Origin of the sequence: Pseudoalteromonas shioyasakiensis (genome assembly GCF_001550135.1) — a bacterium.
GTDB classification, from domain to species: domain Bacteria; phylum Pseudomonadota; class Gammaproteobacteria; order Enterobacterales; family Alteromonadaceae; genus Pseudoalteromonas; species Pseudoalteromonas shioyasakiensis.
Map to the genome: position 1 here is coordinate 1 of NZ_LRUE01000013.1, position 115,343 is coordinate 115,343.

At 41.8% G+C, this 115,343-nt stretch carries 103 protein-coding genes, 1 tRNA gene and 1 pseudogene (1 of these 105 running past the window's edge); 62 read left to right on the plus strand and 43 right to left on the minus strand.

The window, feature by feature from the left end; translation table 11 throughout:
• Positions 1-10 precede the first annotated feature (10 nt).
• A complete protein-coding gene (locus PASHI_RS05315) occupies positions 11-1,339 on the minus strand; it encodes an IS4 family transposase (RefSeq protein ID WP_062564240.1) in 1,329 nt (442 codons plus the stop codon).
• 123 nt (positions 1,340-1,462) lie between these two features.
• On the minus strand, positions 1,463-2,614 hold the full coding sequence (gene metK / locus PASHI_RS05320) for a methionine adenosyltransferase (protein WP_054551125.1): 1,152 nt from the start codon (positions 2,612-2,614) through the stop codon (positions 1,463-1,465).
• A gap of 266 nt (positions 2,615-2,880) precedes the next feature.
• Between metK and tkt the strand changes: the two genes are divergently transcribed.
• The 6 genes from tkt (at position 2,881) to PASHI_RS05350 (ending at position 9,089) form a co-directional block, all read left to right on the plus strand.
• The gene (gene tkt, locus PASHI_RS05325) at positions 2,881-4,872 is read left to right on the plus strand and encodes a transketolase (protein WP_054560913.1); all 1,992 of its coding nucleotides are present in this window, start codon (positions 2,881-2,883) and stop codon (positions 4,870-4,872) included.
• Positions 4,873-5,132: 260 nt separating this feature from the next.
• Positions 5,133-5,807, plus strand: a complete 675-nt coding sequence (locus PASHI_RS05330; RefSeq protein ID WP_240701461.1) for a winged helix-turn-helix domain-containing protein — start codon at positions 5,133-5,135, stop codon at positions 5,805-5,807.
• 173 nt (positions 5,808-5,980) lie between these two features.
• Entirely contained in the window at positions 5,981-6,307 is a 327-nt protein-coding gene (locus PASHI_RS05335) for a hypothetical protein (protein ID WP_062564831.1), read from the plus strand.
• A 91-nt stretch (positions 6,308-6,398) separates the two neighbouring features.
• Entirely contained in the window at positions 6,399-6,710 is a 312-nt protein-coding gene (gene ppnP / locus PASHI_RS05340) for a pyrimidine/purine nucleoside phosphorylase (protein ID WP_054551131.1), read from the plus strand.
• Between the two features lie 182 nt (positions 6,711-6,892).
• Complete coding sequence (hpf, locus tag PASHI_RS05345) at positions 6,893-7,249, plus strand: ribosome hibernation-promoting factor, HPF/YfiA family (RefSeq protein ID WP_054551132.1); 357 nt, start codon at positions 6,893-6,895, stop codon at positions 7,247-7,249.
• A 667-nt stretch (positions 7,250-7,916) separates the two neighbouring features.
• On the plus strand, positions 7,917-9,089 hold the full coding sequence (locus tag PASHI_RS05350; protein WP_425272495.1) for an NRAMP family divalent metal transporter: 1,173 nt from the start codon (positions 7,917-7,919) through the stop codon (positions 9,087-9,089).
• A gap of 250 nt (positions 9,090-9,339) precedes the next feature.
• Here PASHI_RS05350 and PASHI_RS05355 read toward each other — a convergent pair whose 3' ends face one another.
• From PASHI_RS05355 to PASHI_RS05365, 3 genes are read right to left on the minus strand one after another with little or no spacing between them, the layout of a single operon-like run.
• Positions 9,340-10,527 (minus strand): vWA domain-containing protein, encoded by a 1,188-nt coding sequence (locus tag PASHI_RS05355; protein WP_062564833.1) that lies wholly within the window; start codon positions 10,525-10,527, stop codon positions 9,340-9,342.
• A gap of 1 nt (position 10,528) precedes the next feature.
• Positions 10,529-11,377, minus strand: coding sequence for an AAA family ATPase (locus tag PASHI_RS05360; RefSeq protein WP_054560907.1), 849 nt, complete (start codon positions 11,375-11,377; stop codon positions 10,529-10,531).
• 52 nt (positions 11,378-11,429) lie between these two features.
• Complete coding sequence (locus tag PASHI_RS05365) at positions 11,430-11,663, minus strand: DUF1653 domain-containing protein (protein ID WP_371319660.1); 234 nt, start codon at positions 11,661-11,663, stop codon at positions 11,430-11,432.
• A gap of 63 nt (positions 11,664-11,726) precedes the next feature.
• Between PASHI_RS05365 and PASHI_RS05370 the strand changes: the two genes are divergently transcribed.
• The 11 genes from PASHI_RS05370 to rpoS are packed head-to-tail and all read left to right on the plus strand — an operon-like array spanning position 11,727 to position 19,303.
• Positions 11,727-12,209, plus strand: a complete 483-nt coding sequence (locus tag PASHI_RS05370) for a DUF2947 domain-containing protein (RefSeq protein WP_062564834.1) — start codon at positions 11,727-11,729, stop codon at positions 12,207-12,209.
• Between the two features lie 59 nt (positions 12,210-12,268).
• Complete coding sequence (locus tag PASHI_RS05375; RefSeq protein WP_062564835.1) at positions 12,269-12,901, plus strand: hypothetical protein; 633 nt, start codon at positions 12,269-12,271, stop codon at positions 12,899-12,901.
• Positions 12,902-12,923: 22 nt separating this feature from the next.
• The gene (ftsB, locus tag PASHI_RS05380) at positions 12,924-13,214 is read left to right on the plus strand and encodes a cell division protein FtsB (RefSeq protein ID WP_054560903.1); all 291 of its coding nucleotides are present in this window, start codon (positions 12,924-12,926) and stop codon (positions 13,212-13,214) included.
• The gene (gene ispD, locus PASHI_RS05385) at positions 13,204-13,905 is read left to right on the plus strand and encodes a 2-C-methyl-D-erythritol 4-phosphate cytidylyltransferase (RefSeq protein ID WP_054560902.1); all 702 of its coding nucleotides are present in this window, start codon (positions 13,204-13,206) and stop codon (positions 13,903-13,905) included. The genes ftsB and ispD overlap by 11 nt, the downstream gene beginning before the upstream one ends.
• Positions 13,902-14,384 carry a 2-C-methyl-D-erythritol 2,4-cyclodiphosphate synthase gene (gene ispF / locus PASHI_RS05390; protein ID WP_055198208.1) on the plus strand — a complete coding sequence of 161 codons (483 nt, stop codon included), beginning with the start codon at positions 13,902-13,904 and terminating at the stop codon, positions 14,382-14,384. Before ispD ends, ispF begins: the two co-directional genes overlap by 4 nt.
• Positions 14,381-15,409 (plus strand): tRNA pseudouridine(13) synthase TruD, encoded by a 1,029-nt coding sequence (gene truD, locus PASHI_RS05395; RefSeq protein ID WP_062564836.1) that lies wholly within the window; start codon positions 14,381-14,383, stop codon positions 15,407-15,409. Before ispF ends, truD begins: the two co-directional genes overlap by 4 nt.
• Positions 15,410-16,174, plus strand: coding sequence for a 5'/3'-nucleotidase SurE (gene surE, locus PASHI_RS05400; protein WP_062564837.1), 765 nt, complete (start codon positions 15,410-15,412; stop codon positions 16,172-16,174).
• Complete coding sequence (locus PASHI_RS05405; protein WP_054551144.1) at positions 16,164-16,802, plus strand: protein-L-isoaspartate(D-aspartate) O-methyltransferase; 639 nt, start codon at positions 16,164-16,166, stop codon at positions 16,800-16,802. The genes surE and PASHI_RS05405 overlap by 11 nt, the downstream gene beginning before the upstream one ends.
• A gap of 11 nt (positions 16,803-16,813) precedes the next feature.
• On the plus strand, positions 16,814-17,392 hold the full coding sequence (locus PASHI_RS05410) for a YqaA family protein (RefSeq protein ID WP_054551145.1): 579 nt from the start codon (positions 16,814-16,816) through the stop codon (positions 17,390-17,392).
• Positions 17,393-17,434: 42 nt separating this feature from the next.
• Positions 17,435-18,259 carry a peptidoglycan DD-metalloendopeptidase family protein gene (locus PASHI_RS05415; RefSeq protein WP_055021015.1) on the plus strand — a complete coding sequence of 275 codons (825 nt, stop codon included), beginning with the start codon at positions 17,435-17,437 and terminating at the stop codon, positions 18,257-18,259.
• A 60-nt stretch (positions 18,260-18,319) separates the two neighbouring features.
• Positions 18,320-19,303, plus strand: coding sequence for an RNA polymerase sigma factor RpoS (gene rpoS / locus PASHI_RS05420; RefSeq protein WP_062564838.1), 984 nt, complete (start codon positions 18,320-18,322; stop codon positions 19,301-19,303).
• An 86-nt stretch (positions 19,304-19,389) separates the two neighbouring features.
• On the opposite strand, the gene mutS is transcribed toward rpoS, so the two are convergent.
• Complete coding sequence (gene mutS, locus PASHI_RS05425; RefSeq protein ID WP_055021014.1) at positions 19,390-21,963, minus strand: DNA mismatch repair protein MutS; 2,574 nt, start codon at positions 21,961-21,963, stop codon at positions 19,390-19,392.
• Between the two features lie 21 nt (positions 21,964-21,984).
• On the opposite strand from mutS, the gene PASHI_RS05430 reads away from it, so the two are divergent.
• Positions 21,985-22,482, plus strand: coding sequence for a CinA family protein (locus PASHI_RS05430; protein ID WP_062564839.1), 498 nt, complete (start codon positions 21,985-21,987; stop codon positions 22,480-22,482).
• Between the two features lie 58 nt (positions 22,483-22,540).
• Positions 22,541-23,587 carry a recombinase RecA gene (gene recA, locus PASHI_RS05435; protein WP_054560894.1) on the plus strand — a complete coding sequence of 349 codons (1,047 nt, stop codon included), beginning with the start codon at positions 22,541-22,543 and terminating at the stop codon, positions 23,585-23,587.
• 79 nt (positions 23,588-23,666) lie between these two features.
• Here recA and PASHI_RS22405 read toward each other — a convergent pair.
• From PASHI_RS22405 to PASHI_RS05445, 3 genes and pseudogenes are all read right to left on the minus strand, one after another.
• Positions 23,667-23,747 (minus strand): annotated as a pseudogene (locus PASHI_RS22405) (hypothetical protein); the annotation flags it as partial.
• 165 nt (positions 23,748-23,912) lie between these two features.
• The gene (locus tag PASHI_RS05440; protein ID WP_062564840.1) at positions 23,913-26,036 is read right to left on the minus strand and encodes a TonB-dependent siderophore receptor; all 2,124 of its coding nucleotides are present in this window, start codon (positions 26,034-26,036) and stop codon (positions 23,913-23,915) included.
• A gap of 192 nt (positions 26,037-26,228) precedes the next feature.
• Positions 26,229-27,395 carry a DcaP family trimeric outer membrane transporter gene (locus PASHI_RS05445; protein ID WP_062564841.1) on the minus strand — a complete coding sequence of 389 codons (1,167 nt, stop codon included), beginning with the start codon at positions 27,393-27,395 and terminating at the stop codon, positions 26,229-26,231.
• A 282-nt stretch (positions 27,396-27,677) separates the two neighbouring features.
• Between PASHI_RS05445 and acs the strand changes: the two genes are divergently transcribed.
• Positions 27,678-29,618, plus strand: coding sequence for an acetate--CoA ligase (gene acs, locus PASHI_RS05450; protein WP_054551154.1), 1,941 nt, complete (start codon positions 27,678-27,680; stop codon positions 29,616-29,618).
• Between the two features lie 96 nt (positions 29,619-29,714).
• A complete protein-coding gene (locus PASHI_RS05455) occupies positions 29,715-30,365 on the plus strand; it encodes a response regulator transcription factor (protein ID WP_054551155.1) in 651 nt (216 codons plus the stop codon).
• A gap of 52 nt (positions 30,366-30,417) precedes the next feature.
• Here the strand turns inward: PASHI_RS05455 and purU are convergent, their stop codons facing one another.
• The gene (gene purU / locus PASHI_RS05460; RefSeq protein ID WP_062564842.1) at positions 30,418-31,248 is read right to left on the minus strand and encodes a formyltetrahydrofolate deformylase; all 831 of its coding nucleotides are present in this window, start codon (positions 31,246-31,248) and stop codon (positions 30,418-30,420) included.
• Positions 31,249-31,588: 340 nt separating this feature from the next.
• On the opposite strand from purU, the gene PASHI_RS05465 reads away from it, so the two are divergent.
• Together PASHI_RS05465 and PASHI_RS05470 are read left to right on the plus strand one after the other, a co-directional pair.
• Positions 31,589-32,950: a hypothetical protein gene (locus PASHI_RS05465; RefSeq protein WP_062564843.1), complete on the plus strand. Its 1,362-nt coding sequence runs from the start codon at positions 31,589-31,591 to the stop codon at positions 32,948-32,950.
• Between the two features lie 106 nt (positions 32,951-33,056).
• On the plus strand, positions 33,057-35,660 hold the full coding sequence (locus PASHI_RS05470; RefSeq protein ID WP_062564844.1) for a DUF2339 domain-containing protein: 2,604 nt from the start codon (positions 33,057-33,059) through the stop codon (positions 35,658-35,660).
• A 23-nt stretch (positions 35,661-35,683) separates the two neighbouring features.
• On the opposite strand, the gene PASHI_RS05475 is transcribed toward PASHI_RS05470, so the two are convergent.
• Positions 35,684-39,124 (minus strand): PAS domain-containing hybrid sensor histidine kinase/response regulator, encoded by a 3,441-nt coding sequence (locus tag PASHI_RS05475; protein WP_062564845.1) that lies wholly within the window; start codon positions 39,122-39,124, stop codon positions 35,684-35,686.
• A gap of 387 nt (positions 39,125-39,511) precedes the next feature.
• Between PASHI_RS05475 and PASHI_RS05480 the strand changes: the two genes are divergently transcribed.
• From PASHI_RS05480 to PASHI_RS05535, 12 genes are all read left to right on the plus strand, one after another.
• Complete coding sequence (locus PASHI_RS05480; protein WP_054551160.1) at positions 39,512-39,775, plus strand: DUF4212 domain-containing protein; 264 nt, start codon at positions 39,512-39,514, stop codon at positions 39,773-39,775.
• Positions 39,776-39,785: 10 nt separating this feature from the next.
• Positions 39,786-41,510, plus strand: coding sequence for a sodium:solute symporter family protein (locus PASHI_RS05485; protein WP_062564846.1), 1,725 nt, complete (start codon positions 39,786-39,788; stop codon positions 41,508-41,510).
• A 119-nt stretch (positions 41,511-41,629) separates the two neighbouring features.
• The gene (locus PASHI_RS05490; RefSeq protein ID WP_062565099.1) at positions 41,630-43,468 is read left to right on the plus strand and encodes a DUF294 nucleotidyltransferase-like domain-containing protein; all 1,839 of its coding nucleotides are present in this window, start codon (positions 41,630-41,632) and stop codon (positions 43,466-43,468) included.
• Between the two features lie 8 nt (positions 43,469-43,476).
• The gene (locus tag PASHI_RS05495) at positions 43,477-44,100 is read left to right on the plus strand and encodes a 3'-5' exonuclease (protein ID WP_062564847.1); all 624 of its coding nucleotides are present in this window, start codon (positions 43,477-43,479) and stop codon (positions 44,098-44,100) included.
• The gene (locus tag PASHI_RS05500; RefSeq protein ID WP_062564848.1) at positions 44,097-44,558 is read left to right on the plus strand and encodes a methyltransferase family protein; all 462 of its coding nucleotides are present in this window, start codon (positions 44,097-44,099) and stop codon (positions 44,556-44,558) included. The genes PASHI_RS05495 and PASHI_RS05500 overlap by 4 nt, the downstream gene beginning before the upstream one ends.
• Before the next feature lie 451 nt (positions 44,559-45,009).
• The gene (gene epd / locus PASHI_RS05505; RefSeq protein WP_054551164.1) at positions 45,010-46,026 is read left to right on the plus strand and encodes an erythrose-4-phosphate dehydrogenase; all 1,017 of its coding nucleotides are present in this window, start codon (positions 45,010-45,012) and stop codon (positions 46,024-46,026) included.
• A 42-nt stretch (positions 46,027-46,068) separates the two neighbouring features.
• Positions 46,069-47,244: a phosphoglycerate kinase gene (locus tag PASHI_RS05510; protein WP_054551165.1), complete on the plus strand. Its 1,176-nt coding sequence runs from the start codon at positions 46,069-46,071 to the stop codon at positions 47,242-47,244.
• Between the two features lie 196 nt (positions 47,245-47,440).
• The gene (fba, locus tag PASHI_RS05515; protein ID WP_054560883.1) at positions 47,441-48,505 is read left to right on the plus strand and encodes a class II fructose-bisphosphate aldolase; all 1,065 of its coding nucleotides are present in this window, start codon (positions 47,441-47,443) and stop codon (positions 48,503-48,505) included.
• A 400-nt stretch (positions 48,506-48,905) separates the two neighbouring features.
• Entirely contained in the window at positions 48,906-49,856 is a 951-nt protein-coding gene (locus PASHI_RS05520; protein ID WP_062564849.1) for a porin, read from the plus strand.
• A 146-nt stretch (positions 49,857-50,002) separates the two neighbouring features.
• Positions 50,003-50,692: a phosphate regulon transcriptional regulator PhoB gene (gene phoB, locus PASHI_RS05525; RefSeq protein ID WP_054551169.1), complete on the plus strand. Its 690-nt coding sequence runs from the start codon at positions 50,003-50,005 to the stop codon at positions 50,690-50,692.
• A 56-nt stretch (positions 50,693-50,748) separates the two neighbouring features.
• Positions 50,749-52,080 carry a phosphate regulon sensor histidine kinase PhoR gene (gene phoR / locus PASHI_RS05530; RefSeq protein WP_062564850.1) on the plus strand — a complete coding sequence of 444 codons (1,332 nt, stop codon included), beginning with the start codon at positions 50,749-50,751 and terminating at the stop codon, positions 52,078-52,080.
• Between the two features lie 91 nt (positions 52,081-52,171).
• Positions 52,172-53,140, plus strand: coding sequence for a PstS family phosphate ABC transporter substrate-binding protein (locus tag PASHI_RS05535; protein ID WP_062564851.1), 969 nt, complete (start codon positions 52,172-52,174; stop codon positions 53,138-53,140).
• A gap of 52 nt (positions 53,141-53,192) precedes the next feature.
• Here PASHI_RS05535 and mdoH read toward each other — a convergent pair whose 3' ends face one another.
• The 10 genes from mdoH to sfsA all read right to left on the minus strand — a co-directional run bounded on the left by mdoH (position 53,193) and on the right by sfsA (position 63,635).
• Complete coding sequence (mdoH, locus tag PASHI_RS05540; protein WP_062564852.1) at positions 53,193-55,175, minus strand: glucans biosynthesis glucosyltransferase MdoH; 1,983 nt, start codon at positions 55,173-55,175, stop codon at positions 53,193-53,195.
• The gene (locus PASHI_RS05545; RefSeq protein ID WP_062564853.1) at positions 55,147-56,865 is read right to left on the minus strand and encodes an OpgD/OpgG family glucan biosynthesis protein; all 1,719 of its coding nucleotides are present in this window, start codon (positions 56,863-56,865) and stop codon (positions 55,147-55,149) included. Before PASHI_RS05545 ends, mdoH begins: the two co-directional genes overlap by 29 nt.
• Positions 56,866-57,211: 346 nt before the next feature.
• Complete coding sequence (locus tag PASHI_RS05550; RefSeq protein WP_372799652.1) at positions 57,212-57,412, minus strand: hypothetical protein; 201 nt, start codon at positions 57,410-57,412, stop codon at positions 57,212-57,214.
• Between the two features lie 96 nt (positions 57,413-57,508).
• A complete protein-coding gene (panC, locus tag PASHI_RS05555) occupies positions 57,509-58,360 on the minus strand; it encodes a pantoate--beta-alanine ligase (protein ID WP_062564855.1) in 852 nt (283 codons plus the stop codon).
• Complete coding sequence (gene panB / locus PASHI_RS05560) at positions 58,361-59,155, minus strand: 3-methyl-2-oxobutanoate hydroxymethyltransferase (protein ID WP_062564856.1); 795 nt, start codon at positions 59,153-59,155, stop codon at positions 58,361-58,363.
• 29 nt (positions 59,156-59,184) lie between these two features.
• Complete coding sequence (gene folK / locus PASHI_RS05565; RefSeq protein ID WP_062564857.1) at positions 59,185-59,673, minus strand: 2-amino-4-hydroxy-6-hydroxymethyldihydropteridine diphosphokinase; 489 nt, start codon at positions 59,671-59,673, stop codon at positions 59,185-59,187.
• 2 nt (positions 59,674-59,675) lie between these two features.
• Positions 59,676-60,962 (minus strand): polynucleotide adenylyltransferase PcnB, encoded by a 1,287-nt coding sequence (pcnB, locus tag PASHI_RS05570; RefSeq protein ID WP_244269378.1) that lies wholly within the window; start codon positions 60,960-60,962, stop codon positions 59,676-59,678.
• A 292-nt stretch (positions 60,963-61,254) separates the two neighbouring features.
• Positions 61,255-62,199, minus strand: coding sequence for a tRNA glutamyl-Q(34) synthetase GluQRS (gene gluQRS, locus PASHI_RS05575; RefSeq protein WP_062564858.1), 945 nt, complete (start codon positions 62,197-62,199; stop codon positions 61,255-61,257).
• A 20-nt stretch (positions 62,200-62,219) separates the two neighbouring features.
• Positions 62,220-62,663: an RNA polymerase-binding protein DksA gene (gene dksA / locus PASHI_RS05580; protein WP_054551179.1), complete on the minus strand. Its 444-nt coding sequence runs from the start codon at positions 62,661-62,663 to the stop codon at positions 62,220-62,222.
• 252 nt (positions 62,664-62,915) lie between these two features.
• A complete protein-coding gene (sfsA, locus tag PASHI_RS05585) occupies positions 62,916-63,635 on the minus strand; it encodes a DNA/RNA nuclease SfsA (protein WP_062565101.1) in 720 nt (239 codons plus the stop codon).
• A gap of 149 nt (positions 63,636-63,784) precedes the next feature.
• Between sfsA and pepB the strand changes: the two genes are divergently transcribed.
• Entirely contained in the window at positions 63,785-65,080 is a 1,296-nt protein-coding gene (gene pepB / locus PASHI_RS05590) for an aminopeptidase PepB (protein WP_054560873.1), read from the plus strand.
• A gap of 207 nt (positions 65,081-65,287) precedes the next feature.
• On the plus strand, positions 65,288-65,854 hold the full coding sequence (locus tag PASHI_RS05595) for a phosphoribosyltransferase (protein WP_054560872.1): 567 nt from the start codon (positions 65,288-65,290) through the stop codon (positions 65,852-65,854).
• A gap of 215 nt (positions 65,855-66,069) precedes the next feature.
• Here the strand turns inward: PASHI_RS05595 and PASHI_RS05600 are convergent, their stop codons facing one another.
• Complete coding sequence (locus PASHI_RS05600; RefSeq protein WP_062564859.1) at positions 66,070-67,998, minus strand: hypothetical protein; 1,929 nt, start codon at positions 67,996-67,998, stop codon at positions 66,070-66,072.
• Positions 67,999-68,359: 361 nt separating this feature from the next.
• Positions 68,360-69,016: a Crp/Fnr family transcriptional regulator gene (locus tag PASHI_RS05605; protein ID WP_054560870.1), complete on the minus strand. Its 657-nt coding sequence runs from the start codon at positions 69,014-69,016 to the stop codon at positions 68,360-68,362.
• A 268-nt stretch (positions 69,017-69,284) separates the two neighbouring features.
• Between PASHI_RS05605 and PASHI_RS05610 the strand changes: the two genes are divergently transcribed.
• On the plus strand, positions 69,285-69,515 hold the full coding sequence (locus tag PASHI_RS05610; RefSeq protein WP_062564860.1) for a YgjV family protein: 231 nt from the start codon (positions 69,285-69,287) through the stop codon (positions 69,513-69,515).
• Positions 69,516-69,517: 2 nt separating this feature from the next.
• On the opposite strand, the gene PASHI_RS05615 is transcribed toward PASHI_RS05610, so the two are convergent.
• The 5 genes from PASHI_RS05615 to PASHI_RS05635 all read right to left on the minus strand — a co-directional run bounded on the left by PASHI_RS05615 (position 69,518) and on the right by PASHI_RS05635 (position 72,291).
• Positions 69,518-71,158, minus strand: coding sequence for an amidohydrolase (locus PASHI_RS05615; protein WP_062564861.1), 1,641 nt, complete (start codon positions 71,156-71,158; stop codon positions 69,518-69,520).
• A 93-nt stretch (positions 71,159-71,251) separates the two neighbouring features.
• Positions 71,252-71,485 carry an EF-hand domain-containing protein gene (locus tag PASHI_RS05620; RefSeq protein ID WP_054560867.1) on the minus strand — a complete coding sequence of 78 codons (234 nt, stop codon included), beginning with the start codon at positions 71,483-71,485 and terminating at the stop codon, positions 71,252-71,254.
• Between the two features lie 4 nt (positions 71,486-71,489).
• A complete protein-coding gene (locus PASHI_RS05625) occupies positions 71,490-71,723 on the minus strand; it encodes an EF-hand domain-containing protein (protein ID WP_054560866.1) in 234 nt (77 codons plus the stop codon).
• A 103-nt stretch (positions 71,724-71,826) separates the two neighbouring features.
• Positions 71,827-72,054, minus strand: a complete 228-nt coding sequence (locus PASHI_RS05630; RefSeq protein ID WP_054551189.1) for a PLC family EF-hand domain-containing protein — start codon at positions 72,052-72,054, stop codon at positions 71,827-71,829.
• A gap of 9 nt (positions 72,055-72,063) precedes the next feature.
• Complete coding sequence (locus PASHI_RS05635; protein ID WP_062564862.1) at positions 72,064-72,291, minus strand: EF-hand domain-containing protein; 228 nt, start codon at positions 72,289-72,291, stop codon at positions 72,064-72,066.
• A 312-nt stretch (positions 72,292-72,603) separates the two neighbouring features.
• On the opposite strand from PASHI_RS05635, the gene PASHI_RS05640 reads away from it, so the two are divergent.
• Genes PASHI_RS05640 through PASHI_RS05655 form a run of 4 tightly spaced genes read left to right on the plus strand, consistent with a single transcriptional unit; the run spans position 72,604 to position 76,445 of the window.
• Positions 72,604-74,061: a HAMP domain-containing sensor histidine kinase gene (locus PASHI_RS05640; protein WP_062564863.1), complete on the plus strand. Its 1,458-nt coding sequence runs from the start codon at positions 72,604-72,606 to the stop codon at positions 74,059-74,061.
• 1 nt (position 74,062) lies between these two features.
• Positions 74,063-74,590 carry a hypothetical protein gene (locus tag PASHI_RS05645; protein ID WP_062564864.1) on the plus strand — a complete coding sequence of 176 codons (528 nt, stop codon included), beginning with the start codon at positions 74,063-74,065 and terminating at the stop codon, positions 74,588-74,590.
• Between the two features lie 2 nt (positions 74,591-74,592).
• Positions 74,593-75,936 carry a sigma 54-interacting transcriptional regulator gene (locus tag PASHI_RS05650; protein WP_062564865.1) on the plus strand — a complete coding sequence of 448 codons (1,344 nt, stop codon included), beginning with the start codon at positions 74,593-74,595 and terminating at the stop codon, positions 75,934-75,936.
• Positions 75,937-75,944: 8 nt separating this feature from the next.
• Positions 75,945-76,445 (plus strand): DUF1543 domain-containing protein, encoded by a 501-nt coding sequence (locus PASHI_RS05655; RefSeq protein WP_058585737.1) that lies wholly within the window; start codon positions 75,945-75,947, stop codon positions 76,443-76,445.
• Between the two features lie 211 nt (positions 76,446-76,656).
• Here PASHI_RS05655 and PASHI_RS05660 read toward each other — a convergent pair whose 3' ends face one another.
• From PASHI_RS05660 to pdsR, 4 genes are all read right to left on the minus strand, one after another.
• Positions 76,657-76,866: a hypothetical protein gene (locus tag PASHI_RS05660; protein WP_054551195.1), complete on the minus strand. Its 210-nt coding sequence runs from the start codon at positions 76,864-76,866 to the stop codon at positions 76,657-76,659.
• Positions 76,867-76,916: 50 nt separating this feature from the next.
• Positions 76,917-77,087, minus strand: a complete 171-nt coding sequence (locus PASHI_RS21980; protein ID WP_156426462.1) for a hypothetical protein — start codon at positions 77,085-77,087, stop codon at positions 76,917-76,919.
• Positions 77,088-77,200: 113 nt separating this feature from the next.
• Positions 77,201-79,327: a proteobacterial dedicated sortase system histidine kinase gene (gene pdsS / locus PASHI_RS05665; protein WP_062564866.1), complete on the minus strand. Its 2,127-nt coding sequence runs from the start codon at positions 79,325-79,327 to the stop codon at positions 77,201-77,203.
• Entirely contained in the window at positions 79,327-80,016 is a 690-nt protein-coding gene (gene pdsR / locus PASHI_RS05670) for a proteobacterial dedicated sortase system response regulator (RefSeq protein ID WP_062564867.1), read from the minus strand. The genes pdsS and pdsR overlap by 1 nt, the downstream gene beginning before the upstream one ends.
• A 219-nt stretch (positions 80,017-80,235) precedes the next feature.
• Between pdsR and pdsO the strand changes: the two genes are divergently transcribed.
• The 3 genes from pdsO to PASHI_RS05685 are packed head-to-tail and all read left to right on the plus strand — an operon-like array spanning position 80,236 to position 83,575.
• Positions 80,236-80,973: a sortase-associated OmpA-like protein PdsO gene (pdsO, locus tag PASHI_RS05675; RefSeq protein ID WP_062564868.1), complete on the plus strand. Its 738-nt coding sequence runs from the start codon at positions 80,236-80,238 to the stop codon at positions 80,971-80,973.
• 26 nt (positions 80,974-80,999) lie between these two features.
• Entirely contained in the window at positions 81,000-83,000 is a 2,001-nt protein-coding gene (locus PASHI_RS05680) for a marine proteobacterial sortase target protein (protein ID WP_062564869.1), read from the plus strand.
• On the plus strand, positions 82,988-83,575 hold the full coding sequence (locus PASHI_RS05685; RefSeq protein WP_062564870.1) for a class GN sortase: 588 nt from the start codon (positions 82,988-82,990) through the stop codon (positions 83,573-83,575). The genes PASHI_RS05680 and PASHI_RS05685 overlap by 13 nt, the downstream gene beginning before the upstream one ends.
• Here PASHI_RS05685 and PASHI_RS05690 read toward each other — a convergent pair.
• Positions 83,482-84,429, minus strand: coding sequence for a DMT family transporter (locus tag PASHI_RS05690; RefSeq protein WP_062564871.1), 948 nt, complete (start codon positions 84,427-84,429; stop codon positions 83,482-83,484). The genes PASHI_RS05685 and PASHI_RS05690 overlap by 94 nt on opposite strands.
• Before the next feature lie 122 nt (positions 84,430-84,551).
• Between PASHI_RS05690 and proB the strand changes: the two genes are divergently transcribed.
• The 4 genes from proB (at position 84,552) to gltX (ending at position 88,681) form a co-directional block, all read left to right on the plus strand.
• Positions 84,552-85,655 carry a glutamate 5-kinase gene (gene proB, locus PASHI_RS05695; protein ID WP_054560854.1) on the plus strand — a complete coding sequence of 368 codons (1,104 nt, stop codon included), beginning with the start codon at positions 84,552-84,554 and terminating at the stop codon, positions 85,653-85,655.
• A 63-nt stretch (positions 85,656-85,718) separates the two neighbouring features.
• Positions 85,719-86,690: a GGDEF domain-containing protein gene (locus tag PASHI_RS05700; protein ID WP_062564872.1), complete on the plus strand. Its 972-nt coding sequence runs from the start codon at positions 85,719-85,721 to the stop codon at positions 86,688-86,690.
• Positions 86,691-86,756: 66 nt separating this feature from the next.
• Positions 86,757-87,116 (plus strand): glutathione S-transferase N-terminal domain-containing protein, encoded by a 360-nt coding sequence (locus PASHI_RS05705; protein ID WP_054560852.1) that lies wholly within the window; start codon positions 86,757-86,759, stop codon positions 87,114-87,116.
• An 80-nt stretch (positions 87,117-87,196) separates the two neighbouring features.
• Complete coding sequence (gltX, locus tag PASHI_RS05710; protein WP_054551203.1) at positions 87,197-88,681, plus strand: glutamate--tRNA ligase; 1,485 nt, start codon at positions 87,197-87,199, stop codon at positions 88,679-88,681.
• A gap of 124 nt (positions 88,682-88,805) precedes the next feature.
• Here gltX and PASHI_RS22320 read toward each other — a convergent pair whose 3' ends face one another.
• A complete protein-coding gene (locus PASHI_RS22320) occupies positions 88,806-88,934 on the minus strand; it encodes a hypothetical protein (RefSeq protein ID WP_269407463.1) in 129 nt (42 codons plus the stop codon).
• 262 nt (positions 88,935-89,196) lie between these two features.
• Between PASHI_RS22320 and PASHI_RS22325 the strand changes: the two genes are divergently transcribed.
• Together PASHI_RS22325 and PASHI_RS05720 are read left to right on the plus strand one after the other, a co-directional pair.
• Positions 89,197-94,518 (plus strand): S8 family serine peptidase, encoded by a 5,322-nt coding sequence (locus tag PASHI_RS22325; RefSeq protein ID WP_062564873.1) that lies wholly within the window; start codon positions 89,197-89,199, stop codon positions 94,516-94,518.
• A gap of 331 nt (positions 94,519-94,849) precedes the next feature.
• Positions 94,850-95,692 (plus strand): MipA/OmpV family protein, encoded by an 843-nt coding sequence (locus PASHI_RS05720; RefSeq protein ID WP_062564874.1) that lies wholly within the window; start codon positions 94,850-94,852, stop codon positions 95,690-95,692.
• Here the strand turns inward: PASHI_RS05720 and PASHI_RS05725 are convergent.
• The 3 genes from PASHI_RS05725 to PASHI_RS05735 are packed head-to-tail and all read right to left on the minus strand — an operon-like array spanning position 95,676 to position 97,953.
• Positions 95,676-96,866 carry an ATP-binding protein gene (locus PASHI_RS05725; RefSeq protein ID WP_062564875.1) on the minus strand — a complete coding sequence of 397 codons (1,191 nt, stop codon included), beginning with the start codon at positions 96,864-96,866 and terminating at the stop codon, positions 95,676-95,678. The two genes, PASHI_RS05720 and PASHI_RS05725, sit on opposite strands and share 17 nt — an antisense overlap.
• On the minus strand, positions 96,863-97,552 hold the full coding sequence (locus tag PASHI_RS05730; RefSeq protein WP_054560845.1) for a response regulator transcription factor: 690 nt from the start codon (positions 97,550-97,552) through the stop codon (positions 96,863-96,865). Before PASHI_RS05730 ends, PASHI_RS05725 begins: the two co-directional genes overlap by 4 nt.
• Entirely contained in the window at positions 97,552-97,953 is a 402-nt protein-coding gene (locus tag PASHI_RS05735; RefSeq protein WP_062564876.1) for a DUF3019 domain-containing protein, read from the minus strand. The genes PASHI_RS05730 and PASHI_RS05735 overlap by 1 nt, the downstream gene beginning before the upstream one ends.
• A gap of 538 nt (positions 97,954-98,491) precedes the next feature.
• Between PASHI_RS05735 and PASHI_RS05740 the strand changes: the two genes are divergently transcribed.
• The 3 genes from PASHI_RS05740 to PASHI_RS05750 all read left to right on the plus strand — a co-directional run bounded on the left by PASHI_RS05740 (position 98,492) and on the right by PASHI_RS05750 (position 101,541).
• Complete coding sequence (locus PASHI_RS05740; protein WP_062564877.1) at positions 98,492-99,193, plus strand: DUF3581 domain-containing protein; 702 nt, start codon at positions 98,492-98,494, stop codon at positions 99,191-99,193.
• Positions 99,194-99,288: 95 nt separating this feature from the next.
• Positions 99,289-100,524, plus strand: coding sequence for a DEAD/DEAH box helicase (locus PASHI_RS05745; RefSeq protein WP_062564878.1), 1,236 nt, complete (start codon positions 99,289-99,291; stop codon positions 100,522-100,524).
• Between the two features lie 48 nt (positions 100,525-100,572).
• Positions 100,573-101,541, plus strand: coding sequence for a sensor domain-containing diguanylate cyclase (locus PASHI_RS05750; protein ID WP_062564879.1), 969 nt, complete (start codon positions 100,573-100,575; stop codon positions 101,539-101,541).
• On the opposite strand, the gene PASHI_RS05755 is transcribed toward PASHI_RS05750, so the two are convergent.
• Positions 101,538-102,494 carry a methylenetetrahydrofolate reductase gene (locus tag PASHI_RS05755; protein WP_062564880.1) on the minus strand — a complete coding sequence of 319 codons (957 nt, stop codon included), beginning with the start codon at positions 102,492-102,494 and terminating at the stop codon, positions 101,538-101,540. The two genes, PASHI_RS05750 and PASHI_RS05755, sit on opposite strands and share 4 nt — an antisense overlap.
• A gap of 247 nt (positions 102,495-102,741) precedes the next feature.
• Here PASHI_RS05755 and PASHI_RS05760 point away from each other — a divergent pair, with 247 nt between their 5' ends.
• Positions 102,742-105,627 carry a M16 family metallopeptidase gene (locus PASHI_RS05760; RefSeq protein ID WP_062564881.1) on the plus strand — a complete coding sequence of 962 codons (2,886 nt, stop codon included), beginning with the start codon at positions 102,742-102,744 and terminating at the stop codon, positions 105,625-105,627.
• Between the two features lie 35 nt (positions 105,628-105,662).
• On the opposite strand, the gene PASHI_RS05765 is transcribed toward PASHI_RS05760, so the two are convergent.
• From PASHI_RS05765 to PASHI_RS05775, 3 genes are all read right to left on the minus strand, one after another.
• On the minus strand, positions 105,663-106,604 hold the full coding sequence (locus tag PASHI_RS05765) for a sensor domain-containing diguanylate cyclase (protein ID WP_062564882.1): 942 nt from the start codon (positions 106,602-106,604) through the stop codon (positions 105,663-105,665).
• A gap of 281 nt (positions 106,605-106,885) precedes the next feature.
• Complete coding sequence (locus tag PASHI_RS05770; RefSeq protein WP_062564883.1) at positions 106,886-107,203, minus strand: helix-turn-helix transcriptional regulator; 318 nt, start codon at positions 107,201-107,203, stop codon at positions 106,886-106,888.
• Between the two features lie 3 nt (positions 107,204-107,206).
• Positions 107,207-107,611 carry a hypothetical protein gene (locus PASHI_RS05775; RefSeq protein WP_062564884.1) on the minus strand — a complete coding sequence of 135 codons (405 nt, stop codon included), beginning with the start codon at positions 107,609-107,611 and terminating at the stop codon, positions 107,207-107,209.
• Between the two features lie 338 nt (positions 107,612-107,949).
• Between PASHI_RS05775 and cysE the strand changes: the two genes are divergently transcribed.
• Together cysE and PASHI_RS05785 are read left to right on the plus strand one after the other, a co-directional pair.
• On the plus strand, positions 107,950-108,774 hold the full coding sequence (gene cysE / locus PASHI_RS05780) for a serine O-acetyltransferase (RefSeq protein ID WP_054560835.1): 825 nt from the start codon (positions 107,950-107,952) through the stop codon (positions 108,772-108,774).
• An 86-nt stretch (positions 108,775-108,860) separates the two neighbouring features.
• Complete coding sequence (locus tag PASHI_RS05785; RefSeq protein WP_062564885.1) at positions 108,861-109,448, plus strand: hypothetical protein; 588 nt, start codon at positions 108,861-108,863, stop codon at positions 109,446-109,448.
• Between the two features lie 2 nt (positions 109,449-109,450).
• On the opposite strand, the gene xseA is transcribed toward PASHI_RS05785, so the two are convergent.
• Positions 109,451-110,785, minus strand: a complete 1,335-nt coding sequence (gene xseA / locus PASHI_RS05790; RefSeq protein WP_062564886.1) for an exodeoxyribonuclease VII large subunit — start codon at positions 110,783-110,785, stop codon at positions 109,451-109,453.
• A 134-nt stretch (positions 110,786-110,919) separates the two neighbouring features.
• Between xseA and guaB the strand changes: the two genes are divergently transcribed.
• The 5 genes from guaB to rimI all read left to right on the plus strand — a co-directional run bounded on the left by guaB (position 110,920) and on the right by rimI (position 115,094).
• Positions 110,920-112,389, plus strand: a complete 1,470-nt coding sequence (gene guaB / locus PASHI_RS05795) for an IMP dehydrogenase (protein ID WP_054551225.1) — start codon at positions 110,920-110,922, stop codon at positions 112,387-112,389.
• A 100-nt stretch (positions 112,390-112,489) separates the two neighbouring features.
• Positions 112,490-114,067, plus strand: coding sequence for a glutamine-hydrolyzing GMP synthase (gene guaA / locus PASHI_RS05800; RefSeq protein WP_054551226.1), 1,578 nt, complete (start codon positions 112,490-112,492; stop codon positions 114,065-114,067).
• A gap of 146 nt (positions 114,068-114,213) precedes the next feature.
• Positions 114,214-114,290 (plus strand) — tRNA-Trp (locus PASHI_RS05805).
• 68 nt (positions 114,291-114,358) lie between these two features.
• Positions 114,359-114,661: a hypothetical protein gene (locus PASHI_RS05810; RefSeq protein WP_062564887.1), complete on the plus strand. Its 303-nt coding sequence runs from the start codon at positions 114,359-114,361 to the stop codon at positions 114,659-114,661.
• Complete coding sequence (gene rimI, locus PASHI_RS05815; RefSeq protein WP_054551230.1) at positions 114,648-115,094, plus strand: ribosomal protein S18-alanine N-acetyltransferase; 447 nt, start codon at positions 114,648-114,650, stop codon at positions 115,092-115,094. The genes PASHI_RS05810 and rimI overlap by 14 nt, the downstream gene beginning before the upstream one ends.
• On the opposite strand, the gene PASHI_RS05820 is transcribed toward rimI, so the two are convergent.
• A protein-coding gene (locus tag PASHI_RS05820; protein WP_055020975.1) for a hybrid sensor histidine kinase/response regulator crosses the window boundary here: on the minus strand, positions 115,091-115,343 show its final stretch. Its footprint extends 2,402 nt past the window's final position; only the last 253 of its 2,655 coding nucleotides appear in the window; its start codon lies off the right edge, out of view; it ends in the stop codon at positions 115,091-115,093. The two genes, rimI and PASHI_RS05820, sit on opposite strands and share 4 nt — an antisense overlap.

The window sequence follows — 115,343 nt, forward strand, 5'->3', positions numbered from 1 at the left end:
CCAATGCCAGTCAGTTAAGCTGACTGGCATTTCTTTTTTTATGTGGGTACTTTGATGGCTTAGGCTTTATCGCTCTTGGGTATCGCCTATCTTCTCTTCTAGGTGGCAGTTTAAATAGTCTCAGCGTACCTAACAGATGCTCCCAGTGAATTGGAATATTACCGGGGCTCATAATTGATATTGATGAAAAGTATTGAATAACTGCCATCGAGCAGCTTGAGAAACTGAGTTGGTTAGGCCATATTCCTTCAGCTTTTGCTGCTAGGGTCATCAACCTTCGAATTAAATTGTATGCGAGGAGGATCCCCCATAGCTCCTGTCTAACCATATCAGGGCGCTTACTCCGAAGGTGGTATGTGCTATCTAGCATTGTTTGCTTTATTTCTCGATACCCTAATTCTATTTCCCAGCGATGGCTGTATAAATCAACTATTTCGCTACTTGGAAAACGAAGTCTATCTACCATCGAGGTTAATATTCGGTAATTTTTACCTTTTATGGTTTTACTAACCAGTCTTGCTTTAATAACTTCGGGAACATCGGGGAAATTCTTTTGCGCATGCTTAGTGGTTTTGAGCTCAATTATCAGGTCATTGTTACCAACCTTAGAAACGACTTCGTATTGTAAATCAGGTCTTGCAGGTATTAGCCAATGCCTTTCTTCTCCAGTGCTGTGCCATCGATTTAACAAGCCCAGTGAATAGTACCCTTTATCAAACATGGTCAACGAGTGGTTAGGTGTACGCTCAATCAGTCGTTCAGCAAGCTTCATTTCATTCGTCTTATAGTTATCAAACTCACTGCTTATCAGTTGGTGGCTGGTGAGTTCCATATGACAAACCATGCGAATTTGTGGGAATCCTGTATCACCATATTGGTTGCTAGCCGATGAGAATGCTTCACGATTCTCATCTGAATCGGCCGTACGCCAAACAACACCATCAACCGCTAATAAATTTAACCCAGCCCACGTGTCAAACTCTTCTGTATGGTACATATTATCAGCAGCTTTATTAAAGACTTGCTTAACGGGGTCATCACCTAATCGCTGGCGAGCTTGAACCATGGCACTCGGGGCGACTAACTGATTTTTGCCAGGCAGCATAATGTCTAGTTTATTCGCAATATTCCAGACAGATTCTTTACGAAATAATGCCATGCCAATAACAGACCAAAGCACAGCTTCTAAAGGCAACCTGCGCTTTCTAACTGTGGCTACTCCAGCTTGTTGAAAGCCTTGTTCAATCAGGTCAGAAGATAAAATTTCAGATAATTTTTCAAACGTGTGATAACGAGTGCTTTCTTCGAAAGCAGAATGAAGAGCTTGTTCTATATTCACAAAAAAATCCGTAGTTAGTTGCCTAACTACGGATTGTGCATGATCATTCTGATCGGTCAACTGATCAACTTCTTAACTGATCAGCATTAGCCAAAAGGCGCTTTTTTCATTTTATCAAACCTATTACAGGCCTGCAGCTGCGCGAAGTGCGTCTGCTTTGTCTGTACGCTCCCAAGGGAACTCATCACGACCGAAGTGACCGTATGCCGCAGTCGGTTGATAGATAGGACGCTCAAGATCAAGCATTTGGATTAAGCCGTAAGGGCGTAGGTCGAAGTGCTCACGTACTAATTCGATTAGACGCGCTTCTTCTAATTTACCTGTACCAAATGTCTCGATGCTGATAGACGTTGGCTCTGCAACACCGATAGCGTAAGAAACTTGTAGCTCACATTTGTCAGCAAGGCCAGCAGCAACCACGTTTTTAGCAACGTAACGAGCAGCATATGCAGCTGAACGGTCAACTTTTGATGGATCTTTACCAGAGAAAGCACCACCACCGTGACGAGCCATACCACCGTATGTATCAACGATGATTTTACGACCTGTAAGACCACAGTCACCCATTGGGCCACCGATAACGAAACGGCCAGTTGGGTTGATGAAGAACTTAGTTGCGCTAGAGATTAGCTCGGCAGGAAGAACCGGCTTAATGATAGTTTCCATTACCGCTTCAACTAAGTCGTTTTGTGAGATTGAATCACAGTGTTGAGTTGAAAGAACAACGGCATCAATACCAACAGGCTTGCCATTTTCGTATGCAAACGTTACTTGAGATTTTGCATCTGGGCGTAACCAGTTAAGCTCACCGCTTTTACGAACTTCAGCTTGACGCTGAACTAGACGGTGTGAGTAAGTGATTGGTGCAGGCATTAAAACGTCAGTTTCATTACATGCGTAACCGAACATTAGACCTTGGTCACCAGCGCCTTGCTCTTCAGGGCGAGCACGGTCAACACCTTGGTTGATGTCTGGAGATTGTTTACCGATAGTGTTTAGGATTGCACAAGAGTCAGCATCGAAACCCATGTCTGAGTGCGTGTAACCGATTTCACGTACTGTTTTACGTGTGATTTCTTCGATATCAACCCAAGCGCTAGTTGTGATTTCACCACCAACCATCACCATACCAGTCTTAACATAAGTCTCACATGCAACACGGGCATGAGAATCTTGCTCAAGGATAGCATCTAGAACCGCGTCAGAGATTTGGTCCGCGATTTTATCCGGATGACCTTCAGAAACAGATTCAGAAGTAAATAAATGTTTTGCCATTGTATTTCTGCTCACAAATATTGCGCTTCACAAACGTCGGTAATAGCGCTAAAAAATTAAGGGGCGTATTTTATCTAAAACAAATATGTTTGCATAGTAATTTTACGCCTAGACGTCTATTTAAAATTACTAATAACGTATTGTTCTTAACAAACGCCCATAATTGGTGCATTTAATGCGGATTTTTAATTGCACTGTACCCTTACAATAAGTAAGAATGGGGCTTCATAAACAACCAGCGCAAATACATAAAGGTAGGAGAATTCATGCCATCACGCAAAGAACTTGCAAATGCTATTCGCGTCTTATCAATGGACGCAGTACAACAGGCCAAATCTGGTCACCCTGGCGCCCCTATGGGCATGGCAGATATCGCAGAAGTACTATGGCGCGATTATCTAAAGCACAATCCAACGAATCCAGAGTGGGCAGACCGAGATCGATTTATTCTTTCGAATGGCCACGGTTCAATGCTGATCTATTCTCTACTGCACTTAAGTGGCTATGACTTACCACTAGAGGAAATTAAAAACTTCCGTCAAATGCACTCAAAAACACCAGGTCACCCAGAGTATGGATATGCACCAGGTATTGAGACTACTACGGGTCCATTAGGTCAAGGGATCACAAATGCAGTGGGCATGGCAATTGCCGAAAAAGCGCTAGCTGCACAGTTTAACCGTGAAGGCCACGATATTGTTGATCACTTCACGTATGCATTCATGGGTGATGGCTGTTTAATGGAAGGTATTTCACACGAAGCCTGTTCATTAGCCGGTACATTAGGCCTAGGTAAACTAGTTGCATTTTGGGATGACAACGGCATCTCAATTGATGGTGAAGTAGAAGGTTGGTTCAGCGATGACACACCAGCGCGCTTCAAAGCATATGGCTGGCACGTAGTTAGCGATGTTGATGGTCATAACCCTGATGCAATTCGCGCCGCTATCGAAGAAGCGCGTAGCATCACTGATAAGCCATCATTAATCTGTTGTAAAACAGTGATTGGCTACGGTTCACCTAACAAGTCAGGTAGCCATGACTGTCACGGTGCACCACTAGGTGAAGACGAAATTAAAGCATCTCGTGAATTCCTAGGTTGGACTGGCGATGCATTTGAAATCCCAGCTGATATCTACAGCGAGTGGGATGGCAAAGAAAAAGGTAAGCAACTAGAAGCAAGCTGGGACGAAAAGTTTGCCGCTTACGCAAGTGCACACCCAGAACTTGCTGCTGAGTTTAAACGCCGTACAAATGGAGAGTTACCAGCTGATTGGGCTGAAAAGTCACAAGCTTACATCGAAGAGCTACAAGCAAACCCAGCAAACCCAGCAACACGTAAAGCATCACAAAATGCATTAAACGCGTTTGGCCCGTTACTACCAGAATTCATGGGTGGCTCTGCTGACCTTGCAGGTTCTAACTTAACACTTTGGGATGGCTCAAAAGGCCTAGAAGCTAACGATGCTAGCGGTAACTACATTTTCTACGGTGTACGTGAATTTGGTATGTCAGCGATCATGAATGGTATTGCATTACATAAAGGCTTTATTCCTTACGGTGCTACATTCTTAATGTTTATGGAATACGCACGTAACGCAGTACGTATGGCCGCATTAATGAAGCAGCCAAGCATCTTCGTTTACACGCACGATTCAATTGGTTTAGGTGAAGATGGCCCAACGCACCAACCAGTAGAGCAAATTGCAAGCATGCGTTTAACGCCTAATCTAGTGAACTGGCGTCCATGTGACCAAGTTGAGTCTGCGATTGCATGGCAACAAGCTATTGAGCGTAAAGATGGCCCAACGTCACTGATTTTCACTCGCCAAGGCCTAGAGCAACAAACGCGTACCGCACAGCAGTTAGCAGATGTGAAAAAAGGTGGTTACGTACTTAGCTGTGACGGTGAGCCAGAGCTTATCCTTATTGCAACAGGTTCTGAAGTACAGCTTGCACAAGATGCCGCTGCAGAACTTCGTTCACAAGGTAAAAAAGTACGCGTGGTATCTATGCCTTCAACTGATTTATTTGATGAGCAAGACGCTGCCTATAAAGAAAGCGTACTACCAGCAAGCGTTACACGCCGCGTAGCAATCGAAGCGGGTATCGCAGACTACTGGTACAAATATGTAGGTCTAAACGGCGCAGTAGTTGGCATGACGACCTTCGGTGAGTCAGCACCTGCAGGCGAGTTATTCAAGCACTTTGGTTTCACTGTTGAAAACATCGTAAACAAAGCAAACGCCTTGTTCTAAGCTTTAGTCGCTAAAATTTAAAAGCCCGCCCTGTAAAACCACAGCGCGGGTTTTTTTGTGTTTGACTGGTAGGTTGGGTAGAACGGAGTGAAACCCAACACATTCACTATAAACCTCACTCCTCGTGATGTGCTAAAGAACTCTCTTCAATTATCACATCATGCAAGTTGTTAAGCTTTCCTAATGTGTTGTAAGAGATTAGTTAATAGGGGCTTTTTGCTATATTATCGTCCAGTCAAAGTAATATTTAAGGAATGAAAATGAAATGGTTGTATATGCTGGCTTTACTGTTAGCTAGTTTTAATAGCTTTGCTTTATGTTTTGATATGCCGTTTTTTCGAGTGGGTGTTTGTGGAGACGATCTTGAAAGTATTAGTATCGATTTGCCATTTATTTTATGGGTGCTTGCGGTTGTTTTCTTTGGGCAGTTATTAGTAAAAAGCAAGGTTAATGCTTACTTACTATCTTTACTTTTTATTCTCTCTCTACCACTTAGCCCAATTGTTCTTTTAGTGACTTACAGCTTTAAGTTAATTAGTAGAAATTATAAAAAAGTGCTGAGAAAAAGTGAGCAAGAAGATACTCAAGAAGTGGAGGAAAAAAGCTTTTCTCTTTCTGACCAAAGCACTTTGATGATCGGTGAATATACATTTAATTACGAAGAAAAAAGCATTTCAAAAGATGAGCAAGTAACTTATTTAGAACCAAAAATGATGCAAGTACTTAGCTATCTAATAGAACAACAACCTAGAGTCGTCAGCTTAGAAGAGCTACACAGCAATGTTTGGCAAAATCAAATAGTCACCGACACTGCTATTCGCCGAGTAATTAGTAAGTTGCGAAATGCCTTTTCAGATACTGATACAAAAAACCCTAAATATATAAAGTCCCAGATGAAAAGAGGGTATCAATTTATAGCTGAAGTTTTTAGCTAACTTTTTGATTTATAGGTATTGTTATTGGTGTGATTATAGTTATAACTTTGGTTATAAGTAAGTGATGATTAAGTAATGGCTAAATTATGGTGTAATTTTCAGAGTCATTTAAATTGAAATGACAGAGGCAGTTGCTTGCTTCTTTTTACTTTTAATTTAATAAGGAAATGACCATGAAATACATCATTACAGCAATCACTTTAATATCTATGACAGCACTTACTTTTTACGCACTAAATACAAGTCAGTGTATATCGTTTGATCTTTTATTAGTCGACGTTGCTTTCGGAAGCTGCGAATTGAAGGCTGAAAATACGAGCTTGTTATCGTACCTTATTCTCGCTGGTTGGCTAATTTGTAATTTCTTATATGGTAAGTTTTACATTAATGGAACATCTCCAAGAGTATTAACCCCATTGTTGTTTATTGTTGGTCTACCTGGAACTTTCTTTGTTTTCTTACTTGCTCAGTTTATTAAAGATAATAAAAAGCCAGCTTAAATAATGGTTTTAATTGAATAATCTTCAGTTGCTGCGCACTTGAAATTCGGGCAGGGTGGATTAGATTTAAAACAAAACAACAGGAGTGAGGATGTCTCAGTTTGATAATGTAAGTGTGCTGAAAAAAGCCAATGTGTATTTTGACGGTAAAGTGTCTAGCCGTACTGTGGTATTTGCTGATGGCAGCACGAAGACGTTAGGCTTTATGCAACCAGGTGAGTTTGAGTTTGCTACGAGCAAAAAAGAGTTGATGGAGCTTAACGGTGGCAGTTGGCAAGTGCTTTTACCCGGTGAGAGTGAATGGCAAACAATGCAAGCTGGAGAGTCATTTACCGTTGATGCAAATGTTACCTTTCTAGTAAAGGTCAGCGAGTTTGCTGACTACTGTTGTTCGTACAGTTAATGAGCAGTTGTTAACCTCTCTGAAAAGCCCGTGTGATGCGGGCTTTTGCATATTTTATCCGCAACGCATGATCTAAATCATCTGTGGTTACAATCAATTACTAATTATCTGCAAATTTCGCTTGTGTTAATTCAATTCGCCCCCAATACTAACTGTGAGGTAACAAGAAAAAAGGATACCCTATGAAGATTAATATTTCTGGTCATCATGTTGACGTTACTGAGGCTGTTAGAGCTCATATCAACGAGAAGTTCTCGAAAATTGCTAGCCATTTTCCATCATTAATATCACTCGATATTATTCTTTCAAAAGAACACAATAAGTATCAGGCTGAGATTAGTACAACCTATGAAGGCGCACGTTTATCTGTAAAAGCTGAAGATGATGTGATGTACCCAGCTATCGCAGGTGCTGCAAAAAAACTAGATGCATCACTTAAACATCGTAAAGGGCAAATGAAAGCCAAACTACACGAAAAGCCGGTCAGTACAACACCGGAAATTGCCCACGAAATCATTCAGGAAATGAACCTGAGCTAATTACAGAGCACTAGCCTAAGCGGCTAGACTTAAAACTAAATCTGAAAAAGCCAACCGTTGCGAAACGCTTGGCTTTTTTGGTTTTAATATTTAACTATTAGCCGTCAGCCGTCAGCCGTCAGCCGTCAGCCGTCAGCCGTCAGCCGTCAGCCGTCAGCCGTCAGCCGTCAGCCGTCAGCCGTCAGATTGAAGTTCCAAAAGTTAGCGAGTTGCTAGGGGAAAGAGTAAAGGTATTGAGTTAGAAAGAGTAAAGGGGAAAGTTTGCGAGTTTGAGACGTAGGAGGCGTTTTAACGCCGAACAAAAATGGAGATATTAGATATCAGTCGTTAGAAGTCAGATTAAAAAACCAAAGAGTAGCGAGTTACTTGACACAAGTGGTAGGCAGTCTAGTGTTGCTAACTTGCTAACTTGCTAACTTGCTAACTTGCTAACTTGCTAACTTGCTAACTTGCTAACTTGCTAACTTGCTAACTTGCTAACTTGCTAACTTGCTAACTTGCTAACTTGCTAACTTGCTAACTTGCTAACTTGCTAACTTGCTCAGCTTCCAATCTCACACAAAACGCTGTAAGTTGCTTGTTACTAAGAATAAAACACACATAACTTATGCAATCAGCAGTATCAAATTGGCAATCTAAATTAAATGCATTAGGGCCGGGAATTTTAATGGCTACAGCCGCCATTGGTGGCTCACATCTAGTAGCATCAACACAAGCAGGATCATTATTCGGCTGGCAGCTATTTTGGCTAATCATTGTAGTAAACGTATTGAAGTACCCATTCTTTCGATTTGGCATGGAGTACACCCTTGCGACCAAACAAAGTTTAGTTGAGGGCTACAAGCAAAAAGGGCCGGGGTATTTCTATAGTTTTATTGCGCTTAATATTGTCGCTGCGGTAGTAAATACTGCAGGGGTTTTATTATTAACGGCCAGTCTGCTGCACTATGCATTACCTGTCACTGTTTCTGTAACCTTATTATGCTGGCTGATCTTAGTTGTGTGTTTGCTTATTTTGTTGTTGGGGCACTTTAAGGCGCTCGATAATGTCTCAAAGCTCATTATGGGGCTGCTAACGGTTACAACCGTGGCTGCGCTAGTTGTCGCTATTAATAATGGCCCAATGGCGCCAGTTGACTATGTGGGCCCGTCGCCGTATGAGCTTGCCATGCTTGGCTTTATGGTCGCGCTCATGGGCTGGATGCCTGCACCCATTGAAATATCAGCAATCAGCTCACTGTGGCTAAAAGAAAAGCAGCATCAACAAGCCGTGACAAAGCAACAAGGCTTGTTTGATTTTAATTTGGGCTACTGGCTTACCGCAGCACTTGCGTTAGTGTTTTTTTCATTAGGTGTGTTAGTGCAATATGGCCAAGCACAAGCAGTGCAATTAGGTGGAGTCGCTTTTGCAAAGCAGCTAATTGATATGTATGCCCTCACTATGGGCGAGTGGGCAAGGCCACTGGTTTCAGGTATCGCTTTTTTATGTATGTTTGGCACCACGCTAACAGTGCTTGATGGCTACGCCAGAACATTAAATGAGTCGCATAAACTGCTACCGATTAAACAATCTAAACACAGTTTAAATATGTGGTTATTACTACAAGCATTTGCTGGCATGGCAGTGATTTTATTCTTTAAATCAGCCCTTGGCCCAATGCTCACTTTTGCTATGACCCTCGCTTTTGTAACCACTCCCGTATTTGCATGGCTGAACTTTAGTTTAGTACGCTCAGAACCCAGCATTCATCACTCACCTTTATTACGCACCCTAAGCTGGCTAGGCTTAGCTTATTTGGTGGGCTTTGCGCTAGTGTTTTTGGTTTGGAAACTCGCTTAGTTAGCGAGTTACTAGGGGAAAGAGTAAAGTTAGAGCTGTCAGATTGACAGTTAGCGAGTTACTAGGGGAAAGAGTAAAGTTGTCGAGCTGCTTGACTTAGATACTAGGTATTTTAGAGTTTCTAACTTTCTAACTTTCTAACTTTCTAACTTTCTAACTTTCTAACTTTCTAACTTTCTAACTTTCTAACTTTCTAACTTTCTACTTTCTACTTTCTACTTTCTACTTTCTACTTTCTAACTTTCTAACTTTAACTCAACTCCCTAATCGCATTACTAATCCCATCTAGCGTGAGTGGGTACATGCGGTTGTCCATTAACTGCTTTATAAAATCTATCGATTGATAATAGCGCCAGTGTTCAACGGGTTGTGGGTTGAGCCAGGCGACTTTATCAAAGTGATTGGTTATGCGGTTTAGCCAAGCGCTGCCGGGTTCTTCATTCCAATGCTCAACGCTGCCACCGGGGTAGGCTATTTCGTAAGGACCCATGGTGGCATCACCAACAAAGATCACCTTGTAGTCGCTGGTGAACTTGTTAATCAAGGTCATGGTATCAATGACGTTAGAGTGACGACGTTCGTTGTCTTGCCAAACATGCTCATACAAACAGTTATGAAAATAGTAAAACTCAAGATGCTTAAATTCGCTGTGGGCGGCACTAAATAACTCTTCACAGGTATGAATGTAATCATCCATTGAACCGCCGATATCAAACAGCATCAATACTTTTACCGCATTATGGCGCTCTGGTGCCATTTTTACATCGAGCATGCCGCCTTGCTTTGCGGTTGCGCGAATGGTTTCGGTTAAATCGAGAGTATCGCTTGCACCAGTACGGGCAAATTTACGAAGTTTTTTTAGAGCGAGTTTAATGGTGCGCGAGCCGATTTCACGGTCACTATCAAGGTTTCGGTAGCTGCGTTTATCCCATACTTTTACCGCACGGCGATGTCGGTTACCGTCTTGACCAATACGCACACCTTCAGGGTTATAACCATAGGCGCCAAATGGCGAAGTGCCACCGGTACCTACCCACTTATTACCTCCAGCATGGCGCTTTTGCTGCTCTTCAAGGCGTTGCTTGAGGGTTTCCATGAGTTTATCAAGGCCGCCCATGGCTTGTAATTGCGCTTTTTCTTCTTCACTTAAGTGCTTTTCAAACTCTTTGCGTAGCCAATCATCAGGCAAGGCATGTTGCTGTTTTAAGCTTTCGAGCAGATCAAGGTCGGCCACACCACTAAAGTAATCTGCAAAGGCTTTATCAAAACGATCAAAGTGGGTTTCATCCTTGACCATGATGGTACGCGCTAAGTAATAAAACGCGTCAACATCGGCAAAAATAACCCCTTGCTTGAGCGCATTGATCAAATCAAGTAGCTCTCGCAAACTAGCAGGTAAGCGGTATTCGCGAAGCTTGAAGAAAAACGCAATTAACATCTTAACGGCGGCTCATAAACGCAAGTTTTTCGACTAAGCTAATGTCTTGCTCGTTCTTTAATAACGCGCCAAACATTGGCATTAAGCCGCCTTTTTGGCTTTTATCATGCAGTGTTTTAGCATCTATATCTTCAGCCATCAGCAGTTTTAACCAATCAAGTAATTCGCTGGTTGATGGTTTTTTCTTAATGCCGTTTACGTCACGTAGATTAAAGAACACCTCAAGTGCTTGGCGAACTAGGTCTTGTTTAACGTGAGGGTGATGCACATCGATAATTTGCGCCATTTCTTCACTACTTGGAAAATCAATGTAATGGAAAAAACAACGACGTAAAAAGGCATCTGGCAGCTCTTTTTCATTATTCGACGTAATGATCACAATCGGACGTTGCTTTGCAATAACGCGCTCGCCGGTCTCATAAACATGAAACTCCATTTTATCGAGCTCTAATAGCAAGTCGTTGGGAAATTCAATATCGGCTTTGTCGATTTCATCAATCAATAGTACAGGGCGCTTGTTATGTTGCTCACCATAAGTAAAGGCTTGCCATAATTTCCCTTTTACAATGTAGTTGCTGATATCGTGCACTCGCTCGTCACCTAACTGGCTGTCGCGAAGGCGCGATACCGCATCATATTCATACAGGCCTTGCTGCGCCTTAGTGGTTGATTTGATGTGCCACTGAATTAGTGTGGTGTCTAAGCTTTTTGCAAGCTCCTCGGCCAGCATGGTTTTACCTGTGCCAGGCTCACCTTTTATTAGCAACGGTTTTTCGAGCAAGATCGCTGCGTTAACCGCTTGTTTTAATGAGTTACTGGCAATGTAGTTGTCGGTTGAATTAAAAAGCACGATGTCACCTTATCTGGTCTGAGCAGTGATTAATAGCGTCATGATGCCACAGTTAGTCGGCGTCTGAAAGGTATGCAAAACGCGGTATCGTTTTACCCTCCACAGTGACGGTTTCTGTAAACATACTAAGCGGGCGTGCCCACATGCCAAATTCGCCGTATAGCGCTTGATAAATTACCAGTGGCTCATTCGTTTCGCTATGAGTAGCAACATATTCAACTTTGTATTTTGGACCTTTGTAATGTTGGTAAATACCGGGTTTGATTGTCATGTGTTTATCTCGCATCTTGGAGTCATTTGGGTATAATTGCAGTTTGCACATTTTACGCTGAAACAAACTGCCTAAACTATGAATTATATTTCGTTAGATGAATACAAAAAAGCCTGGGTTTTTCGTCATAAAGATATGCCGATAAGCAGCGAAGACGCAGCACAAATTAAACCAATGAGCGCTGAACGCGCTGCGGTTTTATGGACTACTATGGTGAGCCGCGAGCATGATCACCCTGACTTTTTTGATAAAACAGATTGGTGCGGCAAAGACGACAGCTTTTCAGAGACCATTAACTGGGAAAGTGCATGGGAAGCGGGCGATGAGCAGTTACCAGAAGAAATCCTTAACCACTTAGAGTGGGAAGCAAACACCACTGTTTATTTTTGCATGGCTCGCGACAATATTATTGAAACCAGCTTTGCCGTTTTTAAACGTTGTTGGCAAAACTTTATGTTTTTAGCTGATGGTAGTTTGTTATTAGGTAAAAAGCGTGATGCAGTGGTGCAGTTTTTAGAAACTGGTAACGCAAAATTGGGTAAAAAAGGCGCAGTAAAGTAGCGCTCAATAAACGCTCTATGCTATAAAACAGTCAAGCAATTGTTTTATAAGAGCGCGCATTGTCTAAACCAACTTCACAGAGCGAACACTCGCAACAAGCCGAAATTTGGCAAACTGATGCCGAGCGAGCTTTGTATGCGCAGTTATGTAATGCATTTTATGCTCGTGAGATCCCGCGTTTAGTTGATGAACCTGATACAGCAAGGCTAAAACGTTTATTAGCAAGCCTGCCTTACTATATTGAGCGTTTAGCTATGCGTATTGTCAGTGGTGATGCGCCACTACAGCTCGATTCACAAAATGGCAGTTGGCTTGAAAAACAAAAAACAACGCCGCCTGTTTATAACAAAAGAGACTCAAAAGACTTTTATAGTCAACATGCTAAGCGCGGGTTAATTGTTCCCGTGTTAATTAATGACGAGCAATGTACAACCGTTCGCATAGACAGCTTAGATCAAGTAAGCGACAATAAGGTACATTGCAACGAGCTTGGTTGGTTTGATACTTCCGGTGAATCGCTAGAAAACACGCATATTCAATTGCTTAAGCCTGCAAAGGCGGTGATGGCAGCGGCGTGTTGCGGTCATCAATGGCAATTTAATAAACGCATCACACCTAAGCGTTTGTCATTAAGAGAAATGCTGTTAGCAAGCAATATAAATTGGCGTAATTTAAAACGCCCTTTGACTTAATTTAACCGCGAAGGAGTGTTCAATGCGGGTTTTTCAATTCGCCTTGTTGTGTTTGGCTTTATTTATTCAGTACCGCTTATGGTTTGGCCATAATGGGGTGCAAGATTACACTCGTTTAAAACAAGCGGTTACCTCTCATCAAGACACCAATGCGAAATTATTAAAGCGCAATAAAGTGCTCAAAGCCGATATTGAAGACTTAAAACTCGGTCAAGAGGGCATCGAAGAGCGGGCGCGTAATGAATTAGGAATGATTAAACCTGGCGAAACCTTTATTCGCGTATTACCAGGTCAACAGCAAAATGAACACTAAGCAAACTATCACCGCCATTGTTCCCGCTGCGGGAGTTGGCAGTCGAATGCAGCATTCGGCGCCAAAGCAGTATATTGAACTTGCGGGTAAAACTATTTTAGAACATACCCTAAGTAAACTTGCAGAACTTAACGAATTAAACACCATCAAAGTAGCAATTAGCGATGATGACGGCTACTTTGCTGATTTACCACACATAGATAAGCGTATTGAGCGTGTGAGTGGTGGTAAAGAGCGCGCTGATTCTGTGCTTAACGCCTTGCTATCACTTGCTGACAACCCACCTGATTGGGTACTTGTTCACGATGCGGCAAGGCCGTTAGTGTGTCTTGCTGATATTCAGCGTTTAATAACTGAATGTATCGCTGCCAATGAAGGCGGTATTTTAGCGTCAAAAGTAAAAGACACCATTAAGCGCGGTCATACCCACAGTGAGCAAACGGTGCCACGTGATGATTTATGGCAGGCACTCACCCCTCAGCTTTTCCCTTATCAAGCGCTGACTAATGCGCTATCAAGTGCCCTTAAAAATGGTGTGACTATCACTGATGAGGCATCGGCAATTGAATGGGCTAAGCAGCCTGTTAAGCTGGTTGCAGGTCGCAGTGACAACATTAAAATCACCACCCCAGAAGATTTAGATTTAGCAGCATTTTTACTGCAAAAACAACAAAACGAGAGTACCTCATGATTCGAATTGGCCATGGCTTTGATGTACACAAATTTGGCGGCGAAGGCCCGTTGGTAATTTGTGGTGAAAAAATAGATTACCCACAAGGCTTTTTAGCTCATTCAGATGGTGATGTTGCCATTCACGCATTGTGTGATGCCATTTTAGGCGCATTGGCAATGGGTGATATTGGCAAGCATTTCCCTGATACTGCTAGCGAATACGAAAATATTGATAGCCGAATTTTACTACGCCACGTGGTTGGGCTTGCTAAAGAGCAAGGTTATGTACTTGGCAATGCCGACGTCACGATTGTTGCGCAAGCACCAAAAATGTTGCCACATATTCAAGCTATGCGTGAAAACTTATGCCAAGACCTTGAAGCTGATATTTCACAAGTTAATGTGAAAGCAACAACCACTGAGAAGCTTGGGTTTGAAGGTCGTAAAGAAGGTATCTCAAGCCACGCAGTGGTGATTATGAGCAAACAAAGCGCATGAGTGAGTTAAACTACCTATACGGTAAACCTCTTTCTAAGGCTGACTTTAAAACTCATGCTGAAGACTTCATGGTTGATGAAGACTTAGGTATTGAGTTTACCGGTTCTGGTGAACATGTTTGCTTGCAGGTTGTAAAAAAAGGCGAAAATACTCAGTTTATTGCGAAACGCATTGCCGAAAAAGCAGGGGTATCTCCACGTGATGTGAGTTATGCAGGCTTAAAAGACCGTCATGGCGTGTGTACCCAATGGTTTAGCGTGCCAGTTCCCATTAAAAAGCACATAGAATTTAGTGAGCTGAATAACGAGCAGTTTTTTGTAATATCGCAACAGCGCCATAACCGTAAGCTCAGAACTGGCTGCCATAAAGGCAATCGCTTTACCATTACATTACGTAATGTCACTGAGCCGCTGGATATTTTGTGCCGTATCAACGCGGTGCGTGCTGGTGTGCCTAATTACTTTGGTGAGCAGCGCTTTGGCCATGGTGGTCACAACCTTGAAATGGCAAAGCGCATGTTTGCTGGTGAGCGTATCCGCGATAAAAAATTGCGTGGCTTAGTTATTTCAGCTGCGCGCTCTTATGTATTTAATGAGATCGTGAGTATGCGAGTTGCCGAGCATGGCCTTGCGAAAACAATGCACCGCGAAGTGTTTATGCTCAGCGGCAGTAATGCATTTTTTGAAGACAATATTAGTGATGACAATATTGCGCGCTTAGCGTCTGGCGATATTGTGATGTCGGCACCTATGGTTGGTAAAGGCGAAAAAGGCCTGACCGAAACCGAAAAAGTGTGGCTCGAACCTTATCAGTCTTGGATAGATGGCCTTAGCGAACTTGGCCTTAAGAATGAGCGTAGAATGTTACGACTTATTCCTGATTCATTAGCTGTTGAAACGATTGATGAAACTACTTTAAAGTTAAGTTTTGGTTTACCAAAAGGCTGTTTTGCTACCGCCCTGCTGCGTGAGCTGGTGGACTATCAAGATACAAGCCCCAGAGAACAAAAACAAAAGGATGCGTAAATGAAAATCTTATTGAGCAATGATGATGGCGTACATGCTAAAGGGATTGCGGTTTTGTATCATGCATTGACGCAAATAGCAGATGTGACCTTAGTAGCGCCAGATCGTAATTGTAGTGGCGCAAGTAATTCATTAACGCTCATGAATCCACTTCGTGCAACTATCCTTGATAATGGCTTTATTTCGATTAATGGCACGCCGACTGACTGTGTGCATTTGGGAGTTAATGAATTAGTCGAGCAGCAGCCAGATCTAGTGGTTGCAGGAATAAACCACGGCGCCAACCTAGGTGATGATACCTTGTATTCAGGTACAGTAGCAGCGGCCACTGAAGGGCGCCACTTAGGACTGCCGGCGATTGCTGTGTCGTTATGCTCTAAAGAAGGAAATCACTTTGAAACTGCAGCTGCGGTTGCGGTGAGTATTATCAAAGAGTTGGCATCGCACCCATTACCGAAAGATCAAATCATCAACTTAAACGTGCCAGATATTCCGCTTACAGAGCTTAAAGGAGTTAAGGTAACCCGTTTAGGTTCGCGTCATAAAGCTGAAACCATGACGAAGCAACAAGACCCATGGGGCCGTGACATTTATTGGTATGGTACCCTTGGTGCTGAAAGTGATGCAGGTGAAGGCACTGATTTTTATGCCATTAATAATGGTTATGCATCAGTGACCCCACTTAGTGTTGATATGACGGCGAAAGAGAGCTTACAAGCCGTCGATAGCTGGTTAGCAAATATGGAGATTAATAGTGCTGACTAATTATAATCGCAGTGCATTGGCATTAGCTGAATTATTAAAACGCGAGGGTGTAGAAGACAGTACGGTGCTTGAAGCGATTGCCTCAACACCCAGACACATTTTTATTGATGATGTTTTGCAGCACAAAGCTTATCAAAATACCGCATTGCCAATCGGTCAAGGACAAACGATTTCGCAGCCATATATTGTCGCACGCATGACAGAGCTGCTTCGCTTAGCAGGCGTACGTGATAAAGTGCTCGAAATTGGCACAGGCTCTGGCTACCAAACGGCAATATTGGCAAAAACCTTCACTAAAGTGTGCTCGGTAGAGCGTATTAAAGCATTGCAATGGCAAGCAAAACGCCGTTTGCATAAGCTTGATTTATATAATGTCACCATGAAACACGGTGACGGTTGGCAAGGCTGGCAGTCGCAAGCTCCATTTGAGGGGATTATTGTTACTGCCGCTGCGGCCACTATGCCACAAGGACTTCTGGCACAACTTGCTGATGGGGGCGTTATGATTGCACCTATCGGTGAGCAAGATCAGCAATTAATGATGGTCGTTAGAAATGGCGATACATTTACAGAACATAAAGTTGCACCAGTAAGATTTGTACCTTTGGTACCTGGTGATATTGAATAGGACGTTATACTTTGAAGTTGTTTACTAAGTTATATGATATGGCGCTGGTATGGGCTAAACACCGTCATGCGGAGCGTTATTTAGCAGGGATGAGTTTTGCTGAATCTGTTTTTTTTCCGGTGCCACCGGATGTCATGCTAGCCCCTATGTCGCTTGCTCAGCCAGATAAAGCATGGCGCTTTGCCAGCTTTACGACTATTGCTTCAGTGATTGGCGGTATTTTAGGTTACTTACTTGGCTTTTGGTTATTCGAACCTGTAGTTGAGCCGCTGATTGCGCAAATGGGTTGGCAAGCTAAATTTGACACAGCGCTAAGTTGGTTTGAAAACTATGGTGTATGGGTGGTGTTTTTAGCGGGCTTCTCTCCTATACCTTATAAGGTTTTCACCATAGGTGCAGGTTTGATGCAAATGGCATTCTTGCCATTTTTAATTGCCTCGGCAATAGGTCGTGGCGCGCGTTTCTTCTTAGTGTCGGCTTTAATGAAGTGGGGCGGCGTTAAAATGGAGCAAAAATTACGTCAATATGTTGAAGCGCTTGGCTGGGGATTAGTTGTTTTAGTTGTGGTTGCGTACTTTTTACTACGATAACCCGCAAAACCATTAAACTAGTACGATAAGGAGCATTTTACGATGAGCAGGCAGTTAACAGTCTATGTTACTTTGTTTCTTAGTATTTTGCTCTTTGGTTGTACTTCTCGCGAAGCACCGGCACCGGTTAGTAGTTTAGATAATAAAGTTAAACCCGCCACACGCAAAGTAAATATCTCTGGCTCAAAATATGTAGTCAAAAAGGGCGATACTTTGTATTCAATTGCTTTTAGCGCTCAGCAAGATTTTCGAACGCTCGCAAAAATAAACGATATTCCAGCACCTTATACCATCTTCCCTGGGCAGAGTATTTCGCTCACAAAATCGGCACAAAAATCAAAAAAGACGAAAAAATATACGAATTCGAGTAAAAAGTCTACTGTTTCTATACAAAAAAATAACAAAAAATTAAAGAAAGGGCTTGATCAGCCAAAACAACGAGAGTATGTTCAGAAACAAGCCAACAAAATAATTAGTGAAAAAAAGCGTAATTCTAATGCCAAAGTTGTATGGGGCTGGCCTGCAAAAGGTAAAGTCACAAAACGCTTCTCTAATAAAGAGAACGGCTTTAAAGGATTACAGATCACTAATAAACAAGGGGCTTCTGTTTTAGCTGCTGCACATGGAACTGTGGTATACGCGGGCAACGCATTGAGGGGTTACGGTAATTTAATCATATTGAAACACAATGATGATTACCTAAGCGCTTACGCGCACAATTCAAAGTTGCTTGTAAAGGAAAAACAGGAAGTAAAGGCAGGGCAGAAAATAGCAGAAATGGGCAGTTCAGACTCTTCGGTTACGGCTTTGAGATTTGAAATTCGTTATCGGGGTCAAGCAGTCAATCCTGCTAAGTATCTACCTTAGCCATTTAGGGTATTGATAAAGTGATTTAGCTCAATCACATATTTGCTCGGGAGGACGCTTATGGGTCACACAGCAAAACTTGAGAAAAAAACTGACGCGATTGACGATAAATTTGATGACACGGTAGTCGAAGAAGAGTCTTCTGAATTACTTGAAGAAGTCGACAACGAAGATGAAATTTTTGCAAAAGAAGAAGTTGCCAAGAATTTAGATGCTACACAGCTGTATCTTGGTGAGATTGGTTTTTCTCCGCTGCTAAGCGCAGAAGAAGAAGTTTATTTTGCTCGAAAAGCACTGAAAGGCTGTGAAGCCTCTCGCAAGCGAATGATTGAAAGTAATTTACGTTTAGTGGTGAAAATTGCCCGCCGCTATAACAACCGTGGCCTTGCGCTACTAGACCTTATTGAAGAAGGTAATTTAGGCCTTATCAGAGCCGTTGAGAAATTTGACCCAGAACGTGGTTTTCGTTTTTCAACTTATGCAACTTGGTGGATACGTCAAACTATCGAACGTGCCATCATGAACCAAACACGTACGATTCGTTTACCTATTCACGTGGTTAAAGAGCTTAATGTTTATTTAAGAACAGCCCGTGAATTAACGCAGAAACTTGACCATGAACCAACCGCAGAAGAAATTGCAGAGTGCTTAGATAAGCCGGTTGAAGATGTCACTAAGATGCTGCGTTTAAACGAAAAAATCACCTCGGTGGATACACCTATCGGCGGTGAAAATGACAAAGCGTTATTAGATATTATCGCCGATGAGAAAGACTATGGTCCAGAGGGCGAAGTACAGAGTAATGACATTAACAAGCACATTGTTGATTGGCTTGGAGAGTTAAACCCGAAACAGCGTGAAGTACTTGCTCGTCGTTTTGGTTTACTAGGCTATGAGCCATCAACCCTTGAAGATGTTGGTCGTGAAATTGGCTTAACACGGGAACGTGTAAGACAAATACAAGTTGAAGCATTACGTCGCTTAAAAGACATTTTGCAACACGAAGGGTTAAGTACAGATAGCCTATTCGACCAATTCACCTAATTTGACAACAATACATAGGCCTTCGGGTCTAGAACACACAAAAAAGCTGACGTTACGTCAGCTTTTTTTATGCCTCTTTTATTTCACTACAGTAAATCTTTTAATTGATACAGTAGTTGGTGTGCTTGTCTTGGCGTTAAGCTATCTGGATCAAGCTGTTTTAAGGTTAATTCAAGCTCAGAAGGCTCATCATCAAAACTTAATGTTTGCTGTTGTTGCTCAATAGGAGCAGTAACAGGTTGATGGTTCTCAAGCATTTTAAGCTTTTGTTTTGCTTGTTGGATAACCGCTTTTGGTACACCAGCCAAGGCAGCAACTTGTAAACCAAAGCTCTTGCTTGCTGCGCCTTCAAGCACGGTATGCATAAAGGCAATGGTGTCGTTGTGCTCAATGGCATCTAGGTGCACATTAACTAACCCCGTTTTTTGCTCGGCCAGTTCGGTTAACTCAAAATAGTGGGTTGCAAATAAGGTCTTAGCGGCAATTTTTGATGCTAAATAATCAGCCGTTGCATAGGCAAGCGATAAGCCATCATAAGTTGAGGTACCGCGACCAATTTCATCCATCAGTACCAGTGATTGTGCTGTGGCGTTATTTAAAATAGTTGCTGTTTCGGTCATTTCAACCATGAAGGTTGAGCGTCCTGATGCTAGGTCATCACTTGCGCCAATACGCGTAAAGATACGGTCAATATTCCCAATTTCTGCACTATCAGCAGGAACGTAACAACCAATGTGAGCCATTAGAACAATAAGTGCAGTTTGGCGCATATAGGTCGATTTACCACCCATATTTGGACCTGTGATAATCAGCATTTTACGGTCGTTATTAAGCTCTACAGGGTTAGCTATAAACGGGTCTTTCATTACCTGCTCTACTACCGGGTGGCGACCTTGCTTAATACTGATGTTATCGTTATCGCACAGAGTTGGCTTAGCATAATTAAGCGCTTGTGCACGTTCGGCTAAATTGTTCAGTACATCTAAATCTGCTAGAACAGCTGCCATTGTTTGTAGCTGCTCAATGTGCGGAGCAATAAACTCAAAGAGTTGCTCGTAAAGCTGTTTTTCAAGCGCTAGCGCTTTTGACTGGCTACCAAGTACTTTATCCTCATGCTCTTTAAGCTCTGGGATAATATAGCGCTCATTATTTTTTAGCGTTTGGCGGCGAATATAATCCGCAGGAACTAAATGTGAGTTAGCGCGGCTTACTTCAATAAAAAAGCCATGCACTTTGTTATAACCAATTTTTAAGGTGCTAATGCCAGTGCGCTCACGCTCACGCTCTTCAAGCTTTTCAAGAATATCGGTAGCACCTTGGCTTAGCGCTCGCCATTCATCAAGTTCGCTGTTGTAACCTGGTGCAATCACACCCCCATCACGAATAAGCACCGGTGGGGTTTCGATTACAGCACGCTCTAGTAAATCTTGTAGTTCAGGTAACTGTTGCGACTTAGCAATAATTTGACTAATACGCGGATCGTTAGCATCTAGTAATAGTTCGTGAAGTGGCGCGAGAGCTTGCAGCGCGCTACGCAGGCGCGTTAAATCTCGCGGCCTAGCAGTGCAAAGCGCTAGGCGTGCAATAACACGTTCAATATCGCCAATTTGCTTTAATGACTCTTGTAGCTCACCACATAATTGCGCATCGATAATTGCGCTAATTGCGTTTAGTCGAGAGTTGAGCTCTGTTTTGCTGCGCACAGGGGTATGAATACGACGCTTTAATAAGCGTGACCCCATAGCTGTGGCTGTTTTATCAAGTACTTGCGCAAGAGTGTTTTCGTAACCACCCGATAAATTAACCGTTAGTTCAAGGTTTTTACGAGTTGCTGCATCTAAGATCACCGCGTGTTCGTTTTGTTCAAGGGTGATTGCACGAATATGCGGCAGGGCTATACGCTGAGTGTCTTTTACGTATTGCATTAAGCAGCCTGCAGCGACTAAAGCTGCGTGTGCTTTGTCTACTCCAAAACCAACTAAATCTTTGGTGCCAAATTGATCGCAAAGTAAATGCTGCGCTGTATCTAGATCAAATTCCCATTCTGGGCGACGACGCGCACCTTTGATATGTTCAATTAAGTGCACATTTGCAAATGTTTCACTGTAAAGCAGCTCAGCAGGGGCTAAACGCTGTAATGTTGAGCTAAATGCTTCATCGGTATTAACTTCTAACACATTGAATCGGCCAGAGTTAATATCTAAGTAAGCAATACCATATAGGCCTTGTTTATTTTGCCATACACTGGTTAGTAAGTTGTCTTGGCGTTCTTGTAATAACGCTTCGTCAGAAATTGTGCCCGGTGTAACAATACGTACAACTTTACGCTCAACAGGGCCTTTGCTAGTCGCTGGGTCACCAACTTGTTCACAAATAGCTACTGACTCACCCATTTGTACAAGGCGAGCTAAGTAGTTTTCGACTGCGTGATAGGGTACGCCTGCCATTGGAATGGGATCGCCACCGGCTTTACCTCGATGGGTTTGAGAAATATCAAGAAGTTGCGCTGCACGCTTGGCATCATCAAAGAAAAGTTCGTAAAAGTCGCCCATACGATAAAACAATAAAATATCCCGGTGCTCGGCTTTTATTTTTAGATACTGCTGCATCATAGGGGTTTGTTGTTTTATAGTGTGCGGTGCATAAAGATCAAACGACATGTATTTACCCAAAGGCTGAATATGGAATTACATCAAGAGATTAAAACACTTGCTGCGAAATTAGGAGCTATTTTAACGGATAAACGCTTATGGATCACTACCGCAGAGTCATGCACTGGTGGTGGAGTGAGTTATGCACTAACCGATACCCCAGGCAGTTCTAATTATATTGATCGAGCGTTTGTCACTTATAGTAACCAAGCAAAACATGAGCTCATTGGCGTTAGCGAGCAGACCTTAAACAGCTTTGGTGCGGTGAGTGAGCAAACCGTTGTTGAAATGGCATCGGGGGCAGCAAAAGCAGCAAATTCAGATATCGCAATAGCTATTTCGGGAATAGCAGGCCCCGGTGGTGGAACACTGGATAAACCTGTGGGATTAGTATGGTTTTGCATTCATTTTGCTGGTCAAAACTACCCAAGTCAGCAAGTTTTCTCTGGCGATCGAGCTGAAGTTAGACTGCAAGCTATTGTTTACTCATTAAAAAATATAATTGAATTGATAAAATCTGAAAATTAGCTTGATACTGTGATTTCATACAGTATACTGTCTGCATTAGCCGGATTTGGAGAACAGAATGAACGATAACAAACAAAAAGCCTTAGACGCTGCTTTATCACAAATTGAGCGTCAATTTGGTAAAGGCTCAATTATGAAACTGGGCGACAATAAAGCCCTAGATATTGAAGCAATCTCAACAGGTTCACTAGGTATCGATATCGCACTAGGTATTGGTGGTTTGCCTACGGGTCGTATTGTTGAAGTGTATGGTCCTGAATCATCAGGTAAAACAACGCTTACTTTACAAGTTATCGCTGAAGCTCAAAAGCAAGGTAAAACGTGTGCATTCGTAGATGCTGAGCACGCTCTAGATCCTGTATACGCACAAAAATTGGGTGTAAACATTGATGACTTACTTGTTTCTCAACCAGATACTGGTGAGCAAGCATTAGAAATCTGTGACATGTTAGTTCGTTCAAGTGCTGTTGATGTTGTGATTGTTGACTCGGTAGCAGCTTTAACACCTAAAGCTGAAATCGAAGGTGACATGGGTGACTCACACATGGGTCTACAAGCTCGTTTAATGTCACAGGCATTACGTAAGCTTACAGGTAACATCAAGCGTTCAAACACACTATGTATTTTCATCAACCAAATCCGTATGAAAATTGGTGTTATGTTTGGTAACCCTGAAACAACAACAGGTGGTAACGCACTTAAATTCTACTCTTCAGTACGTATCGATATTCGTCGTATTGGTTCTGTGAAAGAAGGCGACGAGGTTGTTGGTAACGAAACTCGCGTTAAAGTTGTTAAAAACAAGGTTGCTCCGCCGTTTAAACAAGCTGAGTTCATCATCATGTATGGCGAAGGCATTTCTAAACAAGGCGAGTTAATTGACCTAGGTGTTAAGCATAAGATTGTTGAAAAATCAGGTGCTTGGTACAGCTACAATGGCAGCAAAGTTGGTCAAGGTAAAGCAAACTCAATTAAGTTCTTAAAAGACAACCCAGAGATCGCAGATGAGATCGAAGGTAAGTTACGTGAGATGCTATTACTTCAGGCAACAGAACAACCAGAAGATGGTGAAGATGCAGGCCTATTAGCTGAAGACGAGCTATAAACACCGCAAAAGAGTACAGTTAAGCGTGATTTGACCCGCACTTAACACAAAAAAGACCGCTACATAGTTAGCGGTTTTTTTATGGGTGAAAGTTAGCGAGAGTAAAGTTAGCAAGGGGAAAGTTAGCGAGAGTAAAGTTAGCGAGAGTAAAGTTAGAAAAGGTAAACTTTACTCTTGCAACTCTTTCATGTGCTTAAAGCTTAAAGCTTAAAGCTTAAAGCTTAAAGCTTAAAGCTTAAAACTTACAGCTTACAGCTTAAAACTTTCAGCTTACAGCTTAAAACTTACAACTTACAGCTTACAGCTTACAGCTTCTAGCTCAAGCTTACAGCTGCCAGTTGAAAGACACTGAGTAGTTACGCGGTGCGCCGTAATAACCTTGAGCCCAGAAAAGACTATGGATGTACTTTTCGTTGGTCACGTTATTAACGTTCAAGTTAACGCTCATATTGTCGTTAATATCGTAGGTTGCCATTAGGTTTAATAGGCCGTACGCATCTTGCGTTGTGGTGATAAGTGCAGCATTTGTTGCCGCATCACGCACTTGTACGCGCTTTGTATCGTCTTGCCAACGATAGTTTAGGCCAAAGGTTAAACCATCAATCTCAGGCACTTTATGAGTTACAGCAAGTTTGAACTGGTTTTCAGGTGTGTAGTCTTTTACTAACTCATCACCATCAATGTTTAGGTTGCTGTAGCTAAAGCTCGCACTCAGTGTTTCGTTGATTTGACCACTAAGTTCTACTTCAATACCGTCGCTGTTAATGCCATCTGCGCCATAGTAGCGAGTGTCATCAGGTAATGAATCAGGGATAGCAACAGCAAGGCCAACTTGTTTAGCGTCAAAGTAAGCAACTGTTACAAATAAGTCGTCATCAAGTAGCTGTGCTTTCACACCAACTTCGCTGCTTTTACCTGTGATTGGATCTAAGTAATCGCCATTGATGTCACGCTCTGTTTGCGGTACGAAGGTTTCTGTGTAGCTTGCATAAGTTGAGAAGCTTTCGTTGATATCATACACAGCACCGAAGTAAGGCACAGTTTGGTCGCTATCTTTGTCTTTTGCAACGCCGTAAGAGGCACCTTCAGTTTCCCAATTTACTTGGCTCACACCTGCTAACACACTGAATGAGTCAGTTGCACGGATACGTGTTGAAATATACGCTGAGCGTTGACGGCTGGTGATATCAGCACCTGTTAAACCATCGGTAAGTGTTGGCACTGGCGCAACACCATCCCAACCACCTAGCTCAGGCATTGCAGGGAAACCATTGCCTGTTGTACGGTCATACAATGATTTATCTTTGTTATCCATATCTGCTTGGTTTACACCAAACGACAGATCATGTTCCATACCAAATAAATCAAATTTACCCGTTGCGTAAATATCTAAAATATCGTGCTTATCTTTGTGGTCATATTCACTCGCATAACCCGTTAAGCCAAGACCTGTTTCTCTATCAGGTGTACCATAAACATAGAAAAGCTCTGAGTCTTGCTCATTTTCTAGGTGTGCGTAGCTGGCTTTTAAGAACCAAGTATTGGTAATTGCTTGCTCAATTGATAAGAACAGCTGCTCAGTTGTGTTATTCCAGTATGACCAATCAGACGCTGTGCTAGTTGAAGCGTCAAAGTTTGTTGCTGAACCATCGCTGTAATAAAGCGGTAAGGCACCCCACAGTGGGCTATCAGCATCTTTCTTTTGATTTACATAGTTTGCAGTTACTACTGTGCTATCAGTTAGCTGGCCTTCGTAGGCTAGGTAATAAATTGTTTTATCTTGCTCGTAACGGTCAAGGTATGACTCAGTTTTGTGCTTGGTAAATACAGCACGTACAGCGTGGTTTTCGTTGATAGCAGTTGAAGCGTCAAGCTCTAAACGCTTGTTATCCCAAGAACCATACGATACAGACGCATTTACTTGCGTTTGATAAGTAGGGCGCTTTAGAACCATGTTGACTGTTGCTGATGGGTTACCAGCACCTGTCATTAAACCATTGGCACCACGTACAATTTCAACACTATCGAAAATAGAAGTATCAAGAGTACCTTGGATTGAACCGTTGTCTTGCGGCATACCCATGCCATTAACTTGGAAGTTGGTGATCTCAAAACCACGAGCTTTAAAATAAGTACGGTCAGTTTCTATTTGCTCAACAGTGACACCCGGTGTGCTTTCAAGTACAGCATTAAGGTTATCGAGTGAGAAGTCATCCATTAGCGCACGTGATACAACAGAGATTGACTGTGGCGTTTCTTTAATTGTTAGCCCTAATTTGGTTGCTGACTGTGCTTCTTCAGTGATGTAGTTTTTATGATGCTGGCCATACACGGCAATTTTTTCAATTGCTTGTTCTTCTTTTTGTTGTTCTGCAAAAGCGTGGCCACTTAAAAGTGCTGAGGTCACAAGGCTTAATTGAGATAAGCGCAAAAATTTTGTTGATGACATGCAAAGTTCCAATTAGTTCAATGAATAGTGAAATTAATGCGTAATTTAATCTAAATGAAAATAATTTGCAATTAGGGTTTACTGTTTTAGTGAGTAATTGTTTGCAAAAAAGTTTAAAGGGCACAGAAATATAAAAAGGAGATATAAAAAAAGCGGCCGAAGCCGCTTCAGGAAGTAAAATAAGTTTAAATCTTAAAATACGTATTTTGCAGAGAACTGCAGACGGTCCATATCGCCGTCAGCACCGCTTTCTAACTCACGCTCAGCATGTTTAAACTCAACACCAAATGTAAGCTTTTTAACAGGCGAATACAAAAGGTTGGCACTATAGCTTTGGCTCATTTCTGTAGGGTCGCCAGTCACAGCAAGTAAATCTGTGTTGTTATCTGCTGAAAAGAATGAATAAAGGAAAGTTGAGCGCCATTGGCTGTTCCAGTGTTGTTGATAGGCAATGAAACCTGATGTTGAATCAATTGCATCTAAATCATCACCGTCAAGCACAGCACCATTGGCTACGTTTAAACCAATGTAGCGGCCTAAACCTGAGCCTTGAGTTAACATAAATTTAAGGTTGTTTTGGCCAAAATTTACTTTACCAGATGCACTGATACCGAACGATGATGTATCTGCATCAATGCCATTTTGTTTATAAGTTAACTGGCGAGCAAGACCGGTAAATACTAATTCACCCCAGTCAGCTTTATGTGCGTAACGTGCTGTAAAGTCAGGCATTGATGCATCATCAGTAGCTACACGTGCGCCGCCAACTGTGACTGTGCTCTCTGGGTTTTCGATAGAGAATGACCAATTACCGGTAGTGTAACGTGCCTGTGCTTGACGTACGAACACAGTACCTTCTGCAGGACCGACGAAGTCGAGTGTTTCTGGTAATGCACCTACGTTTTGAAAGTTTGACCAAGCTTGACCAAATAACCAACCATCATAAGTCACAAATGCTTGACGAATACGAGGCGCGTAAGAGTTACTAACACGTTCGTTACCGCCCGGCGCTGAAGCAATAAAGTCTATTTCAATTTTAGTTTTGATGGTTTTCCCATCGTCTAATTTTGTTGCTGTACCTAGGTTAAAGCGAGATTGGCGGGCATGCATGTCAAATACTGCATCGCTATCGCTGTCTACGCCTACCGGTGTTGTACCTGGTACATAGAAGTCACGGCCAATGCTGCCGCCAGCTGGTACGCCTGCAGAGTAATCACTCCACATAGCATCAAGTTTTACATAGCCACCATAAGAAACGTCTGTGTTACCAATGGTTGCGGCGTTAGCGGTACCTGCAAGTGCACATAAAACAGCTGAAGCTGTGAGTGTCTTTAATGCGGTTACTTTTGTTGTTGTCATAATGTGTATTCCTGTCGAAGCTACTTGTTGATTGCATTAATGTTGTTGTATCACTGTTGTTTAAGAAATGACTTCTCTCAATTATCTATTGGTCTATTAGACTAAGGTGGAATGGGTAGTTAAATCGCATCCAACCTAACATTGGACTAGATTATAGAAGGCAATTTTAAAGTTTTTTGTTAAATGACAAGATATACAACTAAGGTCTAATACTTTCAGGGGCTTTGCTGAGTGATCCTTGAAGCAGGCCGTAGGCAAGTAATTAAAATGGAGACGACAACAATGTCAGAAAGTATCTATCCAGTACCAGCGCATATCAAGAATGCAGCACTAGTTGATAACGATAAATATAATACACTGTACAAGCAATCTATTGATGACCCTGAAGGATTTTGGCGAGAGCACGGTAAACGCCTTGATTGGTCAACTCCTTATAACAAAGTAAAGAACACCTCATTCGACAAAGGCCACATCAGCATTCGCTGGTATGAAGACGGCCAACTTAACGCTTCTTACAACTGTATTGACCGCCACCTTGCCACTAAAGCCGATAAAACAGCTCTTATTTGGGAAGGCGATAACCCTGAACACAACGAAAATATTAGCTACCAACAGCTTCACGACGAAGTAGCTAAGCTAGCCAACGGCCTTAAAAAATTAGGTGTATCAAAAGGTGACCGTGTCGCTATTTACATGCCAATGACACCGCAGGCTATTTACGCTATGCAAGCGTGTGCGCGTATTGGTGCTATTCACTCTGTAGTATTTGGTGGTTTCTCTCCATCAGCGATTGCTGACCGAATTAATGACTCAGGCGCTAAAGTGGTAATTACTTCAGACGAAGGTCGCCGTGCTGGCAACTGCGTACCACTTAAAGCAAATGTTGATGAAGCGGTATCACAAGACTCTGTAACCACCGTTGAGCACGTTATTGTTCATCAGCTAACGGGTGGTGAAGTTGAATGGAATAGTCATGATGTTTGGTGGCATGAGCTTGTCGCTGACTTACCGGCTGAGTGTGAACCAGAGCCAATGAATGCAGAAGATCCGCTTTTCATTCTTTATACTTCAGGCTCAACGGGTCAACCAAAAGGTGTGGTTCATACTACCGGTGGTTACCTTGTTTATGCATCAATGACACATGAATATGTATTTGATCTTAAAGAAGACGATATTTTCTGGTGTAGTGCCGATGTGGGCTGGATCACAGGTCACAGCTACATTGCTTATGGCCCATTAGTGAATGGCTGCACGCAAGTCGTATTTGAAGGTGTACCAACTTACCCAACAGCGGGCCGTATGGGTGAAGTAATTGATAAGCACAACGTGACTATTCTTTACACAGCACCAACTGCTATTCGTGCTCTAATGGCGAAAGGCGATGAGCCAACAGCGACTTCAACTCGTAAAAGTCTTCGTGTTATGGGTTCTGTAGGTGAGCCAATTAACCCAGAAGCGTGGGCATGGTATTACGAACATATTGGTAACGAAAACTGCCCAATCGTAGATACTTGGTGGCAAACAGAGACTGGCGGCATCATGATCACACCATTACCAGGTGCGACAGATATGAAGCCAGGCTCAGCAACACGTCCATTCTTTGGTATTGCACCAGCATTATTTGATGCTGAGGGTAATACACTAGAAGGTGCGGTTGACGGTAACCTTGTTATTTTAGATAGCTGGCCATCACAAGCACGAACAGTTTATGGCGACCATGAACGTTTTGAACAAACCTATTTCTCAGCATACCCAGGCGTGTACTTCACAGGTGATGGTTGTCGTCGTGATGAAGATGGCTACTACTGGATCACAGGCCGTGTAGATGACGTACTTAACGTATCAGGTCACCGCCTAGGTACTGCAGAAATCGAAAGTGCATTGGTTGCTCACGAAGCAGTAGCAGAAGCTGCAGTCGTAGGTTACCCGCATGATATTAAAGGTCAGGGCATCTATGTTTACATCACTCCAAATGAGGGTGTTGTAGTGAGCGATGAACTAACAAAAGAGGTACGTAACTGGGTTCGTAAAGAGTTAAGCCCAATTGCATCACCAGATATGATCCAATGGTCTCCAGGTTTACCGAAAACTCGTTCTGGTAAGATCATGCGTCGAATTTTACGTAAAATTGCGGCAAATGAGCACCAACAGCTTGGAGATACTTCTACACTGGCCGACCCGAGCGTTGTTGATGAGCTAATCGAAAACCGATTAAATCGTTAAAATCGCGTTAAAAACTTGATTAGAAGTTGATTCTAAACGTAGTATATCGGCTGTCACTTAGAAATAGGTGTCAGCCGAATTTATTAGGAGTGAACCATGAGTCAGTTTTTAATAGCGGACGATCATCCGTTATTTCGTGAAGCGCTGAAAGGGGCATTGAGTGCTAAGTTCGCTGATTTAGAAGTGTTTGAATCGGAAAACTTTGATACCACCTTGCAGGTGCTGAGCGAGCAAGAAGATCTTGATATCTTACTACTAGACCTTCACATGCCAGGCAATGGCGATTTATACGGCCTTATTCGCATTCGCGAAGACTATCCAAGCTTACCAATAGCTGTTGTTTCTGGCAGCGAAGACATCAATGTAGTTTCTAAAGTAATGGGTTATGGTGCGATGGGATTTATTCCTAAATCATCTTCATCAGATGATATTGCGCTGGCAATTAACCACATTCTTGAAGGCGATGTTTGGCTTCCACTTGAGCTTAAAGATAAAGTGGCTGCCGTAGATGGCGAAGACAAAGAAATTGCAGCGCAAGTGGCTTCACTGACGCCGCAGCAATACAAGGTGTTGCAATACTTGCACGAAGGCTTGTTAAACAAACAGATTGCTTACGAGTTACATATTTCTGAAGCAACCGTTAAAGCACACATTACAGCAATTTTTAGAAAGCTAGGTGTGTATAACCGTACTCAAGCGGTATTAATTGCCTCTAAGTTACAATTAGAGCCTATTGAGTCGGCATAACAAAAGATAATAAAAACAATAAAGAGGCCACTCAGCCTCTTCATTTTATTGCTTAAGCGAACACCACGGTTCGATTACCATTGATAAACAGTTTATGTTCAGATGCGAGTTGCAGCGCTTTACAGAACACAGTTTTCTCTACATCTTTACCCATTTTTGCCATCATCTCTGCGGTATCAGCATGACTGACATGCGTCACATCTTGTAAAATAATCGGCCCTTCATCGAGCTCATTATTAACAAAGTGAGCGGTCGCGCCAATAATTTTTACACCGCGCTCAAATGCCTGATGGTAAGGCTTTGCGCCAATAAAGGCTGGCAAAAATGAATGGTGAATATTAATAATCTTACCTTCAAAGCGCGCCACAAATTCAGGGCTTAAAATACGCATATATTTAGCAAGGCCGATGATATCAGGCTGATAGCTGGCAATTAAATCACCGACTTGTTGATCATGCTCCGCACGGCTTAAGCCTTCGTGCGATACCACATGAAATGGCACATCAAAGCCTGCAGCCAGTGGCGCTAAGTCGGCGTAGTTGGCAATCACAGCCAGTACTTCGATGTTTAAGGCTTTTTCGAATTGCTTTAGTAATACACCACCTAAACAGTGCGCTTCTTTAGTGGCAAGCAATACCACTTTAGTTTTTTCGCTGCTGTGCAGGGCAAGCTCTGCGCCATCAGGAAGTAGCTCAGCAAGGCTTGATAAAAAATCATCTGAAATAACGCCGCTTAACTCTGTACGCATAAAAAAGCGTTTAGCGTCTTTATCTACAAATTCGTTATTACGTGTAATGTTTAAATTATGCTGATGACAAAGACCGGTGATCTTGGCAATTAGACCAACATCATCATCGCATTGTGTGGTTAAAATCGTGTTCATAGTCCTCATTCTAATCCCGTTTGTGTGAACACCATTATTTGCTAATTTTTTTGTGCTGCATAGCGCAAATTTAACTATCTAATAATTTATCTGATTTGATTGCATAAGCGCCTAAAATGTAATCATTATTTACTTTTCGTGTAAAAGTAAGCTGCTTTCACTATAAATATGATTTTCTGTCCATAATTATGATTAATTAAGTGCTTTTCTACATCATTTTCTACACTTTTTAACCTTATCGTAAGTAACTGTAAGTGAAGGTAATAGTTTGTAAAACATAGAATTTTTTCGCACTATTCGAGTCAGAATGGGGTATTACAAACAATAAGGAAAAAATTCCATGAAAAGCACTCTGCTTAAAACAATTGTTGCCTCAAGTTTGCTTTCGGTACTGGCTGCCTGTTCAAGCGATGACAGCAGCAGTAGCAACAGTGGCTATGTGCAACTGTACAATGGCTCTTACAACAGCCCATACACACGTTTATTTGTTGATGACACTGAACGTTCGGGCGCAGATTTTGGTGATGTATCAACTCGTCATAACTACAGTTCGGGGGAGTATGAACTCAGTTTTGAATATGTTGATGCCAATGATAGTTATATCACCATCGATGAAGAAACAATCAAAATTAAAAATGATCAAACTCAGTTGCTAGTAATGAACGGTGATTTTGCTGAACCAATTTTTACTGAGCTCAGTGTGCCGACGTCAAGCGATGAAGATGAATTCAATGTTGGCTTTTTTAATATCGTTGGTGAAGATAACCTTTACGATGTATACGTTGCTACTGACGACGGGTTATTTGATACCGCTGAGTTATTAATGACTTCGCAATACCTCGTTGAGCCAGAATTAGCGACGCTTGAGGAAGGTTATTACACTATTTATATTACCTCTAGCGGCAGCACTGATGTGATTTTTGAATCACCAACCGTGTACTTTAATGATGAAGCAACGTACATGGCGATGATCCGTCCAAGTTATGCAACAGAAGAAGATGGCATTACGCTTGATGTTGTGACGGCTAGTAGCTCAGTAACACAACTAAACCACCAAGACGCGCAAGGTCAGCTGCGTTTTATCAATACAATAGATGATTACACGCAAACCCAGTTTAAAGTAACCCGAGGCACAACGGCGACCAACACCGAAGTTGTTAGCAACGATAGTTACTCTGAATACATGAGCATGTCACCAAATAGTTATAGTGTCGCTATGTTAGATGAAGCTGGCGATACTATTGTTGATAACTTCTTAATGACATTAGAGCGTGAGCAAAGTGCGGTTGGTCTTTTCTACAATGACAAAGATTACGGCCCTCGTATGATGACCATTGAAGAAAACCTAACTCCAAGCAGTTACAGTCACGCAGTTACTGTGGTTAACTTAATTGATAGCTATGCAGGGCAAGAAATTGACGAAGTTGATGTGTACTTCACCCTCAATGGTGAAACGGTTGAAGATACTAGCAATGTTGTTGAAGGGTTAGATCAATACGACCAACAAGAGCAGGTAGTTGATAACGAAGTTTATACAACTTATGTGGTGTTTGAAGATAATGGTCAACAGATTGTGTTATTACAACAAAGCGATATGGATTTTACTGAAGAGGGTAACTATATCTTAGTGATTGAACACGATGAAACCACAGACTCAGGTTTTAAAATGACCTTAGAGCGTACGGTGACTGAACAGTCTTAACCGGCTAAAACGCAATATCGTTGTTTATTTACTCTTGCTAAGTGTTTATTGTATAAACAATTAAGGCTTTTGCTTTTTTTGTTTAAAGCATACACAAGGAGAGAGTATGGATGGCGGTATTGCGTTACTAGTATTACTAGCACTAGTTGTTGTCGGTGGCTCCATTGCGGGTATTTTTGCCTTTTTTCAACTCTCCAGTTTAAAGCGAGAAGTAGCTGCTCTTCGAGTAAAGCTTAACGCGACATATAGTCATAATCCACAAGCAAATACTGCAAACCAGTTTGATAATTCAAACGCCGAACTGACTGACACAGCAAAATTTGAACCAGAGCCGAAAGCCGTTATTGAGCCGATTGAGGCTATCCCTAAAAAGCCAGAGCAAACAAAATCCAAGCCTGCGACTTTAAATCAGCTAGTAAGCCAACTCGTTACACAAATCAAAGCCAATTGGTTAACTTGGGTAGGAGCGGTTGCACTTGCCTTTGGCGGTATCTTTTTAGCCCGCTATTCACTGGAGGCAGGCTTATTATCTGAAACCATGCGACTCACGCTTGGCGCTATTTTTGGTTTGAGCTTAATTGTTGCGGCGGAGGTTTTACATCGCAAAGGTATTATCTTTGATGGGTTTAGCAACTATATTCCCGCGGCGCTGGCAAGTGGCAGCTTTATTAGTTGTTTTGCATTGACCTTGCTGGCCTACAGCCATTATGGCTTACTGCAAGCTTTACCTGCATTTAGCATTTTAACCTTAGTTTCTGTAGCAGCAAGCTGGATGGCTCTGCGTTTTGGTCCAGTGCTTGCGGTCATTGGTATTATTGGCGCCTACAGTGTCCCGGTTTGGGTCAATACCGGGAGCAATGACTTTATAGCGCTGCTAACCTATGTTGCTTTTGTTAGTGTTTCTGCTTCGCTAGTCGCGCATTACGTAAAACGGCATTGGCTGTGGTATCTGTTATGGGCAGGTCATTTAGGCTGGTATTACTTAGTTGCGATGAGTGCAGCTAAAAACCTGCATTGGTTTATTAATCTTTATGCTCTATTTAGCATCGTATTGTTAATTGCGATTCCGCGCCTAGGGCTGAGTATTAAACAAATAGAATACCGTCCACATCGCTTTAAAACACTACTTAAGCAACTGCCCGACAACCCTCTGTTGATAGCTGTTGTCGTGCCACTTTACCTTTTACTCATCAGTCATAATGATCTGCTTACTTGGCAGCTTAGTATGTTGTCGTTAGTGGCTTTACTGCTTCTTTTGGTATTAAAAAACAGTGCATGGGATCACTGGCTGATACTAGCTGTGGTGAGTGTAATGTGTTTGCTAACAGGGCAATACAATTCTGTTGATTACTCTGAGCAGCTTTTTGTATTTCGGCAAAATTACGGAGCAGGGCTGTTTTTTATTGCTTTGTTTGCGGGTTATGGGTTTTTGTTTGGTCGTAAATACCCTAAACGCTTAGGTTTTGCTTTACTTGCTTCACTTTCAAGTTTTGTGATTATTAGTTGCTTATATGTCATCACTCCCGAACATGCCTTGATGACGGCGTATCCGGTTTGGTGCTTTGTATTACTGGCACTGTCTGCTTGGTTATTTAAGTTATCAATTAATAGCACAAATCCAATGCGGGTATTTAGTTACTGGCTTGGCGGTAATGCCAATATTAGCTTAGCGTTAACCATGCTCCTTGAAGGCAACAGCTTGACCTTAGCGCTTGCTGCGCAAGTGTTGTTGATCAGTTTTTATGTCAATAAACAGTCACTCAGCATACCTACTTGGCCGCTTAAGAGCTTAGTTGGCGCTTTACTAGTTAGGTTAAGCTTTGCACCTTGGTCAGCTGATTACAGTGGTGCGTTGCTGCTCGGTGTGCACTGGAGTTTGGTTGTATACCCAGTTTGCGCTTGCTTATTTTACTTTGCAGCGAGGCACTGGCAGCAGCAATCTGTTCGGGTGTGGCTAGAAGGTGCAACGCTTCATTGTATTGCTTTATTTCTTACCACAGAGACGAGCTATCAGTTGGTGGGGCACTACCCAGACTTTGAGAACTTGTCTGTGTATGAGCATATTTTATTAACCTGTAACTGGGGTATATTAGGTTGTATTTATTTACTGCGTTCACGCTTTACTGCGCAATTGGCAAAACTCTATCAAGTAGCAGGTTTTGCGTTATTAACACTGAGTGGCTTACTAATACTGAAAAGCTTTACTGCTGTAAATCCGTTTTTTGAGCCGATAAATATAGGCAGTTGGCCGATTATTAACTGGTTACTATTACTTTGGTTAGTCCCCGCCTGTATTGCAATTTGGGCAAGCCAACTGACTAAATCTCAGCACTATTTACAAAAGCTGTTTACAGCACTTGCAGGTGTGATGAGTGTTTTATATATCAATGCGGAAATTCGCCATAACTGGCAAGGCGAGTTTATAAATATTGCTTTGCCAACCTCAGATGCCGAGCTTTACAGTTATTCTTTAGTTTGGCTTGTTATCGGTGCCTTGGTGGTTGTGGTGGGGCAGTTAAGAACCATTACGGTATTACAAAAGCTCGGCCTTGGCTTATTGGCGCTGGTGGTGTTAAAAGTGTTCTTGATTGATATGGCAAACTTAACCGGGTTGCTGCGAGCTATTTCGTTTATCGGCTTAGGCTTGTCGTTAGTTGGGCTTAGTTGGTTGTTCCAAAAATTTAAGGCAAAGCCTACTGCTTTGCCTTAAATCGATGTTGTTAAAAACGTTGGTTAAGTACTGTGGTTAAGCAGTGCTTTAAGTTTTGCGGGCTTAACAGGTTTACTAAGGTAATGAATTTGCTCTTCTTTGGTTTGCTGTTTTAGGGCTTCATCACGCACCGCTGTGATTAAAATGGCAGGCACTGGGCTTTGCCAAATTTCTCTTAGGGTTTTAATAAGCGTGATGCCATCGCAATCATGACCCAACTGGTAATCCATTAAGATCACATCGGGCGCTCGGTGCTCTTTGGCATAGGCCATCACGGTTTCAACTTGATCAAAGAGCTGATAATTTGCCTGCCACTTTTGCAATAGGCTTGCCATGGCATTAAGGTTTTCAGGGTCATCATCCACAGCAATAATGTTCATTGCACTGCGGTTCTCAACCCCTTTTTTAGGCGTATCTTTTTGTTGAATAAATTGGCTTTCACCATAAGGTACTTCAATACTAAAGCGGCTACCTTTGCCAGGTGTTGAACTTACATCTAAACGTAAAGAAAGTAAGTCGGCCATTCGTTTTACAACTCCTAAGCCAAGGCCAACCCCTTTGTTATCACCGGCTTCAATACGATAAAAGTCATTGAAGATTTTCGCTTGCTCTACTTCTGTAATGCCGGGGCCTGTGTCCCATACTTCAATCCGTAAATGATGTTTGCGTTTGCGACAAGCAATTAAAACTCTGCCACTATCGGTGTATTTAACCGCATTTGACACCAAGTTTTGAATAATTCGGCGTAAGTAAGTGATATCACTATGAACGATAATTCCCTTTGAACGCACTGTCAGTTTTAAGCCTTTTTCGCTCGACATAATGGCGTATTCATTTTTCAGTGGGGCAAGTATGTCATCAATACTAAAGTGACGCGGAGTAGGGGTCATTGCTCCTTGCTCGAGCTTGGCAATTTCTAACAGCGCCGACATCAAATGCACCGTTGAATCTAAGCTTGCACCCAGCTTTTCAAAGTTATTTAAGTTGTTGCTCGAAAGGGTTTTATCATCAATAGCTGCAAGGTATAGGCGCGCTGCATTTAGCGGTTGTAAAATATCGTGGCTAGCTAAGGCTAAAAATCGCGTTTTACTGTCATTAGCTTGCTCAGCCTCTTTTTTCGCTAAAGTAAGTGCTTGCTCAGTTTGTACTCGGCTATCGATTTGTGCTTGTAAATCTTTATTGATAGTACGGATTTCTTGAGTACGTGCTTCAATGCGGTTTTCAAGATCCATGTTTACTTCTTCAAGCGCATTTTGCGTTTCGATATGCGTGGTAATATCAGAGAAACTTGTTACAAAGCCGCCATCAGGCAGTGGGTTACCAATCATTTCGAACACTTGGCCATTACGGCGGTGACGAATAAAGTGATGGGGCGTGCCGTTTTTAAGATGCTGCACGCGCTTTTCTACATGGCGTTCAACTTCACCGGGGCCACATTCACCGCGCTCGGCATTGTATCTAAGCACATCTTCAATTGGTTGGCCTACTTCGAGAAAGTCATCTGGGTAGGCAAACATCTCTGCGTAGCGCTTATTCCATGCCACTAAATTAAGTTCTTTATCAACAACCGAAATACCATGGCTGAGGTTTTCGAGAGAGGTAAATAATAAGTTTTGATTAAATTGCAGGGCCTGTGTGGTTTCATCAAAAAAGTTAACCACTTCTTCAAAGGCCATGCGTTTACCAGAAGCAACCGTGTGGATCAGCGCTTGTGCTGAAGAGGCACCAAGTACACCGGTTAAGGCGCGCTCACAATAAGCAATAAACTCAGGTTCTGGGTGCGCGTTGTTGTCATCTAAGTTATGCGACAACGCAAAGTGAGCCAGCACTTGCTGCGAGCGCTGCACACCTAAGAAGGTTTGCAGCAGTACTTTAAAATCGTAAACAGTGGCTTTTACGTTTTTATTTAAACGTCTAGCGAATACCGCTTGCTCTTTTGGATTAACAAAAGCAGCTGCTTGAATTTTATCAATTAAACGCTCATCTGCACCGAGTGAAAAACTTATGTAACAGCCAATATTGGCAAATAAGGCGATTAGGGTGCCACGAGTAATAAGTGTTTGTTGCAGCTCTGCGTTTAAGGTATTGCCTGCATCTAAAATAGGCAGCATTAAGAACAAAACCCAGCAAATAAAGCCTGCTAATAATCCGGCATAAACCCCATACGCATGGCCTTTTCGCCAGTATAAGCCGCCAACAATAGCTGGGAGTAATTGCGATACCAAAGAAAAGGCCACTAAACCCATACTAGCCAGCGCTTTACCATGGCCAAACCATTGCTGGTAGAAATACGACAAAATCAAAATGCCAGCAATTGTGAAGCGTCTCACTAACAGGATTTGCGACTTATAGCTGCTAGTAATGAGGTTACGTTTAAACTTACGACGCAGCATTAACGGCAGCACTACATCGTTTGAAATCATGGTACTGAGCGTGAGTGTGGCTACAACAATCATCGCTGTAGCCGCTGATAGACCTCCGATAAATACAAAGGTCGTTAAAAAGGCGTTTTCGTGCATCAGCGGTAGGGCTAATACAAAGCTATCTGGTGAGAAGCCACTGCCAATGCCAGGGTGTATAGCTGCCGTTGCAATAGGGAAAATCATTGCAGCAGTCAGTAATAAATACAGGGGGAATGCCCAGCGGGCAGTATAAAGGTGGCGTTTATCTTGGTTATCGACCACAGTCACGTGGAACTGCCTTGGTAAACAGATAATCGCCGCTGCCGCCATTAATGACTGGCCGATAAAGTTAAAGCTAAAAAAGTCGAAGTTCTGCCAATGTTGCCAAATAGAGCCCGTTAGCTGCTCTGTTTGCACAGTACTTAAATTAAATAATGTGTATAAAGCAAGCCCAGCAACGGCCACCAAAGCTAATAACTTAATCATAGATTCAAAGGCGACAGCGAGCATTAGCCCTGAGCGATATTCGGTTACATCGACTTTGCGCGTACCAAAGAATATCGCAAACATCGCCATAATGAGTGTTGCCGAAAGGGCCAGCACAGAGCCAGAAATACGATCGTCGTTTTGCAGTAGTAAGAAGCTGCTACTCAGTGCTTTTAATTGCAGTGCGATATACGGAATCGTCGCCAATAAAGCGATAATGGTTACCATAATGGCGGTGGTTTGCCGTTTACCATAGCGAGCTGAAATAAAGTCGGCGATGGTCGTAATATTTTGTTTTTTACTGACCAGTACTAATTTGCGTAAAAACCCTTGGCCAAAGAAAAAAAGCAACGCAGGGCCGATTAAAATAGGTAAGTAATTCCAACTGCTGGTGGCTGCTGTACCAACTGAACCGTAGTAGGTCCAAGACGTACAGTAAATCCCTAATGAAAAAGAATAAACAAATGGGTGGTGACTAATTCTTTTAGCAAGAGGAGTGGTTTTGTCTCCCCAATTTGCCAACCAAAACAACACGCCAATATAGGCGAGTGCAACAAATAAAAGCGCAGCTGTCATGTTTAAATTCAGTAGTTATTGTAATAACACTACCTTACCAGAATTATGCGCGATTTCGATGGCAAGATTTTTTGCAATAATAATTAATTAAATGCAAGTTGTTGAAAATTAATGAATAGTACTGTTTTGTGTATCTTTATTAGACTAATGTCGCAGATCATTCGTTTTTACTATTTTCGCTATTTCGCAAATTTATCTTTATAGGTTAAGTTGTTGTTAATTATTGTTTTTTACCATCCATTAACAAATGGTGTTTTGCAGTTTACGTAAACGTAAACTAGCTGTTACGACTATGGTCTCAATTCCATAAATCAGAACCCTTGCTAACTTAGTTAATGACAACTAATACCACTCATTACTTTCTTGTAATGCATAAGGGGATAAAAAATGGCTTTTAAAGATGAAGAACAAGCAAAAGCTTATTGGGCGGAAAACCTCGCACTGCTATTTAAATTATTAGCAATTTGGTTTGTCGTGTCATTTGGCTTCGGTATTTTACTGGTAGACGTACTTAACGAGATACGTTTCTTTGGGTTTAAACTCGGCTTCTGGTTCTCCCAGCAAGGCGCTATTTACACCTTTGTTGCTTTGATTTTTGTTTACGTTTTCAAAATGAATACGTTAGATAAAAAATATGGCGTAGACGAATAGGAGCTAAGCAATGGATGTTCAAACACTCACGTTTATTATCGTCGGTTTAAGCTTCGCGCTTTATATCGGCATCGCAATCTGGGCTCGTGCTGGGTCAACAAATGAATTCTATGTTGCAGGGGGCGGTGTACCGCCGCTAGCAAATGGTATGGCAACCGCTGCTGACTGGATGAGTGCGGCATCGTTTATCTCAATGGCGGGTATTATCTCGTTTGCGGGCTATGACGGTGGTGTATATCTAATGGGTTGGACAGGTGGTTATGTACTACTTGCACTTTGTTTAGCACCTTACCTACGTAAGTTTGGTAAGTTCACGGTGCCAGATTTCATCGGTGACCGTTATTACTCACAAGCTGCACGTGTTGTTGCAATTTTATGTGCCATCTTTATCTGTTTCACATACATCGCAGGTCAAATGCGTGGTGTGGGCGTAGTTTTCTCTCGCTTCTTAGAAGTAGATATTGAGACCGGTGTTTACATTGGTATGGTGATTGTATTCTTCTACGCTGTATTAGGCGGTATGAAGGGGATTACATATACGCAAGTAGCTCAGTACTGTGTACTGGTATTTGCTTACCTTGTTCCAGCAATCTTCATTTCAATGATGATGACAGGTCACTTCTTCCCACAAACAGGTTTTGGTGCAACGCTTAGCGATGGCTCAGGACAGTTTGTACTCGATAAACTAGATGGGCTCAGTACGGAGCTTGGCTTTGCGCAGTACACCGAAGGCTCGAAGAGCATGATTGATGTATTCGCAATCACAGGCGCACTAATGGTTGGTACTGCAGGTTTACCGCACGTAATCGTTCGTTTCTTCACTGTTCCTCGTGTTAAAGACACGCGTATCTCAGCTGCATGGACACTTGTTTTCATTGCAATTGTTTATACAACAGCACCTGCTGTAGCGTCATTCGCTCGTGTAAACATGATTGATACAATTAACGGTAAAGACGGTAGCGGTACAGAGTACGCTGAAGCACCAGCTTGGGTTAAAAACTGGGAAAGAACAGGCCTAATCACCTTTAATGATAAAAATGGTGACGGCAAAATGTTCTACTCAGCAGGTAAGATTGATGATCCAAACAGCGCAAACGAAGTTAAAGTTGACCGCGACATCATGGTACTTGCAAACCCTGAGATTGCAGACTTACCAGCATGGGTGATTGCATTAGTAGCAGCAGGTGGTATCGCAGCAGCGCTATCAACAACAGCAGGCTTACTATTGGTGATCTCGACCTCGGTATCGCATGACTTATTAAAACGTACCTTAAAACCAGATATAAGTGACAAACAAGAGCTACTAGCAGCGCGCCTAGCTGCGATGATAGCGATTGTAATTTCAGCTTACTTTGGTATTAACCCGCCAGGATTCGTGGCCTCGGTTGTTGCCTTTGCCTTCGGCTTAGCAGCGGCGAGCTTCTTCCCAGCCATCATTATGGGTATCTTCTCTAAGAAGATGAATAAAGAAGGTGCGATTGCGGGTATGGTGACAGGTATTACATTCACAGCGGCTTATATTATCTACTTCAAGTTCGTAAGCCCTGAATTGAATGCACCTGCAAACTGGTTATTTGGTATTTCACCTGAGGGTATCGGTCTTGTTGGTATGATTGTTAACTTTGTAGTTGCAGCTATCGTACTTAAACTAACGGCTGAAACACCAGTTGAAATCCAAGAAATGGTTGAAGGTATCCGTAACCCTAAAGGTTCGAGCGCAGCACACGCGCACTAATAAAACCATTTTATAAGAACACACTCTTGAAGTTCAAAAGCCCGACTTAAGTCGGGCTTTTTATTTATTTCAAACAGGGGTAGTGTAGATATTGTCTCTATTTTATAGCGAGAATGACCATGAATACCGAGCAACAGGAAGTCGCCCAATTTGTGATGCAGCAAACGCCATTTAATCAGCTTGATGGTGCTGCCAGTGAGTATTTTGTAAACCATCTCGATATTATTTATCTGACCCGCGAAAATCAAAATCAGTGGTTAAGTTCAGATAATCTCAGATTATTTTTAATTCGCTCTGGCGATTATGATTTAGTCGACCCAAAAGGCGATGTGATTACTAAGTTATCGAGTGGCGATTACTTTGGTTTTCCTTCACTGTTAACTGGCGAAGCGATTCAAAATAGCATTTCAGTGCAAAAGGAAGGCATTGTTTACATGCTAAACCAAGCGGCATTTGATTACTTACGCCGTGAGTATAAAGTGTTTGAGCAATACTTTGTTCGCGCCCACAAAAACCGTTTATTGTCGTCTCATTATAAAAGTCAAAACGACAGTTGGTCGGAGAAGAAAATTTGCGAATTGATGAATCGCAAAGCCGTTACCTTGGCTCCTGATGCAAGTATTCGTCAAACCGCTAAAAAAATGAAACAACAGGGTGTTTCGTCGATTATGCTAACTGAACATGATCGCCTCGTTGGGGTTGTCACCGACCGAGATTTACGCAACCGCGTATTGGCCGATGAGGTTGACCCTCAAGAGTCAGTAAGTAGCATCATGACGTGTAAACCCAAGTTTATTTTTGAAAATAACCGCGTGTTTTCGGCGCTGCACTTAATGCTTAAGCATAATATTCACCATTTACCAGTGCTTGATGAACATCATAAACCGCTTGGTATGCTCACCAGTACTGATTTACTGCGTCAGCAAAAAAGCGACCCAGTACAATTAATTGGGCGAATTTACAAAGCGCACAGCGTGGTTGACTTAAAGCGTTATTCGCAAGAGATACCCGGTTTATTAAAAGGTTTTTCAAACAATATTGATGATATCTCCTTGATTGGTAAATTATTAAGTGGCTTAACCGATGCACTGACTTCGCGTTTGATCCGTTTGTTCCAAGAAGATAATGGCGCGGCACCAACCAGCTTTAGTTTTATTTGTTTTGGTTCACAAGCGCGAGAAGAACAAACACTGCATTCTGACCAAGATAATGGCCTGTTGTTACCTGATGATTTAACAGAAGAACAACACGATTACTTTAAGCGCATGGGCGAGTATGTCTGTGAGCACTTAATTGAGTGCGGTATAAAACGTTGCCCTGGCAATATTATGGCGAGCAATGCACAGTGCCGTATGGGCATTAATGCTTGGACAGAAAAGTTTCATAAGTGGATCACCTCACCCACACCAGAGGCGATGCTCAATTGTAAGATATTTTTTGATCTACGTTTTATTGAAGGCTCAACCACCTTATATGCGCGCTTTTGTGAGCAGCTAAAACGCATTTCTAAAAACGACTTATTCTATGCAGCTATGGCCAGCGACATTAAAAATACGCCAGTGCCTATTGGTTTGTTTAATCAATTTAAATTAGAAACTGACGAAAAGCAGCATAAGTACCTCGACTTAAAAAAACGCGGTGTGGTGATCATCAACGACATAGTACGTTTATATTCGCTTAAAGCGGGTATTCAGCGTGCTAATACGCAAGAGCGTATTGATGCGTTAATGAAATTTTCGCTACTCAATAAAGATGACTTATATAACCTAAAAGACTGTTGGCGCTTTTTAACCCAGCTGCGTTTAGGTACGCAAATTAACGAAGAGGGATTGCCTAGCAACTGTATTAACCCAAATGCGTTGAATTCATTAGAGCGACATCAATTAAAAGAAGCATTTTATTTGGTTAAACAGGCACAGCAAGCGGCCGCATTTAAATTTGCTCGCGGTAGTTTATAGGAGGCGTTATGGTTAAACGCTGGTTAAGTCGGTATTTAGCACGTAAGCAACTCTTGGCAGCCGATGCCTATAAAGAGCGCTACGTAGTGATAGACATGGAATTAACGGGCCTTGACCCTCGCCAGCACGAAATTGTCTCAGTGGCGTGGGTAATGATAGAAGATCAGTGCATTAAGCTCAGCGGTGCGCAGCATTTAATAAATAAAGACGTGCAAAGCTTAGAACAAAGCCCGATTTATCACGGTATTGCAAAACAAGACATAGATACTGGTGAAAGCCTCGAAATCATTCTTGGCAAGCTGCATCAGCATTTTGGTGAGTGCATTTTAGTGTTTCATAATGCGGCACTTGATTGGGGGTTTTTAAAACAGGCCTGCAGAACGCTTGGCTTAGATGCAAAAGCGCGTTTAATTCTTGATACCTTTGTTATTGAAAAAAAACGCCTGCACCAGCAAGGCCACGAAATTGGCCACGATGATTTAACACTTAGCGAATGCCGTAAACGCTACAACTTACCGCATTACAGCTCGCACCATGCCCTTACTGATGCCATGGCAACGGCCGAGTTATTCTTAGCCCAGTGTCATCAAATTAGTCGTGGTAAGGCATTGAAAGTAGGGGAGCTTGTGTGAATCAGTTAGAATTAAAAATTCCTCCAGTCGCGCTGCTGCTGATCATTGCATTGATGATGTGGGGCACAGCTGAGTTGTTTACGAGTTTTAGCTTCTCGTTTTTTGTATCACCTTTTGTAGCACTACTCATAGCATTTTCAGGTGTGATGTTTGCTTTATTAGGGGTTTATCAATTTCGCAAGCAAGGCACGACCGTTGACCCTCGAATTCCAGAAAAGTCGGCGAGTCTTGTTACAAGTGGTGTTTATCAATTTAGCCGTAACCCAATGTATGTAGGTATGTTATTAATGTTAGTTGGTTGGGGAATTTATCTTGGTAATATTGCGAGTTTTATAATGCTGCCGGTATTTATTCTCTATATGAATCGATTTCAAATTATGCCAGAAGAAACGTTTATGGCAGAGAAGTTTGGGTCAGCATACCAGCAATACAAAAAATCTGTTCGTCGCTGGCTATAAAGGAAAAAAGTAAGATTGAGGTTGCTAACGCAGTTTTATTTACCTTGCCCTCTTATAAAAATGTGTAAGGTCGATTAGCAAAACTGCGCCATCTAAAACATACTAAGCAATTTTTATTTTGGCTGACCTCTTATAAAAACTCTTCAGGTCGATTACCAAAATTGAGCCATCTAGGGTTGTTAAAGTATTTTTATTTACCTTGCCCTCTTATAAAAATGTGTAAGGTCGATTACCAAAACTGCGCCATCTAAAACATGCTAAGCAATTTTTATTTTGGCTGACCTCTTATAAAAACTCTTCAGGTCGATTCCCAAAATTGAGCCATCTAGGGTTGTTAAAGTAGTTTTATTTACCTTGCCCTCTTATAAAAACTTCAAAGGTCGATTACAATACCGCCATCTAAAAGGCAGTTGCCTTTATCTGCAAGCAAATAGAGTGGATTTTCTTCTTCATGGCAATCAAACTTGCAATTAATGGTTTTGGTCGAATCGGGCGCAATATCGTCCGTGCACTGTATGAATCAGGGCTTGAAGATCAAATCAAAATTGTCGCTATTAACGAATTAGCCGACCCTAAGGGCATTGCCCATCTCCTTAAATACGATACATCTCACGGCCGCTTTTCATTCCCTGTTAATCTTGGCGAAGATACTTTAACGGTTGCTAACGACTCTATAGCCTTATTTGCAGAAGAAAACCCTGCAGAACTACCTTGGCAAACTCTTGATGTTGATGTGGTTCTTGAATGTACTGGGGTGTATCACTCTCGTGAACATGCAGAACTACACTTGGCTGCTGGTGCAAAAAAAGTATTGTTTTCACAGCCTGCAGATGCTGATGTTGATGCCACAATTGTGTATGGTATTAACGATGATGAGCTAAAAGCTGAACATACGATTGTTTCAAACGGTTCATGTACCACAAACTGTATTGTGCCAGTAATTAAAGTGCTGGATGACGCATTTTCGATTGAATCTGGGGCTATTACAACGATTCATGCCTCGATGCATGATCAGCAAGTGATTGATGCGTATCATCATGATTTACGTCGTACTCGCGCTGCAAGCCAGTCTATTATTCCGGTAGATACAAAGCTTGCTCGTGGTATTGAGCGTATTTTGCCTAAGTTTCATAGTCGCTTCGAAGCCATTGCTGTTAGGGTACCAACTATCAATGTGACGGCGATGGATTTAAGTGTAACAGTGAATACCGATGTGAATTTAGCGACTGTCAATCAGGCACTTAAGTTAGCTGCAAAAGACCGCCTTGACGGTATTTTAAGCTACACAGAAGAGCCATTGGTATCGGTAGATTTTAATCATGACCCACATTCTTGTATCATAGATGGCACTCAGACACGTGTTAGTCATAAACGACTGATAAAGTTGTTAGTGTGGTGCGATAATGAGTGGGGCTTTGCGAATCGTATGCTCGACACTGCGCGTGCGATGATGGCTGTAAGCCAATAATTTATAAATATAATATTAGTATCGTTAACTAAGGAGAAGTCCATGTCGGTCATTAAAATGGCAGATTTAGATTTAAACGGCAAACGCGTGTTAATTCGTGAAGATTTAAATGTGCCTGTAAAAGAAGGTAAAGTGACCTCTGATGCACGTATTCGTGCAGCATTACCAACTATCAAATTAGCGTTAGAAAAAGGCGCTAAAGTAATGGTGATGTCACACCTTGGCCGCCCTACGGAAGGGGAATATGATGAAGCGTTTTCGCTTGCCCCTGTGGTTAATTATTTAAATGATGCCCTTGAGCAAACAGTTCGTCTTGAAAAAGACTACCTAGAAGGCGTAGACGTTGCTGATAACGAAGTGGTTGTTTTCGAAAACGTGCGTTTTAACGCTGGCGAAAAGAAAAACGACGAAGCACTGTCTAAAAAACTAGCTGCATTATGTGATGTTTACGTAATGGACGCATTTGGTACGGCTCACCGTGCACAAGCATCGACTCACGGTGTGGGTTTATTTGCTGATGTTGCGTGTGCAGGTCCACTACTTGCGGCAGAGCTAGACGCACTAGGTAAAGCGCTTGATAACCCAGCTCGTCCTTTGGTTGCTATTGTTGGTGGCTCTAAAGTATCGACTAAGTTAACTGTACTTGATTCACTTTCGAAAGTGGTTGATCAACTTGTAACGGGTGGTGGTATCGCTAATACCTTCATCGCAGCGGCAGGTCACCCAGTAGGTAAATCTTTATTTGAAGCTGACTTAATTGATGAAGCAAACAAATTAAGTGCTGCGGCAAAAGCTAATAACGGTGAAATCCCGGTACCAACTGATGTTGTTGTAGGTAATGAGTTCTCAGAATCTGCAGTGGCGACATTAAAAGATGTGAATGAAGTAACAGACGAAGACATGATCTTCGATATTGGTCCTGATACAGCAAACCAATTAGCAAAAATCATTGCTAATGCGGGCACTGTTGTATGGAATGGTCCAGTTGGTGTATTTGAATTTGACCAATTTGGCAACGGCACACGTGCTATTGCTGATGCGATTGCTAACTCAAGTGCATTCTCGATTGCTGGTGGCGGTGATACGCTTGCAGCGATTGATAAATACGGCATTGCCGATAAAGTTTCTTACATTTCAACCGGTGGTGGTGCTTTCCTTGAATTTTTAGAAGGGAAAAAATTACCAGCAGTTGCTATGCTTGAAGAACGTGCTAAGTAATTAGTGCGTATGCCAGCGTAGTTATTAGGTAATTACGCTGGTTTAGCTGTTAATAAAATACCTCTCACCCTCGTTTTATTTACAGCTGTTACGGTAGGCGCGAGCTTTTCGTGATGCAGTGATGCATCAAAAAATAACTTATCCGTTCAAACTAGATAGTAGGAAACTACTGTCGATACAATTTGGAGAATACCAAATGGCTTTAATCAGTATGCGACAACTTCTTGATCATGCAGCTGAAAATGGTTACGGCGTACCTGCGTTTAACGTTAATAACCAAGAGCAAATGCGTGCAATTATGGAAGCGGCTGACAAAACAAACAGCCCGGTAATTGTACAAGGCTCAGCAGGCGCACGTGCCTATGCTGGTGCCCCTTTTATTCGTCATATGATTTTAGCAGCCGTTGAAGAATGGCCTCATATCCCAGTTGTAATGCACCAAGACCACGGAACTTCACCAGGTGTATGTCAGCGCTCAATCCAGTTAGGCTTTTCGTCAGTTATGATGGATGGCTCATTAATGTCTGATGGTAAAACCCCTTCAAGCTACGAATACAATGTTGATGTAACACGTCAAACAGTTGAAATGGCACATGCTTGTGGTGTGTCTGTTGAAGGCGAGTTAGGTGTTTTAGGTTCACTGGAAACAGGTGAAGCAGGTGAAGAAGACGGCGTTGGTGCTGAAGGTAAATTGTCTACTGATCAAATGCTAACAGATCCTGAAGAAGCCGCTGATTTCGTTAGTAAAACTAAGGTTGATGCACTTGCTATTGCTTGTGGTACATCACATGGTGCGTACAAGTTCACTCGTCCACCAACAGACGATATCTTAGCGATTGATCGCATTAAAGAAATCCACGCGCGTATTCCTAACACACACTTAGTAATGCATGGTTCGTCTTCTGTGCCACAAGAGTGGTTAGAAGTGATTAACCAATACGGTGGCGAAATTCCTGAAACGTATGGCGTGCCAGTAGAGCAGATCATCGAAGGTATTAAATATGGTGTTCGTAAAGTTAATATCGATACCGATCTTCGTTTAGCATCAACAGGTGCAATTCGTCGTCACTTAGCTTTAAACCCAGCTAACTTTGATCCACGTAAATACTTAGCTGAAGCAACGAAAGCAATGACAGAGATCTGTGTTGCTCGCTACGAAGCATTTGGTACGGCAGGTCAAGCTGGTAAGATCAAGCCAATCTCTTTAGATGATATGCATCTTAAATACTTATCAGGTGAACTTGATCCACAAATCAAGTGATTGATAGTAAAGTGAAAAAGCCGGCTTTATGCCGGTTTTTTATATGATTCGATCAAGGCGGATCAGCGATATACTTACTCGTGTTTTTCAGGATCACTGTTTTACTAACCTTAGCTTTCACGGATCATTATTTTACTAGTTGTATACTGATCACAGGCTTTTCTTTGCTCATCTTTTAAACGAAATGCTGAGCGCCTTAACATTAAATCAACAAGTTATCTTATTCTCTAAGTAAAAAACTGATCTGAAGTTGATCTTCTTAGTAAAAATCTGATCCTGATCTGATTAAGTTGGTAGATCAGTGATCCGTGATTTTTATGTGAAATATCTCCTCCTCGGCTTGACCAAAAGCCCTTTATGTTCGATTTTTAAGTTATTGCTTAAATTGAGGATCGCTACCATGAATAAACCTGCCATGATGTTGTCGAGCTTTGCAATGTGCATTATTTCTTTTCATAGTGCTGCCGAAGCTGTAGATGTGTATGGTCGGGCCCATTTAGGGGTTGCTAATAGCGACACTGGCGATGGCAGCGAAACTTCTATTGAGAGCTATAACTCTCGTATGGGGATCAAAGGCAGCGGTGAAATAAGCGATGGGTTAAAAGCCGTATATAAGTTTGAATTTGCAGTAAATGCGGCAGATCAAGATAGCGATGGTAAAACTGAAGAGAATATTACTGCGCGTAATCAATATGTTGGTCTACAAGGCAGTTATGGGCAGGTAGTGCTTGGTCGTCACGATACGGCATTAAAAGTATCGCAGGGTAAAATTGATTTAATGAACGACTTTAATGGTGATGTTAAAGCCTTGTTCAATGGTGAAAATCGCCTTGGTGATGTGGTTCATTACAGTTCGCCAATTGTTGGCAATATGCAATTTGTGGTCACCTATATTGCTGAAGATAACTCCAAACAAGATGAAGAAACCGGTGTTTCTGCGGCATTTATGTATGGTGATAGTAAATTTAAAAAAGCGCCTTACTTTGTAAGTGTTGCCCACGACAGTAAAGTAGCCGGTTATGATACAACACGGTTTACGGCGCAAGGCCAATTAGGCGATTTAACCCTAGGCGGTATGTATCAACAAAGCGAAAAAGTCACAGGTTCTGACAAAGAAGATGGCTTTTTGGTGAGCGCATCTTACAAAATAGATAAATATAAGTTGCTGGCGCAATATCAAGATACTGATGGCAGCTTTGGTAAATTGAAAGATTCGGGTAGCGGTACTTCTGTTGGTGTTGAACGAAGCCTGTCAAAACAAGCACGTATGTACATGTGGTATACGCAATTTTCACTAGATAATAATGCTGATGAAGATCATCTTGCAGTCACTTTAAGGTATGACTTTTAATCCGAAATTTACTATTTAAGCGTAAAAAATGGCTATTTTTGCTTTGATTCTTTTGCGCTTTTTCAATTACTCGTTAGACTTTCATAAAAATGTCATACTTAGTCATAATAATGAAACCAGTTCGCTAACGAAAGAGATAAATTGGAATGTCACGTAAAGTACTAGTCGTCGATGACGAAGCGCCTATCAGAGAGATGCTGGTTTTTGTTTTAGAGCAAAATGGTTTTCAAGCAATTGAAGCAGAAGATTATGACTCTGCGATTGAAGCTATGGTTGAACCATACCCAGATATGGTTTTATTAGATTGGATGTTACCTGGTGGTAGCGGTATTCAAATTGCTAAGAAATTTAAGCAAAACGAATATACTCGTCAGATCCCTATCATTATGCTGACTGCTCGCGGTGAAGAAGAAGACAAAGTACGCGGCCTTGAAGTAGGTGCTGATGATTACGTAACCAAACCATTTTCTCCTAAAGAATTAATGGCGCGCATTAAAGCGGTTATTCGCCGTGTTTCACCAACCTCATTAGAAGAAGCCATTGAAGTTCATGGCTTACGCCTTGACCCAATCTCACACCGTGTAACATCAGAAGGTAGTGAATTAGATATGGGGCCTACTGAATTTAGATTACTACATTTCTTCATGACGCATCCTGAACGTGTTTACAGCCGTGAACAATTACTTGATCATGTATGGGGAACAAATGTATATGTAGAAGACCGTACTGTTGATGTACATATTCGCCGTCTACGTAAAGCGATTGCACCATTAGGGCATGACCGTTTAGTGCAAACCGTTCGCGGTGCAGGCTATCGTTTTTCAAGTAAATTATAAGTGTCATGGCAATGACCTTAACAAGCTAATTTACATACTTAAGGTAAAGTGAGTGTATGTATCGAGTAGTGAATAAACAGGCGTTAGCAAAACGCCTGTTTATGTATTTCTTACCCTTGTTATTAGTTGGCGTACTTGTAGGTGCGCCTTTTTTGCTTTTATTTTTAGGCTCTTTTGCACTTTTAATTTGGCATTATCATCAATTATATCGCCTCAGCGATTGGCTCCTTAATCAACGTAGTTTTAACCCACCCGAAGGGGAGGGAGCGTGGGAGCAAGTCTTTGAAGGGATCTATCATTTACAACACCGCAACCGTAAAAAACGCAATGAATTGGCAGACTTAATACGCCGTTTTCGTGATGGTGCCGAAGCTGTGCCTGATGCGGTTGTCGTATTACAAAAAGATCTTAGCATTATTTGGTGTAACCAATTGGCTTTAAAGGTTTTAGGTTTACAATGGCCTACCGATCATGGGCAACGCTTAGATAATCTTATTCGCGATCCTAAGTTTGCAAAGTACATGCATAAAGCTTGTTTCGATGAACCGCTCGAGCTTGATGGTGGCCACAGCTACGATCAAACCTTAGAGTTTCGTGTTATGCCCTATGCGAGTTCACAGTTGATGATGGTGGTGCGTGATGTTACTCGCTTAAAGCAACTTGAGCAGATGCGTAAAGACTTTGTGGCCAATGTTTCTCATGAGCTGAGAACACCGCTTACTGTGGTAACCGGTTACTTAGAAATGCTTGATTCAGATAGCTTACCACCTCCTGCAATGTGGCAAAAAGCGCAAACAACCATGCTTGAACAATGTAAGCGTATGGATAGCTTGGTCAATCAATTACTGTCTTTGTCGCGTATTGAAGGGGCACGTCGTCAAGATAACGATAAGCCTGTCAATGTGCCGCAGCTTCTTACCTATATTCAAACCGAAGCACAGTCATTGAACCAAGACAAAGGCCATGAGCTTATATTTAATGTTGATACGAGTTTAGACATTAAAGGGGCCGAAGACGAATTACGTAGTGCCTTTTCTAACCTTGTTTTTAATGCCATTCATTACACCAAGCCAGGTGGCAAGATTGTGGTTGATTGGCAGCTTAAAAATAACCAAGCCGCATTTAGTGTGACTGATAATGGTGATGGTATTGCCGCAGAGCATATTAACCGTTTAACCGAGCGTTTTTATCGTGTCGATAAAGCTCGTAGCCGAACGACAGGTGGGTCTGGGCTAGGTTTAGCAATTACAAAACATGTACTTACAAGGCATGACAGTCGATTAGATATCAGCAGTAAATTAGGACAGGGCTCTACCTTTGCGTTTGCATTTGGTAGCGAAAAAGTCGTACGTATTGAAGAAAAAATAGAAAAAACTGCAAAGTCATAAAAATGTCATTTAAGGGTAATCTAACTGTCATCTAGTGTCATTAGAGTAGACCGCAGTTAGGAAATGGGACGAACAAATCGGAGTAACCCCTATGAAATTCAAAAATCTCGTTGCCGCAATGGGTGTGGCTGTAACAACATTTGTATCAGCACAAGCAGCTGCAGTTGATAAAGATATGCCTGAGTACACTAAAACAAGTGGTATCTCTGGTAACTTCTCATCTGTTGGTTCTGACACTCTTGCAAACATGATGACGTTCTGGGCAGAAGAGTACAAACGCTTCTATCCAAACATAAACATTCAAATCCAAGCAGCGGGTTCTTCAACTGCTCCTCCAGCATTAACTGAAGGTACAGCAAACTTCGGCCCAATGAGCCGTCGTATGAAGTCAAAAGAAATCGAAGCATTCGAAAAGCGTTACGGCTACAAGCCAACTGAAGTTCGCGTTGCAATCGATGCTCTAGCTGTATTCGTACACAAAGATAACCCAATCAAAGGTTTACGTATTGACCAAGTTGATGCGATTTTCTCTTCTACACGTAAATGTGGTGCAAGTGAACAAGTTAACCGTTGGAGCGAAGTAGGTCTTGAGGGTGATTGGGCTGCAAAAGATATCCAGCTTTACGGTCGTAACTCAGTATCAGGTACTTACGGTTACTTCAAGAAGAAAGCCCTTTGTAAAGGTGACTTCCGTAACAATGTAAACGAACAACCAGGTTCTGCATCTGTAGTACAGTCAATCTCTTCTTCTGTGAACGCGATTGGTTACTCAGGTATCGGTTATAAAACATCAGGTGTACGTACAGTACCACTTTCTAAGAAAGGCGATAACTTTGTTGATGCAACATTAGAAAATGTAGCAACAGGTAAATATCCACTATCTCGTTTCTTATATGTTTACGTGAACAAGCACCCTAACAAGCCGCTTTCACCAATCGATGCAGAGTTCTTAAAAATGGTTCTTTCTGTAGATGGTCAAAAAATTGTTGAGAAAGATGGTTATGTGCCACTTTCAGGCAAAATGGCAATGGCTGAACTTAAAAAGCTAGGCCTTCTGTAACAACCATACAGACATAGATGAAAAAACCGCTCATTGAGCGGTTTTTTTTCGTTTAGCTTTTGGCAAAGAGCTTGGCTTTAATACGTTGCTGAGCAATACGTACTTGCTTGCGCTTTTTGCCTGAGGGTGCCTTAAAGCTTTGAATAGGCATTACCGTTGGGTATTCATTAGGTAATGCTGGTACATTAAAGTCAGCGTGTTCATCTTTTGGCAAGCCAATTTCTTGTTGATGTACACGAAGTGCCGCTAAGGTATCATCGTTTTCAACTTCACTTGGACATAAAAATAAACCCATTTTTCGCATTTTCACACCTAAGCCGATGCTGCTTGAATAGCGTACAATTGGCGCTGCTAAAATAAGGCCTACTAAAATAGGTGATAACCACCAAAAGAAAGTCGGTGTGTAATAGTAGGCAACCGAACCCCAGATAATCGCGGTAATAGTCGAAAATAACGTATAACCAATCGCTTCTTTCCACGGCACCATTCTGCCTTCGCGAGGTTGTGCATCCCAGCTAACTTTTTTGCCTAAAAATACGCACACTACAAAGTAGCTATGAAACACCATCATTAAAGGGGCAATCACAATCGCAAAAATAGTTTCGATGAGTGAACCGGCAATTAATTTCATCGTACCGCCAAAGGCTTTATTACGATGCACTAAAGTCACAATTACGCCCATTAATTTAGGCAGTAACAACAATACAGCTGTAATAAATAACAACGAATCAATTAAATCCGTTTTAGCAATTTGCCAGGTTGGGAAAAGTTGATAAGCATGATTAAAGTACACGTCGCTATTAAGTGCACGAGTTACTGCATCTAAGGTACTTAATGCCAGCATAGATAACCAAATCAACGATGAAATATAAGCTGTGGCACCAAATAAAAAGTGCATTTTACTCATTAGCTTAAGACCTGATTTAGGCAGTAAACCTAAATGCTGGATATTACCTTGCACCCAACGTCTATCACGAATCGCGTAATCGAGAATGTTACTTGGTACTTCTTCGTAACTGCCTTCAACATCGCTAAGCAGTAACACATCCCAACCACTGCGGTGTAGCAGAGAAGCTTCTACAAAGTCATGACTTAAGATCTCACCACCAAATGGGGCATTACCTTTTAAAACAGGTAGGCCGCAGCACTTTGTGAATGCTTCAACGCGAATAATCGCATTGTGGCCCCAGTAGTTTGCTTGGTTTGTTTGCCAAAAAGCAGAACCAGTTGCCAGCATTGGGCTATATAAAATTGATGCAAACTGTAAAAAACGACCAAAAAACGTGTCTTGGCGAACTGGAATAGGGATCGTTTGGATCAAGCCTGATTTTGGATTGCTGATCATGCTAGAAGTCAGTTCAAGCATACATTGACCCGTCATAATGCTATCGGCATCAAGCACAATCATGTGATCGTACTGGCTACCCCAACGTTCACAAAAATCAGTTAAGTTACCCACTTTACGGTGTTTATTATCTTCACGGCGACGATAAAAAGTATGCTTTGCTAAATCACCTAAGCGCTCAGTAAGTGCATTCCACGCTTTAAGTTCATTACGTGCAATTTCAGGGTCTTGCGTATCACTTAGCAAGTAAAAGTCGTAATGCGGCATTTGCCCTGTTTTAGCCAGCGAGCGTAAACTTACTTCAAAACCGGCGATGACACGCTCTGTATCTTCGTTGTAGATAGGCATAACAATGGCTGTTTTAGTTTGGCTCAAGGCATGCTGATTAATCTCGATTGGCTTTTGACGTTTTAAGGTCAACGGGTCAATACGAAATAATTGCAAGATAAAGCCCATACAGCCACTACAAAAGGCTGTAACAATCCACGCGAAGGTAACTGTAAATAATGCCAGTAAAGCGTACTCAAGCGGTGTCATGCCGTTTGAATTTAAAATATCGAACATGATCCACACGCCATAGGCGGTAATGGTAAGCGCTAGGCTCGAAAAAAGCCAAGCGCGGGTCTTCTTAAATGGCATTGCTGTTGCCTTTAATGCTTTACTATTGGACGTCGTTTGGATACCAGACATAGCTCCATACCTCGCTGATTTCTTTATCACGTAGTTTTAACGATAAGCGCATATCAACAGGCTTATCTCCCTCTGGCGCCACTTTAAATGCTACGCGCCATCCTTGATTGTTTGGTAACTGCTGTACCGTTTTATCGCTTATTTGCCCAGCTGAGAGTGTAAGATCCGCCTGCATGGCAAAATTAGCAGATAGTTGATTAATCGTTTCGCCACTAAAATCAACGGTAAATTGGCGGTGGCTTTTTGGTGGTGGATTGTCTTCACCAGGTAATGCTGCACTACCAATTCGAGTTCTTAACACACTCGCTTTATCTTGAGTTGCAAGTGTGGCATTGAAAGTCGACAGCTTGTAACTAAAACTTAAGCTGTCACCAGCTTTCATTGGCTGCTCTGGCACCCAGTAGCTAACAATATTGTCGTTAGTTTCGGTATCTGTTGGGATCTCTACTAACTCAACACGCCCTTTACCCCAATTACCCACTGGCTCAATCCACATGCTCGGACGGTTGTGATAATGCGCTTCGGTATCAAGGTAGTTATTAAAATCTCGGTCTCGCTGCGCAAGGCCAAAGCCTTTAGGGTTCGCGTAGCTAAACGAAGTCACGCTCAATTTCTTCGGGTTATTCAGTGCACGCCAAATCCATTGACCTTGTTCTGATTGCATTAATAGGCCATCAGAATCATGTACTTCAGGGCGGTAATCATCAAAAAACTTAGTACTATTTTCACCGTGGTAAAACATACTTGTTAGCGGGGCTATGCCGAGCTTTTTAATGTCTTTACGGGCAAAAATTTGCATCTCGGTTTTTACTTCAGTGTTAGTAGAAGGTGTTAGTTCAAAACGATAGGCTCCCGACACTGAAGGGCTATCTAATAATGCATAAAGCACGATGGTAGTATCTTCGGGTGCAGGTTTTACTAACCAGAACTCTTTGAATACAGGAAATTCTTCGCCTGAGCTCAGTGCTGTATCAACTGCAAGACCTCGAGCTGACAGACCATATACTTGATGCGGGCCAACTAAACGAAAATACGAAGCACCTTGGAACACAGCTACTTCGTCTTTGTACTGGTTGTTGTTCAGTGGAAAATGCAAACGAAAACCTGCATGGCCAAGTTGTGTATTGGCAATAGCGGTGCTGATCTCTTGCTCTAACGGGGCAGCAGTTGCATCGTAACGATAGTAATCTGTTTTAAAAGGTAAACTTTTTACTTCGGCATTTTGCTCAAGAGTATTAATTGCAACCGGTGAGCGATATAAGAAGCCTGGGTGGAATAACTGCACTTCATACAGGCTTTGATCTTTCCAAATTGCTTGCTCAGTACGAAAACGAATTGCACGGTAGTCCTGATAACCAATGCTAGTTAATGCTTCAAGCTCTAACTCCTTAGGGGCTACATACGGCGCAGAGGCTAATTTCTTCGCACGTGCAGTGATAACTTCAAATAGCTTTTCTTCTGGAATCGTGATCATTGCAGGCTTAAGCTCAACCGCAGCACTATCCTTTACTTGCTGTTTTTCATTTTCGGTTGCTTGAACCTCAGCGGCTGTTTGTTCTGTTTCAGTTGCTTTTGGCTGATCTGGTTCTTCAACTGCGTAACTATGACCTGCGCTGATGGCTAATAATACGCCCAAGAAGGTCTTCTTTTTAATAGCGCTGAAGAGCTTAGTTCGGGTTTCTGGTTTCATTCAATTTTCCTTTAGCCGTAAATCACGTTAATTCTTTCATATCTCATAGCAATTACTGGACCCAAAATAAAAACTAACAATCTCAATGGCTTTGAGTTGGTGCAGCTAAATGCGAAGAGTAAAATTTTGAAATTAGTGCGAAACAATTACACGGTTGCAGTTGTTTATTCGTCACCAATATGGAGAAGTTTAATGAACGAAAGCTTGCCCTAATATGAATAGCTTAAAGGGTAAACAAAAATATGAACAAAATTACCAGAGGCTTAATTGTGCGAGTGAAATTGTAATCGTGAGGGGGAGTGCAGGCACCGAATAGGTTTTCAGTGCCTTAAAAAGCGAGTCGTTGTTATTTAACTTCGCCTAACTTTTCTGCATTGGCTTTACATTGGTTGTAAGCTTCAATGCACTTGTTGCTACAGACTTTATGAACTAAGCCATCAGCGGTGCTTTGTTGCTCACAGCTCGCTTCGCATTGATAGTTTTGCTGAGCACATTGCTGCATTTCTGGGTTGTCAATTTTGTTTGAGCAGGCAGACAGTAATGTCATAGCAAACAATGTTGCTGCAATTGCTGGTAATTTTTTCATGCTTATCCCTAGTTTATGTCTTTTCTTTGCAATCCATCTTACCCAGATTGTTGCTATTTAATCCAGCTCAACTTGTAAATTGTCAATTAAACGTACTGAGCCCAAATAAGCAGCAGCTAAAATAACAAGTTGTTTGTCAGCCACGGTGGCTGGTTTTAGTGTAGAGCGCTCTGCAATCGAATAATAGTCAGGTTTTAGTCCTGCCTTTTCAAGTTGTGCTTTTGCATCTGCCTCAAGAGCTGCAATGTCTGCGCTGCCTTGTTTAAGTGCCGTTGCAGTATTATTTAGTGTGGCAAACAGTACTTTTGCGGTGTCTTTTTGCTCATCAGATAAATAGCCATTACGAGAGCTCATTGCTAAACCAGAGATTTCGCGGCAAGTAGGTACGCCAATAATTTCAACTGGGATAGATAGGTCGCGCGTCATGGTTTTAATAACCTGTAGCTGCTGAAAATCTTTTTCACCAAAACAAGCAAAGTCAGGTTGTACTAAATTAAATAATTTAGTGACAACGGTTGCAACGCCTTTGAAGTGACCAGGACGCGAGCCTCCACAGTAACCCATAGAAACCCCCGGTACATCGACAAAGCTTTGCTCGCCTAAACCATTTGGGTAAATTGTTTCAACGGATGGGGTAAACACGATATCAGTACCAAGATCTGCTAAACCTTGTTTATCTTCGTTTAGTGTACGCGGGTAACTATCAAGGTCTTCGTTGGCACCAAATTGCATCGGGTTTACAAAGATACTCACAACCACTTTATCAGCCAATGTTTTGGCTTTTTCAACAAGTGAAAAGTGACCTTGGTGTAAATTGCCCATGGTAGGCACTAGCGCAATGCTCAGGCCCGCTTGACGCCAAGCTTTGATTTGGCTGCGTAACGATTTAATTTCAGTGATTGATTGCATTTATTTAAACTCGTGTTCGGTACTTGGGAAAGCACCACTTTTTACATCTTCACAATACTTTTGCACTGCTGCTGGCATATTGCCGGTTTCTAATAAAAAGTTCTTTGAAAACTTAGGGATATAACCTGCCGAAATACCAACTAGGTCGTGCATTACTAAGATTTGGCCATCAGTTTGATTACCTGCACCAATACCAATGGTAGGAATGTTTAGCTCATCAGTAATACGTTTAGCAAGCTCACTTGGAATACATTCTAAAACAAGTAACTGTGCACCTGCCGCTTCAAGTGCTTTCGCATCGCTGACCATTTTATCGGCTTGAGATTGCTCACGACCTTGAATTTTAAAACCGCCAAAAACATGCACTGACTGAGGTGTTAAGCCTAGGTGGCCACATACTGGAATACCTTGTTGGGTCATTGCACGAATGCTGTCGTGCAGCCATTCGCCACCTTCAAGCTTAACCATGTTTGCCCCAGCACGCATCAGCTCTGCTGCATTTTTACAGGCATCAGCTGGGTTGGCATAGGTCATAAATGGTAAGTCAGCAATCACAAATAATTCGCGGCTACCGGCACGCACACAGCGAGTATGGTATGCAATATCTGTGTTGGTTACAGCAAGGGTGTCATCAGCACCTTGCAATACCATGCCTAGTGAGTCACCGACTAAGATCACCTCGACGCCATTATCATGAAACAATTTAGCAAAGCTGGCGTCGTAAGCCGTTAATGCGGTGATTTTTTGTTGTTCTTGTTTCATTTTATTCAAGGTTGAAACGGTGATTTTAGACATAATTTCCTCTAAGGCTTAGCCTTGGTTGATTACTGCTGAGGGAGTTGTTGTAAATCGTTTAAAGGCAACGTTTTTGTTATATCAGCAAGTGATTGATTATTCGGTAGTACAAGTGTTGGTGCAATTTCCAACAAGGGATAAACAACAAACTCTCGCTCTGTTAGGCCATAATGAGGCACAGTTAAGCGAGGGGTGTCTATCACGTCATTACCGAACAATAAAATATCTATATCAAGGGTACGCGGACCCCAGCGTTCTTCTTTTCTAACACGGCCATGCTCAAGCTCAATGGCTTGAGTTAAATCAAGTAACTGCTCTGGCTTAAGTGCAGTTTTAACACACGCGACTGCATTTACATAATCGGGTTGATCTTGTGGCCCCATTGGTTTGCTTGCGTAATCATGGGATACACAAACAAACTCAACATCTTTTAATGCTTTTAGGGCAGTGACAGCAGCATGAATTTGTTTACGTGGTGTGTTTAAGTTGGCACCTAAACCTAAATAAACGGTATGCATACTTAGTCTACTTTTTTCTTGCGTGGGCGACGACGGCGCTTAGGGCCACCTTGGTGTCCTAAGTTTTTAACCATCTCTTTTTGGCCATTAATGTCTTGGCTTAGGTAGGTTGTCCACCAATCAGCAAGCTCTTTTTGTTGCTCTTCGCCAGCTTGCACACGCAGTAATAAGAAATCATAAGCGGCTTTGAAGCGAGGCTGTTGAGTGAGCCTATAAGCGCGCTGACCACCTCGTTTATCAAGGCGTTGCTGAATATGCCAAATATCGCGTGCACCCAAGGTGAAGCGTTTTGGTACTGCTACCTGTTGCGCGTTTTCACTCTGCACTTTGTTCATTGCTTGTGCAAATGCATCGTACTCTGAAAGTTGGTCGCGTTGTTGTAACTTCTTCGCAATGCTCTGCAATGGGAACCACAATAAGGCTGCAAAAATAAAGGCTGGGGTGACTTTTTTATCAGCATTAATACGTTTATCGGTGTTTTTAAACATTTGCAGGATAAACGTATGCTCAAAGCCTTCAGGGTTGGCATCTAAGATTTTATCAAGCGCAGGAAATAATGCTTTGAATAAACCATATTGGCGTAGCATTAAGTAGTTTTCTTCAGCTTTGCCGTTTAAAAACAATTTGAGTGATTCTTCAAACAAACGAGCTGGCGGAATATGATCAAGTAAGTTAGCAAGGCTTTTAATTGGCTTTTCGGTGCCAGGTGCAATGCTCATTCCTAGTTTGGTGGCAAAACGCACTGCACGTAACATGCGCACAGGGTCTTCACGGTAACGTGTTTCTGGGTCGCCAATCAGCTCAATTTGTTTTGCTTTTATCGCGCTAATGCCATTGGCATAGTCATAAATACAAAAATCGTTAATTGAGTAGTAAAGTGCATTAATCGAAAAGTCGCGGCGCTCGGCATCTTCTTCGATGCTGCCATAGACATTGTCACGCAGGAGTTGGCCGTGTTCACTTGATTGACTAATTTGATTTTTGCTTTCTTCGGCTTCGTGATGGCCACGCATGGTCGCCACTTCAATAATTTCTCGACCAAACACGATATGGGCTAAACGAAAACGGCGACCAATTAGGCGACAGTTACGAAATAGCTTTTTGATTTGCTCAGGGGTTGCGTTTGTTACAACGTCGAAGTCTTTTGGTTGTTGGCCTAACAATATATCTCGAATACAACCACCTACAAGGTAGGCATCAAAACCACCTTCTTTAAGGCGGTACAATACTTTGATTGCATTTGGGCTAAATTGTTTGCGCGAAATACCATGTTCACTGCGCTCGATCACCAAAGGTAACTCGCTCGTTGGCAAAGCATCACTTGATGTCGTGGCATTTGGGCCAATAATCTGCCGACAAAATTGAAAAAGCTTAGAAATAATAATCTGTCTCCTACGACGCGGACTTTGCGACTCATCAAGTATAGCGTTTGTTTGATACTTCGCCGATGTGAGATTGACGTGTAATCAGTGTGTTTTAAATGGCGCTAAATTAAGGTGTTGATGATTCGCACACTTTGGGTCGCTATCATATACCAGCAGGGCTGAAAAATTAAGTTACTCGGCCTTTAAAATTGGCAATTTATTTTTCAATAGTAACAAAGTTACAAAAAGGAGAGTTTGGATCCTCGCTAACTTGTATTTCTTGCACCTTTGGTATGTGTTCAAGGCGGTAAGTTTCAATAGCCCAAGCTAACATCTGTTCGATATTTAACGATAAAAGTGAGCTTTCTGGCTTTAAGCCTAAAAAGCGCAAGGCATCGAACAACGCGGGCTTTGGATCTGATTTTGCTATTGCCGGAGCGTAATTTTGTTTTGATAGCTTAAAACCGGGTTTAGCTACTGCTAAAGGTAGGTGGGCGTATTCTGGGGCCGGTTTATTTAGCTGCTTAAACAAACTGAGTTGTCGTGCGGTCGGTTCGAGTAAATCAGCTCCGCGAACGACTCTTGTAATACCTTGTGCAATATCATCGGCGACTACGACCAGTTGGTAAGCAAATAAACCATCGCTGCGCTTTATTAAGTAATCTTCTTTGGCAAGTTGGCTATCAACAGACACTTTACCTTGAATTAAATCATGGTAGTGACTGGTTGCAAATTGCTGGGTTAAACGTAGCGCTGAATCAGTTAAAGCGTGGTTTTTATAACGGCAGTGGCCTTGGTATATCCCACCGATTGCTTTAATTTCTTTGCGCGTGCAATGACATGCATAAACAAGGTTTTTCGAAATTAACTCGTCAACAATGGCTTGGTATTGCTCATGACGCTGGGTTTGGTATATAACAGGCTCGTCCCAGTAAAGACCGTAAGCCTCTAAGGTATGTAATATATCGTCGCTAGCACCGCTTACAACACGCGTTGTGTCGATATCTTCAATGCGTACTAACCATTTTCCTTGATTGGCTTTTGCATCAAGGAAGCTACCCACAGCCGCTATAAGTGAGCCAAAATGTAATGGCCCTGAAGGGGATGGCGCAAAGCGGCCACGATATTCACGCATTGGCGTGTTAACGGCTGTGGTAGACATGGGCTAATTAAAGGATGTAATTAACCGCGTCCAGATTGCTTTTCTTTAATTTCCGCAAGCGTTTTACAGTCTACACATAAATCAGCTGTAGGACGCGCTTCTAGGCGGCGGATACCAATTTCGATACCACATGATTCACAGAAACCAAAATCGTCTTCTTTGATTAATTGAATCGTTTTTTCAATTTTCTTGATCAGTTTACGCTCACGGTCACGAGTACGAAGTTCTAATGAGAATTCTTCTTCTTGTGCTGCACGGTCTACTGGATCCGGAAAGTTAGCTGCTTCGTCTTGCATATGCGATTTAGTACGGTCTACTTCGTTACGTAAATCGTTACGCCAAGCTTCTAAAATTGTTTTGAAATGAGCACGTTGTGCTTCATTCATATACTCTTCACCTGGCTGTTCCTGATATGGTTCTAACCCGGCCTGAGCCAATAACCCTAGTCTTTTTTGGTCTGGCATAACTTTCTCCTAAATCCTTAATATTTTGCCCAGCGTTAGCCGGCGGCTATAAATAGCAGAATCATTAGACTGAGGCAAATTTATTTTTAATTAATCCTCTTGACCTTGCGCTAATGATTGCTCAAATAATTATGGGCGGTTTTGTAAGCCCTTAACTATCCATAAATTTTTTAAATTTGCTAAGTTATATGGGCAAAAAAAAATAATACAACTAAAATAGTGCTTTTATTGTCGTTTTCGTAAAAGAGTAGCTTAGTTCAGAAAATCACATTTTTCTTGCAACTTAATTTCTTCTGCCGAAATTTTTGCTTTATAAGCAATCACTTCAACACCATTATCTATAGCTTCAGTTAAAAGTTGGGCGTATTTTGAGTCGATATGTTTTGCCGCACTCACTTGATTGATACCTTCATGTAAAACTGCAAAAAATAGCACTGCACGATGCCCTTGTTGCACCATCTCTATTAGCTCTCGCAGATGTTTTTGGCCTCGCTCAGTTTTTGCATCCGGAAAATACCCTTGCCCAGATTGTGGTTCTGTTTGCGAAAGCAATGTCACAGATTTTACTTCTACATAGCAATGGGGTTTATGTTTATCTGTTAATAAAAAGTCGATACGGCTATTTTCTTGGCCGTATTTTACTTCTGCAGCAATTGTTTGATAGTCAACAAGTTCAGCAATCGCGCCTGCATTTAAGGCTTCTTGCACAACTTTGTTTGCAATCGCGGTATTAACACATATTAAGTGATCGAATTGGTTCTGAGTTAATTGCAAGGATTGAGGGAACTTACGTTTAGCATTATCACTGGTTGAATAAAACGCTTTAAACCCAGGCTCTGCACATCCCGTCATTTTGCCGGTATTAGCACAGTGAGCTGTAAACTCTGTGCCATCGGCAGTTTTTAAGTCGGCTAAAAAACGTTTGTAGCGTTTAATTAAGGTAGCTGTTTGTAATGCGGGAGTAAATTTCATGGCTCTTAGTAATTCGTTTTTCTTTATTGTAAGTGATTCATTACGAGGATTGAACCACATCTCATAATGCTATTTATCGCAAGCTGTTGGGAACTGACGTTGGCTGTAGTAAACTCGAGTAACATTTTTAGCGCAAAGAGTATTCTAACATGTCAGAAAAATTTCTAGTTCAACTTAGCGAGCAGGGCGCTGCCGCACATTGGGGCGAAAAAGCCGCTCTTTCTTTTACTGAACAAGGCGCAACTGTTCATTTAACTGAGCAAGATACACTTAAAAACGTACAAAAAGCAGCACGTACGTTAGCTAATCAAGGCTTAAAAAATATTGCCTTAGTGGGCGATGTTTGGTGTACAGAAACACAATGGGCTTTCTACCAAGGCTTTGTTTCACCAAAGAATTTAGATGCTATTGAGTTTGTTGAAAATGCAAAAACAGACGGCAAAGAATTGGCTTCTTTAAAGCAAGCTGCGACGTGGGCTCGTCAAATGATCAATGGCACAGCTGATGATATTTTCCCAGAGAGCCTAGCTGGTAAAGCAGCTGAGTTTATTCAGTCACTAGCACCTGAGCACGTAAGCTACCAAATTATTAAAGGTGATGCTTTATTAGAGCAACAATGGATTGGTATCCATGCGGTAGGCCGTGGTAGTGAACGTCCACCAGTATTATTAGCATTAGATTACAACCCAACTGGTGATGAAAACGCGCCTGTTGCAGCCGCTTTAGTTGGTAAAGGCATTACGTTTGATTCAGGTGGTTACTCAATCAAAGCAAGTGAAGGCATGTTAGGCATGAAATGCGACATGGGTGGCGCAGCAACTGTGACTGCAGGTTTAGCACTTGCTATTAGCCGTGGTATCAACAAACGCATTAAGTTGTTCTTATGCTGTGCTGAAAACTTAATTTCAGGCCATGCCTACAAACTTGGTGATATCTTAACGTATAAAAATGGCACCACAGTTGAAATCGTTAATACCGACGCTGAAGGTCGTTTAGTGCTAGCTGATGGCTTAATGGCTGCAGGTGAGTCTGGCGCGCCATTAATCATTGATGCAGCAACGCTAACAGGCGCTGCGCTTGTTGCTGTTGGTCAAGAGTACAATGCATTGTTCGGTCTTGATAAAGAGCTTGTACGTGACGTACAAGACTTTGCAGAGCAAGAAATGGAAGCTGCTTGGCCACTACCACTTGAAAAGTGGCACCAACAAAATTGCCCGTCGCCATATGCTGATACGGCAAACAGTCGTCCACAAAAAGGTGGTGGCTACGGTGGTGCTTCTAATGCGGCTGGTTTCTTATCACGCTTTGTGCCAAATGAAGGTAAAGGTTGGGTTCACATTGACCTTGCTGCTGCATTTAACATGGGTAGCACAAGCGAGTGGGCTGCAGGCGCAACAACACAAGGTATGCGTACCGTTGCAAGAACATTACTAGAAAAAGCATAAGCAATTACCTTTTTCTAGTTAATTAAAAGCCCCTTAACTTTATCTAAGTTAAGGGGCTTTTTTAATCTAAAGGGTAATTTTACAAACTGATACAAGCTTTTTTGAGTAAATTAGTATAAAATCACGCCCCACATTTTCTCATCCTGTGGTTAGTTTTTATTAAATTAGCTACACTTGAATGATCAATTCACACTGGGGTCTCTATTTATGTCAGATAAGTGCTATATCACTGCGCAGCAGCTTCTTGAAGATTCATTTCGTGTTGCGGCACAAGTTTATGAAGATGGTTTCCGTCCTGATTTCATCATTGGTATTTGGCGTGGTGGTGCTCCAATTGGTATCGCAGTTCAAGAATATTACGATTACAAAGGTATAGAAACTGACCATATCGCAGTGCGTACTTCTTCGTATTACGGTATTAACCAGCAATCTAAAGAGATCAAAGTTCACGGTTTGCATTACATCATTGAAAATGCCAATGCAGACAATTCATTACTAATCGTTGATGACGTGTTCGATTCTGGCCGCAGTATTTTTGCATTAAAAGAAAAGCTTTCGGAGTTAATGCGTTTAAACCTACCACGTGATATTCGCGTTGCATGCCCATATTACAAGCCGAAGAACTCAAAGGTAGACATGGTGCCAGATTACTTCATTCATGAGTCTGAAGAGTGGTTAGTGTTCCCTCATGAACTTTCAGGCCTAACGCCAGACGAAATTATCGAAGGTAAATCTGATTTAGCGAACATCCACGACATTTTACTTGAAAAGTAACCTTGTCCAAATTTTTCATAAAAGGCTCTTAGTGAGCCTTTTTTATTGTCTTAAATTAAGAGCGTAAAACTCCCTATTGATAATAGGGTAGTTTAAGCTGCACAAATGCATTGATGCTTATCAAAAAAGAAAAGATTGGTGTTTATGTATATTTTTTAAAGGCAATAAAAAACCGCGCATAAGCGCGGTTTTAAAAGCTTTATTAGCGTCGTGGACTAGCCACCGTTACCAGAACCACCAGTACCACCAGTACCACCAGTACCACCTGTGATTGGTTGCTCAACAACTTCACAAACTGTAGGTATATCAAGAGTTACAGGTGTTGTGTTTACCTCTAAATCTTGAGAAAGCCATTGTCTATTACCATAGTCATAATATCTAATTGAATAGCTTGAACCTTCCTCTAAAGCAACATTAAATGTAGCACCTTCTCCATAGTAAGTATTTACAAGTGCATTACCTGAGAATAGACGAGAATATGTAGGTGTAGGAACTGGATCAGCGTTAACATCAAAGTCTTCAGTGTTACTACAAACTAACTGAGTAGTAACTTGCTTAGAAATAATGCCAGGGTTTGAAGTAGTTAGCTTTAAAGTTTCGCCATCTAAATCACAAATATTACTAACGCTCAATTTCGTAGCAGTAGTACCCGCATCACTTGCTAAACCGGCTAAAACGTTTGCACCCTTTTGACGTATTTTCAATGTAACAGGGAAGCCAGGAGGATTAGCTATATTAGCTTGTGAATAATCGCCTCTATTAGCTCTTAAATTACGAACATTACGGCGGAAACCGTTATTCTCAATTACTAGACTATATCGGCCTGCATTTGGTTGGTCGTTACTGTCAACAATATCGAATGATACGCTAGAACATTGATTATTGTTGAAGTAATCTAAGTTCCAATAAGATAAGTGATTAACGTCTACAGAAACGTCAAACGTGTCTGCACTATCATTGTCTGTAACTTCACCATAGCTTTCAAAAGACCACTTACCAGCGTCTTCATCATAACTCCAAACTGGGAATACATCACCTACAGCGATTTTACGAGCTGTTGGAGAAGTTAACGTACAAACACCCATGCTGTAGCCATTAGCTTCTGCATATGCCGAAAGGTCAGTTGTACCAGCCGGAACTGAAACTGGACATGGGTTTGAAGTATTCTGATCTACCTGCATTGCAACAGTAAGAGAGTTTCCTTCACCGAATGTTTTTACTTTATTACCAGCATCATCAGTAAGCTCGATTGCAACGAAACCACCTGATGTAAATGAACCAGAAACATTTGAATCTGAGCCATCAGGGTTTGCAACAGAAAGGGCTAAACCACCAGGAAATGCATCAAGAGATGAATTTTCAACTGTAGCGCTATCAGCTTCAGTTTCATTACGTGTTGCTTCGTTAGCAAAGTAAGCCACAGTGATTTCAGGCACTGTTTCTAAAGCTGTACCGTCAGCAGTTAAAAACTGAGTACCGTTTTTAATTTTAACAGTAGTACCACCAACAGCAACGCCAGCTTTGTTTACAGATTGAGGAAGTTCAATTTCGTCTTTATCACCAGAAACACTTAAGCCGGTTGTTGGATCATAGGCTACAGTTGTATTTTCACCTTCAGGTACTAAAGATTCTAATGATTTAGTTTCTGCAACAATAGGAACATCAGAATCAGCTAAATTACGTGGCGTTAGTCGGATTTCATCAGCTGCTACGTTTTCAGTAGTTGTTACTGTGAATGAGCCAGAATTATTTAAGTATCCTTCAGCAGAAACAACATAATCGTAAGTTACGCCGTCAGCAGGGATCGACTCAAGAGTAAAGCTGAAAGCTCCATCTGTAGTTGACTTGTCTTCATCAGAAAGTGCATCACCAGCAACACTTAGTAAGCCATCTTCAGAAGATGTAAATGTGATGGTTGCCGTCACTGATTCATCAAGCAATTCGCCTGTAGCATCAATTAAGCTAACGGAGATAGCACCTGCTTGAGTCTCAGCTGCCGTAGGTGGAACTGCTACATCTTGTGTTGGAACTGGTGGCTCAGGCACTGTGTCGTTTTTGTCGTCATCACTCAAACAACCACTTAAGCTTAAAGTGACACCTAACGCTAGCGCTAGCTTGGTTAGTTTAAATTCATTGTTTCCCATAATCGTTACCTTTCTTTCCTTTCTCGTAAAGTAATCAGACTTTTATTAGAGCAAATAGTACCGGTTTGTGCACCGAAAAAACGCCACACATGGTTATCTGTTATTGAAGGATAAGCGTACATTATATATACGTCAAGTGAACATTATATATACTTTCATTAATAAAATAAGAAAGTTCTGTCTTATCTTTCAAGTGCAACAGCTGATAACAAACCGCTTTGCTAAATTGTAATATAGAGTCTTACTGTTAAGAAGCTTAACTCTATGAATATTTATAGATTATCCAACTGAACTTGTGCTGACTTTGCTTTTCAGTTTGGTAATATTATTTTAAAGCATTTAAGAAAAATTTGTAACACATTTATAACTGCGCAAAACTTTCTACGTAGTCACTAAGCTTGTCGATATCTACCACTTGTAAACCTTGATTGCTTCGCTGCACTAAGCCTTTTTCAACTAGTTCTGTAACTACTCGTCTATAAGCTCTTTCTGTGGTAGCAAAGCGCTCAGCTTCAGCATTTACGGTAGGGTAGGCACGCAGTAGTGTTGGGTTGCTGTTTTCTGCTCTTAATAAGCAATCTTTAGCTATGTTGTAGCTTAGTGGTAATAGCAGCTTATCTAAGTTTATTTTTTGGTTTTCTTGGAACTTAGCAGCAATTGTTTGCGCCGTGTACAAGCTTAACTCTGGCTTTTCTAATAGTAGTGCGCGCCAGTGTTTAAGCTCAATTAGGTTATAACTTACATCGCTAAAGCACGTAACTGTGTAAATACACGGGTAGTTATTCAGTGCTTCAATCTCACCAATCAGTGTGTTGTTACAATCAAGCTGGCCCAAAAGAAGGCGTCGGCCATTACCCACGTCATAGCTGAACGACACTGTGCCGCTTCTCACTAATACGAGTTTTGACAAAGGTTGATCTTGGTGGATCAGCACTTCTTTTTTAGCTTGTTGAAAACTACTGCCAGCAAATGTCAGTAATTGGTCAACAAGATAGCTTGAAAAATGATATTGAAACATTAACGCCGCTCTTCGGACAATTGTCCTATTTATTACATCTTAATGACGTTAGCATTAAGATTCTAAGAATTTACGCTAACTTGCTAGTAAGGTGTTTCACGTTACTGATACCTTCATTTCCCGTGTAATGATTTTAAAGCCAAGATTATTCTTAAGCTTTACAAGGTTTTTAGTAAGTTAGCTTTTTTATTTTATTGTCAAACTAGCACAGAGTGCGTCAAAAAAAATGACAAGCTCCAATGCTAACCTAAAGCCTAGGAGAGAACAATTGAGTTGGGAATATTTAGGCTATTTAGCGTCAGCACTGTTGGTTGCTTCTTTGACAATGAGCGATGTAGTAAAACTACGCTGGCTCAACCTAGCAGGATGTATTGCATTTACCTTCTACGGGCTGGCAATTGGTGCCGTTCCGGTAGCCTTTACCAATGGCTTACTGGCGTTTGTAAATATTTACCACATCGTTAAATTAAAGCGTCAGCAAAAAGCTGACGCTAAGTAGCATTATTCCTCTTTTTTATATTTTAGCTCGCCCGCAATCCAAGTTTGCGTCACGTTTATATCGTGGATCTCAGAAACTGGGGCTTTGTAATAGTCTTTATCAATCAAAATAAAGTCAGCCCACTTTCCTTGTTCTAAACTACCTACCTTAAACTCTTGATGTGCAGCATAAGCACCACCTAAAGTAAACGCACGCAAAGCTTCATCACGCGATAGCAGCTCTTGTGGTCGCCAGCCACCTTCAGGAAGTTGATTATGATCCATTCGTGTAATGGCTGAATATAAGCCATCAAACGGATCAGCAAGTTCTACAGGAAAGTCAGAACCTGCTGCAATTACAGAGCCTTGCGCTAAAAAGGTTTTCCAAGCATACGCCCCTTCAAGTTGTTTTTCAGTTAGGCGCTGCTCTGCCATATGCATATCAGAGGTTGCATGAACAGGCTGCATTGATGGAATAATTTTTAACGTTTTAAAACGAGGGATATCTTCAGGAGTAACAATTTGTGCATGTTCAATTCGGTTACGCAGTAAAATCCCACCGGTTTTTTTAAACACATTTTCATAGGCATCTAGCACAACATGATTGGCTTTATCACCAATGGCGTGGGTGTTCGCACTAAAGCCATGGGCAAAGCTTAAGTTGAATAGTTGCTCAAGTTTTTCTTGGGTTTCAAGCATTAAGCCATGGTGATTTTTACGATCAGCGTATTCCTCGATAAGGGCTGCGCCTCGGCTTCCTAAAGCACCATCCGCATACACTTTGACACTTCGAATCGACAGCATGTCATTCATGTCTTTATATTTGCCCGCTTTGAGCATGGTTTCTAGTTGAGGATCGGCAGCACTTAGCATGGCAACGATTCTTACGGGAAGGGTATTTTGCTCAGAGCGCTGCTTGTACACTTGCCACGTGTCGTAATCGATACCGGCATCATGGGTTGATGTAATACCCAAACTTAGTAGATGTTTACCTGCATTATCTAATGCCGTATTAATGCTGGCATGGCTTGCTTTTGGTACATGTTGGGTAACAAGCGTTTCGGCTTTATCAATGAATACCCCTGAAGGTAAGCCAGAATCTAACTTTAAAATTTCACCGCCGGCAGGAGAGGGAGTTTGTTTGGAAATACTTGCAAGTTCCATGGCTTTTGAATTAACCCACACAGCATGGCCATCAACGCGAGAAAGCACCACAGGTTTGTCTTTTACATATTTGTCTAAATCAGCTGCAGTTGGAAACTCACCGCCTGGCCACTGCTCTTGATTCCAACCGCGACCAATGATCCAACCTTGTTTATCTTTGGCAAACTCAGCCAGCATTTTGCCAACCTCATCTGCCGAGTTCGTATTTCTGACATCAAGTTGTGAAAGGTTATTACCTAAACCAATTACATGGCCATGAGCATCGACTAAGCCAGGTAACAACGTGGCTTGCTTGCCATCAATTGCGGTGGCGTCAGGGAAGCTATTTTTAATTGAGTCATTGCCTGTTTTTACGACTTTACCGTCTTTAAAAACCAGTGCAGAAAAGTGTTGGGTTTCGCCTTTGTAGGTAGGCGTGTAGCCATTTATATTATAAATAACAGTGGTGTTGGCAAAGCAGCTAAGTGAAGCTGTTGCTAGTAAGCTGATGATGAGTTTCATAATCTTCTAATAGTTTTTATTGATTTATGAAAACAGTATCAGAGTTGCAGTAAACTGCAACTCAGCAGCAAGTAAATAGTTAATTGTAACGCTTTATTTGCTTGCGTAGACCTTAAATTCACTAAGCGATAATTTATTATCTTTATCGCTGTCGTAGTTTTTGAAACGTGACCACAGAGCAGGGTCTCTCGCTGACTCTGAACGAGTCAGGTAACCATCGTCATTACGATCAAGTTGTTTAAATTTTTCACCAATACTATCTGCAGCAAAACTTATTGTGCTAAATACACCACATAAAATTAGGCTGGCAAAGGTTAATTTTGACATTATTTTAACTCTTGTTTGTTAAATAGTGTTTAAATTCAAGGAGCGAGATTTGTTGATCTTTATCTGTATCCCACTGTGCTATGCGTTTTTGCAAGTGCGGTTGAGAAGACAGTTCCTGCACAGATAAAAAACCATTTTTATCTTTATCAAGGTGATCAAATCTTTGTTTTACATCCAATGCTAAGCTATTGAAGCTTATAGTAATTAAGGTACATGAAGCAAGCCAGAAAATTCTCATAATTACTCTCCTTTATAAATAAAAGCGCTTGCCATAATTTAACTCCCAAAATTTAAATCCGTTTACACATTCCCTCTGGGATTATGGCAAGCACTTTAAGCCGTTAAGGTTTAAATTTTTCAAACTCTTGTTCAGACAGAACCTGATCGCCGTTTTCATCCAGATCGGCAAATTGCTTAAGTAGGTTATCGTGTTTGGTTGCTTCAGTTAATGAAATCTCGCCGTCGGCGTTTGTATCAAATTTAGCAAATCGAACATCCATTTGTGATGCTAAAACGGTGGCGCTGATAACTAAAAACATTAGCGAGAATGCAGCTAATAGTTGTTTCATTACAATCTCCTATTGAATAAACGACTGAAACTCAGAAAATGAAATTTGGCCATCTTGGTTACTATCAATTTGCGTAAAGTTGCCATGTAATAATGCATCTTCAGATGCTTCTGCTTCACTCAAAAAACCATTACTGTCTTTATCGAGTTCGTTAAACGTTGTTTGCAAATCAAGTGCATAACTACTTAACGAGATGAGACTTATAAGCAGGGTGGCTGCCAAGGCCGTTACTTTCATTTTGTGTCCTAAATAACTAATTTGCTTAGTACTAATCAAAATCAGTGCCAATTTTAAAAGTTCTTAATTATCAATTAGTTATTAATTTTATGTGGTTTTGAATGCGAAATAGTTACAGGGTATTGTGTCTTTTTTGCAACGATTTTCAGGTGTTAAAAGTTTATTCTTATTATTTCAATTAGTTAGCATGTTGCCAAATAGCAACTTTGTATCGGTTTTTGGGTAAAAATCAGCACTTTTTAAGGTCGGATTCAGCGAGTGTCTAAGTTTGTTCACTAATAATCTGCATCTGCAATTATGTTGAGAGTGAATATGCAAAATACAGTAGCGATAAAAATAAAACAGTTACTCAATTGGCGACCTAGTCTTATTGGCCAGTTCGTCTGTAGCATTTTGCTGTCTTTACTACCGTTATCTTTGGTGGTGATTTTATTTTTAAATGCGCTTAATAAGCAGCTTGCGGTGACTCAAGAAATCGTCGGTGACAATTACGAAATTACCAAAGCATTTAACAACCTCAAACAAGACTTAAATAGCCTTGAACGAGCAACTCGACAAAACTGGGTGCTCAAAAGTGAATCCCTCGATAGCTTGATTGCCAACAAGTGGCAATCGTCACTGCAAAGTGTCGATGAGCTCATTTTCTTAAGCCCAACCGCTGATTATGTCTCGCAGTGGCGGCAATTGGCTGAGGTATTACAATTTGCGCATCAATATTTATTAATAGAACAAAAGCAAGATGGTGAGCTGTTTGCACCCGCTAGTAAGCTTATCAGTGAGCAAACAAATTGGCTCAAAGAGCAAAATGAATTACGCATCACAAAAAATCAGCAGCAATTAAAAGCACTTCAAGCTTCATTTATTAATTGGTTGGTTGCGTTAATTCCACTCACTTTATTGGTCGGGGGAGGGTTTCTTTGGCGGATCAGCGGACGGCTCAGAGAACTCACAAATGTAATTGATAAACTTGGACAAGGCCATTGGCAGCAAAAAATTCAAGTTCGAGGCTCGTCAGAGTTAGTTGAATTAGGTAATAAACTTGAGTGGGTTCAAGCGCAGTTACATATGCTTGAGCAGCAAAAAGATACGTTTTTACGCCATGTGACACATGAACTAAAAACGCCCCTTGCTTCGATGGTTGAAGGCACAGATTTACTTGCAGATGAAATTGTTGGCCCAATCAATAGCGAGCAACAAGCTGTCCTTGAGTTAATAACACAAAGTATGGTGCGACTCAGAGCCATGATTGAAAGCTTATTGAGTTACAACGCGATTCGAACGAGTAAGCAAAGCCTAAGCGAGCTTAACTTTAACTTGATGATGAATAAAATTGAGCGTCATTTTGAGCACCGATTATCAGCGCGTGATTTATCCATTACTTGGGTTAACGAGTTACCAAATAAAGCCTTGTTTATCTCAATTGAGCTACTTGAAATGGTGCTTATTCAGCTTACCTCAAATGCGCTGAAGTTTTCGCCGGAACACGAGTCAGTGACAATAAAAGCAAGCTTAAAACAGGGGCAGTTAATTTTGAGTGTCAGCGACTTAGGAGTAGGGATAGAAGATACTGAAAAAGCCGCTGTGTTTGGGGCTTTTTACCAAGGTAAGAATGCAAAACAACATACTGAAATGGGCAGCGGGCTTGGTTTAACCATAGTTAAAGAAACCGTTGAACAATTAAACGGTAAGCTCTCTATTACAGATAATGAGCCACAAGGGTGTGTATTTACAGCCATTTTACCAATTCAATTAACCCAAGGAGTTAACTGATATGGGCTTAGCGAATAAAGCCAGTTTTATGCTTGTTATAGGCACACTTTTTATAACAGGGTGCACGATCACGCAAAAGCATGTTGAGCCAGAGCAAGTAGAGCCGACAACAGGTGTGAAACCTCAAGGGCAACCTAATCCAAAGCCTCGGCCGAAAAGTGAGCCGTTATACCCGCCTACAAGTACAGTCATTGCTTGGCATGCTGCTAAGTGTGGTGGCTTTAAAGCAAGCTCTGATAAAGCAAATTATGTTGGTGAAAATGAGCTAAAGCGTCTGTTTGAGTCGATTTGTTTACTCGGGGCTTCTGAGCCAGAAAAAGCCCTTAATCGGCTTGAACAAAGTGACCATGCTTTTTATTGGCCAGATGATATTAAGCAGTATCTTTGGTTACAAAAGCAATATTTACAACAGAATTTAGCGGCAAAACAAGCTAAGCAAGCGCTAAGTGATGAAATGGAAAAAACCTTATCGTCGCTTGCGACTATCGAACAACAACTTCTGCTACGTGATGAGACCAAGGAGCAGTAACCATGAATGAAGTAACAAAACCACGGGTTTTATTAGTAGATGACGATGCGAGTTTATTAAAGTTACTAGCGATTAGAATTGAGTCAAAAGGCTATTTGGTAAGCACAGTTGAAAGTGGCATTGAGGCATTACAAACGTTAAAAAACCAAACCTATGATGCGGTGATCACTGACTTAAGAATGGATGAAATGGACGGCATGGCTCTACATCGCCAGTTACAAAGTCGTTATCCTTCAATGCCGGTGATTATGATGACAGCACATGGTTCGATACCTGATGCAGTGGAAGCGACGAAGCAAGGTATATTTGCATTTATTACCAAACCGGTTGATAAAGATGAGCTGTTCGACAGCCTTGCTAAAGCTATCGAGATCCATGGTGTACATGGTGATGAAACACCCACACAAACAAATATTGTCACCCGTAGCGGCGCGATGTTGCATCTACTTGAGCAAGTTAAATTGCTTGGTCCAACGCAAGTGAATGTGTTGATCTCAGGTGCCAGCGGCACAGGTAAAGAGCTGCTTGCACAAGCGATACATCAACACAGCCATGTTAGTGACGGGCCATTTGTGGCAATTAACTGCGGCGCTGTGCCGGGGGAGCTTTTAGAATCTGAATTGTTTGGGCATAAAAAAGGCGCGTTTACTGGCGCAGTCAAAGACCATCAAGGTTTGTTTCAACAAGCACAAGGTGGTACCCTTTTTCTAGACGAAATTGGTGATATGCCGCTAAATTTACAGGTAAAACTACTGAGGGTTTTACAAGAGAAAACCATTCGCCCTGTGGGCTTTCAAGAAGAGATCCCAATTGATGTGCGGGTGGTGTCGGCGACTCATAAGAACCTCCCTGAGGCAATCAATAATCAGCAGTTCCGTGAAGATTTATATTACCGATTAAATGTGGTGAACTTAAAATTGCCTCCGCTTTGTGAACGCCGAGAAGATATTAGTTTGCTAGCACAGCATTTTGCAGGTCTAATTGCTAAACGTATGGGGCAAGAGCAAAAGCAGTTTGCCAATGATGCGATGCATGCTCTGATTCGCTATGACTGGCCGGGTAATATCCGTCAATTACAAAATGTGATAGAGCAGGTAGTAGCCCTTACACCTGGTAAAGTGATTGCTGCTCAGTTAGTTGAGAGTGCATTAAACAGTAATGTTAGTATTGCTGAGCCACTTTCGTTAAATGATGCAAAAAAAGAATTTGAGCGAGACTATTTAATTAATACGCTGAAAATGTCAGCGGGTAATGTTGCCGAAGCCGCAAAGCTTGCGAAACGTAATCGCTCAGATTTTTATAAATTAATTAAAAAGCACAACATTAATGTTGAAAGCTTAATATAAGGAAAAACATGGCGCTTTTTTTAGTCTATCTGGGTGGTCGTATTCAAGGTTGTCACATTGAAATGCACGACGTTCGATTTGTCGTAGGTGATAACATTGAGCAAACCTATTCAAAATTAAAAGCACAGTGGGTGGGTGATAAAAGCAATGTGCACATGGATAGTTACATGCAAATTCAGCACATCGATGGCTATCAGGTCGAAGTGGTTGATACTGCGCATCACCAAGCCGAAAAACTGTATTTTGTAAATTTAGGTGCCTATCGAGCTGATAGTCTTGCGGAGCAACATGATTTTGCATTGTACGTTGCCCGTAGCAGTGAAGAAGCAAAGCAACGCGCTAAAGAGTCTTTATTGGCGGGAATGACTCATCTTCATAAAGATGACTTACACGATGTAGACGATTGTTTTGCTATTGATTTATTAGATAGCAACTTATCAATAAAATTAACGCCAAGCGGGCAAGCTCAAGCAATGAAGCCCGATTGGTTTGGCTATCACGTTCTGTAATACCAATCCGCAATAATACTTAATCATTTTGAGGGATTAAACCTGTCGCTACCTGCGTTAAAAATTTCTGATTTACGACTGCATGGATGCAGAAGGTAGAGCAATGCAGGAGCAATTGCCGAGCACAACTAAATAACGAAATGTTTGCCTTGCTATCAACAAGGTTTTCTTGCCTCAAAATAGACCACTTAATTAAGCCAATTGGTATAAGCTATTCTTGGTTATCGTTTTTACTGGCAACTTTAAAGGCGATGATCACCAATCCAAATAAGGCAAATGGCAGTGCAGCAAGTAAATACTCAACGGTATGGCTGTCTTGATAGTTAGGCTGGAGTAGGAAGTGACCTGCAACACAAAGTAAAATAGCCACGAATAAAACGGGCAGTAAAATCAGTTCTTTTTTAGGTGAGTGTTTTTTCATTACAAGGCGTTATATTCCAAAGGTGCGCCATTGTAATGATCTCGCCTTACTCAGGTCAAATAAGTTGCTTTGTAGTTTGCTTTATATTGCGCTGTATCAACTTTTTTTGTGTCAGCTTTTACAGGCTGCTTTTTTGGAGCCGCTGGTTTATCGGTTGCTTCATTATAGCTAAATAGCCCCATAATGAACTCAATCTCTTCACGTTGTAACCCAGATCGCATGATGCCCTCCAAAGAATAATTTGCCTTTTGTATTACAAATATTACGTCCTGTAATCTGAATTATCGGTGAATACCCAGTCATTAAACTGTAATCATATGTAACGCAAATATGCTTATTTAATAGGCAGCTCCACAGTAAACACAACACCTGTGCCATCATCTAAATTTTCTGCCAATACTTTACCGTGATGGTAATCGCAAATAAGCCTTACAATATAAAGACCTAAACCCAAGTGGGGCTGCTGCTGATGTTGCTGACTTCTCACCGAGACCATTGAGTCGAAAATGTGTTCAACTAAACCGTCAGGGAGCAAAGGCCCTTGGTTGCTGACTTTTAATAATGCATGGTGCTCTTGCTTGGTTAAGCTGACTGAAATTGTGCTTTGCGGGGTTTTAAACTCAAGTGCATTGTTGATGAGCTTATCGAGTAATTGCGCAATAAATTCTGGTGCGCCACTAACATTTAACGGCTCCTTACAAAGCGACAAGGTAAATAGGCTTTCACCATAGGTTATTTGATAGCCCTGCATGCAGCCGGTGATCACCTTGGTCAGGTCAAACTCTTCTGCCTCGGCATTTTGAATACTTTGTTCAAGGCGCGTTGCTTCACTCATGGTGGTAATAATTTTACCTAACCGCTCAACCCCTTCACTGGCACGGTCGAGGTATTTTTGACTCAGTTCAGATTGCGGCTGCATTTGTAAGTTTTCAAGTGATGAGCGCACAACAGCCACGGGCGTACGCAGTTCATGGGAGAGTCGTGATGACATATTTTCTAGGTAATCAGTATAACCACTTAAACGGCTAACAATGTTGGCAAAGCTGCGAGAAAGGTCGCCAATTTCGTCATTCGAATCGGCATAAGTAATCTTGCCAGTGATCCGCCCTTGAGCATCAATAGCTTGCTCGGCATTATCACGTAAGCGGCGAATACGGCTGGAAATTCTTGAAGCAAAAAAGAACAGTGTCACAGTACCAACAAGCATCACCGCTAAAATCACATTAAAGAGCTTTTCTAAGGATTTATTACGCAGAGTGCGCACGCCGTTGGTGGTTTCTTCTGCGATTACTGCACCAATGACTTTGTCTTGGATCCAAATAGGGTAGGCCGCCGATAAAATAACGGCTTTGTTATCTGGGGTTAAGCGCCATGATGATGCGGGTTTACCATTTAAAGCACTGGCTATGTGAGTACCTTGCATCGCTGCGACATCATGCAAGGTATCAATAAACTCATTTTCTGGGCGAGTTAAAATTTTATAGTAAAGTGGGTGTAAGTAATCTTGCTCAAAGCGTTGCCACCAGGTTGTTGCAGGCTCCTCTTTTAGGCCGTCTGCCCAAACGCCATCGGCATGATGAATTGAGCCTGATTGCGCAAGTACGCGATGATGGTTATCGACGACCCAAATTCGGCTGCCACTGTGGCCCATGCCTTTCAAAATACGGTTAATTTCTGGTGAAGGCACTAAAACAGAGCCGATATCATTGGGGTTTTGTAGGTTTGAGGTCGACATAAGCTGAGGCTCAACCTTGTCTTCATCCCAATCTTCAATCGCAAAACCAAGCTTATTACCTAGCATCGAAAGCGGGAAACGCAGCTCTATGTTGTAACCTGTGTCGGTGCTTTTAAAATAGCCTTGGATTTTAGTGACAGGCTCCTGTGTTGTGGCATCAAAGGCATTAACCCAACCATCTTGACGGGCGGCCACCACATAACTTTTAAATTCACCTTCAGGTGTTTTTAACATGATCTGTAAGTGATCATTACGGGTAAAGCTAAGCACATTTTTAGCACGATACACCAGGGAGCTGTCAGTGACTTTAAAAGCCGCATAAAGGTAGTTTTCGTATTTGCCTACCATGTGATCAAAACTTAGATCACTTTCTTGATGCTCATTGCTTAGCCCTTGTAAGTAGCGCTTGTCATAATGCCAAAATAAGCTTTGATAAGGCTGCCATTCCGACAATTTACCATCAAGTTGAATCGGGTTATTTAGATTATAGGCATATAAATCTCGGCCTTTTACAACTTGATCTAAAAAGTTGGTTTGCGAGTCAAACAAAGCGGGGCGCTCATGTAATGCGGTTGCGAGTGCGCGGGTGGTGCCCACTAAGGTTTTTTCTTGCCCTTGTCTTAAGAACTTTTCCATTTCCCAAACATATTCATAGCCAAGCCAAGGCAATAAAAATAAAAAGCAGGATAAGAAAATAAACTTTGTTCTAAGCCCCAAACGCAGCATTAAGCTTGCTCCCAGCGATAACCCATACCGTAAACGGTATCAATGCAGTCAAATGCATCATCTAAAGCAATAAACTTTTTACGAATACGTTTTACGTGTGAGGTAATAGTGCTGTCATCAACATAAATCTTCGCATCACTCATTAATTCGTTGCGGCTTTTAACATGGCCTGGACGCTGTGCAAGTGAATGTACCATCCAAAATTCTGTCACAGTTAAATCAACCAGTTGCTCTTGCCAAAAAACCTGCATGCGCTGGGTATCTAACTTTAACGGGCCGCGATGCAAAAGAGCGGTTTGATCGGCGGGTTGGTCGAAGGCATCAAGGCGTCTAAACAATGCGCCAATTCGAGCAGCAAGGTGCGCCATACTGATGTCTTTAGTTAAGTAATCGTCTGCTCCCATGCGCAGGCCACATACGGTATCAATTTCGCTATCACGGGCGGTTAAAAATATAATCGGTAAGGTTTTAGAAAGACTGCGTAATGTTTGGCAAAGTAAAAAACCACCATCCACTTCATGGCCAAGGCCAATATCAACAATGGCTAAATCAGGTAAAGATTGACTAAATGCCAGTTCAGCACTGGATCTGTCAGCAAAGCCTACAACCTGATAGCCCTGAGCGCTGAGCATTTCAGTGTAGTTTTCTCGGATTGCTGTTTCATCTTCAACGATTGCTATTTTCTTCATTGTTAATACTTACTTAAATTCTTTCTATAGTGAACTATACCTAATTTTTTGCCTTGCGTACTGGCAAAAACGCGATTGCCATTTTTCTGCCACAATTGCTCAGCAGTTTGCCTTTTTTGATCCCCTTTATTGCCATTTCGACTTGTTTTAATAGCTCCATACCAAGTTTGCAACACCAACCAATGTTGCCAAGCAATTAAGTAGAAAAAGGATTAAACCATGAAAAAATTAATTATTGCCGCTGTTATCACATCTGCTGTATCTGTAGCCCCTTTTGCAGATGCTGCGAGTCAAAGTAAACAAGAAACACCAAAAGAAACAGCCATTGGCTTAGGTGCTGGCGCAGTTGTTGGCGGCATAGTCGGCGGCCCAGTGGGAGCATTTATTGGCGCGTTTGCTGGTGGCTTAATTGGCGAAAAAGAAGCGGCAGACAACACCATTGATGAACAAGCTCACGCATTAGTTGTAATGAAGGAGCAAACCGCTGATTACCAACAAGTGATTGCCGATAACGCAGCACTAAGTGAGCAGCTTGAATTATTAGCTGACGAAAAAGAGCAGTTACTACAAGCCCAATTAAACACCTTACTGGCGATGACGGTACAGTTTAAAACCGGCTCTAGCGAAATTGCCCCACACTTTGCTAATCAACTCGACAAAGTCGCGCAGTTATTGATTGCCCAGCCAAATTTGGCTATCGACTTAAATGGCTTTGCAGATCAGCGTGGTGATGAATTGGCTAATTTAATGCTCTCAAAACAGCGTGTAAATGCAGTGCAAAGCTACTTAATTAAACTAGGTGTGCCTCATACGCGCTTAACCGCAACCGCCTTTGGTGAGCAGCAAAGTGTTGCCGATTCAAATAACTACGAAGACAACGTGTTTGACCGCCGCGTAACCTTAACGACACGCCCTGTGTCACAAAGCAGCTTACGTACAGCACAAAGTAATCACTAATTCATCGGTCGATGGAGTGACATATTATGTTGAGTAACCGTACCAAAAGGCTCCTTTTTGGGAGCCTTTTTATCCTCTTATTAGGTTATGCAGTTAACCCTGCATTTGCAGCCAATGCCAGTGTCGAACTGCGTTTTTATGATGATTCAAATAGCCAAGTGTCGTCGGGCTTATTAGTGAAAAACGATGTCACTATGACGCTCACTGGGCTTATTAATCATGTTGTTGTTAAACAACGTTATCAAAACCCGCACCCGTTTGCGGTTAATGCCCGTTATGTGTTTCCGTTACCTGATGAAAGTGCAGTTCATGCCATGCAAATGCAAATTGGTGAGCGCATTATCACCGGTAACATTGCCCTTAAACAGCAGGCTGAACAGCAATTTGAACAAGCTCAAAAGCTGGGTAAACGCGCCGCTTTAGTTCGTCAGCAACGTGCGAATATTTTCTCTACTGATGTGGCAAACCTTGGAGCAGGGGAAGAGATTGAAATTACCTTGCAATACCAAGAGATAATCGGTTTTCGAGATGGTGTGTTTTCACTGCGCTTTCCTACCACTATTACGCCGCGCTACGAACCTTTAACGGCAGAACTACAGCAAAAAGCGAATCTAGAAACAAAAGACACAGAACAACAGAACGACGCAACAGCTAACACAGCGCAAGTGGCATCAGCGTGGCTGAAACCTGTTTTTCATCGCGCACAAAGCCAAGAGTCTGATGCGAGCCTAAACCTTGCAATTGCGATGGATATTGGCCTTGAACTCAGTGATATCAGCGCTAATTTAGCGGGTATGCAAATCGATAATCCAGGTTTTGGTCGGTACCAGTTATCACTTAATCGTGATGTTCCAATGGATAGAGACTTTGAGCTGACATTTAAACCCCTTGATAAAGCCCACTCTCAGGCTGCATTTTTTACCGAAACAGTAGCAGGGCAAGAATATGGTTTACTGATGTTAGTACCGCCAAGCGATCACTTTACCTCGCAAGCTCGTCTTCCTCGCGAAATGGTGTTTGTTGTTGATACCTCCGGCTCAATGCATGGTCAATCTATGGAGCAGGCTAAACAAGCCTTGTTTTATGCCCTTTCGTTATTGGATGAAAATGATAGTTTTAACATCATCGGCTTTGATAACGAAGTGTCAGTGTTAAGTGACACGCCAATGATTGCCAATGACTTTAACATTCGCCGTGCAGAGCGCTTTATTTATGGCTTACAAGCTGATGGCGGCACCGAAATAGCAAAAGCACTGACTCAGGTACTTGATGGTAAACAGCATGATGGCTTTGTACGCCAAGTGGTGTTTTTAACCGATGGCAGTGTGGGTAACGAAACGCAGCTATTTAAACAAATTCAAACAGATTTAGGTGACAGCCGACTCTTTACCGTCGGTATTGGTAGCGCGCCTAATAGCTTTTTTATGACCAGAGCTGCTGATATTGGTCGTGGTACATTTACTTTTATAAGTAGCACCAGCCAAGTACAGCCAAAAATGCAACTACTTTTTGATAAGCTGGCGCATCCAGCTGTTACTGAGCTTGCTCTTGAAGGCGACAAAGCAGCCCTTGAGTATTGGCCATCGCCATTACCTGACTTGTATTTTTCAGAGCCGGTTTTGGTTGCCGTGAAGCTTGATGGCAGTCAGCACTTAACATTAAAGGGGCAGACAAACACAGGGCCAATGACGATTAATTTAGCAACTGCCAATGCTGCACACGGCGAAGGTATCGCTAGACTCTGGGCCAGACAAAAAATTAAGTCATTACTGCTTTATAACGAAAAACAGGCGGTACGCGCAGAAGTCGAAGCATTAGCACTTCAGCATCATTTACTTAGCCCTTTTACGGCCTTTATTGCAGTTGATAACTACGCGGGGAATGAGATTGCAGAGCGTTCAATGCAAGTACGAAATAAACTTCCTAATGGCATGACGCTACCGCAAACCGACGGACAAAGTCGAGTGTTTATGCTACTTGGGTTGTTGCTGCTTACATTCTCATGGTTATGGCAATGGCGACGCTAAAAAAAGCGCTGCCATTATGCAGCGCCTTACTTGGTATCGCACTATTTGTTAATGGTGGATATATGCAGGCGAAAGCGTGGCTGGCACAGGCATTGATTGAATCTGCTTGGCAGCAAGCTTTGCAAAGTCCTAATCAGCAAGTAAGGCCTTGGTTTTACGCCGATGGTTATGTCACTGCACACATAAATTGGCCAAGCCAGCAGCAAGAGTTGACTGTGCTTGCTGGTGCATCGGGGCGAAACCTCGCGTTTGCCCCCGGGCATTTTTTGCCAAGCGGTGAACTTGGCAGCTCAAAAGGGGTGTTAATAGCTGGCCATAACGACACCCACTTTGCATTTCTAAAACATGTCGCAGTGGGTGAGCAGTTCAGTATGCAGTTGCAAAGTGGCCAGATTGAGCACTATCAAGTTCGTAGCATTGATGTTATTCATCAAAGCGAACAGGGCTTTTTAGCACAATCAGGCCTTTATTTATTAACCTGTTACCCTTTTGACTCGTTAGCTTCCGGGACTGAGTTTAGGCTATTGGTGTCGGCTGATAAATTATCGTCGTCTACGTCAACTTTCAGCTCTTGATGACGTTGACTAACAATAACACCGGCGAATACCACTGCGATACTCACCCATTGCCAAAGTGTGAGTACTTCGCCAAGTAGAATGGCTGACAAAATTAACGCAAAAATTGGAATGAGGTTTGAGTAAGCAGCTGCGGTTAATACCGACACCTTACTGATGGCGTAGTTGTACATGCCATAGCCGCCTAGAGTGACACATGAGCCTAAATATAAAATGCTCAATAGGGCACTTAAATCGTGCTGATTTTCGCTGGGTAGTTCGATGAAAAATAAAAAAGGCGCAAAGAACAAACTACCACTAAACCCTTGAATTGCAATTAAAGTAAGTGGTGAATAGCGGGTCACTAAGTGCTTTACACTGACGGTATAAAAGGCGGCGCACACCATCGCCATCAATTCTAAAAAGTTACCGAGCAGTGGGTTAGGGGCTTGCTCTGTGCTTGGTGATAATAGCGTTAATAAAATACTGCCACCAATACACAAGGTAAAACCAACGACGATGGCTTTACTGATGTACTCTTTTAATATTAAGAACGCCAAAATAGCGACGATAATTGGTAAACAAGAAACAATTACCCCAGCTTGCGATGCCGAAGTGTATTCAAGGGCATGCCCTTCAAATAAATAATAAAAGCAAGGCTCAGCCAGCGACATACCAATTAAGTACTTCCAGTCACCTGGTTTAAACTCAAAACGGATTATATAGCGCCATAAACATAAGCTAATCAATAATGTGGTTAGCATTCTTAAAAAAATCACTAACACAGGGTCATAAACATTGATTGCATGCTTTAAAGCAATGTAAGAGCTACCCCATAAAAAGGTCGCGATAATTAAGCATAAACTGGCTGGCATAGGCGTCGCTATTGAGTAAAAAAACGAGAGCGCGATCCTAGCATGAATTTTTTTAACTTGTTCAAAAACTGTTAGCTGGTATATATAAATTCTCTATTTTAATTACAGAATATAAGAATCAAATGCAAAGGCCACACGTCGTTGTTGTAAAGCTGGGCACAAGCGTGCTGACAGGCGGTACCGACAAATTAGATAAAGCACACATGGTTGAACTTGTTCGCCAATGTTGTGAATTAAAAAAACAGGGTTATCAGGTTGTTTTAGTATCAAGCGGCGCGGTTGCTGCAGGTCGCGAGCAACTCATTACCCCCTGTGGTCGTTCTTTGATTGAAAAACAAATGCTTGCCGCAATCGGCCAAGGACAGCTTATTCATATTTGGCAGAGTCTGTTTGCTTTGTATGGTGTGAATGTTGGACAAATGCTACTGACCCGCGCCGATGTAGAAGACCGTGAACGTTACTTAAATGCCCGCGATACCTTAAATGCACTACTTGCGCACAATGTGGTGCCAATTATTAACGAGAACGACGCCGTGGCAACCGCCGAAATTAAAGTAGGTGATAACGATAACTTATCTGCTTTAGTCGCGATATTAGCGAATGCAGAAAAGCTGTTACTGTTAACTGACCAAGAAGGCCTATTTACAGGCGATCCTCGCTCTGATGCCAATGCGACACTTATCAACGAAGTTGAGCATATTAATGATGAGCTAAGAGAGCTCGCTGGTGGCAGTGGCACTACCCTAGGTACCGGTGGTATGGCAACCAAACTGCAAGCAGCCGATATTGCACGTCGCGCTGGTGTTGAGGTCATTATTGCCAAAGGGGCAGGTAAAAATGTGATTTTAAATTGCATGGCCGACAAGCTCCCTGGTACACGCTTTTTAAAACTCACCGCACCAAAAGATGGCCGCAAAAAATGGTTACTTGCAGGACCTAAAAGCACGGGGCAATTAGTGATTGATGATGGCGCAAGCCTTGCACTTAAAGAGCGTGGTGCAAGCTTACTGGCAAAAGGCGTAAAAACTGTGCGAGGGCAATTTGAACGCGGTGATGTGATTGAAGTGGTGACGTGCCAAGGGCAATGTATAGCCAAAGGCCTTGTTAATTTTAACCATCAAGAAATTGATCAAATTAAGGGCTGTCATTCGTCGCAAATTACCCAGTTGCTTGCATTTGCACCAAGCAGTGAAGTAATCCATCGAGATGATATGATTTTGTTATAGTTTTTTAGTAATTCTGATAAAGTTAACTAAACTAAAGTAATAAGCAGTTTTGGGGACTTTTAGATGGCGGCTAACGCTTGCGGACATGACTGGGTTGTAGAAATTACCCAACAAGAAGAAGAGCCTGAGCTCGATCAGGCGCTTATCAATGCCGTGAGTGAATTAGATGAATTCTCTCGTTTCGCTATTTATATCAATAAATTTTTCAAACCAGGCCTGCCTGCAAGGCTGCTAAATAAAGATTCAGTTATCGAAGAGCTCAGTGAACACGAAGTCAATGAGCTCATCGAAAAAGTCAGCCGCAATAAAATTCGCATCAGTCGCAACTACGGCTTTATTTCTACTTATGTGCCCATTTATTACATGGGGAATGTGGTTGGTGTACTGGTCATTGAGTCTGAAAAAGAGCTTTCAGAGCGCTGTAGCATGCTCGCCATCTACATGCTAAATATCTACGCGAATCAACTGTCGTTACTTTATAAGTCGCAACTTGACCCTTTAACTGAGCTTTTAAACAGGCAAACCTTCGATAAAAAAGTGATTGAAATTGCAGCCGATGCCGCTGTAGGCCATGAAAGCCATGACTCAAAGCAACGTCATTGGTATTTGGCGATGGTCGATATTGATCATTTTAAAAGCGTAAATGACAACTATGGCCACGTTATTGGCGATGAAGTGATCTTGTTAGTAGCACAGTTATTAAAAAATAATTTTCGAATAGAAGATTACGTTTTTCGCTACGGCGGCGAAGAGTTTGCTGTGTTATTTCAAGCAAGTGACGAGCTCGATGCACGTAATGCCCTTAATCGCTTTCGTGGCTGTGTGGCAGAATACCCTTTTCCTCAAGTCGGTAACTTAACTGTGAGTAGTGGTTTTATGCCAATTTACGAGTTTGAAATGGTTGCCAGCCTAGTCCAAAAAGCCGATCAGGCCTTGTACCATTCTAAAAACAGTGGTCGTAATTGCGTGACTGCCTATTCCGAGTTAGATATTCAACAAAGCCAACCTCAAGATGATTCAATAGAGCTGTTTTAAGGTGTTGCAGCGCGCTTAGCTGTGTTAAAATTGCCCACTATTTTTAGAGCCACATGAGAAGGTAAGATGAAGTTTGTTCGTTGGTTGTTAGGCCGCATCATTTTGTTTTTTGATTTTGTATTCACACCACGCAGTAAAAAGCGTCCGGCAGCAGAGCAAGCAGCGCTTGACTCAGTGACGTCACAATTTAAGCTTTATCAATTTAAAGCCTGTCCATTTTGCGTGAAGGTACGTCGTGCTATTAAACGCCAAGGTCTATCAGTTGAAACCCGTGACGCTAAAGGTAACGAGCAATTTCGCCAAGAGCTATTAGAGCAGGGCGGCAAAGTGAAAGTGCCTTGTTTACGTATTGAAGAAAACGGCCAAGTAACTTGGTTGTATGAATCAAACGATATCATTGCTTATTTAGATAAAGTCGCTGCATAAAGCGGCTTTTCACTTCGATTATAGCCCGTGCTGTGCTAGCATTTGGGCAAATTTTTAATTGTCTTTTGAGAGATATAACCATGACAATTCGCACCCGTGTTGCTCCGTCACCGACTGGTGACCCGCACCTAGGTACTGCATACATCGCATTATTTAACTACTGTTTTGCTAAGCAGCAAGGCGGTGAGTTTGTGTTACGTATTGAAGATACAGACCAAGTTCGTAGTACGCCAGAATCAGAGCAAGCTATTATGGATAGCTTACAATGGTTAGGCTTAAACTGGGATCACGGTCCAGATGTAGGCGGTGAGTTTGGTCCATACCGTCAATCTGAGCGTAGCGATTTATATAAGAAATTTGCGCATCAGTTAGTTGAACAGGGTAAAGCTTTTTACTGTTTTGCTACGAGCGAAGAACTAGACCAAATGCGTGAAGAGCAAATGGCCGAAGGCCTACGCCCTAAATACGATGGTCGTGGTTTAAATCTTTCTGAAGATGAAATTAAAGCAAATCTTGAAGCAGGTAAGCCTTACGTAATCCGTATGAAGATCCCAAGCGAAGGCACGTTCAAGTTTAACGATTATCTACGTGGCGAAATTGAGATCCCATGGGAAAATGTAGACATGCAAGTGCTACTTAAAGCTGACGGTTTCCCAACTTACTTCCTTGCCAACGTTGTTGATGACCATCACATGCAAATTAGCCACATTTTCCGTGGTGAAGAGTGGATCAATTCAGCGCCTAAGCTATTAAAGTTATACGAAGACTTCGGTTGGGAAGCGCCAGTACTAGGTCACTTACCGTTACTTCGTAACCCAGATAAGTCAAAATTATCGAAGCGTAAAAACCCAACTTCAATCAACTACTACAAAGAAATGGGTTACCTACCAGAGGCACTATTAAACTATTTAGGCCGTATGGGTTGGTCAATGCCTGATGAGCGTGAAAAGTTCACGTTAGCAGAGATGATTGAACACTTTGATATGAAACGTGTGTCGCTTGGTGGCCCTATTTTCGACATCGATAAGCTTAGCTGGTTAAACGGTATGTGGATCCGTGAAAACTTATCTGATGCTGAACTAATGCAACGTTTTGTTGATTGGAAGTTTAATACTGAGCTATTCGCTAAAGTATTACCAGAAGCAAAAACGCGTATTAATACGCTTTCTGATATGGTTGACCTTGCCGGTCACTTTGTCGGTGGTATTCCAAGCTATGATCCTGCGCTATTAACAGCAGGTAAAGCTGATGAAGATGTAATCCGTCAAGCATTACAGTTCTTCATCTGGCAATTAGAAGGTTTACGCAGTTGGGAAAAGCCAGCGATTTTTGCTATCGCAAAAGAAGTGGCGACTTTCCATGAATTGAAGATTAAAGACTTCCTTGAGCCAATTTTTGTGGCTATCACAGGTAAGACATCTTCAACTTCAGTACTGGATGCGATGGAAATTTTAGGTTCTGACTTATCACGTGCTCGTTTACGTGTTGCACTAGCACACCTTGGTGTGTCTAAAAAGCAAGCGAAAAAAATTGAGCGTGCATACCGCGATTATCCACAAGCATAATCGTGATAAAACTTCCAAAAACCGAGCTCTATGCTCGGTTTTTTGTTTTTAGCTGTAGCTGTTAAAAGTGCCTGCTTAGTAATAAATAAAGCGAAATAGTCCTCAGTAACTATATGTCTTACCTTTAGTCACTGGTAAAGTCTTTACAGCTTTCAATCCAGTAGCCATTGCCACCTCTATTTACTACTTCAAGTTTTAGTTGCTCAATAGCAATACTATTTATCTCAGTCGGGCTGTAGCCACCAGATTGCACTGAGCGTTCACCAAGACAACTAAATCCTTCAACATCAGCTAAGTATTAAGCGCCACTTTTCTTTTATATTCAGTAATATTGTAAGAAAAAACGAAATATTGATGCTTCTGTAGTAACTTTAATGTTAACAGTGTGTACAAAACGCTACACGAATGTACGACATTTTTAAAACCTCTTGTGGTTATATTGTAGTCGCAAGCAGTGAAATGGATTTTCACGTAGCTTGAATAATTACTCTAACTAACTATCCAGGGGATACTTTATGCAAGTGAAAACACTCTCGATTGCTGTTGCCGCAGCTCTCTATAGTGCCAGTGCTGCTCATGCAGTGGGTGTAGATAACAACCAAGTTAAACACCAATTAAAAGCACCGAATATCACATTTGAAGAAGTAAAAGCGTTTAGCAAAGAGTTTAACCAAGGTGACTCTAGCAACATGCTACAAAACGATGGTCTAAATGTTCAGCTAAATAGCAAAGCAAATAAATTTGCTGAAGAAGGCATTGATGGCGAGCATGTTTATATTATTCGTTTACGTGATAACTCAGTGGCACTTGAAGCCCGCGATTTAACCTCGCCATTATCACAATCACTTCAAGCACAAGGCGTTTCAAAAGTATTTGAAAAAGGTCAAGCAGCGGTCTCTGCCGTAACTGATTATCAAAATAAACTACTTTCAAAACAACGTACTGTAATGCAAAACGTGACAGCGGTGACTGGTCGTACTGAGATGCGTCGTCAATTCACTAAAGCATTAAATGGTTTCTCTGTAAAAATGACTGAGCAAGAAGCGATGCGCGTTGCAGAGCTTGGTGCAGTTGTTTCTGTGATGCGTTCGAAAAACTATGATCTTCTTTCTGATGAAGGTCCTAAGCATATCGGTGCGGATCAAATTTGGGATGGCTCAAGCGTTCCAAGTGGCATCAAAGGTAAAGGTGAAGGCCAAATCGTTGGTATTATCGATACCGGTATTAACTCAGATCACCCTTCATTTGCAGCTGTAGGTGGTGATGGTTACGAGCATGAAAACCCGTTTGGTCCAGGTGTTTATGTAGGTGACTGTGTTGAAGAGCCTGAAGAAATCCAATGTAACAATAAATTAATCGGTGTGCGTTCTTATGATGTGATCACGGATGCGTTTGATGCCATGATCCCAGGCTGGCCTGCAATTGGTGAAGATTACCAAGGTCACGGATCACATGTAGCTTCAACAGCAGCTGGTAACGTGGTTAAAGATGTACCGTTTATGCTTCCGAGCTTTGGTGAAAACACCGATGGTAATATCTTAAAAGAAGGTTTATTCCCTGAAATCTCAGGTGTTGCACCGCACGCAAATATCATTGCTTATCAAGTATGTTACCCATCAAGTGACGAATACGCAGGCTGTCCTGGCGAAGCACTCGTAGCGGGTATTGAAGATGCTATTTCTGATGGTGTTGATGTAATCAACTTCTCAATTGGTGGAGCCGATTCAAATGTGTGGGCCGATCCAGTACAACTTGCATTCTTAGCAGCGCGTGAAGCGGGCATTAACGTTGCCGCGGCAGCAGGTAACAGTGGTCAAGCATGTGGCGCGGCTGAGTGTTTTGGTTATTTAGATAATTCATCACCTTGGCTTGCACAAGTTGCAGCAACAACGCATGGTCGCACTGTGGCTGTTGAAACGGCCGTTGAATTTGCTGGCTTTGCAGATGAAACTCTGGGTTCAGAAGTACCTAGCTGGTCAGAAACAGGCCTTGTTGGTGGTTCAATTAATAGCGAAGAAATTACCGGTGTTGTTGTTTGGGCTAAAGATTACGAAGACGTCAATGGCTTTAAAGATTACAACGGTTACTGTACAGCAGATTACCCAGAAAATACCTTCAACTTCTACAAAGATGGTACTGAAATCGCGGGCGCGGCTGATGGTAGCACCAATGTTATTGTTATCTGTCAACGTCACGATCCAAATGATTCAGCAGCCAATGCGCGTACTGCAAAAGTTGATCACGTAAAAGCTGGTGGTGCAGATGGTTTCATCATGTTTAACCGCAACAGAGACCAAGGTACTGTAGCAGAAGGTTATTCATTACCAGGTGTTCACTTTACCTATGACCAATGGAATGGCGTTTATCCAGAAGATGGCTTAGAAGATTGGGTAGATAGCTACTCAGAACTTGGTCACATGATCACTATTAAGCCAACAGTGATTGAACGTCGTGTTGATGCTGAAGATGCTGATTGGTTAGCGACATTCTCATCACGAGGCCCGTCTTATTCTAATGTTGAAGTACTTGCTCCAACGCTTGCAGCTCCAGGTGTTGATATTTACGCGGCTTACTCTGATGAGCATCCGTTTGTGACTCCGCATGGTCAAGATTACGCTGCAATTAGCGGCACATCGATGGCATCACCGCATGTTGCAGGTTCTATGGCGTTACTACGTCAAATTCACCCTGAGTGGACCGCAGCTGAAATTCAATCTGCATTATCAATGACTGCTGAAAACGTGGTTAAATATCACCGTTTAAACAGCGAAAGTGATGTTGTAGCTGATGCGAAAATCTATCGCTCTGGCGCAGGTCGTATCAATGTTGCTCTTGCTGCTAAAGCGGGTTTTGTAATGGATGAAACAGCTGATAACTTCTTAGCTGCTGATCCATACAATGGTGGTACGCCACATAAACTTAACTTACCAAACCTTGTTAATTTCTCATGTGCACCTGAATGTCAGTGGGTTCGTACCATTAAAGCAACAGAAGATGGTACTTGGACTGTAAGCCACGAAGATGTTGAAAACTGGGCATTTGATGTAAACACACAAACAGCACAAAATGGTGTGAACATCGATATCTTCCCGAAAACTTTCACACTGAAAAAAGGTGAAACACAAACAATCATTGTTAAAGCATCAATCATGGATACTCAAGATTGGTTCAGTAACTCTGAAGTTGAGTTGCATACAAACCTTGTTTTCCAAGCTGAAGAAGCAGATATCCCTGATGCGCATTGGCCTGTGGCGTTTAAATATGATCGTGGTAACTTACCATCATCATTAGAGACGATAGCTCATTCAAATGAAGGGACTTATGTTGCTAAAGGTATTGTATTACCTAGCGTTGAAGCACCTGTAGCTCGTGCATATGAGCCAGTTAAAGCAGATATCACTACGGTAACTTTACCAAAAGACGATGACCGTACTTTCCCTTGGGCTATGAATCGCACTGATGATGTAGATGCGGCAGATATTTTAGATGAAGCAACATTTACTAAGTTTGTTACTGTGCCAGCTAATTCTAAACGTTTTATTGCTGAAACAGTCGGTGTTGAGTCAGAACTTGAAGGCACCTTGAACGTAGGTAACCCTATTTTATACGTAGGTAAAGACTACAACGGTGATGGTATTGTTCAGCCACAAGATGAAATTTTATGTGTATCTAACCATAAGATTTATAAAAACTTCTGTAATATAAACAACCCTGAAGAAGGTGAGTATTGGGTTGTAGCTTATAATACGAATCAATCGTCTGTTGATGCAGTTGAAGAAACCTTTGAGCTTGCTACAGCGGTTGTGTCAGACCAAGTTGCATCAGGTATGACTGCAAGTCTGCCAGGAAGTGATGGTCAAAATACTGTTGAAATGACAGTCGACTGGGACATGGACCTTGATGCCGATAGCGTGTACTACTCATTATTAGATGTAGGTACATCGGCTGTGAACCATGGCAACCTAGGTTCTATTCCATTTAAGCTTAACCGTGGCAATGATGTTGCACACCTTGATGCGCCATACACAGGTGCAAAAGTGGGTGATATGGTGCCATACACATTTGAAGTGTTAGCGAATAATTCAGGTGTAGACCGTGAGTTCTCACTAGAGCTTGATATCCCTGCAGGTTTGGATATCAAAGCAGAAAATGTCATGGTTTCAACAGCATCAGAAATCAACGTTGAAATTGCTGACGGTAAAGTGATTGTAACAGGCACACAAGCGGATACTCGTGATGTTGAACCTGATTATATCGTGACAGATAACATCACTGATGAAATGTGTCGTACGCCTGATTTTGGTAACTCTAACCCAGGTGGTTATGTCGATTTATCAGAGTTTGGTATCACGCCAATTCTATCTGGTTTCGATGAGAACAACCTTTATAACTCTCGCAGTGGTTATTCATTACCAATCGCAAGCTTCTATAATGGCGCATATGACACATTTAGCCTTTATAACAATGCTGAAAATACTAATATCCAAAACTCGATTATTCAAATTCGTGGTATGGGTACAGTAAATACTAATGGTAGCCGTTACTTCTACCCAGTACATAACCCGTTCCCTTATAACTCATTCCCATATGAGAACATGGGTCCATTATGGCGTGGCTGGGAGTTCACTGATAATGGCTTATTACGCTCTGTAATGTCAGTTGGCTTATCGTCTAACGAAGGTATTTCACTAGCAAGTACAACAACTGGCTGGGGTATTATTGAGTGGGATAACGCATCAGACTACGATGATCCAGTGTATGACCGCACAACAGGTAAATACACTTACACTAAACGTGATAACTCATTTGACTTCCAAGTGTTATTTAATGCAAATACACGCTTCGGTAAAGGTGAGCATGAAATTTACTATGCATACGATAACCTAGACTATGGGTCTACACGTCCTGCCGGTAGTATTGGTCTGCAAGGTTTCCGTGGTGCACAGTATCAATATGGTCCACTTGAAAACTACCGTGGTATTCAAATCGCTTATAACAATCTAGATGAAGTTATCAGCGATGGTTACGTGGTGTGTATGGACTATGTAGGTCCAGAGTCATCACAATTTGAAGTGACTGCTTGGGCTGAAGTTACGCCGTCTGCAGCAGGTCAAACACTTGAAGTTGCAGCTAAAGCAGCAATCTCTGGTCTGAATGACATGACTTCAACAGCAACACTGGCCATTCCTGGCAACATCACAGTGGTAGCGCTTGATGACATGGTAACAACAGAAGAAACACCGATTAGCTTCGAAGTTCATCACATTGATGAAAAGAACTCGAAGAATGAAATCTCGGTAATTTCTGACGACGTAACCTATGAAGTTGATGGCGATACAGTAACGATTACACCAAATGATAACTTCTCTGGTGAGACCGAAGTAACTGTAATGGTATCTGATATTGAATACCCATCAGATGCTGCAAGTACAACCTTTATGTTAACGGTTGAAGCAGTTAACGATGCACCAGTCGTTGCCGTTGAGGCGAGTGCTCAACAAGTGACTGAGGGCAGCGTTATCACCCTAGATGCATCAGCATCACATGATTTAGATAACGATGAGTTAACTTTCTCATGGGAAGGCCCAGGTACAATCGCAAGTCCAACATCAGCAATCACTGAAGTATCAGGTTTAACGGCTGGTGAGCATCAGTTTACTGTAACGGTAAGTGATGGTGTTGAACCGATGGAACTAGGTGTAGCTGTGACGGTAACGGCACAAGAGACAACCGTTGTTCCTGAAGAAAAAGCGAAATCATCAAGTGGTTCACTTGCATGGTTAACAGTTCTATTAGCTGGTTTTGCAGGTGTTCGTCGCCGCGTAAAACGAGGCTAAGTACTCCCTAAGTATGTTATGTGACAAAGGGCCTTCGGGCCCTTTTTTTGGCCTAGAAAATCGTGTTGTATATTTTAATAACCAAAAAGAATAACTAACAACTGAAAACCTATGTAGCAAAATGTACAGGCTATTTTATATTTTTTTCAGTGTGTTAGTTTGAAGATAGGGCGTAAATTAACAGTCTACGCCGCTTTGTTGGTCAAAAAAATTATACAATAAAGCGCGCAAGCGATATGATCGTCCCGGATTAAGTAAAGACTAAAGACTCTTTGGTAGTATTAAGTTGTCATAGTAATTGTTATTTATGACATAAAGGTGAATTGCGTTAATGAAGAAATTGTTTGGCTTAGTATGTTGTTTAACTGCATCCACTGCGTTTGCGCAGGCTGATGTTAAACAACCTCAATTAATTAAAAAGTCGACAATACATGCCAGTATCACTGTGGGTTACGGGGGCATTGAAAACCCGGTACTTGATGCAGACGATGTCACTTCGCCAATTCTGCCAAGCTTTGCTTATTACGGTGATAACTGGTATTTCGATGATTTCTCTGTTGGCTACAGCCTCTATGAAACAGAGAACTTCTACGTTGATTTACTTGGGCGCTTTAATGATGATGGTTTTTTCTTTGAGCTGGATGGGGTAGATAAACTCTATGCCACCGGTGTTGTTCGTTCGAGCTCTGGGCGACCTACATTACCTACCGCATCACCGATTAACCTAACGCCTATAGAGCGTGACCTTTCTTACATGGCGGGGCTGTCATCGGCAGTAAACGTGTATGATAATATCTGGTTAAGTGCTGCGTATGTCCATGATGTAACCAATGTTCATAATGGTTATGAAATCTTGCTAAACGGCTATCAAGTATTTGAACTGTTTTCTGGTACTGCTGGCATTGAGGCGGGTATTAATTATAAAAATGAAGAGCTGATCGATTATTACTACACGGTTAATCCATCAGAAAGCAAAACGCGTTTACTAAGCTACAATTTAGAAAGTGCCACGAACTTCTACTTAAAAGTAAGTTACGAATATCCTATTAGCGACAGTTTCAGCCTTGACTTCAAACTTAAGCACACATGGCTTGATAGTAACTTAGCTAACTCACATATGATCAATAAAAACGGTTATTTCTCAGGTTTTACGGGAATTACTTACCACTTTTAGGCCAACTAATGGTGATCTCTGCACCGCCTGTTTGCGAACTGTTAGCCAAGCTAATTTTACCGCCATGCCAACTGGCAATACGATACACAATATAAAGTCCTAATCCATAACCACTCGCTAGTTTATCTCCTTCACCTTGTTTAAAAGGCTCAATTAACGCATCCGCATTAATTGGTAAGCCAGGTCCATCGTCTGTAATGCTTATACTGTAATAGCCCGCTTGTTCTGTGCTACTTATATGGATAGAGTGTTTTGCGTATTTTGTGGCGTTGATCAGTAAGTTTTGTACCGCGATTGCCATAAAGCTTGCTTCGCAATAGGCTGTGTCTACTTCAAGCGCAGGAATGAATTTGAGTTCTTTGTATAAATCAAATTTAGCAATTTCTGTGTTGATCAGTTTAGCTAAGTTAACTTTCTCCTGATTAAACACACTTTGTTGGTGCTCTAAGCGAGCGAACGATAAGTACTGCTCTAGACGTAATTCAATCTCATCGATATCGCGTTCTATTTGGCTACTTTCTTGAGATTCCAAATCGGCAATCGACAAAGCAAATCGCATACGGGTAAGGGGAGTGCGAATTTCATGAGAAATAATACGCGATAAGTCATTATGTAGCTGAACAAACTTATTGATGCGCTCAGACATATGAGTGAAGGTGCTGGCTAATGGCGCAATAGATGAATTTGGTTTTATATCAAGCTCTATGCGTTGCGGTTTTTTACTAAAGCGATGAGCTGCGCGTTGTAATAAGCTCAAATCGCGAAATACTGGGCGAATGAATAATAAGATCATCGAACCAAGTAAAAAGTAAAAGGCAAAAAAAGCAAGCCAGTCAGTTTTGGCTTGCGAAATCAAAGAAATGGGGCCAACTTTTTGGATGCTGCCGTTATTGCCTTTGAGGTATATATACTGCTGATTGTTTTCGGTGACGCTGATAATGCCATCTTTATCGAATTTAGCTTGTAATGAATCAGGTAAAACAAGCTCGTTTTGGTTAAAGGAGCTGATCCTCGTTTCTTTTTGCTCAGCTATTTGAGCAAGTTCAGCAACACTTATTTGCACACTCGGTATGTGCTCAGAAAAAAACTGATTATAAAGCTGGCCAAAAGCTAAAACTAAGGCAATTAAGCTTACCGTGATAATTAAGTACAGCTTAAAAAATTGTTGCTTCATATTTTTGAAATATCCAAGCTGTATCCTTTACCTCGTACAGACTTGATATCTAGCGTTTCTTTTTGCTCGCTAATGGTTTCTTTAAGCTTTTTACGTAAACGGCTAATTTTTAAATCAATCGCTCGGTCAAGTCCGTCATACTCACGGCCAATAACATGCTTGAATAATACCTCACGAGAAACCGGTTCAGGGGTGTTTTTCGCAAGGTAGGCAATGATCTCAAATTCACTTTCATTGAGATTCAATGCTGTGTTATGAAAATAGATATCGCGTTTTTTACTATCGATACGCAAAATATCAATTTGGTGCGAAAAGTTATCTTGGCCAACAGTGTGGGCGATAATCGTTTTAACTTTGGCGAGTAACAGTTCAGGCTTAATGGGTTTTACAAGGTAGTCGTAAGCACCTAGGTTTAAGCCCTTAATTTGTGATTGCACAGAATCCAGTGCCGTTAGAAAAATAACAGGGCAACTGTACTTTTCTTTCAATTGAGAAATTAGCTCAAAGCCATTGCCATCCGGTAGCATCACATCACAGATGATCAGTGAAGGCATGAAGGTGATTTCACTGCTACGGTACGCCTCGGCAGTATTAAATACATCTATGGTATAGCCATGCTTTAACAAAAACGTTTGTATTAAGCTTGCTAATTTCACATCATCTTCAATTAAAAAAATATGCTGCATTATAAACTCCAGCCAAAGCGCCGTTTTATTCGGTAATCTTTAGCTTCATAGCTTGCTATTGACAGTAGTTGTTGCTTAACAACTTGATTGCTCAATGGATCAATTAATTTCACTGTAAGCGGATGCTCAGTCTTAACCGTTAATTTCTCGATAATTAAACCACCTTGTTTGTAACACTGCGTATACTGAGGACGCTGAGTTATTTCTAAACAAAGTTCTTTAAAGGGAGCAACACGAAAATGAATCTGTATATTAAACTCACAGGCTTTTTGTTTTGCATCTGTCACACACACGGTGGGTGAGACTTTAAAAAAAGGTTGCTCGGGACTGTCATCGCTTAAACAAAGCGACGAAAAGCAAAGACAAAAAAACAGTAATAGCCAACTAAATCGGTTTATCATTTAACCAAGTCTCTGTTTTTTAGAAGTCTTTTCTTCAAAGTAACAATAACCATCGAAAGCTGATGTAACCTGCCCAACTCACTTTGAGTACTCATTTTTTTGCCGTTTATTATAATTATTATTTATGCAGCCTATGAGTGGCGATTACACGATAAAAAAGCGTGTCTATCATACCTCATTTATCGTTATAGCTACAAATAGGTGCTATGCAAAGCCAGTAATTTCAACCTATTGGCGTATTTTCTTTATATTCTAAAGTTAGCTTGTTGTTTTAAAAGGGAAACTGAATTTATATTTAGTTTTAGCTAATAGTTTTTCACTAAATTTAGTTGGGCCTTAGTCTTTACTATTCTGCGTTATTTGTTAATTGTTTCGTACAAATTGATACAATTTAAATTTAGCCTATCAAAACCACTATTTTAGCTCATGCATTTAAACATATGCTGAGCGCGTGATTAATAATTAACAGATTCGACCTCTATTTTCATTTTATCTGGTAGTATAGTCAGGTTATAAGTAGTTTAAGCAGTGAACAATTATGTTAAGTCCTTATTATCAGCAACATGCTGATTACGTTTCTATCTCACGTGAGCAAGGCTGTCGTTTTGCCAAGTTAGTGGCTGATGATTTCAATCCTTTACATGATAAAGATGCCAAAAAGTTTTGTGTGCCGGGCGATTTACTTTTTTCGCTGGTTTTAAACCGCTATGGCATCAGTGAAAAAATGGAATTCACGTTTGCAGGCATGGTTGATGAAAATTCAAAGCTGACTTTCCCTGAAGGGGCTGATGAGTTTGCGATCACCGATGGCGAAAAAGTCATGCTAAAAGTGAAACGAGAAGGGGCTATTAGCCAATGTCCTGAGTTAACAAATAGCTTAATCAAAAACTATGTTGAGTTCTCTGGCACGACTTTCCCGCACGTGATTATTCCATTGATGGGGAAGCAGGATGTGATGATCAACCCAGCCCGCCCAATGGTGATTTACGAATCAATGCTGATTAACCTTGATCGCCTTGATATCAGCGCACCTGAATTACAATTTGCTGAGCCTGATTTTGAGTTTACTGGCAAACGCGGCAAAATCACGCTTCGCTTCAACCTGTTAGAAAATGGCGAAAAAGTAGGGTCGGGTGAAAAACACATGCTTGTGTCTGGCATTCGTGATTATTGCCAAGCAACAGTTGATGACCTAATTAGTTTTTATAATCAACGTAAAGAATCACTTAAACCAGCGTAATCTTTACAATTGCTACAAAGGGCGCTCATTGCGCCTTTTTTGTTGCTGATGTTCCGCGTACAATAGCGCTTTTATAGCCAAATGTACTTCAGACTATGTCAGTAGCGACCTTTTCAGAATTAAATCTTGACCCTGCATTGCTAACAGCCTTGCAAGAAGAGAATTATCACACCCCCACAGCAATTCAAGCGCAAACAATCCCACTTATTTTAGCGGGTGCAGATGTAATGGGCAGTGCACAGACGGGAACGGGCAAAACCGCCGCGTTTGTTTTACCACTACTGCATAATTTGTTATCTGCTGAAGTACTCCCTGATGCCGTTAAAGTCCTAATTTTAACGCCGACCCGTGAGCTCGCTCAGCAAGTATTTGCAAGTGTAGAGCGTTATGCAGCGCATACTGAAATAAAAGCAGCACTGGCTTATGGCGGTGCTAGTATTGGCCCACAAATTAAAGCCATAAAAGGGGCGCAGATTGTAGTGGCAACACCAGGGCGTTTACTTGATCATGTGATCAAAGGCAGTATTAAACTTTCCAGCATTAACGCCTTGGTATTCGATGAAGCTGATCGCATGCTTGATATGGGCTTTATTGACGAAATTAAACGCATCTTGCGCCATGTGCCAAAAGAGCGCCAAACTTTACTTTTTTCAGCCACATTTGACGACAGCATCTTTAAACTCAGTAAGCAGTTATTAAATGATCCTAAATTAGTTGAAGTGAATAAACGCAACTCAGCAGCGGTTGAAGTTGAGCAGCTAGTATATGCGGTTGATGAAGACCGTAAACGCGAGCTGGTATCACACATGATTGGCATGAAAAATTGGCAGCAAGTACTGATATTCACTCGTACTAAACAAACCGCCGATGTGCTTGCTAAAGAAATGTGTAAAGACGGCTTAAAAACCGAATCTATTCATGGCGATAAAAGCCAAGGTGCGCGTGATAAAGCACTGCAAAATTTTAAATCAGGTGCGACAAGAGTACTGGTTGCGACAGATGTTGCTGCCCGAGGTCTTGATATTGCCTCACTCAAGTATGTGATTAACTATGAGTTGCCTTATGTGGCTGAGGACTACGTACACCGTATTGGTCGAACAGGGCGTGCTGGCGAGAAAGGGATGGCGATGTCGCTGGTTAGCATCGATGAGCAGTGGCTATTGGACGAAATAGATATCTTACTCGACACAAGGCTCACGCCGCAGTGGTTACCAGGGTATGAGCCTGATTTAACCAAAGAGCCAAAGCAAGTTCGTAAAAATACGAATAAGGCACGCCGCTCTCGTGATAAAAAACGTATTTTAGGGCAAAAAAGTAGGAGACGTTCCTAAATCTGGCATATATTTATACTATCCTCCGGCTAAAGTTGAGAGTTTAGTATGTTAGAAGAGAATAAATGGACGTTCCGCCGCGCTGATAAACAGTTCTCCTTAGAAAAGTGGCAGAAAACAATTGATCTCATGACCGAGTTGTTTTCTGCTCCCGCAGGCTTCATCGTTCATAAAACAGATGATGTCTATCGTATTATCGTCTCCAGTGAGCAACAAGAAAATCCCTATGATGCCGGGGCTGAATTAAGCGCCGACGATAATATCTTCTGCAAAAAAGTACTGCGTGACATGGCACCGCTTTATGTTGATCACGCCAGTCAAGATAGTCAATGGGATGACAGCCCACTGGTAAAAGATGGTTTTGAGTCTTATCTTGGGGTGCCAATTAGCTGGCCAAGTGGTGATCCGTTTGGCACCTTTTGTGTTATGGATTTTAAACAAACCCATTATCAACAGAGCTTTTTAGAACTAATCGAGCAGCTTCGCGATATGGTTGAAGATGACCTTGCACTGTTAGACAACTTTACGCAGATGCGTGAAATTGCCATGCTCGATTCACTCACTAATATTTATAACCGCCGTGCAATAGATCTGCTTTGCCAACATAAATTAAATATATCGAAACGTCTTGGTTTTGATATTAGTTGTTTATTTATCGATATAAATAGCTTTAAACCACTCAATGATACGTATGGCCATGAAGTGGGCGATCTCGCACTGATTTGTTTAGCTGACACGATGAAAGAATGCCTACGTGAAACCGATATTATCGGCCGCTTAGGGGGTGATGAGTTTATTGCGTTATTGCAAGTTCAGCCCGGTGATTGCGTAGACAGCATCGCTGATAAGCTAAACACCACTTTCCAAGTGAATTTAGAGAAGAGGGGCATTCCTGTCACGAGCTTAAGTATTGGTTCAGGGGTAATAGCTCAGCCAAAAGAAAACTTTGCTGAGCTATTAAAACGAGCAGATGAAGACATGTATGAGAAAAAGCAAGCCTCTAAGGCTGCACGTTAAGCTATTTGCTTCTCAGCTAGGTTTAATTCCATGGTTGCTTTAAGTAAACGATAAAGGTTAATTGACGCATCAATTTCTTCTTTACGATTGGTTAAGCTCTCAATATTTAAACCTAGCGGTACATCTAAATGTGCGCAGCTTTGTAAAATTAAGTCGAGATTCTCACGGCAAATACGCACTGATTCACTCAATGTATTTGCCGAATCTAACATACGGTACTTAGTTGCTTCTGGTACTGAGATACCTAACCATTCCATAAACTCTAAGGTTTTTTCACCACCACAAGGGGTAAACGTTAGAATAATGCGTTTTGGTGTTGTGCCTTGTGCTTTACAACTACGCGCATAGCTAGTGATCAAATCAATCGTTGCTTGAGCATTGTAAACCGCTTGCGAGATGAAAAACTTACAACCTTGTGCTGTTTTTTCAACTAAACGCTCATGTTCATTGCGTTTGCTGGCATGACGCTCTGCAATAGTAACGCCACCTAAAAATACATCATTGTTCTGTTTTGCCAGCGTTTTATATGCATCAGGTAGGCTTAATTTGATATCGCCATGAGATGATGGACTACCCACTAACACTAAGTTTTTTAGTTCAAAGTCGTTACGTGTTTCGTTTAACCACTCGGTAAACTCTGCTTCTCCACGCTGGGCAACACTTTTATAAGTGATCACATCAAGTTGCGACAAGCTACGTAGTAACTGACTGTATTCACGGGGATCTACCGTTTCTTTAAACGGAAAAGGACGCGGCTTTGCAATACGGCTACTTTCATCTTGAATGTCGTAGATGATTACACCATCGTATTCAATTTCGTGTAAACGACCAAGTAGCTTCTGAGCAATGGTCTCAAGCTGTGCTTTATCAGTACCTGACTTTGGTGGTGTGGTACCAATTAGGTAGACGCCTTGATTGGTGTCTTCAATTTTCTCTTGTAATGATAAAGCCATAATCCTCATTCCAGCTCGTGCTAATGTCTATGACAAATAATATAGCAGCCATTTAGACGTCTAGATAGATTTTTTTCTTGAAAGTTTTTCAATGACTATGAATTTTACTCAAGTTTAAAGCTGAGCGTTTCGCAAAATTGACACACCTGTTTACATAAATTATTGCTCTGACCCTCATATTTTCAGGCGCTTTGATGCATAATCAAGCAGCAATGATTATGAGAAAAATAACTAACAAGGGAACATTATGAAATTTAGATTATTAGCAACCAGTGTTGCTGTAACACTTGCTTTAAGTGGCTGCGCAAGTAACTCACAGTCAACTATGGTTAAAGAAGTCGAAATTGAGCAGCAAGTAAGCCAAGATGATAACCGTGTATTTAGCCAAGATTATCTATTAGAAGAGCTTGAGAATGGCCTTCGCGTGATGGTCGTTAAAACAGATTACCCTGATGTTGTGTCACTGCAAATTCCAGTATCGGTTGGTTCACGTAATGAGGTTGAAGCAGGTAAAACCGGTTTTGCACACTTCTTTGAGCATATGATGTTTAAAGGCTCTGAAAAATTCCCACAAGATGTGTATTCAGATATTTTAAAAAACTCAGGTGTTGATAATCGCGCGTATACGACTAACGATTACACTAACTATCACTTAAACTTCTCAAAAGAGCACTTAGATAAAGTGCTCGAAATTGAAGCTGATATTTTCCAAAACCTGACTTACAGCGAAGAGCAGTTCCGTACTGAAGCGCTGACTGTAAAAGGTGAGTATTTAAAGAATAATGCTAGCCCAATTCGTAAGTTACTTTCTGCGGTTCGTAACGAAGCATTCGAAAAGCATACCTATAAGCACACCACCATGGGCTTTTTCGAAGACATTGAAGCCATGCCTGATCAAATGGCCTATGGTAAAGAGTTTTTCGCTAAATTTTATAAGCCTGAGTATGTATCTTTAGTCATCGTAGGTGATGTTGATCCACAAGAAACCATGGCAATGGTGAAAAAGCATTGGGGTAATTGGAAAAAAGGCGATTACCAAGCAGATATCCCTGTTGAACCAAAGCAACAAGCCGCAAAATATGTACATGAAAAAAATGATGGTTTACCAGGCCACTGGTTGCTTGTGTCATACAAAGGCACTGCATGGGATCCTACTCAAAAAGACCGTGCCGCTCTTGATTTGATCTCACAGCTGTATTTCTCTAACAACTCGGCACTTTATCAAGAGCTTGTTGTTGATAAACAAATTGCCAGCCAAATGTTTACCTATAACCCAGATACTAAAGATCCGGGTTTACTACATGTTTTTGTAAAAGTCGAAAACGAAGCGGACCTTGCGAAAGCCCGTGATGCGATTAACCGTACTTATGCGCAAGCACGTACTGAGTTAGTTGATGCACAAAAGTTAGCGGATTTAAAATCAAACCTAAAATACAGCTTTATTAATGGTCTTGATTCATCGCAGTCAATTGCGTCAACGCTTGCAAGCTACATGCATTTTGAACGCGACCCTGAGGTTATTAACCAACTGTACGCAACTGCTGATAGCATCACGCCAGAAGATATCAAAGCGGTAGCAAACAAATATTTTGTTGATCCGAGCCGTACCACGGTGACAATGTCGGCGCTTGATAAAGTGGCTGGTTTTGAGCAAGAAGTTGATTTAAATGCCTTGGTTGCCAGTATTGAGCAAGCCCCAACAGAGCGTCACTTTAAAGTACTTGATAAAACCAATAGCTCACCACTGGTTGATGTTAACTGGTTATTTAATACCGGCGCAGCGGCTGATCCACATGGTAAAAAAGGTTTAGCAGCACTCACTGCAGCGATGCTAGCGCAAGGTGGCTCAGAAACGATGAGCTACAAAGATATTCAAAAAGCGTTATATCCACTAGCGGGAAGCTTTGGCTATCAAATCGATAAAGAGATGATTTCACTACGCGGCCGTGTACATAAAGACAATGCCGCGCAGTGGTATGCACTTGTTAGCGACCAGTTGTTAAACCCTGGCTTTAGAGAAGATGATTTTAAACGCCTGAAAAAAGAGCTTATTGATAGCATTAAAGCAGGTCTGAAAGCGTCAAATGACGAAGAGTTAGGTAAAGAAGTGCTATATCATCAGCTTTATAAAGGCCATCCGTATGAAAGCTATAACTATGGTGATTTATCAGATCTTGAAGCACTGACACTTGACGATGTAAAAGCGTTTTATGCTAACCAGTTTACTCAATCTAAATTAACAGTGGGTCTAATTGGTGCGATTCCGAGTGATGTTAAATCGACTATGCTAAAAGATTTAACATCGCTTCCGCAAGGTAAAGAAAGCCGCTTAACGATCCCTGATGCGCCAGAACTTAAAGGTCATCATGCAACGATTGTTGAAAAATCAGCGCAATCTACCGCTGTGTCATTTGGTTTCCCAATCGATACAATTCGTAGTAGCGATGACTGGACAGCGCTTTGGTTAGTGCGTTCTTACTTTGGCGAACACCGCAGCTCAAACAGCTTCTTGTATCAGCGTATTCGTCAAACCCGTGGTATGAACTATGGTGACTATGCATACATTGAGTACTTCCCACGCGGTATGTTCCAAACTAAACCTGATGCTAACTTAGGTCGTTCAGAGCAAATTTTCCAAGTGTGGTTACGTCCGCTTCGTTCTAATAACGATGCGCACTTTGCAACGCGTACGGCATTATTTGAACTTGATAAGCTAATTAAAAATGGCATCAGCAAAGAAGATTTTGAAGCGACTCGTAACTTCTTAATTAACTTTGTGCCACAAATGGTTGCAAGCCAAGATCGCCAATTAGGTTATGCGCTTGATAGTGAGTTCTATAACACTGAGAGCTTTGTTGACTATGTGCGCGGCAAGCTTGAAAAGCTAACCCTTGATGATGTTAACCGTGTTATTCGCGATAACCTGCAAACAGAGAATATTCACTATGTGTTTATTACTGGTGACGGCAAAGACATGCAAAAACGTTTAGTTTCAGAGCAAACATCACCTATGGTGTATAATGCTGAAAAACCAGCAGAACTTGTTGCTGAAGACAAAGTGATTGCTGACTATAAACTTGCAATACCAGCGAAAAACATTTCAGTACTTGATGTCGAAAAAGTATTTCAGTAATAACTGGATAAAAAAGCTCTAATCAATGCCCCTAATTAGGGGCATTGTTCTAGGTTTAATGGCTCGATGTTATCAGCAATTACAAGCTGATTTCGGCCAGCTTCTTTTGCTTGATAAAGCGCGTTATCAGCCATTTCAATGAGTAACATGGCATCATCAATGCTACTAGGGTAGATAGTTGCTAAACCAATACTAACCGTTAAGGGATGACCGGCAAGCTCTGGTAGTTGAAGCGTATTTAGCGCTGCCATAAACCGCGTCACGAGTTTTTGTGCTTGATGGCTTTGCGTATTACCGAGTACCAGTACAAATTCTTCACCGCCGTATCTAGCGCACAAGTCACCAGGTCTGCGAGTATAATCTGGTAATAGTTTTGCCACTTCTTTTAAGCAAATATCACCCACCAGATGACCAAAGTTATCGTTAAGAGACTTAAAGTTATCAAGGTCAATCATGGCTAACGACAAGGGGTGTTTTAAACGTGCACAGCGACTCCACTCTTGCTTATAAAAATCATCAAAATGACGTCGGTTAGCTATTAGTGTGAGGCCATCGATACGGGCGAGTTCTTGTACTTGCTGCTCGGCGATTTTACGTTCGGTAATATTTATATGGCTGATGACGATAAAGCGTTTTGATGCATGCTCGAAGGGCACTGCTCGCATTAAAAACCAACGCTTGTCGGTATTGCTATGACATGGATATTCTAGGTAATACTCGGTTAGTTGTTGGTTTATAACCTGACTAATACCAGATAAAGCTTGTGCACCAAACTCATCACCTTGCTGTGCAGCTGATTGACATATTGCGAGGTAGTTTTGCTCTTCCCACTGGGTATTACACTGGCAATTATTTTCATCGCCAAAAGTTTGCCAACTGCGATTCACAAATTGAATATCACCTTTCTCATCAATTACAACAATATGTTTTGAGATCGTATCGAGTATTGATTTTAGAAACTCTTTTGATTCAACCACATTCGTTCCTAGTCACTATCACTTTTTTAAGATTAGCAATAAATGCTGGGTTTTCACCGTGGTTTACATAAAAAACAATTAATAAGGTATTTGTAGGTGCTGATATGAAAAAACTGCCAGCACCTAGCTCAACGCTCAGTTCTGACAGTTATATTTTATTTATATGCTTAGAAATGCTAAAGCATTGCGCCAATTTTAACTGCTAGCGCAAATAGCATGGTTGCTATTACAAAGCCGATAAGTGTAGCGTAGCCGCGTTGTTCTTTGGTCATCTATCACTCCTAAAAAATAACAAATACCGTTGCCATACCAAGGGCAAAACTGACAAACGAAGAAGCCGCTACGATTGCAGCGAGATTTTGCTTACTCACTGCATGTGTTGTGCTTTGTTCTGATACTTCGTCATCGAGCTTAATAAGCTCACCTTGGCGCACTTCAAAAACTGCGCATAGGCCCATGGTGGTTTCTTTTGATGCCGCACCTTCTTTTTCAACTCGTTGAATGGTACGTAGGCTTACATCACAGGCATCGGCTAGTTGCTGCTGCGTCCAATCGAATTTAAGTCTAAGTGCTTTTATTGTATTTGGGTTCAGTTGCATTACTTACTTCCCAAGAAATGGTTCAATAAAAGTAACAACTGCATAACCCGATATTGCCCCACCAATAAAACAGCCTAAGGTAACCAAAGCTACTTGTTTTGGATTATCAGTAAGTGAGGTTTGTGTGCTCTGTTTAACTAATTTGTCAGCTTTATAAAACGAACATTCAAGCTTGCCTGTCAGTATATTTTTCATCTCGAATTTGACTGCATAAGCATTACCTTGGTAGCTAAAGTCATGATGGCTTTTAAAACCGAAGCTGCGTTTTTCACTTACCAATTCGTCGTTTACATATACTTTTTCTTTACCGCTCATGATGTGACCAAAGCAAGCGATTTGGTTGTCACCATCTTGAAAGTAAAATTTATAACCTAGCTTGTGTGAGTTTAGTACGTCGTTTTTCATCATCGTTTCCTTGTTAAGTTGATGATGTAAATTTAATGATTATTTTTGTTTTTTACGCCGTCAGCGATATGTCAGTGCCTATTTTGGCATATGACAGACAAGATGTCATATCTGTCTTGTTATTGAAAAATAAGCACTTTAATTAATTTGCTCGGCTAGAGTCAGAATTTGCTACTGTCATATGCGGTTGGCAAAAAAGCACAGTAAAAAGAGTAAAAATAGGTGTTGTTACTCTGGTTATTAGATATAACCAGAACAAATAAACAACGGGTTAGTACATCTTGCTACAAATCCGTTAAACTTAAGGCTTAGCAGTTAGGTACAACCAGAAAGGCAAAATTATGCGTCATGAAATTTGGCAAAAGCTTCGAGATGAAGCAAACGAAGTCGTTTCCCGTGAACCGCTTTTAGCAAGTCACGTTTATTCGTGTGTGTTAAATCATGAATGCTTAGGTTCGGCGCTGAGCTTTATTGTTGCAAATAAACTTGCAGATGCGGTGGTATCAGCATTTACTATCCGTGAATTATTCGACCAAGCCTTTGTTAAATGCGATCTAATGCTGACGCATGTGGCTCATGACATAAAAGCAGTTAAAGATCGCGACCCTGCGGCCGATAGTTACTTAACTGTTATTTTGAACCTTAAAGGCTTCCATGCAATACAAGCACACCGACTCGCAAATTGTTTATGGCAACAAAACCGAAAAGAGCTTGCTCGCTTCATTCAAAGCAGAACCTCAGAAGTATTTGGCGTTGACATCCATCCTGCTTGTAAAGTTGGTCATGGTATTATGTTTGACCATGCAACTGGGATTGTAATTGGTGAAACAGCGGTTATTGAAGATAACGTATCGATTCTACAATCTGTAACCTTAGGTGGTACAGGTAATGAGCAAGGTGACCGCCATCCAAAAATTCGCGCCGGTGTATTGATTGGTGCGGGTGCAAAAGTACTAGGTAACATCGAAGTGGGAGAGGGGGCACGTATTGGTGCAAACTCTGTCGTGTTAAGTGCGGTTCCAGCACACACAACTGTGGTTGGCGTGCCAGCTAAAGTGGTCGGCAAACCGAGCTGTCCCTGTCCAGCAGAGAGCATGAACCAAAACTTTTTAGATGATGGTACGACTACCGCTAGTAATGCCTCCCACACCAGTGCTATGTTGTAGTTTTACACTTTAAAAGAGCAATGGAATTGTCTAAGTTATCCTTCGGATTAGCTGTTACAGCGTCATTTATTTGTGGCGCTGTCGCTATGTCACTTTTTCAACCTACTCCACAACAGCCACACACTTATCAGCAAGAATTTGTTGAAGAACAAATAGTTCAAGCACCAGAGCAGCAAGTCACTGCCATAGCGCCTGTTATTAATAAACAAGTCGCTGAAGTTAATTCATATAGCTCAGCAGCTGTTAGCAAAAGTGAGCTTGAGCAACAAATAGCAGAGTTAAAGTTACAAGTCGAAAATCAACAAGCGGTGATTGCTAGTTACCGTTCAAGTGCGATACCTCCACAGCAAATCGACTCACACCTGGATGAACTTTATACCTTGTTAGAAGAGCAATCTCGGGATGAGGCTTGGGCCTACCAAGTTGAAACAGCTATGAGTGATTTTTTAATCATGGCCGATTTACCAGTGCAACCACAGCTTAGTGTCTCAACATGCAAAAGCTCTGTGTGTCAGTTTAAGCTATTGCAACCAGAGGATGTTGATGATTTGCCAAGCCATTATTGGCGCAACATGACCGATAAAATGATGGAGCAAACCTGGTGGAAGCAATTTAAATTTACCTCCACCACCTCAAGTGACGATAGTCTAACAATCATTGCAAGCACGGAGTAATTTTATACAACTTTTGATTGCAGTTGACCATCAGCAAGCTCGGTGGTTATAAGCTCACCTACGCTTACATCGTTAACCGATTTTACTACGCCACCTTGTTGGTTTTTAGTAATGCTGTAACCACGAGCTAACACACTAAGTGGACTCACAGAATCTAAACGACTCGCTTGTAAAGAAAGCTGGTTTCGAGAACTTGAAAGTTGCTGTTGCATCGCTTGTGTAAGACGGGCATGTAATTGCGTGAGCTGATGCTCGCTTTTCGCTAACTGCTTTTCGGGTGAGCGTTGCATCAAACGTGGTGTTAGGTTAGCAAGTACTCGCTCATATCGCTGGATTTTGCCACTCATTGCGCTGTGTAAGGCCAAACTAAGTTCATCGAGTTTTTGCGCTTGTTGATTGAGTTGATTACGGGGATGGCATAGCTGCAAGCGATGCTCAAATTGAGTGGCAGTACTGCGTTTTACAGCTAAAGAGTGTTTAAAGGCATGATTTAAGTGCCTAACTAACTGCGTAACTTTGTTATGTAGCTCTTCGGTATTTGGACTAACTAGCTCGGCGGCTGCAGAAGGTGTTGCGGCGCGAATATCGGCAACATAATCACTGATTGTGGTATCGACCTCGTGACCAACGGCGCTAACAATAGGTAAGCGACTTTCAAAAATAGCGCGAGCTAGTTGCTCATGGTTAAAACACCACAAATCTTCGAGTGAACCACCACCACGACCTAATATAAGCACATCTACTTCGTTGCGCTGATTGGCGATGTTTATTTTTTCTATTAATTGGCTGTGGGCATCTGCACCTTGCACCATAGCTGGGTAAATCACGACTTCAAGCTGCGGAGCACGGCGTTTAAGTACCGTTAGAATATCGCGTATAGCCGCACCTGTGGCTGAGGTGATTACCCCAACACGATTAATATTAGTTGGTAATGGTTTTTTATGGGCTGAGCTAAATAGACCTTCGGCAGCTAAGCGCATTTTTAGCGCATCAAATTCTTGTTTTAATAAGCCTTCACCTGCAGGGGCCATATGCTCAACAATCAGCTGATAATCACCACGAGGTTCATATAAAGATACGCGGGCACGCACAGTTACTTGTGCACCATTGCTCGGGCGAAAAGTTTGGCCGCGATTATTGCCACGCCACATTGCCGCTTTTACCTGTGCTCGGTCGTCTTTTAAAGTGAAGTACCAGTGTCCAGATGCAGGGGCTATAAAGTTAGAAATTTCACCATTTAAGATAAGCGATGAAAAGCCTTGTTCTAAAACATGGCGAATTTCCTTATTTAGGCGCGAGACCGTGTAAACAGGCTGTGTTGATTGCGTAAAAGCCATTAAAAACCCCAGTAAAAAATTCTCTGTGTACTTTAACACAAATAAATGAATAATTTTATTTACTCGTGCTCACAACGCTGATAAAATTTGGCCGCAATTCCTTATACTCAGATCCACATGTGAGAAGTTGCACTATGCTAAGAATCGCTAAAGAAGCTCTTACCTTTGACGACGTACTTTTAGTACCAGGTCATTCTACTGTTTTGCCACACACGGCAAATATTTCAACTCGCTTAACGCGTGGTATCAATCTTAACTTGCCGCTAGTTTCAGCATCTATGGATACTGTAACAGAAGCACGCTTAGCGATTGCTTTAGCGCAAGAGGGCGGTTTAGGTTTCATCCACAAAAACATGACAATTGAAGAGCAAGCTAAAAACGTTCGTAAAGTTAAAACTTACGAAGCGGGCATTGTTTCTTTCCCTGTTACTGTGACTGCGGATCTTACAATTGCTGATGCTATCGCGCTTTCAGAAGACAAAGGTTTTTCAGGTTTCCCTGTAACCGACGCTGACAATAACCTTGTTGGTATTGTGACAAGCCGTGATATGCGTTTTGAAACGAAACTTGAGCAACCTGTTTCTACAGTAATGACGAAAAAAGAATCGTTAGTGACTGTTAAAGAAGGTGCAGACCGTGATGAAATCTTAGGTCTAATGCACGAGCACCGTATCGAAAAAATTCTCGTAGTTGATGATGCATTTAAACTCAAAGGCATGATCACTGTAAAAGATTATCAAAAAGCACAAGACAAGCCGCATGCATGTAAAGACGAGCAAGGTCGTCTACGTGTAGGTGCAGCTGTTGGTGTTGGCGCGGGTACTGATGAGCGTATCGCAGCACTTGTTGAAGCAGGTGTTGACGTATTACTTATCGATACATCACATGGCCACTCACAAGGTGTTATCGACCGTGTTGCACAAACACGTCAAGCATACCCAGATCTACAAATCGTAGCAGGTAACGTTGCAACAGCTGAAGGCGCGATTGCCCTTGCTGATGCAGGTGTTGATGCTGTTAAAGTTGGTATCGGCCCTGGTTCTATCTGTACTACTCGTATCGTAACAGGTTGTGGTGTTCCACAAATTACTGCTATTTCTGACGCAGTTGAAGGCTTAAAAGGCCGTGATATTCCTGTTATTGCTGACGGTGGTATCCGTTTCTCTGGTGACATCGTAAAAGCACTTGTTGCTGGTGCATCATGTGTAATGGTGGGTTCAATGTTAGCCGGTACTGAAGAAGCACCGGGTGAAGTTGAGCTATATCAAGGTCGTTACTACAAATCATACCGTGGTATGGGTAGCCTTGGTGCTATGGACCAAAAAGAAGGTTCATCAGACCGTTACTTCCAAAAATCGAACGAAGCAGACAAGCTTGTTCCTGAAGGTATCGAAGGCCGTGTTGCTTATAAAGGTCCTATCGCGACAATCATTCACCAACAGGTGGGCGGTCTACGCAGTGCAATGGGCTTAACTGGCTGTGCAACAATTGAAGAGTTAAATACTAAACCTCAATTTGTTCGCGTAACTTCAGCTGGTATGGGTGAGTCACACGTTCACGACGTGCAAATCACTAAAGAAGCGCCAAACTACCGCTTAGGTTAATTACCTTAAGGTATTGAAATTACATGGGCTAGCATTTGCTAGCCCTAATTTATTGATCATCTCCCTTTGGGAGAGCAGTTCCTGACTAACGAGATACTCCATGAGCAAAGACATTCACGATTCACGAATTCTCATTTTAGATTTTGGTTCGCAATACACACAGTTAATCGCACGTCGTATACGTGAGATTGGTGTTTACTGTGAGCTATGGGCATGGGATGTAACTGAAGAGCAAATCCGCGAATTTAATCCACAAGGTATTATTTTGTCGGGTGGCCCTGAGTCTACAACACTTGAAAACAGCCCACGTGCTCCTGAGTATGTATTTAACGCAGGCGTTCCAGTACTTGGTATCTGTTACGGCATGCAAACAATGGCAACGCAACTAGGTGGTAGCGTACACAGCTCTGATAAGAAAGAGTTTGGTTATGCGCAAGTTGAAAAAGTAGGTAACTGTGCGTTATTCGATGCTATCGAAGACCACATTACTGACGGCGGTGCAGGCGTACTAGACGTTTGGATGAGCCATGGCGATAAAGTGATGGAAGTACCAGAGACTTTCAAAACAACTGCTAAAACTTCAACATGTCCACATGCAGCAATGTCTTGGGAAGAAAAACGTTTTTACGGCGTACAGTTCCACCCAGAAGTAACTCATACTCACCAAGGTTTACGTTTACTTGAGCGCTTCGCGATTGATATCTGTGGCTGTGAAAAGCTATGGACACCAGCTAAAATCATCGACGATGCTATTGAGCGTATTAAGGAAACTGTAGGTGATGACGAAGTTATCTTAGGCTTATCTGGTGGTGTTGATTCATCTGTTGTTGCCATGCTTATTCACCGTGCAATCGGCGACAAACTAACGTGTGTATTCGTTGATAACGGTCTCCTTCGTTTAAACGAAGGTCAGCAAGTTATGGACATGTTCGGTAACAAGTTTGGCCTAAACATTGTTAAAGTAGATGCTGAAGATCAATTCTTAGCAGACTTAGCAGGTAAGTCAGACCCAGAAGATAAGCGTAAAGCGATTGGTCATACCTTCATTAAAGTTTTTGATGAGCAAGCTAAAAAGCTGAAAAGCGCTAAATGGTTAGGTCAAGGTACTATCTACCCAGACGTAATCGAATCTGCTGCATCAGCAACAGGTAAAGCTCACGTAATCAAGTCTCACCACAACGTAGGTGGTTTACCAGACGATATGGAAATGGGCCTTGTAGAGCCGTTACGTGAGCTATTCAAAGATGAAGTACGTAAAATTGGTCTTGAGCTTGGCCTACCTTACGACATGCTTTACCGTCACCCATTCCCGGGTCCTGGTTTAGGTGTTCGTGTACTTGGTGAAATCAAGAAAGAGTACTGTGACTTACTACGTCGCGCAGATGCTATCTTCATCGAAGAGCTACACAAAGCTGAGCTATACCATAAAGTAAGCCAAGCCTTCACTGTATTCTTACCAGTTAAATCGGTAGGTGTAATGGGTGATGCGCGTAAATACGACTGGGTTGTATCACTCCGTTGTGTAGAAACAATCGACTTTATGACGGCACGTTGGTCACACTTACCTTATGAGTTCTTAGGTGTGGTTTCTAACCGTATCATCAACGAAATCGATGGTATCTCTCGTGTTGTTTACGATATTTCAGGTAAGCCACCGGCAACAATCGAGTGGGAATAATTTTATTATTCTGACCTGAATTGGTACAAAAACGGCGAATTAGCTTGCTAATTCGCCGTTTTGTTTATTTAAGAAGCAGTTAAACTAAAAACTGTGTTTTTTTACTTTACCTTTGAAAAAAGCTCTATATAATTCGTCGTCATTGCAGGGGCGTAGTTCCAATTGGTAGAACAGCGGTCTCCAAAACCGACGGTTGGGAGTTCGAATCTCTCCGCCCCTGCCATTTCTTCCTTCTTTACTTTAATCGCAAATCTCCCTATATTACTTGCTCTTAATCATGATTGAGTTGTTATGAATCCAAGTTACGCTGCGATATTCTCTGTACAATCTTTAGAGTTGAATCAACACTATCGAACTGCGCCTGATACTTCTGGCGAACAGATACCAAACACTCAACAAGAAACACTGACGCTTCCGTTACAGTTTCACCAAGACCTCGAAAAAGCATTTGCGCCGTTAGTGATCACTCAAATCGTTAAAACAGCAAGTATTAGCTGGCAAGAGGGCTGCTTAGGCTTACCAAGCGATAAGCTCAATGGCGAACAGAAAAAACAACTTTGGTCTTTAATCGGTGAACAACTTGATAAGCTTTAAACCTGTCGATGCAACCTATATTAGCCAGTTAATGGCTATCGAAAACGCCTGCCATAGTCACCCGTGGACAGAGAAAACCATGCTGTCGTGTTTAGCTGGGCGTTATTTTAACCTGGCCGCTTTTCAAGGTGATGAGATGCTAGGTTTTTATATCGGTGAACAAGCGGGCCCAGATTACACTTTAATGGATATTTGTGTTGCGCCGAAGTATCAAGGGCAGGGCATTGCTAAGCAGTTGTTAAATGCATTTATTGAGCACGGCGAGCAGCACCAAGCTGAAAACCTATTCTTAGAAGTGCGTGAGTCGAATGCTCCTGCTATTGGCCTGTACGAAAGCGCTGGGTTTTCACATATGTCGGTACGCAAGAACTACTATCCAACCGCGACAGGCAACGAAGACGCTATTTTAATGGGTATGAGCTTTAGCCTTTAAGATGCTTCTTCAAGGGCATTGATAAGCGCATCGTAGCATTGCTCCACCTGCTCAGTTTGATTACTGCGTAGCGCATTTTCAAGCTGACCCGCAGTCTTGTGAATAGCTTCAAAACTAAAACACCCCGCACTGCCTTTTAAGCTGTGTGCTAATGAACGTAGCGCTTCCCATTCTTTAGCGCGATACAACTGTACAACTTGGCTTAAATAATCAGGAAGTTTTGAGCGATAGTTGTCGTTAATTTGTTGG

Coding starts and splice junctions, on each gene's coding strand:
- metK (WP_054551125.1), bottom strand. CDS start 2,614: ATGGCAAAACATTTATTTACTTCTGAATCTGTTTCTGAAGGTCATCCG.
- tkt (WP_054560913.1), top strand. CDS start 2,881: ATGCCATCACGCAAAGAACTTGCAAATGCTATTCGCGTCTTATCAATG.
- PASHI_RS05330 (WP_240701461.1), top strand. CDS start 5,133: ATGAAATGGTTGTATATGCTGGCTTTACTGTTAGCTAGTTTTAATAGC.
- PASHI_RS05335 (WP_062564831.1), top strand. CDS start 5,981: ATGAAATACATCATTACAGCAATCACTTTAATATCTATGACAGCACTT.
- ppnP (WP_054551131.1), top strand. CDS start 6,399: ATGTCTCAGTTTGATAATGTAAGTGTGCTGAAAAAAGCCAATGTGTAT.
- hpf (WP_054551132.1), top strand. CDS start 6,893: ATGAAGATTAATATTTCTGGTCATCATGTTGACGTTACTGAGGCTGTT.
- PASHI_RS05350 (WP_425272495.1), top strand. CDS start 7,917: ATGGCTACAGCCGCCATTGGTGGCTCACATCTAGTAGCATCAACACAA.
- PASHI_RS05355 (WP_062564833.1), bottom strand. CDS start 10,527: ATGTTAATTGCGTTTTTCTTCAAGCTTCGCGAATACCGCTTACCTGCT.
- PASHI_RS05365 (WP_371319660.1), bottom strand. CDS start 11,663: ATGCGAGATAAACACATGACAATCAAACCCGGTATTTACCAACATTAC.
- PASHI_RS05370 (WP_062564834.1), top strand. CDS start 11,727: ATGAATTATATTTCGTTAGATGAATACAAAAAAGCCTGGGTTTTTCGT.
- ftsB (WP_054560903.1), top strand. CDS start 12,924: ATGCGGGTTTTTCAATTCGCCTTGTTGTGTTTGGCTTTATTTATTCAG.
- ispD (WP_054560902.1), top strand. CDS start 13,204: ATGAACACTAAGCAAACTATCACCGCCATTGTTCCCGCTGCGGGAGTT.
- ispF (WP_055198208.1), top strand. CDS start 13,902: ATGATTCGAATTGGCCATGGCTTTGATGTACACAAATTTGGCGGCGAA.
- truD (WP_062564836.1), top strand. CDS start 14,381: ATGAGTGAGTTAAACTACCTATACGGTAAACCTCTTTCTAAGGCTGAC.
- surE (WP_062564837.1), top strand. CDS start 15,410: ATGAAAATCTTATTGAGCAATGATGATGGCGTACATGCTAAAGGGATT.
- PASHI_RS05415 (WP_055021015.1), top strand. CDS start 17,435: ATGAGCAGGCAGTTAACAGTCTATGTTACTTTGTTTCTTAGTATTTTG.
- rpoS (WP_062564838.1), top strand. CDS start 18,320: ATGGGTCACACAGCAAAACTTGAGAAAAAAACTGACGCGATTGACGAT.
- mutS (WP_055021014.1), bottom strand. CDS start 21,963: ATGTCGTTTGATCTTTATGCACCGCACACTATAAAACAACAAACCCCT.
- PASHI_RS05430 (WP_062564839.1), top strand. CDS start 21,985: ATGGAATTACATCAAGAGATTAAAACACTTGCTGCGAAATTAGGAGCT.
- recA (WP_054560894.1), top strand. CDS start 22,541: ATGAACGATAACAAACAAAAAGCCTTAGACGCTGCTTTATCACAAATT.
- PASHI_RS05440 (WP_062564840.1), bottom strand. CDS start 26,036: ATGTCATCAACAAAATTTTTGCGCTTATCTCAATTAAGCCTTGTGACC.
- PASHI_RS05445 (WP_062564841.1), bottom strand. CDS start 27,395: ATGACAACAACAAAAGTAACCGCATTAAAGACACTCACAGCTTCAGCT.
- acs (WP_054551154.1), top strand. CDS start 27,678: ATGTCAGAAAGTATCTATCCAGTACCAGCGCATATCAAGAATGCAGCA.
- PASHI_RS05455 (WP_054551155.1), top strand. CDS start 29,715: ATGAGTCAGTTTTTAATAGCGGACGATCATCCGTTATTTCGTGAAGCG.
- purU (WP_062564842.1), bottom strand. CDS start 31,248: ATGAACACGATTTTAACCACACAATGCGATGATGATGTTGGTCTAATT.
- PASHI_RS05465 (WP_062564843.1), top strand. CDS start 31,589: ATGAAAAGCACTCTGCTTAAAACAATTGTTGCCTCAAGTTTGCTTTCG.
- PASHI_RS05470 (WP_062564844.1), top strand. CDS start 33,057: ATGGATGGCGGTATTGCGTTACTAGTATTACTAGCACTAGTTGTTGTC.
- PASHI_RS05475 (WP_062564845.1), bottom strand. CDS start 39,124: ATGACAGCTGCGCTTTTATTTGTTGCACTCGCCTATATTGGCGTGTTG.
- PASHI_RS05480 (WP_054551160.1), top strand. CDS start 39,512: ATGGCTTTTAAAGATGAAGAACAAGCAAAAGCTTATTGGGCGGAAAAC.
- PASHI_RS05485 (WP_062564846.1), top strand. CDS start 39,786: ATGGATGTTCAAACACTCACGTTTATTATCGTCGGTTTAAGCTTCGCG.
- PASHI_RS05490 (WP_062565099.1), top strand. CDS start 41,630: ATGAATACCGAGCAACAGGAAGTCGCCCAATTTGTGATGCAGCAAACG.
- PASHI_RS05495 (WP_062564847.1), top strand. CDS start 43,477: ATGGTTAAACGCTGGTTAAGTCGGTATTTAGCACGTAAGCAACTCTTG.
- epd (WP_054551164.1), top strand. CDS start 45,010: ATGGCAATCAAACTTGCAATTAATGGTTTTGGTCGAATCGGGCGCAAT.
- PASHI_RS05510 (WP_054551165.1), top strand. CDS start 46,069: ATGTCGGTCATTAAAATGGCAGATTTAGATTTAAACGGCAAACGCGTG.
- fba (WP_054560883.1), top strand. CDS start 47,441: ATGGCTTTAATCAGTATGCGACAACTTCTTGATCATGCAGCTGAAAAT.
- PASHI_RS05520 (WP_062564849.1), top strand. CDS start 48,906: ATGAATAAACCTGCCATGATGTTGTCGAGCTTTGCAATGTGCATTATT.
- phoB (WP_054551169.1), top strand. CDS start 50,003: ATGTCACGTAAAGTACTAGTCGTCGATGACGAAGCGCCTATCAGAGAG.
- phoR (WP_062564850.1), top strand. CDS start 50,749: ATGTATCGAGTAGTGAATAAACAGGCGTTAGCAAAACGCCTGTTTATG.
- PASHI_RS05535 (WP_062564851.1), top strand. CDS start 52,172: ATGAAATTCAAAAATCTCGTTGCCGCAATGGGTGTGGCTGTAACAACA.
- mdoH (WP_062564852.1), bottom strand. CDS start 55,175: ATGTCTGGTATCCAAACGACGTCCAATAGTAAAGCATTAAAGGCAACA.
- PASHI_RS05545 (WP_062564853.1), bottom strand. CDS start 56,865: ATGAAACCAGAAACCCGAACTAAGCTCTTCAGCGCTATTAAAAAGAAG.
- PASHI_RS05550 (WP_372799652.1), bottom strand. CDS start 57,412: ATGACATTACTGTCTGCCTGCTCAAACAAAATTGACAACCCAGAAATG.
- panC (WP_062564855.1), bottom strand. CDS start 58,360: ATGCAATCAATCACTGAAATTAAATCGTTACGCAGCCAAATCAAAGCT.
- panB (WP_062564856.1), bottom strand. CDS start 59,155: ATGTCTAAAATCACCGTTTCAACCTTGAATAAAATGAAACAAGAACAA.
- folK (WP_062564857.1), bottom strand. CDS start 59,673: ATGCATACCGTTTATTTAGGTTTAGGTGCCAACTTAAACACACCACGT.
- gluQRS (WP_062564858.1), bottom strand. CDS start 62,199: ATGTCTACCACAGCCGTTAACACGCCAATGCGTGAATATCGTGGCCGC.
- dksA (WP_054551179.1), bottom strand. CDS start 62,663: ATGCCAGACCAAAAAAGACTAGGGTTATTGGCTCAGGCCGGGTTAGAA.
- sfsA (WP_062565101.1), bottom strand. CDS start 63,635: ATGAAATTTACTCCCGCATTACAAACAGCTACCTTAATTAAACGCTAC.
- pepB (WP_054560873.1), top strand. CDS start 63,785: ATGTCAGAAAAATTTCTAGTTCAACTTAGCGAGCAGGGCGCTGCCGCA.
- PASHI_RS05595 (WP_054560872.1), top strand. CDS start 65,288: ATGTCAGATAAGTGCTATATCACTGCGCAGCAGCTTCTTGAAGATTCA.
- PASHI_RS05600 (WP_062564859.1), bottom strand. CDS start 67,998: ATGGGAAACAATGAATTTAAACTAACCAAGCTAGCGCTAGCGTTAGGT.
- PASHI_RS05605 (WP_054560870.1), bottom strand. CDS start 69,016: ATGTTTCAATATCATTTTTCAAGCTATCTTGTTGACCAATTACTGACA.
- PASHI_RS05615 (WP_062564861.1), bottom strand. CDS start 71,158: ATGAAACTCATCATCAGCTTACTAGCAACAGCTTCACTTAGCTGCTTT.
- PASHI_RS05620 (WP_054560867.1), bottom strand. CDS start 71,485: ATGTCAAAATTAACCTTTGCCAGCCTAATTTTATGTGGTGTATTTAGC.
- PASHI_RS05625 (WP_054560866.1), bottom strand. CDS start 71,723: ATGAGAATTTTCTGGCTTGCTTCATGTACCTTAATTACTATAAGCTTC.
- PASHI_RS05630 (WP_054551189.1), bottom strand. CDS start 72,054: ATGAAACAACTATTAGCTGCATTCTCGCTAATGTTTTTAGTTATCAGC.
- PASHI_RS05635 (WP_062564862.1), bottom strand. CDS start 72,291: ATGAAAGTAACGGCCTTGGCAGCCACCCTGCTTATAAGTCTCATCTCG.
- PASHI_RS05640 (WP_062564863.1), top strand. CDS start 72,604: ATGCAAAATACAGTAGCGATAAAAATAAAACAGTTACTCAATTGGCGA.
- PASHI_RS05645 (WP_062564864.1), top strand. CDS start 74,063: ATGGGCTTAGCGAATAAAGCCAGTTTTATGCTTGTTATAGGCACACTT.
- PASHI_RS05650 (WP_062564865.1), top strand. CDS start 74,593: ATGAATGAAGTAACAAAACCACGGGTTTTATTAGTAGATGACGATGCG.
- PASHI_RS05655 (WP_058585737.1), top strand. CDS start 75,945: ATGGCGCTTTTTTTAGTCTATCTGGGTGGTCGTATTCAAGGTTGTCAC.
- PASHI_RS05660 (WP_054551195.1), bottom strand. CDS start 76,866: ATGAAAAAACACTCACCTAAAAAAGAACTGATTTTACTGCCCGTTTTA.
- PASHI_RS21980 (WP_156426462.1), bottom strand. CDS start 77,087: ATGCGATCTGGGTTACAACGTGAAGAGATTGAGTTCATTATGGGGCTA.
- pdsS (WP_062564866.1), bottom strand. CDS start 79,327: ATGCTGCGTTTGGGGCTTAGAACAAAGTTTATTTTCTTATCCTGCTTT.
- pdsR (WP_062564867.1), bottom strand. CDS start 80,016: ATGAAGAAAATAGCAATCGTTGAAGATGAAACAGCAATCCGAGAAAAC.
- pdsO (WP_062564868.1), top strand. CDS start 80,236: ATGAAAAAATTAATTATTGCCGCTGTTATCACATCTGCTGTATCTGTA.
- PASHI_RS05680 (WP_062564869.1), top strand. CDS start 81,000: ATGTTGAGTAACCGTACCAAAAGGCTCCTTTTTGGGAGCCTTTTTATC.
- PASHI_RS05685 (WP_062564870.1), top strand. CDS start 82,988: ATGGCGACGCTAAAAAAAGCGCTGCCATTATGCAGCGCCTTACTTGGT.
- PASHI_RS05690 (WP_062564871.1), bottom strand. CDS start 84,429: ATGCCAGCCAGTTTATGCTTAATTATCGCGACCTTTTTATGGGGTAGC.
- proB (WP_054560854.1), top strand. CDS start 84,552: ATGCAAAGGCCACACGTCGTTGTTGTAAAGCTGGGCACAAGCGTGCTG.
- PASHI_RS05700 (WP_062564872.1), top strand. CDS start 85,719: ATGGCGGCTAACGCTTGCGGACATGACTGGGTTGTAGAAATTACCCAA.
- PASHI_RS05705 (WP_054560852.1), top strand. CDS start 86,757: ATGAAGTTTGTTCGTTGGTTGTTAGGCCGCATCATTTTGTTTTTTGAT.
- gltX (WP_054551203.1), top strand. CDS start 87,197: ATGACAATTCGCACCCGTGTTGCTCCGTCACCGACTGGTGACCCGCAC.
- PASHI_RS22325 (WP_062564873.1), top strand. CDS start 89,197: ATGCAAGTGAAAACACTCTCGATTGCTGTTGCCGCAGCTCTCTATAGT.
- PASHI_RS05720 (WP_062564874.1), top strand. CDS start 94,850: ATGAAGAAATTGTTTGGCTTAGTATGTTGTTTAACTGCATCCACTGCG.
- PASHI_RS05725 (WP_062564875.1), bottom strand. CDS start 96,866: ATGAAGCAACAATTTTTTAAGCTGTACTTAATTATCACGGTAAGCTTA.
- PASHI_RS05730 (WP_054560845.1), bottom strand. CDS start 97,552: ATGCAGCATATTTTTTTAATTGAAGATGATGTGAAATTAGCAAGCTTA.
- PASHI_RS05735 (WP_062564876.1), bottom strand. CDS start 97,953: ATGATAAACCGATTTAGTTGGCTATTACTGTTTTTTTGTCTTTGCTTT.
- PASHI_RS05740 (WP_062564877.1), top strand. CDS start 98,492: ATGTTAAGTCCTTATTATCAGCAACATGCTGATTACGTTTCTATCTCA.
- PASHI_RS05745 (WP_062564878.1), top strand. CDS start 99,289: ATGTCAGTAGCGACCTTTTCAGAATTAAATCTTGACCCTGCATTGCTA.
- PASHI_RS05750 (WP_062564879.1), top strand. CDS start 100,573: ATGTTAGAAGAGAATAAATGGACGTTCCGCCGCGCTGATAAACAGTTC.
- PASHI_RS05755 (WP_062564880.1), bottom strand. CDS start 102,494: ATGGCTTTATCATTACAAGAGAAAATTGAAGACACCAATCAAGGCGTC.
- PASHI_RS05760 (WP_062564881.1), top strand. CDS start 102,742: ATGAAATTTAGATTATTAGCAACCAGTGTTGCTGTAACACTTGCTTTA.
- PASHI_RS05770 (WP_062564883.1), bottom strand. CDS start 107,203: ATGCAACTGAACCCAAATACAATAAAAGCACTTAGACTTAAATTCGAT.
- PASHI_RS05775 (WP_062564884.1), bottom strand. CDS start 107,611: ATGATGAAAAACGACGTACTAAACTCACACAAGCTAGGTTATAAATTT.
- cysE (WP_054560835.1), top strand. CDS start 107,950: ATGCGTCATGAAATTTGGCAAAAGCTTCGAGATGAAGCAAACGAAGTC.
- PASHI_RS05785 (WP_062564885.1), top strand. CDS start 108,861: ATGTCACTTTTTCAACCTACTCCACAACAGCCACACACTTATCAGCAA.
- xseA (WP_062564886.1), bottom strand. CDS start 110,785: ATGGCTTTTACGCAATCAACACAGCCTGTTTACACGGTCTCGCGCCTA.
- guaB (WP_054551225.1), top strand. CDS start 110,920: ATGCTAAGAATCGCTAAAGAAGCTCTTACCTTTGACGACGTACTTTTA.
- guaA (WP_054551226.1), top strand. CDS start 112,490: ATGAGCAAAGACATTCACGATTCACGAATTCTCATTTTAGATTTTGGT.
- PASHI_RS05810 (WP_062564887.1), top strand. CDS start 114,359: ATGAATCCAAGTTACGCTGCGATATTCTCTGTACAATCTTTAGAGTTG.